Here is a 115,343-nt window from a genome sequence, read left to right as displayed (position 1 = left end):
ATGGGGGCAGAGATCGGCATTTCCACCGGCAAAATGCACGCAAGAGGGCCAGTTGGCGCCAATGAGCTGACAAGTTTCAAATATGTCGTGCGTGGGTCCGGCCAGATACGCCCCTGATCGATGCTTGCAAGGATTCAACACGCCCAACGGGTATTCCGGCATGCCGCCCGCCAGCGGATAGGTCTCCTGGGCGGGTCGTTCAATCCGGCCCATGATGGGCATGCGCATATCACAAACCTTGCCCTCCGGCATCTCCGGCTGGATGCCGTCTGGTGGCTCGTGTCACCGCAAAACCCCTTCAAGGCCAGATCGGGCATGTCGTCATTCCGGGATCGCTTCAATTCCGCCGTGAACGCCGCCTCGGCGTGCGGATATGGCCGAAAGATGGTTGTCTCGGATCTGGAACTCCGCCTCGGCACATCCCGGACAGCGGATACCCTTCGCCTGCTGAAACGGCGTATGCCCATGTGCCGTCTTGTCTGGATCATGGGTGCGGACAATCTTGCCTCCTTTCACCGCTGGCATCAATCGCACCGGATCGCCAGACTGATGCCGATTGCCGTCATCAATCGGCCGGGCACACGCTGCGGGGTGCTGAACGGACCTGGCGCTGCCCGAATCGGCACCCGGTCAAGCCCTCGCCGGATTGCGGCAAGGCTTGGAGAAGCACGCCGCTGGTGCTTCATCCCTGGTCCCCTCAACCGGCAATCCGCTACCGCGATCAGGCACCGTGTGAATGAGTCCCCGGAAACATGAGCCCCCGGCAAGATGAGTTCCGGTAAATGAAATATTGTCTTTTTCCGTGCCTCTGCCTAAAATTGATATGCATACGGAAAGACCAACGTGAAGGAGCGTACCATTTCCGCAGGACAGACCGCTGAAAGCAGCATTCTTCTCGACCTTGTGCTGACATCGCTCGACAAGGACAAAGCGCAGGACATCACCACCATTCCTCTTGCCGGCAAATCCACCATCGCGGATTATATGGTCATAGCTTCGGGCAGTTCATCCCGGCAGCTCATGGCCATGGCTGATCATCTGGAACGAAACCTCAAGGAAAATGGCAAAAGGCCCATGGGATCAGAAGGCGGCAATACCGGCGACTGGATTCTGATTGATGCCGGAGACGTGATCGTCCACCTGTTCCGCCCCGAAGTCCGGGAATTCTATCAGCTGGAAAAAATGTGGTCGGACCATGCCAGCGGGGAGACCGTCACCATCCAGTCCGCGACAATCTAGGGCAGGACAGATTTCATGAAACTGACTGTTGCCGCGATCGGGCAGGGCCGCCGCCTTGCGGAACAGAACCTCGCGGAAACCTGGTTCCGTAAACTTCCCTATCCCGGCCGATTTCTTGAATTTACCGCAAAACAGCAGGGACCTCAGCGCCAGCAGGACGAATCGGCCCGTATCCTGGCCGCCTGCCCGGAAGGAGCATTGCTCCTTGCCATGGATCCGGGTGGAGAGGATATCGCCTCAGAAGATCTCGCCGCATTGATCCGCCGCCACCGGGATAATGGCTGCCGCGAAGCGGTGTTTGCCATTGGCGGGGCTGATGGTCATCATTCAAGTCTTCTTGACAGGGCAGATCTCACCCTTGCTTTTGGTCGCCAGACCTGGCCGCATATGCTGTTCCGCGCCATGCTGGCAGAACAGCTTTACCGGGCGGAAATGATTCTTGCCAATCACCCGTATCATCATGGCTGATGGGAAATCAGACTGGCATTGAGCCTTGGGCTGTCGTATAGATCTGCCATGACTGACCGAAAAATAAAGAAACCTGTCATTCTCTTTATCATGGATGGATGGGGGCATCGGGAGGACAGCCGGAATAACGCTGTCCGGCTGGCCCGAACGCCAACCATAGATCGCCTTGAGAGGGAAGTACCAAAGGCGTTTCTTCTTGCTTCAGGTCCGGCGGTAGGCCTGCCCGAAGGACAGGTCGGCAATTCCGAAGTCGGCCATATGACCATTGGCGCCGGGCGGATCATTCTGCAGGATCTGGCCCGAATAGATGCCGCGGTGGCTGATCGCACGATCGGGACATTGCCTCATCTTGACCGGTTTGCCGATGACCTTAAGAAAAGCGGCGGCGCGGCCCATCTGATGGGGTTGGTATCGCCTGGCGGCGTACATAGCCGGGATTCCCATCTCATGGCACTTGCCGAAGCGCTGGTTGAACGCGGGATCAAGGTCTGGATTCACGCCTTTACCGATGGACGCGACACCCTCCCGAAACTGGCCGGTGAAACCCTGCCAGCCTTTGCCGAAAACCTTCCCGATGGCGCGCATATGGCAACGGTAACCGGGCGATACTATGCCATGGATCGTGATCGCCGCTGGGAGCGGACCGCGGCGGCATGGGAAGCGATAACACATGCCAGGGCTGATCACTACGCTGCCACAACCTGCGACGTGGTTGAGGCAGGCTATAGCGCCGGTCTCGGTGATGAATTTCTTTTGCCTGCGGTCATTGAAGGATATGAAGGCATGGCCGATGGCGACGGTCTTGTCATGGCAAATTTCCGGGCTGACCGGGTGCGCCAGATACTGGCGGGCTGGCTTCTCGATGATCCAGACTTCCGGCCTCACGAACGTCCCCGGCTGATCCGGCCGATCGGCCTTGTGCCATATTCCGATCAACTTGATACCGCCATGGATGCGCTCTTTGGCCCGCCGGATATCCCTAATACTCTTGGGGAAGTCGTGGCCAGGGCTGGCCTCAGCCAATTACGGCTTGCCGAAACGGAAAAATACCCGCATGTGACCTTCTTTTTCAATGGCGGCATGGAGGAGAGCCGGGAAAATGAGCGGCGTGAACTTGTGCCTTCACCGAAAGTTGCCACCTATGATCTGCAACCGGAAATGAGCGCAAACGGCGTGCGCGATATCCTGGTGGACGCAATCCGGAAAGGGCAGCATGACCTGATCATTGTCAATTTTGCCAACCCGGATATGGTGGGGCATACCGGCGATCTCAATGCCGCCATCAAGGCAGTGGAAACGGTGGATCAGGCCGTGGCGGATACAATCGCCGCTCTTGATACAGCAGGCGGGGTGATGCTGCTTACCGCCGATCATGGAAATTGCGAGATCATGTGGGATGACGATGCACAATCACCCCACACGGCCCACAGCTACAATCCTGTTCCCGTATATCTGATCGGTGGCGGCACTGCCGGTCTCCGTGATGGCGGGCTGAGTGATATTGCCCCGACCTTGCTTGATCTTCTTGGGCTTGATATCCCGCAAGAGATGACGGGCTCGACTCTTTTAACCTGACGCCATTAGCCCGAACTTTTCAGGCCTTGAAATGGGCTCTGACGACGGCTTGATCTTGTTATATATTCGGGGCAACATATCTTATGAAGATATATTCCTTTCCAACCCCCGGAGTGGTGAGCTCATGATCAACCCCCAGCCAAAACATCTTGCGCGCCTGCAAAAATATTCTCTGAGGGCGCTGACCATCTTCGGGGCTGTAATGCTGGCAGGGATGGTGTTTACGCTGGCGGCGCCGACCTCTTCGGTCAGCCAGTCATCCACCAATGAGGAAACCTATCGCCAGCTTTCCCTTTTCGGTGATGTTTTTCAGCGGGTGCGCGAAGAATATGTCGAGGAAGTTGATGACAAGGAGCTGATCGACCATGCGATCAATGGCATGTTGAGTGCCCTTGACCCGCATTCGGGTTTTCTTGGTGAAGATGATTTCGCCAAGATGCAGGTCCGCACCCGGGGGGAATTTGGCGGCCTTGGCATCGAAATCACCATGGAAGACGGTTATGTGAAGGTTGTCTCTCCTATTGACGAAACGCCGGCCGCACGCGCTGGTATCAAGGCCGGTGACCTTATCGTGCGCATCGCTGATACCGATGTGCTGGGGCTGACGCTGAACGAAGCGGTTGAACTTATGCGCGGGCCGGTTGGCAGCGACATTGAGATCACCGTCAAACGAGGCAATATCGCTCCCTTTGAGGTGACGCTGACACGTGATGTCATTAAAATGAGATCCGTGCGCTATGAATCCTATGATGAGGTAGGCTATATCCGCATCACCACCTTCAGCGAGCAGACAACACCCGGGCTTAAAAAAGCGATCCTTGCCCTCAAGGCAGAACACGGCGACAGACTGGACGGGTTTATCCTTGATCTTAGGAACAATCCGGGCGGCCTGCTCAACGAAGCCGTGAGCGTTACCGACACCTTCCTTGAAAAGGGTGAGATTGTCTCCACCCGGGGACGAAAGGAAAGCGAAACATCGCGGTATTACGCAAGAGATGGGGACGAAACCGATGGCGCACCGCTGGTCGTGCTGATCAATTCCGGCTCGGCTTCCGCATCTGAAATTGTTGCAGGGGCGCTCAAAGATCATGGCCGTGCCCTGATCATGGGAACACGATCATTTGGCAAGGGATCGGTGCAGAGCGTGATTCCGATGCCCGGTCATGGCGCCATGCGGCTGACAACCGCCCGCTACTACACTCCTTCAGGCGTATCCATCCAGGCAACTGGCATTGAGCCGGATATCATGGTAGAACTCGCCGTTGTTGAAGATATCAAAGATGGCATCCTGCGCGAGGAAGACCTCAGGGGAGCACTTGAAAATGGTGATGCCACCAAGACAAGTGCAACAGATGATGATGAAGATACGTCGCTAAACATTCGGGATTATCAACTGGCCCGAGCCATTGATCTGCTCAAGGGTATTAATGTTTTCAAGTCGATTGAGTAGATAGGCCATGATGACACCTTACGAAATGAGGCCATATCGGCCCTGCGTCGGCATTATGCTCCTGAATACTCAAAATCAGGTTTTTGTCGGCCAGCGTCTTGACCGGTCCGTTGAAGCCTGGCAGATGCCCCAGGGAGGCATCGATGAAGGCGAAGACCCTGCCCATGCCGGATTTCGTGAAATGTTGGAGGAAATCGGCACAAACAACGCCGTGCTGATTGAAGAACATCAGGGGTGGCTCAATTACGATATCCCGCAGGATCTGGCTGACCAGCTCTGGCAGGGACGGTTTCGAGGCCAGGCCCAGAAATGGCTGGCTTTCCGTTTCACCGGTTCGGAAGATGAGATCAATATCAATACCGAAGAGCCGGAGTTTCGCTCATGGAAATGGGCCAATGTGACGGAGTTGCCTGAACTGGCAGTTCCCTTCAAACGTGATGTCTATGAAAGCGTGCTTGCTGAATTCAGGCATCTTTTCTGATCGCCCTTCAGGTTTTTTGAACCGGAGGGGCTAGGCAAATGTTCACTCAGACTACGTTAAGTTCAACCGTTGTATCGCCAATATTGTCCTTGAGCATGCCGGTAAAATCTTCAAGCACGACAAGTATCTCCGTCAGCGCCTGATCGGTATAGATGACCGTATCCTTGACATTGGCATCGTTTGTCGTCTCGCGGGTCACAACAGCGTTCCTCTGATCGAGCCAGATACTTCTTATCTCCGCAAGGAAGGTGAGCCCGTCCTTATCTGAAAGACTGAAGTCCGTGATGACATTCGCGTCAGCAATTGCCGTTGCGACAGAGGTGATTACAAACTGATCGGCTCCGCTGCCGCCGGTAAGGACATTCCGCCCACCATCGCCATAAAGGTGATCATGGCCGGCATCTCCGTAAAGTATATCATCACCGGCATCACCAAAAAGCGCATCGCTTGAGTTGCCGCCATTGAGCGTATCGTCACCTGCCCCGCCGAAGAGATCGTCCTTGCCATTGCCCCCGTAAAGCGTGTCATTGCCGTCATAGCCGCGAATTCTGTTTTCCCTGCCATCACCGGTGAGCGTATCGTCCATATTCGAGCCGTAGAGATGCTCTATGCTCTTAAGCCGGTCACCCGCCGCATGGCCGCCACTATGCCCAACAATGTAATCGTCCTTGTCCTTTGTTCCGGCAAGGTTGACGGTTACGCCTTCGCTGGAGTGATAATAGCTGACATAGTCAACACCACCGCCACCATCAAGGTCATCCGCCCCGTCACCACCGTTGAGCCAATCTACCCCGTCAAGTCCTTTCAGGGTATCATCTCCACTAAGGCCATAGATCCAGTTTTCCCCGTCATCACCGGTGAGTTTATCGTCATAGATGGAACCTTCGAGACTCTCGATATGCTGGAGCTGGTCTCCTTGTGCGGTACCACCGGTATGACCTGTGCTGAACCCGGCTGCATCCTTTTCTTCTAGTGAGACCGTCACGCCCTCATCTGAGTTGATATAGCTTGCGCCGTCGATACCTTCTCCCCCCAGTATCCAGTCCGCGCCAGCACCGCCTATGATCCAGTCATCACCATCCAGACCACTGATGGTATCGTCGCCATTCAGCCCCCAAAGGATGTTGTCTTCATTCGACCCGGTCAGCGTATCCACGAAGTTGGAACCGCTTAGTCTTTCAATGTTTTTGAGCCGATCGCCTGCCGCTTCACCTCCCGGGATGGTGTTGCTGTGGCCAACAAGATATCCATCCGCATCCATCGTGATCTTGAGAGTTTCTGAAACGGAAAGACTGACTACAACCCCGCTGGCCGATCTCTGGTAGCTCACTTCGTCAACACCGTCACCCCCATCGAGAGTATCCGCACCGACCCCGCCCTCAAGATAGTCATCACCACCAAGTCCCCATAAGGTGTTGGCGACGTTACTCCCGATCAGGATATCATCCATATCCGAGCCATAGAGATTCTCTATGCTCTTGAGCCGGTCACGCTCCGCCGCTCCCCCTTCGTTGTTGTAGGCAAACCCATCCACATCCAACTCGTCAAGCCGGATCGTCACCCCACTTTTGGAAAGGATATAGGAGGCCGTATCAACACCGCCTCTGCCATTGATTATATCGGCACCGTCCCCGCCATTGATGACATTGTCCTCCGCATTGCCTGAAAGAAGGTCATCATGGGCGGAGCCCGCAAGATTCTCAATTCCTTTCAACCTGTCGCCTTGCGCTTCACCGCCTTGATGGCCAATTGTATATCCGTCCGCATCCACTGGTCCTGCCAGATCAACCGTTACCGCTTCAGTCGAATGCCAGTAGATCGACATGTCGTTGCCTGCGCCGCCGTCAATGACATCCGCGCCAGCACCGCCATTTATCCGGTTGATACCGGCGTCGCCGGTCAGCCTGTCATCAAAATCAGATCCCCAGATACGTTCAATGCCGCGCAGCCGGTCGCCCGCCGCATCACCACCCTCATGACCGATGATATATCCTTCGCTGTCTTCGGGACCATTGAGCGATACCGTGACTCCGGCAGGCGAGTTCGTATAACGAACATAATCCTGGCCCTCGCCGCCATCGATCACATCCGCCCCGCCACCTCCTTCAAGATGATCAGACCCTTCGCCACCGTTGAGTGTATTTACCCTGTCATCACCTTCAAGCGTATCGTCATACCTTGTACCGATAATGCCCTCAATGCGGATGAGCCGGTCGCCTGCCGCATCACCCCCACTATGCCCCACCGCAAATCCATCACCATCTATCATCTCCCCGAGCGAAACCGTCACCCCTTCAGGAGAAGAATGATAAGATGCAATGTCATAACCTTCCCCGCCATCTAGATCATCACCGCCAGCACCGCCGATCAACGTGTTGTCCCCGTCATCACCGGTGAGCTTGTCATCAAATGTTGATCCTTCAACCCCTTCAATGCGAATGAGCCGGTCACCCGCCGCATCTCCCCCACTATGCCCTACCGCAAACCCATCTCCATCTATCGTCTCGCCGAGCGAAACCGTCACCCCTTCAGGAGATGAATGATAAGATGCAATGTCATGGCCAGCCCCGCCATCAAGATCATCACCGCCTGCCCCGCCAATCAACGTGTTGTCCCCGTCATCACCGGTGAGCTTGTCATCAAATGATGATCCTTCAATCTCCTCAATCCGGATGAGCCGGTCGCCTGCCGCATCACCCCCACTATGCCCTACCGCAAATCCTTCTCCATCTATCGTCTCGCCGAGCGAAACCGTCACCCCTTCAGGAGAAGAGTGATAAGATGCCGTATCATGACCTTCCCCGCCATCAAGGATATTGGCCAAGGCATTGCTGGTGAGCGTATCGTCTCCGAGCCCGCCTTTCGCGTTTTCAATATCCACCCCAAGCGCAATTGCCACCAGACCGGAGCCGCTTGAAAATCCATTTCGAATGCCGAGAAGAGGGCTTTCAGGTCCGGTTACCTCACCAAAACTGCTGAAACTGCCTGCATTGAGATTGATACGCGCTGAAGTTATCCCAGCTTCCCAGGAAATCGTATCCTCCCCGCCCGTGTCCCAGATTGTTTCATGCAGAACATCACGTTCATGAAGATTGTAGACAGTATCGTCTCTGGCCCATGTCTCATTCGTGCCATAGACATATTGCAATGCGGCGATATCGTTGATCATCAAGGTGGTCGGCCCATGGGTCCTGTTGCTGATGTATTTGTCGACCGAATCATTCCAGGCTTCGTTATACGCCATGATGGTATAGCTTCTGGTATTGTGCTCATGCCCGAGCAGACGAAGCTGCCTGCCGCCATAAGTGTCCTGACTATGGGTATACCCCAGCGCGTGGCCTACTTCATGAAGGATAGCGATGGTATGGTAACTGCCATCTAAAAGATTATCATCTTTATTGAATGCCGCGTCATCGCCATTGAGCCAGACATTGCCAGCATTAAAACCGGTACCTGGCAGCCAGGCAAAGGCCACTTTCGTGTTTTCATCTTCACTGACACCAATACGAAGCGTGTTTTTCTTGTCATCTTGAACTTCAGTAAAAGTGAGTAGTGAGACCTGCTCGAACAAGGCCAGACTTTCACGGACTTTTTCTTTCAGCGCGTCCGAAGGGACGTGTAACGTATCAGGCGTTAAAACCCCGCTATCTGGTGTCTGATCCTTATCAAAAAAACTGTAGGTGATCTCCACCCCTTTGCCTTGGGTATCCGTCCAGTAATATCCATCGTCAATAATCCACTTGATTCTGGGATCATCGGTTGTGTCCTTCAGATACGGGTTGGCTTCACTCTTGTCGTCGTTCCGCTCTGCGGGTTCAATCTCGTTTTCAATGCCCACAAAATAGTCAGCAGTCTTGAGTATCGCCACGCCATCGGTTCGACCTTGCATGGTAACGATCAGATCAATGCCGTTATCCTGCTCGTAATCAAACTTTTCCCCTGCTTTCAGCCAAAGCGCGTAGCCATTGGTCATATCCCCGCGTACTTCAAAACGACTGTCGGAAACAAACTCCATCAGCTCTCCCGGTGTCGCATCATTGGTGATGTTGATTTCGGCCATTTTCAGTGCCGTGGTTGAAGAAGTTTCAGATAGTGTTGAAGCCACTTCCTCAAGCTCGATACCAAAGGTAATATCCGTCACATTCAGGGTAAAGGTCTGTGCTGCTGGGGCACTCCCTGATCCGCTCACGCTCGGCGTGATGGTGACCGCATGGCTGGTGGCCGTCTCATAGTCCAGCGACACCCCCGCTTTCAGCCACAACTCCCTGACCCCGACGGTGTCACTGTCACGGATCTCGAATAGCGTTGTATCATCCACCACCGCCGTGTTCGTGCCCAACCCGTCATCCGTGAAACTGATATCTGCAAGTTTCCGCGCGGTGGTCACCCCCTCCGCGAGGGTCAATGTGCTCGCGCCCAGGGTCATCGCGCTCGGCGCTTCATCCACATTTGTCACCGTTACCGTCACCGCCGCCGTCTGGGTACCCTTGCCTGACGTTGCTGGCACCGCCTCCACCGTCAGATCATAGCTCGTGGTTGCCCCTTCGAAATCCTCACCTGAACCTGCATAGCTGATATCACCTGTGCTCGCATCAATCCGGAAATCCCCGGCACTATCCGTCCCGTCAGCAAACCGATAGGTGAGCGGGTTGTCCCCGGTATCCTCTTCACTCGCCGTGACTGTCCCGACCACAACTGCCCTGCCCCCACCTCTACCGTCCTCGTTCTCCGCAAGCGTGAACACATAGGAGGCCGCATCAAACACCGGAAGCTCATCCACATCTGTCACATTCAGGGTGAAGGTCTGTGGGGCTGGTGCGCTTCCCGTTCCGCTCACGCTCGGTGTGATGGTGACCACATGGGTGGTGGCAGTCTCATAGTCTAGCGACACCCCCGCTTTCAGCCACAATTGCGTGCCGCTCCGCATTTCGAACAGCACCTTCCCGCCAACTTCGACCGTATTGACCGTCGCCGTATTCGTGCCAAGTGCATCATCCTCAAAAGTGATATCCGCAAGCTGCTGTGCCGTGGTCACCACATCTTCATCTAGTGTTATTGAACGTGCTGAAAGCACCATATCCGATGGTTTGTCATCCAGATCTTTCTTGAGGTCTGAAACCAGATTTCTTTCGCCCTTTGCCAGTATGCCTGCAACTTGCTCGGCTGCCATACGAACCTTGGCATGACCTGCAACCTCTTGTGCTTGAGATGAATAGGGATTGAATTTGGTGACATCAATAGTCTCAGGAATACCCAACTCGTCAAACAGGAGCCCTGTCTCATCCCTAGCCACTATCAGTAATTCGGTCAGAGGGGAGATAACCGTGCTTCCCGGAGGAGCACGCCAGGTCCCTTCTACCTGGAAATCACCATTTGTATCACCTATATCTGTTGCACCATTTAGTACGGCAATGAGAGGACTTTTTGCGTGTTCTTCAGGAACATGGCCCGAAAACTGCCCGTTTCCATCCGTAGTACCGATGAGGATATCCGATTCACTTTCCCGCCCGTTATTATCCACATCAAGAAAAACACGTGCTCCGACAATCGGTCCATCATAAACAACACCTTCCTTGATTAGGGTCGGCCTTCGGCTTCCGCCGCCGCCACCGCCACCACCGCCGCAAGCCGTGAGCGCAAACCCCGCCATCGTCCATAGCATAGTGGTGGAATACAACTGTTTTTTGAGATCAAGGCTACGCGCGGGATCCGGGAAGAGAGAAGATAACTGATGGAAGCTTGAAAATGCCATCCGCGCGCTCCTTATGGCAATGAATTTCAATCAACCATAAGGGAAAACAGTAAAAATGACGGGCTGATCATCTGCCATCATCATTGAATAACGCCCATGTCTTGTCAAGAAGAGCACAAAAAAGGCCTGACAATGTCAGGCCTTGATCACATGAAAATAAAGTGGTTTCTAGAGCGCGGCGATTACGTCTTTGAGGAAATCTGCTTCCGCCTCATTGCCCGCTTCTTGAGCTGCCTGAAGTTTTGTCTCGAGTTCAGCCTTGCGGCTTGAATCAAGAGCTTCGGCGCGCTCGGCAAGAATAGTGCAACGGTCTTCGGCCACATCTGCAATGCCACCATCAACCATGATACGCTCGGTAACCTGGCCATTATCATGAACCTCGACCACCCCGCGCTGAAGCGTGGAGATCAATGGCGCATGCCGTGGCAGAACACCAAAAAGCCCCTCTACTCCGGGAGCGACAACCATCCCCGCGTCCCGAGACATCATGACCCGGGACGGGGTTACCAGTTCAAATGCTGTTGTATCAGCCATAGGTTCATCCTATCCTGCCTGCCGCATGCCTCAAGCAGCTTCTGCAGACATTTTCTTGCCTTTTTCGATTGCTTCTTCAATGGTTCCAACCATGTAGAAAGCAGCTTCCGGCAGATCATCGTATTCACCTTCAACAATCCCCTTGAAGCCCTTGATGGTGTCTTCAAGCGAAACCAGTTTGCCAGGCGATCCGGTGAAGACTTCGGCAACATGGAATGGCTGCGACAGGAAGCGCTGGATCTTCCGGGCACGGGCCACGGTCTGCTTGTCTTCTTCAGAAAGTTCATCCATGCCAAGGATCGCAATAATGTCCTGAAGGGACTTGTACTGCTGAAGCGTGGCCTGCACTCGGCGGGCAACCTGATAGTGCTCTTCACCGACAACACGCGGGTCAAGCATCCGGGAAGTGGAGTCCAGCGGATCCACCGCAGGATAAATCCCAAGCTCGGCAATTTGACGCGACAGAACGGTGGTGGCGTCAAGATGGGCAAAAGATGTGGCCGGCGCCGGGTCAGTCAGGTCATCAGCCGGGACGTAAATTGCCTGCACCGACGTGATCGATCCCTTGCGGGTGGTGGTGATGCGTTCCTGCAGAGCACCCATATCTGTTGCAAGAGTAGGCTGATACCCCACCGCGGATGGAATCCGGCCCAGCAACGCCGACACTTCTGAACCTGCCTGGGTGAAGCGGAAGATATTATCAACGAAGAACAGCACGTCCTGGCCTTCTTCATCACGGAAATATTCTGCAAGCGTCAGCCCTGTCAGTGCAACGCGCGCGCGCGCACCGGGAGGTTCGTTCATCTGGCCATAGACAAGAGCGGCTTTCGAGCCTTCGCCATCAGGATTGATCACACCGGATTCAACCATTTCATGGAAAAGGTCATTTCCTTCACGTGTACGCTCACCAACGCCGGCAAAGACCGAATACCCACCATGGGCCTTGGCCACGTTGTTGATCAACTCCATGATGAGAACTGTTTTGCCAACACCGGCACCGCCAAAAAGACCGATCTTGCCACCTTTTGCGTAGGGCGCGAGAAGGTCGACAACCTTGATCCCGGTAACCAGAATTTCAGCTTCGGTGGACTGGTCAACATAATCCGGAGCAGGGCGGTGAATAGCATAGGTTTTCTTGGACTTGACGGGCGCCCGCTCATCCACCGGCTCACCAACCACATTAAGGATTCGGCCAAGTGTTTCGGGGCCAACCGGCACGGTGATCGGCGCGCCGGTATCAACCGCTTCCTGGCCTCTTACGAGCCCTTCGGTTGAGTCCATCGCAATACAGCGAACACCTTGTTCACCCAGATGCTGGGCAACTTCAAGCACCAGCCTCTGTCCGTTGTTATCAACCTCAACGGCGTTCAGGATGGGCGGAAGATCGCCATCAAATTCAAGATCGACGACCGCGCCGATGATCTGGGTAATTTTACCGTTTGCATTCTTGGCCATGGTTTTTTTACTCCGTGCTTAGGGGCGGCTTACAGCGCTTCTGCCCCGGAAATAATTTCAATAAGTTCAGTGGTGATGGCAGCCTGACGACTACGGTTATATTCCATGGTCAGGCGATCAATAAGATCCCCGGCATTGCGAGTAGCATTATCCATCGCTGTCATCCGTGCCGCCAGCTCACTTGCGGAAGATTCAAGCAACGCGGCGTAGATCTGGGTGGAAAGTGCCCGCGGCAGAAGATCGGCCAGCACCGATGCTTCATCCGGTTCATATTCATTCGGGGCAACAGCACCTGTTTCAGTATCATCTTCAGCCACATCCTCGACCTCAGCCGGCACGAGAGACGTGAAGGTAACTTCCTGTGAAATCGCCGAAACAAACTTGTTAAAGACGATGGAGCAGGTATCGGCTGAACCGTCTTCAATCATCCCCTGGATGTGTTGGCTTATCCGGTCTGCATCGCTGAAGGAAACGGCTGTTCCCTGGATGCCTTCAAGCGTATCAACGAAGAGATCGGAAAATTCGCGCCGCAGTGCATCAGCGGCCTTCCGCCCAACCATCAGAAGGCGGATAGTCTTGCCTTCATTTCGAACGCGATCAATTTCACGCCGGGTTGCGCGGATAATGCCGCCGTTAAAGCCGCCGCAAAGTCCGCGATCGGCGGAGACTACCACAACAAGGTGTTGAGCATCCCGCCCGGTACCCACCAGAAGAGTCGGGCCCGAATTTGAATCGGTCTTGGCAGCAAGCGAGGCAATCATGCTACGCATACGGCTGGAATAGGGCCGGGCCTGTTCGGCATTATCCTGGGCACGACGCAGTTTTGCCGCCGCAACCATCTTCATGGCAGAGGTGATTTTCTGCGTTGATTTAACGCTCTTGATCCGGTTTTTCAGATCCTTGAGGTTCGACATGACTTACGTCTCCAACAGGACCAAGGCCTAGGCGAAAGCCTTGGCATATCCGTCAAGTTCGGCCGTCAGTTTCTCACGGGTTTCATCAGAAATTGCCTTTTCCTCCCGTATCGTTGCCAGCAGCGCGCTACCAGCAGAGCGCATATGATCCAAGAGGCCGCTCTCGAACCGCTCAACATCAGCAAGGGGAATAGTATCCAGATACCCGTTCACCCCGGCAAAAATCGAAATCACCTGTTCTTCAACCGGCATCGGGCTGTACTGGGGCTGCTTAAGTAGCTCTGTCAGGCGTGAGCCGCGATCAAGCAGTTTCCGTGTTGCCGCATCCATGTCAGAGGCAAACTGCGCGAAGGCTGCCATTTCACGATATTGAGCCAGTTCCAGTTTGATGGTGCCGGCCACTTGCTTCATCGCCTTGATCTGAGCGGCGGAGCCAACTCGGCTCACCGAAAGCCCGACGTTCACCGCAGGACGAATACCTTGATAGAATAATTCGGTTTCAAGGAAGATCTGGCCATCGGTGATTGAAATCACGTTGGTCGGAATAAAAGCCGACACGTCACCACCCTGTGTTTCGATCACGGGCAGGGCTGTCAGGGAACCTGCGCCATTTTCATCATTCAGTTTTGCGGCCCGCTCCAGAAGACGGGAGTGAAGATAGAAAACGTCACCAGGATAGGCTTCACGGCCAGGCGGGCGGCGAAGCAGAAGAGACATCTGACGATACGCAACAGCCTGCTTGGAAAGATCGTCATAGACAATCACGGCATGCATACCGTTGTCGCGGAAATATTCACCCATCGCACAGGCGGTATAGGGCGCGAGAAACTGCAGCGGCGCCGGGTCAGATGCGGTTGCCGCAACGACGATGGAATAATCCATAGCGTCGTTTTCTTCGAGGGTACGAACGATCTGGGCCACGGTTGAACGCTTCTGGCCAACGGCAACATAGATGCAGAAGAGTTTCTTGCTGTCGTCCTTGCCTGCCGCATCATTAACACTTTTCTGGTTAAGGAAAGTATCAACCGCAATGGCGGTCTTGCCGGTCTGGCGGTCACCGATGATGAGCTCCCGCTGACCCCGGCCGATCGGAATCAGGCTGTCGATGGCCTTGAGGCCGGTCTGCATTGGCTCATGCACCGATTTCCGCGGCATGATGCCAGGTGCCTTGACTTCAACCCGGCGGCGTTCTCCACCCTTGATCGGGCCCTTGCCGTCAATCGGGTTGCCGAGACCATCAACCACACGCCCGAGCAATCCCTTGCCGGTAGGTACATCCACAATAGCACCTGTCCGTCGGACAATGTGGCCTTCCTGAATTGAACGGTCATCACCAAAAATCACGATACCGACATTGTCGCTTTCGAGGTTCAGGGCCATGCCCTTGATACCACCATCGAATTCCACCATTTCACCAGCGCGAACTTCATCAAGGCCATGCACACGGGCAATACCGTCACCGACGGAAAGTACCCGGCCAACCTCGGCCACTTCGGCTTCATTACCAAAATTGGCGATCTGTTCTTTAAGGATTGCTGAAATTTCAGCGGCGCGAATATCCATTACCCTACACCCTTCATGGTCATTTCAAGCCTGTTGAGCTTGGTTTTGATCGATGTATCTATCATGCGTGAACCCACACGGACAATGAGGCCGCCAATCAATGACGGATCCACCCGCATGGAAAGAGAAATCTTGTCACTGCCCGCAACTTTTGCCACGGCAGACTTCACCTCTTTCTCCAGCTTGCCGTCAAGCGACACAGCTGAAACGACTTCGGCAGAAACCTCACCGCGGCGGGCGGCAAGATCAGCCATAAAACGGTCGATGATGGCAGGCAGGGCAAAAAGTCGTCCATTTTCCGCAACAACACCGATAAATTTCTGAACGAGATCATCTGCCCCAGCCTTTTCAAGCACGGCCGTCATGGCCCTAGATTGATCATCACGGGCAATCGCCGGGGATGAAACAAGACGATAGAGATCTTCGGAAGATTTCAAAAGTTCGGAGAGAGCCGCAAGGTCATTGGCAACGGCGTCAACGCGGCCAGTCTCATCGGCGAGTTCAAACAACGCAGTAGCATAACGGCCAGTAAATCCAGCCAGATTTGATGACACGGATGACCTCCTGTGCAGTACCAGCAGACATACCCTTAAGGCAGTCTGTCACCGTGAAAACAACCTAGGTTAATGGGGTGCTATCACAGTCGATCCGGATAGGCAAGCCTTGAGAAACGGGAAAGCCTAAAGCGTGGCAAATTGCCCATTAAAAGCACCTCTTTTCTCCCTTCTCCCTCAGAAAAAATGATACGGGTCAACATCGATCTGGCAACGGACAGACCTTGGGAGATGCCGGGGTTCAAGCCATTCCCGCAGAATTGCCTGGATATCGACCTGACGTTCAGCCTTGACAAGAAACCGCATCCGGTAGCGTCCTCTCAGACGGGCAATGGGCGCCGGAGCCGGTCCCAGAATGGATACACCTTCATAAACCGGCCTGGTACGCCCAAGCTCGGCGGCTGATTCCTTGAGGTCCACCTCTGAGGCGCTCGTCAGAAGAAGACCGGCAAGCCGGCCATATGGCGGCATACCGGCCGCAGCTCGGGCTGACTTTTCCGCGTCGAGAAACATTGCTCTATCACGCCTCATCAGCGCCTGAAGCACCGGCGTGTCGGGCATATGTGTCTGAAGCAGAGCTTGTCCTTTATGCTCCGATCGTCCAGCCCGGCCAGCTACTTGCACAAGCAACTGCCATGTATGTTCCGCCGCTCTCAAATCTCCGCCAGCGAGTCCAAGATCTGCGTCAACCACACCAACCAGTGTCAGATCAGGGAAATGATGCCCTTTGGCAACCATTTGGGTGCCAATGATGATATCGACTTCACGATCCTCTACGGTCCGGATGAAATCCGCCAAGGCTGCTGGTGTTTTAACATGATCGCTCGATAGAATAGCCTGACGCGCTTCGGGAAACCGATGGCTGACTTCTTCGGCCAGACGTTCAACCCCAGGCCCGCAGGCTACCAGATGATCTGCCGTGCCGCAGGAAGGACAGCTATCCGGCTGGCGCATGCGATGACCACAATGATGACAACGCAAATCTCTGCTCTGGCGATGATCCACAAGCCAGGTCGCGCAGTTCGGGCAGGTGATTCGCTCCCCGCAGGTACGGCAGAGGGTAACAGGCGCGTAACCTCTCCGATTGAGAAAAAGTAGCGTCTGCTGCCCTTTCTCCAAGGTTTCAGCGATCGCTGAAACAAGCGGCGGGGCCAGCCAGGCCTGCCGTTCTGGCGGTGTTTTACGCATATCCACCAGTTTTAGTGTCGGCAGATCAGCCTGTCCGATGCGCGAGGAGAGGGTAAGTCTTTTGTAGCGGCCACGCTCAATATTGACTTCCGTCTCAAGCGATGGTGTTGCGGATGCCAGAATGATGGGTATCTGCTCAAATGATGCCCGCATCACCGCCATATCCCTTGCGTGATAGACAACCTGCTCATCCTGCTTGTAGCTCGGGTCATGTTCTTCGTCGACGACGATCAGACCCAGGTCCCGGAATGGCAGAAAGAGGGCAGACCGCGCCCCCACCACCACCATTGGGCCGCCTTCAGTTAGTCGGCGGAAGGCATCAACTCGCCTGGTTTCGGTCAAGCCGCTGTGCCACAAAACCGGTCTTGCGCCGAAACGTCGAGTGAAGCGATCTTCGGTTGCAGGTGAAAGTGCAATTTCAGGGAGAAGTATCAAAGCTTGCCGATCCTGCTTCAATACCGAGGCGATGGCGTCAAAATAGACTTCGGTTTTCCCTGAGCCAGTAATTCCATCCAGGACAAAAGGCGCATAGCCTCCTCTTGCTGTCGCCTCGCCAAGGGTCTCGGCGGCGGTTTTCTGCTCAGAATTTAGCGAGAGGCCAGCACGCTCAGGATCAGGTGGCGTGATATTATCGCTAACCATTGGCGCTTCAAGAAGAAGGCCTGCCTTGGCCATGGTGCGAATGGTGGATGGACTGACTCCAGCAAAATACGCCATATCAGTGGCGGTCATCGCCGGAAGGCCAAAAGCGGCTTCAAGCACCCTGTTACGGGCCGAACTGATATCATCACGCGGTGGGCAAGCGGTGACCCAACCCATTTGAGGGGGAAGATCATAAAGCCCCTTTGGAACAGGCAGAGCCATGCGCAATACCGCTCCCGGATGGGCCATGGTCCAGCTTGCCACCCGGCCTAGCCAGTCCAAAAAAGCAGGCGAGAGCGGCGGCAGATCCGCCCAGTGAAGTATAGGACGCAACTTGGGTTTGGTATCTTCTGGGGCCATCTCCTGGCCCTGACCATCGGTGGGGCCAAGCACCACACCCGGGATTTGCCTTGATCCAAGCGGGACAATTACCACCTGACCTCTTGGTGGCACGTCATCTTCGGCAAGGTAATCCAGCACACCATTGCCTATGGGTACAGGCGTTGCAAGCCAGACGCGGATGGAGTAGGGCGGCTTTCTGTCTGTTTCCGAATCACTAAATGAAACTGTCACCGTCAAGATGTGTATCCTTTTGCTTCTTTGCCACCACACTTGGCAATGATCCGGCTGGAGAAAATCAGGATTATCACGTATAGTTATTCCATTGTATTTTTCTACGGGAATATCCTACCCTTGCCCGTGCCCAAGATGCTACCCATAACCTCGAGGCTTTATAGATGAAACTGTTTCTTGATACCGCCAATCTCGATGATATCCGTGCCCTAGCCGATACCGGTCTGATTGATGGCGTTACCACAAACCCGTCGCTTATCGCCAAATCCGGCCGCGACATGGGTGAGACCATTGCTGAAATCTGCGCTATGGTGGATGGTCCTGTCAGCGCTGAAGTCACGGCAACCGACCCTGAGAAGATGCTGGCCGAAGGCCGCAAACTTTCTGCCATCGCTGAAAATGTCGCCGTCAAAGTGCCGCTTACACCCGCAGGCCTTGCCACGTGCAAGGCACTTTCTGATGACGGGATCATGGTTAACGTGACGTTGTGTTTCTCTCCGGCCCAGGCCATGCTGGCAGCCAAAGCAGGAGCTCGTTTTATTTCCCCTTTCATCGGCCGTCTCGATGATCTGGGACAGGATGGCATGGGGCTGATCGAAGAAATTGTTACTATCTATGCCAATTACGATTTTGCCACCGAAGTGCTGGTTGCTTCGGTACGCGGTGTTCAGCATGTTGTTGACGCCGCCCTGATCGGTGCTGACGTAGCAACGGTCCCACCATCGGTTATTCACGCCATGTACAAGCATCCCATGACCGACAAAGGACTAGAAGCCTTTCTTGCAGACTGGGAGAAAACCGGACAGAGCATTCTCTGATCCATATTGCCAGAGCAGCCATGACAGACCCAAGATTCAGTGACCAGGAGATAAGGCGGTTCCTTGATAATAACCCCGAATACCTTCTTGAATCCGGCATCATGGATGCATTGGCAGGCCCGCATGGAAGTTCAGGGCAGGTGGTGGATCTGAGCCAGGTTGTACTTAACCGGGCAAGGGATGTGATGCGCCGGACACGTGCCGCCGGCCGTAGCATGGTTAACATCACGGCTGAAAACCAGATTATCCAGGGGCGAGTTCACCATGCCTGTTGTCTTCTGATAGCAGCGCGCAGTTCGGAGGAAATTGCCCGCCTGATCCTTGACAGTTTTCCTGACATTCTCGATACAGCTGCCGCTACGTTGATTGTGCCTGATACATCCCCCCTCGCTCAATGCCCTTATGTCCTGTCTCTTGACGGCGGCTATATAGCTAGACTGACCGGCGGCGCGCGTTTCAGCCTTGGAAGGCCGGTCGGCCTTCAGGGTGAAATTTTCCGCCAGCAGCTGAAATCACCACCAGCAAGCATAGCCGTTGCCGCCTTACCGACCATCCTGCCCAGGGAGGATGTGAGACATGGCGATGCGAGCGGCGATCTTACCCATGGATCGCTTCTTGCACTTGCGGGTAAGGACGAACACAGTTTCACCGAAGGTCACGGAACAGACCTGCTTGAATTTACCGTTCGGATGATTGCCATCGGTCTGCTTGCCCGGGGAGTGCAGGGATGATCGACGCAAGGCGTCACTGGTTGAACTGGCTGACCCACGAAAAACGCTATCCTTCCAACACGCTGGATGCTTATCGCCGGGACTTGGATAACTGGTTTGATTATCTGCAGAAACACCAGCTCCGCAGCGAGGAAATCAGCAAGGCGGAATTCCGGGGTTATCTTGCCGAACTTGCCCGCCAGAAACTGGCACGAACAACGATTGCCCGCCGGGTTTCCGCCATTCGCAGTTTTTACCGGTATGGCAGCCGTTCCGGGCTGTATCCTGCCGCGGAAATCACATTCATGAAATCCCCCAGGCTTCCAGCCACCATTCCCAAAACTGTCAGTCAAGACGAAGCGGCCGGTTTATTGCACGCCATTCGCAGTCTAGATGCACCGGACTGGGTAAAAACCCGGGATGTTGCTGTTCTAAGCCTTCTTTATGGTTGCGGATTGAGGTTATCGGAGGCACTGGCATTGCGGCGGCGCGATGCGCCACTCGGTGCCTGGCTCAGAATAGAGGGCAAGGGGGGAAAATCACGCGATATTCCAGTGATTGATGCTGTCCGTTTTGCTGTTGATGCCTGGCTTGCGGTGAGCCCCTTTGATCCGGGGCCGGATGGGCCGCTTTTTGTTTCAAGCCGGGGCGGTCCCCTCAACGCCAGATCGATCCAGCGTCTGATGGAAAAACTTCGCCATCACCTCGGTCTTGATAAGACCGCAACACCCCATGCCCTTCGTCATGCGTTTGCAACGCACCTTCTGGCAGGGGGTGGAGATCTGAGGGCAATTCAATCCCTTCTTGGCCATGCCAGCCTCTCTACCACCCAGCGCTATACCGCCATTGATAGCGGGCATATTGAAGACGTTCATGCCAACACTCATCCAAGAGCGGCCCGGAGGTAACGGGGGTCTCTTTCCCATACTTCACTGGACATGGGTGGGGAAACAAACGATATTAAAGATGCGGATCAATCATTTCAGGAAACGCGCATGTCCATCCCACTCATCGCCTGGCTCTGGCTGACACTGGCGATTGTCGGCGAGATTATCGGCACGGTATCGCTAAAGGCCTCGAAAGAGTTTTCCGTGCTTCTTCCATCGCTGTTGATACCCGTCGGCTACGGTATTTCCTTCTATTTCATGATCCTGACCATGCGCCATGTTCCTGTTGCCGTGACTTATGCCTTCTGGTCAGCGTTGGGAATTGTATTTATCACCCTTATCTCGATCATCCGGTTCAACGAGAAACCTGATCTGCCGGCGATCATCGGCATTACCCTCATTATTGCCGGCGTTGTGCTGATCACCCTTTTCTCAAAGATGCGGGCAAGCTAGAAGATCAACGCTGCCGGTTTCAGATATGTATGGCGCGGCCGTCGACGGCAAGAGCGGCTTCCTTCACCGCTTCGTTCAATGTCGGGTGACCATGACATGTCCGGGCGATATCTTCACTAGAAGCTCCAAACGCCATGGCGGTGGCGCATTCATGAATGACCGTCCCAGCCTCATGGCCTATAATATGAACGCCGAGCACTTTATCGGTGGCTTTATCAGCCAGAATCTTTACGAAACCTTCGCCATGGCCGACGGCCCGGGCGCGACTGTTCGCCTGCAAGGGGAATACGCCCTTATTGTAGGCAATGCCAGCCTCTTTAAGCTGATCCTCGCTTTTGCCAAGGGTGGCAATTTCCGGCGCAGTATAAACAATACCGGGGACATGATCGTAATCCACATGTCCGGCGAGACCTGCCATAATCTCAACGGCAGCAACACCATCTTCTTCTGCTTTATGGGCCAACATCGGCCCGGGGATAACGTCACCGATGGCAAAAATACCTGGGATGACCGTTTCAAAATCTTCATCAACAGGAATGCGCCCACGATCATCGAGGAGAAGCCCGATCTCTTCAAGGCCAAGTCCTTCGGTATTCGGTTTCCGGCCCACCGCAACCAGCACGATATCAGCGGTGAGTTTCTCCCGGTCACCACCTTCCGCAGGCTCGATATCCAGCACGACACCCGATTTGTTCGCTTTCGCTGCCTTGACAGCGGTAGAAAGACGGAAGGATATGCCCTGCTTTTCCAGAATTGTCTTGAATTTGCGAGCAAGTTCACTGTCCATTCCCGGCAGAATACGCGGCAGATACTCCACCACCTCGACTTCAGCCCCAAGCCGCCGCCACACCGTTCCCATCTCAAGGCCAATGTAACCAGCACCGATCAGGACCAGCTTTTTCGGCACAGACGTCAGTTCCAGTGCCCCTGTTGAAGAGACGATCTTCTTCTCATCGATCACCACATCGGGCAGGCTCGAAGGCTCGGAGCCGGTAGCAATCAGTATCCGTTCTGTTTTCAGCATCTCGGTCTTGTCACCGCGAGTTACCTTGACCTCACCCGGAGCGGTGATGGTGGCAAGGCCCTCAATCCGGGTGATCTTGTTCTTGCGGAAAAGATGATCTATTCCCGTGGTCAGACTGCTCACCACGTCATCCTTGGACTTCATCATGGCCGCAAGATCAAGCTTGGGCCGACCGAGGGTGATGCCATATTTTTCAAGCCCGCCCGAGGCGATTTCGGCGTATTTTTCCGATGAATTGAGTAGCGCCTTCGAGGGGATGCAGCCAACATTGAGACATGTCCCGCCAAGCGTCGCGCGTTTTTCAACGACAATAACCTTCATCCCGAGTTGGGCTGCCCTGATGGCGGCAACATAGCCGCCTGGACCAGCACCGATGACAATGAGATCAGCAGGGGATGAGATTGCCATGACGGCACTCCTTATCGTTTTAGTTTACAGACCAAGCAGCAACCGTCTTGGATCCTCAATCATCGATTTGATGCGCACGAGGAAGGATACCGCCTCTCGGCCATCGATAATCCGGTGATCATAGGAAAGGGCAAGATACATCATGGGACGGATCACAATTTCATCTCCTGATTTACCGCTGATGACCACGGCACGTTTCTGGATATTATGCATGCCGAGAATCCCGCTTTGTGGCAGGTTCAGAATAGGGGTTGACATCATCGATCCATATACGCCCCCATTGGAAATGGTGAAGGTCCCGCCCGACATGTCATCCATGCTGAGCTGGCCATCCTTGGCCTTTTTGCCAAAGGCGTTGATGGTCGCTTCGGTTTCAGCAAAACTCATGGCATCGGCATCTTTGAGGACCGGCACCACGAGTCCCTGCGATGTGCCGACGGCCACCCCGATATTATAGAAATTCTTATAGATGATATCATCGCCGTGAATCTCGGCATTGACGGCCGGAAACTCCTTAAGCGCTTCAATCGCGGCACGGACAAAAAAGGACATGAAACCGAGGCGAACCCCGTAGGTTTTCTCAAAATCATCCTTATATTCTGCACGCAACGCCATCACCGCACTCATATCCACCTCGTTGAAGGTGGTGAGCATGGCAGCCGAATTCTGGGCATCCTTGAGCCGCTGGGCAATGACCTTGCGCAGACGCGTCATTGGAACACGTTCCTCGCGGGCATCATCTACCCTTGGCCGCGGAGCAGATGGGGCGGCGGTGATCGTGGGGGCCGCAACAGACCCTGCCTTGGCAAGACCCTTTTCTATGGCCACCAGGACATCGCCCTTGGTCAGGCGGCCATCTTTACCTGTTGCCGGAATCAAAGCGGGATCAAGGTTGTTTTCTTCAACAAGACGGCGCACCGCCGGAGACAGCGTTACCGCCGAGGATGAAGCCTGAGCCTGTGCTGGGGCAGGTGACGGAGCAATAGTAGGGGCTGGCTTTTCAACTGCGGCAGGCGTTGGAGTTTTAACCGGAGCATCAGCCTTGGGCGGCGCCGAACTCACCACTGGTGCGGCACCTTCATCCATCAGAGCAAGGACAGCATTGAGCCCGACCGTTTCCCCGCTTGCCACCACCTGGCTGGAGAGCACACCTGCAGCGGGTGCTGGCACTTCAAGGGTAACCTTGTCGGTTTCGAGCTCAACGACGGGTTCATCCTGCGCGACGGCGTCACCGACATTTTTAAGCCAGCGCGCGACCGTAGCCTCGCTGACCGATTCGCCCAGTGATGGAACCTTGATTTCAATAGACATGCCTTGCCTCACTTACTGTGCCGCGAGATCCCTTGCGGCTGATCTGCTCATTCCGCGGCGCTATTTTTAACCGCGCTGGAAATATCAAGAGCCTGATTGACCAATGTTTCCTGTTCCTTCAAATGTCGGGACAGACTTCCGGTAGCCGGAGATGCAGCTTCCGCCCGGCCGATATATCGCGAACGTGTATGTGCTCCGCCGACCTCAATCATGACCTCTTCGATACGGCTTTCAACAAAGGACCATGCCCCCATGTTGCGGGGCTCTTCCTGGCACCAGATCACCTCGGCATCAGGTCGCTTCTCCAGAACGGATTTCAATGTACGATGCGGGAAAGGATAGATCTGTTCCATCCGTACAAGACTGATATCATTAATCCCAGCCTTTTCCCGTTGTTCGAGCAGATCGTAATATACCTTGCCGGAACACAGAACGATCCGTCGTGCCTTTGATGCAATCGATGGTGAATTTTCATCGATGATGCGATGAAAGCTCGTTCCTTCAAGAAGATCATCGACCCGGGATACACAAAGCCGGTGTCGAAGCAGGGATTTCGGCGTCATCACGATCAGTGGTTTACGGAAATCCCGTTTCAACTGTCGCCGCAGCACATGGAAGTAATTTGCCGGAGTCGTGCAGTTGACCACCTGCATATTGTCTTCGGCGCAAAGCTGCAGGTAGCGTTCCAGCCGGGCCGATGAATGCTCCGGCCCCTGACCTTCATGGCCATGCGGAAGGAGCATTACCAGCCCACTCATCCGCAGCCATTTCGCTTCACCGGAAGAAATGAACTGATCGACAATCACCTGCGCTCCATTGGCAAAATCACCAAACTGGGCTTCCCACATGACAAGTGCGTTCGGTTCAGCCTGACTGAAACCATATTCAAAACCCAGCACCGAAGCCTCGGACAAGGGAGAGTCGATCACTTCGAAACTGGCCTGATCCGGGCTGATATGATGCAGGGGCGTGTATCGATCGCCGCTTTCCTGATCTACAAATACAGCATGGCGCTGGGAGAAGGTGCCTCGACACGAATCCTGCCCTGACAGACGCACACCCTGACCTTCGAGGAGGAGGGTGCCGAAAGCCAGTTGTTCCGCGCATGCCCAGTCAATACCTTCACCGCTTTCTATGGCGCTTCGTCTTGCGTCGATAACGCGCTGGAGTTTGGAATGTATCTTGAGCCCTTCAGGGACGGTGGTCATCACCTTGGCTACCGTGTCGATGGCGGCACGGCTGACCGCGGTTGTCCCACGTCTGTCCTCTCCATGCGCGGCGCGGAAGCCTGACCATTGGCCTTCAAGCCAGTCAGCCTTGTTGGGCCGGTAGCTCGTCCCTGCCTCGAATTCCTCATTTAAATAGTTGAGGTTTTCGTCAACGACGGCTCGAGCCTCATCCTCGGTCATGATGCCTTCGCTGATCAGTTGCTCGGCATAGATCTGGCGGACGGTCTTATGTTCCTTGATCGTGCTGTACATGATCGGCTGGGTGAACGATGGCTCATCACCTTCGTTATGACCGAACCGTCGATAACAGATGAGATCAACAACCACATCGGTCTGGAACTGCTGTCGGAATTCGGTGGCGATACGGCAGACATGCACCACCGATTCCACATCATCGCAGTTGACATGGAAAATAGGTGACATGACCATCTTCGCAACATCGGTTGGATAGGGTGATGACCTTGAGAAGGACGGGTCGGTGGTAAAGCCGATCTGGTTATTGATGATCATATGGAGCGTGCCGCCCGTCCGGTAACCACGCAACGCCGAGAAGGCAAAGGTCTCGGCCACAATTCCCTGGCCGGCAAAGGCCGCATCGCCATGAATAATCAGGCTGAGGACTTCTTTTCTGATCTCGTCACCACGCTGATTCTGCTTGGCGCGCGTGCGGCCGATGGCTACCGGATTGACCACCTCCAGATGCGAGGGATTGGCATTGAGCGTCAGATGAACCTCATTGCCATCAAATTCGCGATCGGCGGAATTACCCATATGATATTTCACATCGCCAGAGCCGCCTGCTTCTTCCGGGTTGGCAGGGTTGCCGAGAAATTCAGAAATGATCGCACGGAAAGGCTTGGAAAGCACATTGTGGAGCACGTTAAGCCGGCCACGATGCGCCATGCCCACCACCACTTCCTTAAGTCCAAGCTGAGAGCCTCTTTTCAGGATCTGTTCAAGGGCAGGTATAACTGCCTCCCCGCCATCAAGTCCAAAGCGCTTGGTGCCGACATATTTCCTGTGAAGAAACTGCTCAAAATTTTCAGCCGAGACAAGCCGCTCGTAAATGGCCTTTTTCCCACGCTTTGTAAATTCGGTGTGGTTGCGAATACCCTCAATACGTTCCTGAATCCAGGCTTTCTGATCTGGATCCTGAATGTGCATGAATTCAACCCCGATTGTCCCGCAATATGTGTCATGCACAATCGAAAGGATCTCACGCAAAGTCGCAACTTCAAGCCCCAGGACATAGTTGATAAAGATCGGGCGGTCCATATCCGCATCCGTAAACCCGTAAGTAGTGGGGTCGAGTTCAGGATGATATGTTTTCTTGCCAAGATTGAGCGGGTCAAGATGGGCCTGTAGATGTCCCCTGATCCGATAGGCGCGGATCAACATGATCGCTCGGATCGAATCGAGGGTTGCCGCCCGGATATCCATCCCCAAGGTGCTGGGGATGGCCTTTTCTTTTACTGCCTCTTCAACACCGATGATGCGGTTGCCTTCACGCATCCAGCTTGGGCCATCGGCGCGGCCCTCACCAAGTTGTTCAAGACTGCTGAACCATGCTGCCCACTGGGCATCCACACTGTTTGGGTTTTGACGCCAGCGCTGCTGCAGCTCTGCGATAAAGACCGCATTGGCACCGGAAAGAAAATCCTGATCCGGTTGTTCACTGTCCATTACATACCCCCGCCCGTTAGGCGATCTTAGTATAGAAAGACTTGATGTGTTCCGACAAGTGTCTTCGCACTCTAAACTAGATATTTAAACCCGGACACCATGCACTCCGACCAATTTCACCCGCATAAGAGTGAAGTTAGGAGTTTGAATCGCTAACCTTGGCCACCACTTCTGCCAGTGTTTTGACGGCATTGACCGAATGATCGAACATGGCCTGCTCATCGTCGTTGAGCTTGATTTCGATCACCTTTTCAACACCGCCCGCACCGATAACAACCGGCACACCGACATAAAGCCCGTCAAGCCCATAAGCTCCATCGACATATGCAGCGCAAGGCAGAACACGTTTCTTGTCCTTGAGATATGCTTCGGCCATTTCTATTGCGGATGATGCCGGCGCATAGAAAGCAGAGCCTGTTTTCAGCAGTCCAACGATCTCGGCGCCGCCGTCACGTGTACGCTGAACTATTTCATCTATCTTCTGCTGGCTGCTCCAGCCCATATCAATCAGGTCTGGCACTGGAATGCCCGCAACCGTCGAATATCGCACCAGCGGGACCATGGTATCGCCATGTCCACCGAGAACAAAGGCTGTCACATCTTCAACGGAAACTTTGAATTCTTCGGCAAGGAAATACCGGAAACGGGCACTGTCCAGAACCCCTGCCATGCCCACGACCTTGGATTTCGGGAGCCCAGATGCCTCTTGAAGCACGCCAACCATCGCATCAAGCGGGTTGGTGATGCAGATGACAAAGGCATCGGGGCAGTGATCCCTGATTCCGGCGCCAACCTGCTGCATGACCTTGGTGTTGATTCCGACAAGGTCATCACGACTCATCCCCGGCTTGCGGGCAACCCCGGCGGTCACAATCACCACGTCAGCACCTGCTATCTCGCTGTAGTCATTAGCGCCGCGGGAGGCGGCGTTAAATCTTTCCACCGGCGATGCCTGGGCGATATCAAGGGCCTTGCCCTGGGGAATGCCTTCCTGAATATCAAAAAGGACAATATCGCCCATCTCCTTGAGCCCTGCGAGAAGGGCGAGTGTACCGCCAATATTTCCGGCGCCAATAAGTGCGATCTTGTTGCGTGCCATGATGTCATCCTCATCCAGCTTGTAAAATCTGAAGCGCCGTAACAGCGCAGTCTTGAGGAATAAACATCAGTTGCAGAACTGGTCTGCCAGCCTTCAACACCTTGCCTAATCCATGGATTAAAGACTTTATCCCCAAGTGGATTTTGCATAGCCGATCAGGCTTCCGACTGCAAGAGAAACCGTTGCCTTTTCCCTGTTTTACCTCGGTGGAACCACGGTCATTTCCACAAGGCGGGATTGCGTGCGCGGAAATTCCTTTTTCCAGGCATCGCCTTGATAAAGCTTGTCTATACCAGCCGCCGCCGAGCAGACAAGAAAGCGGCCACGGTCATAAAATGCATCCACCAGCCACATAAAGCGGCGAGCTTCGTTGCGAAGCATATCATCCAGCACCGGTATACCCGTGATCAGCAGACCGGAAAACCGGTCAGCAAGCACCAAATAGTCACGAGCCGCAAGAGGTTGCGAGCAGAGGTGATCAAACCCCATCATGGCAACCGATCCGGCAGCACGCGGCACCTCGATCTTTCTTCCGGCGACTTCGATGGTCTGGGGCATTTCTGGCACACCGCCGCGGAGCTGGTCAAATGCCTTCTCCATGGCAATATCGCTATCTTGACCAAGGGGCGTGTACCAGCCCGCCATGCCTTTCCGGATCTGTTGCCGCCAGTCTACCTGGCTTGCCAGTTCATGAACGGTCATCCTTGCCTTGATGAGTTCAATGAATGGCAGGAATCTTTCGCGATGAAGTCCGCCTTCATAGAGACAGTCGGGATGCCGGTTTGATGTTGTTACCAGCACCCCGCCCCCATCCATGAAGCCTTCGATGACACGGGCGACAATCATGGCATCGGCAATATCGCGGATTTCCATTTCATCAAAACAGATCACCTTTGCCCCATCGGCAATGCTGCGCGCAACCTCCCGGGCCGGATCAGCTGATCTGCTTAGTTCTGGCGCGTGAATACGATCATGCACCGACACCATGAAGTCATGAAAATGAAACCGGCGCGCGCGCACCTTGCCATTGATGGCCGCAGCAAACATATCCATCAGCATGGATTTACCGCGCCCGACACCACCCCAGAGATAAAGTCCTTTTGGTGGTAAGACGCGGCGAAAAGGAAGGAATCTGTTTATCTCCCGGGCAGGTGAAACCAGTGCCGCGGCCAATTCATCCAGATGTGGCAGGACAGCCCGCTGGGCAGGATCATCCTTAAGACGGCCTTCGTTGATTCGGCGGTCGTATTCGGCGGTCAGCAACATATCTGCCCCCACCTTGACGGTGAGATACAAGCCGAAGCCCGACCTCTACTGGCGTTCAAGCTGAAGTTTCTTGATCTCAGCAATTGCCTTGCCCGGATTAAGCCCCTTGGGGCAGGTCTTGGTGCAGTTCATAATGGTATGGCATCGATAGAGCCGGAACGGATCTTCGAGCGCATCAAGACGGTCGCCTGTATGTTCATCCCGGCTGTCGGCAATCCACCTATAGGCCTGAAGCAGTACGGCGGGGCCAAGGTAGCGGTCGCCATTCCACCAGTAGCTCGGGCAGGCCGTCGAACAACTGAAACACAAGACACATTCCCACAATCCATCCAGCTTTTCCCGCTCTTCCGGGCTCTGGCGGCGTTCTGCACCTTCAGGGGCCGGGGTATCTGCCTTCATCCATGGCTCCACTGATGCCAGCTGGGCGTAGGCCCGGCTCAGATCAGGTACAAGATCCTTGACCACCGGCATATGCGGCAGGGGATAGATATTCACGTCATCCTTGACATCATCGATAGCCTTCAGGCAGGCCAGCGTATTGGTGCCATCGATATTCATCGAGCAAGACCCGCAGATGCCTTCGCGGCAGGACCGGCGGAATGTCAGGGTGGAATCCGTCTCCCCCTTGATCTTGATCAGCGCGTCAAGCACCATCGGCCCACAGTCATCGAGATCAATCGTGTAGCTGTCCATGCGGGGATTGGCGTCATCTTCAGGTGACCAGCGATAGATATTGAACGTCTTGGTCCGGGTTGCGCCTTTAGGCTGGGGATGGATTTTCCCTTTTTTGACTTTGGAATTCTTCGGCAGAGTAAATTCAGCCATTTCTCAGTCCTTGCTATAGGTCCATCTTGATCAATTAATATACCCGGGCAACCGGTGGCACCGGTTCCACATCATTGGTCAGTGTGTTCATCTGCACCGGACGATACCCAAGGGATGAGTTGTTTTTATCATCCATCCACATGACCGTATGTTTCATCCATTCCTTGTCATCACGTTCCGGGTAATCTTCATGGGCGTGAGCCCCGCGGGATTCGTGACGCTGTTCGGCTGACCTCATGGTCACCAGCGCCTGAGACATGAGGTTATCAAGTTCCAGTGCTTCAATCAGATCCGTATTCCAGATCATGGTCGTATCATTGATGCTGATATCGGCCATCCGGCTTGCCACCTGATCCATTTTCTCAACACCTTCAGTCAGCGACTGGCTGGAGCGGAAGACCGCGGCATGACGCTGCATGACCTGCTGCATGGCGTCCCTGATCACACTGGTTGAGGCACTGCCCCGAGCGTGGCGCATCCGGTCAAGTCGATCAAGGGCCTTATCGGTTGCCACCTCTGGAATTGGCGCATGAGGTGATCCAGGCTCCACCGTTGCCCCGGCGCGATACGCCGCCGCGCGGCCGAAGACAACAATATCAAGAAGTGAATTGGTGCCAAGACGGTTGGCTCCATGCACCGAGACGCAAGCCGCCTCACCAATTGCCATAAGCCCCGGAGCAACACGGTTCGGATCGTCTTCGGTTGGTGAGAGCACCTCACCATGATAATTGGTGGGAATTCCACCCATATTGTAATGCACCGTAGGCAGAACCGGGATCGGTTCCCGCGTTACATCAACGCCACAGAAAATCCGTGCTGTTTCGGTAATACCCGGCAGGCGTTCGGCCAGGGTACTTGCATCAATATGCTCAAGATGCAGAAGAATATGGTCCTTGTTCGGGCCAACCCCGCGCCCTTCGTTGATTTCCATCGTCATGGCGCGGCTGACAACATCACGCGACGCCAGATCCTTTGCCGTCGGCGCGTAACGTTCCATGAACCGCTCACCTTCGGAATTGGTCAGATATCCCCCTTCACCACGGGCACCTTCGGTGATCAGCACACCGGCGCCATATACCCCGGTCGGATGAAACTGAACAAATTCCATATCCTGAAGCGGCAAGCCTGCCCTGAGCGCCATGGCATTACCGTCACCGGTACAGGTATGGGCTGAGGTACAGGAGAAATAGACACGGCCATAACCGCCGGTGGCCAGCACCGTCCGCTGTCCGTGGAAGCGGTGTATGGTTCCATCCTCAAGACAAAGTGCGATGACCCCGCGACACACACTTTCTTCATCCATCAGCAGATCAAGGGCAAAGTATTCGACAAAGAATTCCGCACGGTGTTTGATGCATTGCTGATAAAGCGTGTGCAGAATGGCATGACCGGTCCGGTCTGCCGCCGCGCAGGCACGCCGGGCCATTGATTTTCCATAATCGAGCGTATGGCCACCAAAAGGACGTTGATAGACCTTGCCTTCATCGGTGCGTGAAAACGGCACACCATAATGTTCAAGTTCAATCACCGAAGGAATGGCATTCCGGCACATGTATTCGATTGCGTCCTGATCGCCGAGCCAGTCCGAGCCCTTGACCGTATCGTACATGTGAAAGCGCCAGTTGTCGCCTTCACCCATATTGTTGAGAGCAGCGCCAATACCGCCCTGGGCTGCCACCGTGTGGCTTCGGGTGGGGAAAACCTTGGTGATACAGGCCGTCTTCAACCCGGCCGTAGCCATGCCGAGGGTTGCGCGCAACCCGGCGCCACCAGCACCAACTACCACCACATCATAATAATGATCGGTAATCTCATACGCAGCCATGAAATACCCTTTCTCAGGCAAAAGCTACTGAAAGAACACTGAAAAGTGACAGCGCTGCAAGCCCGGTCAACATCATCTTGGAAGCGACCAGCGCCAGAAGGCGCCGCCGCTCATTCGAAATATAGTCTTCGATAATAACCTGAACCCCGAGACTGGCATGATAAAAGCCAACACCAAAGAAGAGCAGGGCCGCTGTCGCATTGAACGGTGTTGAGATCCAGGCCCGGGCGGCATCGTATTCAGCGCCGGCATGCAGAACGAGACCGGCAATCAGATAGAGCACCAGCGGTATCATTCCGATGGCCGTGAGCCGCTGCGACCACCAGTGGCTGACACCGGTGCGCGCCGAACCCAGGCTTCGGGCCTTGCCGAGTGCTGATCGCATGGATGAACTTGCCGCCAAAACTCTCTCCCCTATCCAAACAGGACCAGGGCCCAAAGCCCCAGCGTCAGCACCAGGGTTGAGGCCATGACCACATATCCGCTCCGGTAGACGCCTTCGATGGTCAGTCCAATGCCGAAATCCCAGAAAAGATGACGAATTCCGTTGCTGAGATGATAGAATATCGCCGCGGTAAAACCGAAGAGCACCATGCGTGCCGGAATGCTCATCATGATGGCCTGAACCATGCTGTAATATTCAGGCCCGCTGGCCAGCGCCGCCACCCACCAGACAAGCATGAGACTGCCCGCTGCCAGCGTCGCACCGGAAAGACGATGGCTGATTGACATCATCGACGTTAGTTGCCGACGGTAAATCATCAAATGTGGTGAAAGCGGGCGTTCCTGCACCATGTTGTCAACCTTTCCTCTACAAGATATATATCATCTATCATATGCCCTTAGTCAATGTTAGCAGAAGACTAAATTGTCGCGTTTGGGCCTTGGAGAGATTATCCGGAACGACGTTTTCAAAAAACGCAGAAAGACTTTCATGTCGGCGCTTCTTTCAATTCAGTCCGCGGTCACTTACGGGGCGGTGGGAAATACCATGGCAGAACTGGTGATGGCCGGATCACGACATCATCTCTGCCGGATTGATACCGTCCAACTGACAGCCCATCCCGGGCATGGATTTCGCGCCGGGGGCTCGCTGCCTGATACCGAATTTGCCGATCTTCTCGGTGGTCTTTCCAAGCTTGGCATCTGGGCAGATTTCGCCGCGATCATGATCGGCTATATTGGCCGGGCCGGGCAGGTTACCCCCATCAAAGATGCCCTTGCCCGCTACCGGCAGGAAAGTAACGGTCCGGTGCTTCTTGATCCTGCCATCGGTGATCATGGCCGGATCTATGTCGACAAGGCGGTGGCAGACGGCGTGCTTGAGTGCCTGCTGCCCGAGGCCAGCATCCTGACCCCTAACGCCTTTGAGCTTGGCTACCTGACTTCTTCTTCTATCACCGGCCCGGAGGCCGCCGAAAAGGCCGCTTTCGGTATCATCGCAACACATCCCAATATCGAAGGTGTTGCCGTGACCGGTATTGCGCTGCCATCAGGCATCGCTGATGCGTGGATCGACCGATCTGGCATGACGGTATTTGAAAAACCTGCTCTTGTTCGTAACCGTGGCGGGTATTCCGGTGCTGGCGATCTCTTTGCTGCCCTGCTGATGGTCCATTGGCTGAACGGTGCCAGCTGGAAAGACGCTGCCACCTCTGCAAGCCAGCTTGCAGATGACGTGCTACGGCACAGCGATAATGAAAATCTGAACAATATATCGCTCGATGCCGTCCGCCAGACGGCCAGCCGTATCAGAGACCACGCTTGACGAGTTCTTCGGCAATCTGAACCGAATTGAGCGCCGCACCTTTGCGCAGGTTATCGGATACACACCAGAAGACGAGGCCGTTTTCAACGGTTGGATCACGCCGTAGCCTTGAGATATAGACCGCATCCTCCCCCGCGCTTTCCTTTGGCGTTACATAGCCTTCATCAACTCGGTGATCGATCACGATCACGCCTTCGGCCTTGCGAAGAAGATCGCGGGCGGCGTCTTCATCAAGCGGTTTCTCGCATTCAATGAAGACCGCCTCGCTATGTCCGATGAAGACGGGAATCCGCACACAATGGGCCACCACATTGATGGCAGGATCAAGAATCTTCCTGGTTTCAGCCGACATTTTCCACTCTTCCTTGGTGAAACCATCATCAAGGAAAACATCGATATGCGGGATGGCGTTAAAAGCGATCTCCTTGGTGAACTGCTCCGGCGGAACCGGCTCATTCACGAAGACGCCACGTGTCTGGTTGAAGAGCTCATCCATCGCCGCACGGCCAGCACCGGAAACCGCCTGGTAGGTTGATACCACCACCCGGCGAATCCCATAGGCTTCGTGCAGCGGCTTCAAGGCCACCACCATCTGGGCGGTCGAGCAGTTCGGGTTGGCGATGATGTTGCGGCGGTTCTTATCAGCAAGAAAGGCATCCAGCACATCGCCATTGACTTCGGGAACGATGAGCGGGACGTCATCATCCATACGGAAAGCCGACGAATTGTCGATCACCACCGCTCCGGCGGCACCGGCTTTGGGGGCGTATTCCTTGGCCACGCTGCCACCGGCGGAAAACAGCACGATATCAACCTTTGAGAAGTCAAAACTCTCCAATGCTTCAACGGTGATATCCCTATCTTCACCATAGGAAATCATCTTGCCCACCGACCCGCGTGAGGCCAGGGCATGGACAGAATCAGCCGGGAAATTCCGTTCCGCCAATGTCTGGAGCATTTCGCGCCCGACCGCGCCCGTGGCTCCGGCAACCGCAATATTATAGCCCATGGCCATGTCCTTTCGATATATCCCTTGTAAAGGGTCAAATTTACCGCGCCAGCTGGTCCAACCCGTCAAGTACGGCGTTGATCATGCCATCTGTCCCTGTCTGGGTGCATCCTTCGGCCATGATATCCCCGGTCCGGGCCTCGCCGCTCAACGCCTTGTCGACCGCTGCCTCAAGCAGATCTGCTTCAGCACCCTGATCAAAGGAATAGCGCAGCAGCATCGAGAAACTGAGAACCTGCGCCAAGGGATTGGCAAGACCCTTGCCCGCGATATCAGGGGCCGAGCCATGAACCGGCTCATAAAGGGCATAGCGCTTGCCGGTTACCGGATCAGGTGCCCCGAGAGACGCCGAAGGCAGCATCCCGAGCGATCCCGTGAGCATCGCCGCACAATCCGAGAGCAGATCACCGAAAAGATTATCCGTGACAATGACATCAAACTGTTTGGGGTTGCGGACAAGCTGCATCGCGCAGTTATCGGCATACATGTGATCAAGCCGGACGCCTTCGCCTTCCGCCTTGTGCAGGGCGGTCATCACTTCACGCCAGAGAACCCCGGAATGCATCACGTTGGCTTTCTCAACACTGGTCACCCGGGAATCCCGCTTGCGGGCCAGATCAAAAGCGACCCGGCCGATACGCTCAATTTCAGGCGGGGTGTAAAGATTGGTATCATACGCCTCGACCATGCCGTCTTCGCGGGTGCGGCGGCCACGCGGTTCGGCAAAATAGACCCCGCCGGTCAATTCCCGGAGGATCATGATATTCAGCCCGGACACCACTTCAGGTTTCAGGGTCGACGCCGAGACCAGCGGCGGAAACACCATGGCCGGACGCAGATTGGCAAAGAGATCCATTTCCTTGCGAAGCTGCAGAAGTCCGCGCTCAGGCTTCAACTCAAAAGGAAGATCATCATATTGCGGGCCACCCACCGCACCAAAAAGAGTCGCATCCGCGGCCATGGCATCCGCCAGGGTTTCATCGGAAAGAGGGGTGCCATGGGCATCATAGGCCGCACCACCTACCAAGCCTTCGGAAATATCAAAATTCAGGGACCGGTGCTTGGCCATCCAGTCCGCGACCTTGAGTGTTGCTGCCATGACTTCAGGGCCGATGCCGTCACCGGCCATAACCATGAGTTTCTTGTTCAATGCCATTTCAGTAATCCTTGTCCCAGAAATCAAAGCCAGGGATGGCTCTGCTGACGGTCCGTCGCGAAAGCGGTAATCTTGGAATCCTTCTCCATGGTCAGCCCGATATCATCAAGGCCGTCAAGCAGGCACTGCTTGCGGAAAGGATCTATTTCAAAAGATACCGACGCACCATTGGGGCGGTGAATGACCTGCCCGACGAGATCAACTTCAAGTTCCGGATTTTCCGGATCCCGGGCATCCGCCATGAGCGCATCACGTTCTTCGGCGGAAACGACGATCGGCAGAATGCCGTTCTTGAAGCAGTTATTATAGAAGATATCGGCAAAACTGGTGGAGATCACCGCCCGGATACCGTAATCGAGGAGCGCCCAGGGGGCGTGCTCACGGCTTGACCCGCAACCGAAATTATCCCCGGCAACAAGAATGCTGGCATGACGCCACGGCTCCTTGTTGAGGACAAATTCAGGTTTTTCGGACCCATCGGGAGCAAACCTCATCTCATCAAAAAGATTGGCGCCGAGCCCGGTCCGCTTGATCGTTTTCAGAAACTGCTTCGGGATGATCATGTCGGTGTCGATATTGATGATATCGAGCGGGGCGGCAATACCCTTGTGGTTGTCAAATTTCTGCATGATCTGTTCTCCCTAGAGTGACCGGACATCGGCAAGCTTGCCGGTGACGGCTGCGGCAACTGCCATTTCCGGGCTTACCAGATGCGTGCGTCCGCCACGGCCCTGACGGCCTTCGAAATTCCGGTTCGACGTCGATGCGCAGCGCTCGCCTTCGGAAAGCCGGTCGGCATTCATGGCAAGACACATCGAACATCCGGCTTCACGCCAGTCAAAGCCTGCGGCACGGAAGATCGCATCAAGACCTTCATCTTCAGCCTGTTTCTTGACGAGGCCGGAACCTGGCACGATCATCGCCCGAACACCTTCGGCAACCTTGCGGCCTTCGGCAATCTGGGCGGCGGCGCGCAGATCCTCGATCCGGCTGTTGGTGCAGGAGCCGATGAAGACGGTGTCGATGGCAATATCCGTGATCGCCATCCCCGGGGTCAGCCCCATATAGTCAAGAGCACGCTCGATCTTTGCCTTCTGGGCCGGATTCGACACCTTGGCGGGATCAGGTACATGGCCGGTGATCGGCGCCGTATCTTCCGGGCTTGTTCCCCAGGTAACGGTAGGCGCAATATCTGCGGCCTTGATCACCACTTCCTTATCGTAGGTTGCGCCCTCATCCGAAGGCAGTGTCTTCCACCAGGCAACCGCCCTGTCCCACATCTCGCCCTGGGGCGCCATCGGCTTGCCCTTGATATATTCGAACGTCACCTCATCCGGGGCGATCATGCCAGCCCGGGCACCAGCCTCGATCGACATGTTGCAGACCGTCATCCGGCCTTCCATGCTCAGATTGCGGATAGCTTCACCGGCATATTCGATGACGTGGCCGGTGCCGCCGGCAGTGCCGATTTTCCCGATGATGGCAAGGATGATATCCTTGGCGGTAACCCCCGGGCCCGGCAGGCCATCCACGGTAATCCGCATATTTCTGGCCGGTTGCTGGATCAGGGTCTGGGTGGCGAGCACATGCTCGACTTCGGATGTTCCGATGCCGAAAGCCAGCGCACCAAAGGCACCATGGGTTGCGGTATGGGAATCGCCGCAGACAATGGTCATGCCAGGCTGGGTGAAGCCCTGCTCCGGCCCGATAACATGGACTATTCCCTGCCGGATATCATCCATGCCGAAATACGGCACCCCGAAATCGGCGGCATTCTTTTCAAGAGCTTCGACCTGTATCCGGGATTCGACGTCGGCAATGCCCTCGGACCGGCTTGACGTCGGGACATTGTGGTCAGCGACCGCAAGGGTGCGCTCAGGGCAGGCGACCTTGCGGCCAGCCTGGCGAAGCCCTTCAAAAGCCTGGGGGCTGGTGACTTCATGAACAAGGTGCCGATCAATATAGATCAGGCTGGAGCCGTCTTCATCCTTGTGAACGAGATGGGCATCCCAGATTTTATCAAAAAGTGTACGTGGTTCGGACATTGGCCCCCTCCTCAAGATCCGCCCATCACGGGCAGAAGAGATCCCGCCATCGTCACGACACCTGAGTTCCGTGTCCAATGGCGATGACGGGGGTTTTCGTCAAGCGCTGGCTTCGGTGCTGGTCTTGGTGGTGCGCTCACGTGTCTTTTCCGCGATACGGGCAGCTTTACCTGTCCGGCCACGCAGATAGTAGAGTTTGGCACGGCGAACCTTGCCTCGGCGCATCACGGTGATGCCGGCAACACGAGGGGAGTAGAGCGGAAAGATCCTCTCAACACCTTCACCATAGGAAATCTTGCGCACCGTAAAAGAGGAATTGACGCCCGCAGCCTTGCGGCCGATGCATACGCCCTCAAAGGCCTGGATGCGTTCACGCGTGCCTTCAACAACCTTCACGTCAACCCGAAGCGTATCACCCGGAGCGAAATCCGGAATCTCACGTTCGGCAACAACTTTTTCCATTTCCTTCTGGCCAATACGATCCAAAATGTTCATGGCCCTGTCTCCTTATTCCAAGGTTCGATGCGCTACCTTTTAATGCGGTGAACGCCCATATATCACTGTCCATGCCGTCTGTCACCCCCAAAGGGATGGCATGGCACTTATTTCTTGCTTTCCTTGTTCTGCCACGCCTGCCACAGATCCGGGCGGCGCGCCCGGGTCACGGCAATGGCCTCTTCAAGCCGCCAGTCGGCAATCGCCTGATGGTTGCCGCCTGTCAGTACCGATGGCACCTCCATCCCCTGCCATTCCCGGGGCTGGGTGTAGAGCGGATGTTCCAGAAGCCCGGTGGAAAAACTGTCTTCGGCATGGGCGTTGGCGTTACCCATGACACCTGGGAGGAGCCGCACCACCGCATCGATCGCAACAAGAGCCGGCAGTTCACCGCCTGAGAGCACATAATCCCCGATGCTGACCTCGGCAAGCCCGGCATGATCGATCACCCGCTGGTCAAGGCCCTCATAGCGGCCGGCAATCATGATCACCCGGGGCTCGGCGGCAAGCTCCTCGGCCATCGCCTGATCAAGCTTTCGGCCGCGGGGCGAGAAGTAAATCCTCGGCGTGTCTTTGCCGAACCCCTCCATCGCGGTATTGAGCGCGGCATCCATCACATCCGGCCGCATCACCATCCCCGGCCCGCCACCAAAGGGCGTATCATCGACCATCCGATGCCGGCCAATGCCATGATCCCGTATATCGATCAGTTCAAGCGACCAGATCCCGTTCCGAAGCGCCTTGCCCGCAAGCGACTGGCCGAGCGGGCCCGGAAACATCTCCGGGAAAAGCGTGCAGATGCGAACCTGCCAGCACGCCGTATCTGACCCTTTCCTACCCCCTTCAGCCATTTCCGGCTCCATCTTCCAGCCAGACCGGATCAACCTTGAGCGTTACGATTTCGTCTCCGGCATCATCCATTCCGGGTGAAATTGGGTTCGTTTCGGGAAATGGAATTATCACGGGCCTGCCCTTGTCTCTCTGAACCTCAAGCATGGATCCGGCCCCGAAATCATAAACCCCGGTGATACGGCCGATGACCCCGAGCGATGGATCGACAAGCATCCGGCCGATGAGATCGGCGTGATAGATCTCTTCGGCGAGAGGGTCGGGCAAGGCGTCCTGATCAACATAGATCAGCTCGCCCTTCAACCCTTCGGCGTCGTCCCGGCTGGAAATGCCCTCCAGCGAGGCCAGCACCATCCCCTTGGCCACGCTCCGCACCGAGAGGGAAAACCGGCGCCCATCGGCCAGACTGACCGGCCCATACGCCCCGATATTCTCCGCCTCTTCGGTGAAGGGCTTGATCCGGACCATGCCCCTCACCCCATGGGGTGAGGCAATCGCACCAAGACAGACCTTCCGCGCTACCATTTAGCTCTGTGCCGTGTCCTCGTCAGCAGCGGCGTCTTCAGCCGGGGCTTCCTCGGCTGGAGCTTCTGCGGCGGGGGCTTCCTCAGCAGGGGTTTCTTCAGCCGGAGCTTCTGCAGCAGCTTCTTCTGCAGCAGCTTCTTCGGCTGGGGCTTCCGCGGCGGGAGCTTCTTCAGCTTCAGTGGCGGCAGCGGCGGCTTCGGCGGCGGCTTCAGCAGCAGCGGCGGCGGCGGCGGCGGCCTCGGCCTCACGTTCCTGGCGCTTCTTGCCCGGTGCGGATTTCTTCGGCTGATCGCGCAGGGCCGGCGCCTCGATGAGCCCAAGCTGGGCCATCATCTTCTGCACCCGTTCGGTCGGCTTTGCCCCTTTGGAGATCCAGTACATTGCCCGTTCGGAATCAAGGTTTAGCCGTTCCGGATGATCCTTCGGGACCATCGGGTTATAGGATCCTACGCGTTCGACAAAACGGCCATCCCGCGGTGCCGATGCTTCGGCAACAACAATGCGGTAATAGGGACGCTTTTTGGCGCCACCACGGGCCAGTCTGATTTTAAGTGCCATGTTCTATCCTTTCCTTGAACTGAGAACTCTCTTTGCCATGGGCAGAGCGGGATGCTCTACCGTTTTCTTTTCTTTCCACCCTTCGGCATGCCGAGGCCGGGAAACCCGCCTGGCAATCCACCTGGTAATCCGCCGGGGAAACCTTTACCGCCAAGACCGGGCAACCCGCCCATGCCTGAGCCCATGCCAGAGCCCATCCCCGGCATTCCAGCCGAGGGGGTGTCGCCGCCGCCCAGCATCGAGGCAAGCGCAGCCGGATCACCGCCGCCCATCTTGCCAAGGCGTTTCATCATCCTGGCCATATCCTGATACTGCTTGACGAGTTTATTCACATCCTGAACCGAGGTTCCCGATCCTTCGGCAATCCGCTTGCGCCGCGATGCGTTGAGGAGCGCGACCTGCACCCGCTCGCGCCTGGTCATCGACAGGATGATCGCTTCCTGGCGGTTGAAATGTTTATCATCGATGCCGGCGGCTTCGATCTGTTTCTTGAGTTTGCCGATCCCGGGGAGCATTCCCATGAGCCCGCCCATGCCGCCCATTTTCCTCAGCTGGCGAAGCTGGGAGAGAAAATCGTTCATGTCGAACTGGCCGGATGCCATGCGCTTTGCCATGCGTTCGGCATCTTCGGCCTCAATGGTTTCGGCTGCTTTTTCCACCAGCCCGACGACATCGCCCATGCCGAGGATCCGGCCGGCCATGCGTTCGGGGTTGAATTCCTCAAGCGCGTCCTGTTTTTCACCCACACCCAGAAACTTGATCGGGCAATCGGTGACCTGCCGCATCGACAGCGCCGCGCCGCCGCGGGCATCGCCATCGGCACGGGTCAGCACAATGCCGGTGATCCCCACCGCTTCCTTGAACGCCGCCGCCGTGGTGACGGCATCCTGGCCGGTCATGGCATCGGCGACAAGCAGCACTTCGGCCGGTTCAGCCTGGGTCGCCACTTCACGGACTTCAGCCATCAGGGCTTCGTCGATTGTTGTCCGCCCCGCGGTATCAAGGATCAGCACATCGGAAGATTTCAGCCGCGCGGCATTGAGCGCACGTTTGGTGATGCTGAGCGGTGTATCGCCATCCTGTTCCGGCAAGACGTCAACCCCGGCTTCGGTGCCGAGCAGGCGCAATTGTTCCCGCGCTGCCGGACGGGTGACGTCGAGGGAGGCCAGCATGACGGATTTCTTCTGCCGGGTCTTGAGCTGCCGCGCCAGTTTGCCGGTGGTGGTTGTCTTGCCGCTTCCCTGAAGGCCGACCATCAGGATCACCGCCGGCGGGCGTTTGCTGATATTCAGTTCAGCGTCGCCGGGGCCAAGTGTTTCGACCAGCGCATCATGCACGATCTTGATGACCATCTGGCCCGGCTTGATCGATTTGAGCACGTCCTGGCCAACCGCCTGCTCCCGCACCCGGGCGATGAAGGATTTCACCACCGGCAGGGCGACATCGGCATCAAGAAGGGCGAGCCTCACCTCCCGAAGCGCTGTATCAACATCCGCTTCGGTGAGGGCGCCGCGGCCCCTGATCTTGTCCAGGACAGATCCCAGTTTGTCACTCAGCCGATCGAACATGGCCTTTTCCGGTCTTACCTGATCTTGGTCTTCATCAACGTTGCGCACCGGCAAAGCAGAAAATCGCCTGTGCCTGAAACTCAGGGACAGACGGGACCCGTCAAGGTCTGGCTTCTTGCGTGCCGGTATGCGCCTTTCTTGATCGAAAAGGCGGCAAATGTCAAGTGTTGCCCAGCCCGGCCAGCGCCCGGCCGAAATCCGCGGCATCGAACGGCCGCAGATCATCCTTGCCTTCGCCCACGCCGACCGCGTGAATGGGCAGGCCGAATTCCTCGGCCAGCGCCACCACCACGCCACCCCGGGCACTGCCGTCAAGTTTGGTGACGATCATGCCCGACAGATTTGCCACTTCCTGAAATGCGGCAACCTGCGACAACGCATTCTGGCCGACTGTTCCATCAAGCACGATGATGCTGTCATGGGGGGCGGCGGCGTCCTGCTTGCCCAGCACGCGGGTGATCTTGCCAAGCTCTTCCATCAGCTCCGCCCGGGCCTGAAGACGGCCGGCGGTATCGACAATCAGCACATCCACTTTCTCGCGGATGGCCGCCTCATGCGCCTGATAGGCCACCGCGGCGGCATCGGCGTTCGGCTCCCCCGCGATCACGGTGGTGCCGGTGCGCTCCCCCCAGATCTTGAGCTGTTCCACCGCCGCGGCACGGAACGTATCGGCGGCGGCAAGCATCACGCTCCGGCCTTCGGAGCGCCAGTATTCGGCAAGTTTGCCGGCGGTGGTTGTCTTGCCCGAACCGTTGACGCCCACCATCAACACCACATGAGGCTTGTTTTCGGCCCGAATTTCGAGGGGTTTTGCCACCGGGGCAAGAATGGCGCCAACTTCTTCGGCCAGCGCTTCGGCCAGGGTGGCGGCATTGACGCCATCGGGATAGGACCGTCCCTTGAGGCCTTCGGTGAGACGCCCTGCCGCCGCCACCCCGAGATCGGCCATGATCAGCGCATCTTCAATCTCGTCCAGATCGGCGGCATCAAGCTTTGGCTTGCCCATGATGCCGGCAAGGCCTTCGGTGATCTTGGAAGCGGATTTGCCGAGCCCTTCCTTGAGCCGGCCAAACCAGCTTTTACGGGCAGGTTCAGGTGAAGGTTCGTCAGCTTTATCCCCGGCATCGGGCGCCGGAGGTTCGGGGGCGGCGCTTTCGGGAGCAGGGTCTTCTGGAACGGTGTCTTCGGGAGCAGCGTCTTCGGCAGGCAGATCATCCGGGACCGGCGTTTCAGCGGGAGTTTCCACGGATGGTTCATCTTCGGGAAGAACGGCATCTTCCGGGGCAGGGTCTTCGGCGGTGTCCTCGCCCCCGGCAGAAGCAATTTCCGCATCTTCGGGAAGGCTTTTTCCAACCTTATCGGGCCCGGTGTCTTCCGAGATGTCGGCTTCCGGAGCCGGCGTTTCAGGAGCAGCGTCTTCCGGAACGGTATCTTCGGGGGTGGTGTCTTCGGGGGGCAGATCATCCGGGACCGGCATTTCAGCGGGAGATTCTGCGGGGACAGATTCTGGGGCGGGGGGCAGATCTTCTGCCCGTGGTGCGGGCGTTTCAACAACATCCGTATCGGCGGCCTCGGGGGCATCGGCAGTCTCGGGGGCGTCGGCCGCGGCGGCCTCTTCGGCGGCATCACTTTCGGGCAGCGTTTCATCTGCGGCGGCTTTCTCCGCCTTGTCTTTTCCGGTCAATTTTTTCAGAAAGCCGAAAATCGCCATTACCTCAACTCCGCTTCAAGAACCCCGTCAGCCACCGCCGTGATGAGGGCGGGATAGACCTTGCCGACAGCAAGATCCGTGACGGGCCGGTCACAATGGATATGCGTCTGGCCTGTCTTTGCCCGGGGGTTGTGATCACTCAGGATCCTGACCCTGGCAAACTGCTGCGTGTGGCCGATCCCGCCTGTTTCCATCAACACATCATCCACCGCACCGATGCGGCTTGACAGAAACGCCTGTTCCCGATCCGTCGCCGCCGACCGAAGCGCCGCCGCACGAGCCCGAATTACATCTCCGGCAACTTGCGGCATGCGTGCGGCAGGGGTACCATCACGAGGCGAGAACGGAAACACATGAAGCCAGGTGAGCCCGGCGCGTTCAATCAGATCAAGACTGGCGCTGTGGGCCGCCTCATCCTCGGTGGGAAAGCCCGCGATCATGTCAGCCCCGAAGATGACATCCGGCCTTGCCTGCCTTGCTTCGGCGACAAGGGCGAGCACATCCTTGCGGCCATGGCGACGTTTCATCCGTTTCAGGATCAGATCATCGCCGTGCTGGACCGAAAGATGCAAGTGCGGCATCAGCCGCGGATCATTGCCGAGCACATCGAGCAGATCACGGTCAATTTCCGCGGGATCAATCGAGGAAAGCCGCAACCTTTCCAGTTGCGGGACTTCGGCAAGGATATTCCTGACCAGCTGGCCAAGCCCGGGCTTGCCATCGAGATCCTGCCCCCAGGACGTGACATCAACACCTGTAAGCACCACTTCGGCCGTGCCGGAATCGGCAATCTTCGCCACGTGATCAATAATCACGGCCATGGGCACGGAACGGCTGTTGCCGCGGCCATACGGGATGATGCAGAAGGTGCAACGATGATCACATCCCTGCTGGATCTGCAGAAATGCCCTTGTGTGATGCTCAAACCCTTCAAGAAGATGCGGCGCGATTTCCCGGACCGCCATGATATCCCCGACCAGCGACGGCAGATCCGGGCTGTTGTTCCGGGCCAGACGATGCCAGGTTTCAGGTTCGAGTTTTTCGTGATTGCCGAGAACGGCATCGACTTCCGGCATGTCGCGCCAGCTATCCGGATGGATCTGGGCGGCGCAGCCTGTCACGATTATCCGCGCATCCGGATCAGCGCGGCGGGCTTTCCGGATCGCCTGACGTGCCTGCCTTTCGGCTTCGGCGGTCACCGCGCAGGTGTTGATCACCACCGCATTTTCAAGCCCCGCGGATGATGTATGGCGGCGGATGACCTCGCTCTCCCAGATATTGAGCCGGCAGCCGAAGGTTTCTATCCGGGGGGGCGGCTTCATCATGATCCGATCCCCTTTTCGGTCAGTATCATATGGCCCCTGAACACTTCTGCCGTCGGCCCGCGCATGAAGACATGCCCGGCCAGGGGCCCGTCTTCCTGCCAGATAATGCCGAGGCTTCCGCCATCAAGCACAACCTCCACTTCATGGCCAGTCCGTCCGGTGCGTGCCGCCGCCACCGCCACCGCGCAGGCCCCCGTCCCGCAGGCCCGGGTGATCCCGACCCCGCGTTCCCAGACGCGCATGCGTAGCCGGTTTTCGCCGAGGCCTGACACAAATTCGATATTGGCCCGATCCGGAAAAAGCCGGTGACGTTCAGCTTTCGGGCCGATGGCCGGAAGATCGATCTGCTCGGCGTCAGCAACAAAATGAACGGCATGGGGATTGCCCATATTCACGCAGACCGCCGGCGGCAGGCCCGCAAGGCCAAGATCGACACAAGCGGTATCACCCGGCTCGAGCAGCGGAATATCCTGCCAGTCAAGCCGGGCCGGGCCCATATCGATGGTGACGAGATCTTCCTCCCGCAAGGCACTTATGACGCCGCCTTTTGTATCCATGGTCAGATTCTGCCCGCCGGTCTGCCGCATCACCAGATCGGCCACGCAGCGGCTGCCATTGCCGCAGGCCGCGGCCTCGGAACCGTCGCTGTTCAGAATGACGAGACCGATATCGGCGATGTCTGACCCCCGGATGATGAGAATCTGGTCGCAACCGACTCCAAGCCGCCGGTCGGCGATCATCGCCGCCTGATCGGCATTGAGGGTAAGCGGCTCCTCCCGTGCATCGAAGATCACGAAATCATTGCCCAGCCCATGCATCTTGACAAAAGAACGTTCCATCAGGCCGATATACGCCTTCTGGACGCATTTGAAAAGATCAGGTCATGATCTCGGCGATCACCGGCGCGTGATCCGATGGCTGTTCCCATCCCCGCGCCTCTCGCAACACCCTGGCCGCCTTGACGCTATGACCCAGTTTCGACGTCACCCAGATATGATCAAGGCGGCGGCCCTTGTCTGCCGCATCCCAGTCCCGGGCTCGGTAGGACCACCAGGAATAGAGTTTGCCTTCGGGAATGGCCTTGCGCACGGCATCATGCCAGCCGCCCATCGCCATCACCGCTGCCAGTGCTTCGGTTTCAACCGGCGTATGACTGATGATCTTGAGCAACTGCTTATGTGACCAGACATCATCTTCACGGGGGGCGATATTGAGATCACCAACCAGTATGGAGGATGTATCCGACGCTGTTTTCGACCAGGTCATCATTTCATCAAGAAACCTGAGTTTGTGATCGAATTTGAGGTTGGCTTCGCGATCCGGCACGTCTCCCCCTGCCGGAATGTAGAAATTATGCAGATGAATGCCGCCATCGAGCGTCACCGCCTGATGCCGGCAATCGCCACGCCCGACCCAGTCAAGATGCCGGTGACCCTGAAAAGGCCGGCGTGAGAGGATGGCAACACCGTTATATCCCTTCTCCCCGCGGATGGCCTGATGGGGATAGCCTGCCTTGTCAAAAACCGATGCGGGAAAAGCCTCATCGGGGCATTTCGTCTCCTGCAGGCAGAGGACATCGGGGGTTTCTTCTTCGAGAAGCCGAAGCACCAGTCCCTGCCGCAGCCGCACCGAATTTATGTTCCAGGTGATGATTTTCATGTGTATCCAAGATTTGTTGTTATTGCGAATATCCTGCCATTACAGGGAAACAAAGAATAGCATTGCCCCATCATGTAATGATATCCTTAGTTCTTCAGGTACAGATTTTGCAAGTCAACCTCTGATGAGTTGAGAAATTCAATGCAACGAGATGGACCCAAGGGGAGAAACATATCATGGCCAATGATGAAACCCGGGAAAGAGATAATCATCAGGAAGACGAACTCATCGCCAGCCTGAAGACGCTGCTGGCGGATTTTTCCGATTATCAGTCACCTATTCTGCGGGCAGATGGAGATATCGTCATCCCGCTTGATCCAACGCTGAAGAAAAACCGCGAGGCTCAGAAAAACCTTGCCGAAGCCATCAGCAGCATGATGAATGGCGATATGCGGCGGCGAAGCTCTGCCTGGGTTGAGTAGAAAGACTACCCGAAAAGATAGGTTCAACTTTAGTCATACCGCGCTTCATGCAATTGCCAATAGGCATCAGTGCCTTTGACCTTATCGTTGTCTTCGGCCAGATCTGCGGGAATCCCCCGCCTTCAGTGCGGGCTCTGGTATTCGCCCCGGCCTTGATGAGCGTACGGACATTCTCAGGTGTGCCTAATCCAGCCGCCGCATGAAGCGGGGTGGTGCCATTCTCGCTACAGGCCTCAATCTCCGCCCCAGCCTTGATGAGCATACGGATATTCTCAGGCGTTCCGACTGCCGCCGCCTGATAAAGCGGGGTGCCGCCATACTCGGTGCGGGCGTCTACCTCTGCCCCGGCCTTGATGAGCACGCGGATATTCTCAGGCGTGCCATCTGCCGCCGCCAGATGAAGCGAGGTGCCGTCATTCTTGGTCCGGGCGTTTACCTCTGCTCCAGCCTTGATGAGTGCTTGGATATTTTCAGGTGTGCCCTCTGCAGCCGCCAAATGAAGCGGGGTATAGCCTCTTAGGGTGCGGGCTTCTATCTCTGCCCCGGCCTTAATGAGTGCTTGGATATTTTCAGACGTGCCGAATGCCGCCTCATGATGGAGCGGGGTGATGCCATCCTCGGCGTGGACGTTCGCGTCGGCTTCCTCTGCCAATTCGGCTTTCACGCTCTCAGCGCTAGCATTTTTCCTCCACTCCTCATCATCCAATCCAGCGCATGGGTTCTCTTTGACCGTAGCAACGTCTGGTTTCATCTCCACCAGAAGATGTACCTTCTTCAATATAGTTTGAACCATCCTGCGAAGCATCATCTTCCCTCCATTGTTATCTCCCCTTTACGGGGCACGAGCCAGCGCATGGCGGCTCACCTTCCTTGCCGAGACTCTAGCAGAAGGATGGTTAACAAATCCTTAATGCCGAAAAGGTTTTTGCGGGAAAACGGCCTTACCCGAAAAGGCAATCCTGAAGCATCGGCTCAAGCCGGTTGACCCGCCCGCGGATCGATTTGAGCAATTTTGTTTCCGCCGGGCTCAATGCGGTGATTTCAATCCTTGTTCCGGGCGGCAGTCCTGCGGATATATCACTGATCTGCTGGCGGAGAACAAGTTTCAGCGCGAAATGAATATCTTCGGCCAGGAGGGGTACTTCCGGCGGCACGGTATTCGTTCGATACAGCGCTTCGGCACGTTGGGCGCTGCTGCGTTCCGAAATTCCGCGTGAGATGGAAAGAACGCGCAAGGTTTCGATCAAAGGCAGAAGCAGATATTTTTTGATATCGTAGCGGCCGGCCTCCGTCTTCAGGCCGCCGAACAGTGTCGTTCCGGCCTGGGCATTGGCCGCGCTTCCCGCCAGCCTTTTAAGAAAATCCGGCCGCCGTGTGGCCCGCCCTTCCATGGCAAGCCGCAACAGGGAGGCCAGTTCCACCTGGCCATAGACAGGCTCGAAATCAAAGAAGATATCAACACTCAACAGATCTTCCGGCCGTGCCAGTTTCACCCAGTCACTGAGGGCGCTACGCCAGCCGGAAATCGATCGGCACCATTTGGCGTGACGCGACATCACCCCGCCCTGGCAATAGGGAATTCCGGCCTCATCAAGGAAATCGGAAATATGCCCGCCAAGGGTTTCATACCAGGCCTGCACCGCGGCATCATCGGGCATTGCGCCATCCCCTTCGATACCATCGTCATAGATGATCGCGTGGTCCTGATCGGCGGCAAGCAGGCTTTCGCCACGCCCGGCCGAGCCCAGCACCAGAACGGCATAGGGCCTTGGCGGCGGCGTTTCCATCCTGGCTTCGGCCAGTTGGGCGGCCTGGGCCAGCGCCGCCCGATACTGGCTGCTGATCACCGCGGCAATCAGATGGCCCTCAACGCCATCGGAAAGAAGGGAGCTTGCCAGCATGGGCAATGCCTTCAATGCCGCGGCAATTTCCGCTGAATCCCGGGCCGTCGCAATCTGGTCACCGATCACCATGGCGCCGGTCACGCGCTGGCGGATCAGCTCACGCGTGGAAATCCAGCCCACCAGCTCCCCTGACGCGCCCACAACACCAAGATGGCGGATATCAAGCCGGCTTATCCGGCCCAGCGCCACATGCATGAAATCATCCTCACGGACCGTGATCACCGGCGACGACATGACCTGACCGATCGGGATTGCCCGTGCATGCCCGACTTCCTCGATTGGCAGCGCCATGGTGTGAACGAGATCACGTTCGGAGACAATGCCATCAATCTTATTCGTGGAAGGGCCGATGAAGACACAGTCCGTTTTTCGATCCTTCATGGTCACGGCGGCTATCTGGATGGGTGTTTCCGGCGGCAGGACAACCGGATCCGTCAGCATGATCTCCCTGATCCGGTGGCGGTAGGGATAGGGGTCGATGCGTTCCACCGGCCGGGTCTGCGACGGCTGATACAGCCCGCTTGCCACATCCACCCACCCGGCCCGGGTCGATGACAGCCTCAGATCATCAAGACCGGATACCGAACGCAATGCATCGGCCAGCGTGACGATGGATTTACCGTTGAGATCAGGCAGCATCGCCCGAAAGATCCGGCCCGTGATTCTGGCATCCCCAAGGGCGGTGTGCCGATCACTGATGCTGATATCGTAATGTTCCGCCAGGGCGTTGAGATCCCCCATCATCAACATCGCCTCATTGCCGAGGGCAATCACCCCGAGCTGGCGGACGCATAGAGCGGCACTCCATTCCCATTCAAGCCCGTATCTTTCCGCTTCGGCCGACAACACCGCCAGATCGAAGCCGATATTATAGCCGATCAGCACCCGCCCGTTGAGCCGAGCGCGGAAATGGGGCAGGACATGGGCGATGCTTTGGGCCGTCTTGACCTGCTGATCGTCAATGCCGTGGATGGTCGTGCTTTTTTCAGGAATGGCCATACCCGGATTGACAAGCAGATCGAGCTGATGCGTTTCATCCCAGGGATCGGTCATGCCGATCTGGACAATGCGGTCCCGGGCAGGTGAAAGGCCGGTTGTTTCAAGATCAATCGACGCCAGCGGCAGTTTTTCCAGCGGCATGGTTGCAAGCGTAGTCATCTTCATCCCCCTGAAATGAAAACCTGCTACGGTGACTATCCTAGATTGAGCGGACGGGAATGGCCAGCCCCGGCCATGCTGGCCCGGTGAAGATGGTGGCGCGCTAGTTTCTGGTATCCGGATACTCGGTCGGCACGAACAGACGCGGCGAGAGTTTATGGCCTTTGGTGATATTGCTCAGCAATACGGACGTGGTGATGCCATTGGCATCGGTCACAAGCCAGCGGCGAAGGACAAATGGCTGTTCAGTGAATTCAAGCACGATCCGGCCCGCCGCCTCACCTTCGGGCTGATCAAGGGTGATCCGGGTTACTCCATCCCTGCTTTCGGCGCGGGTGGTGAAACCTTCCCCCTCAAGCCGGACCGGATCTGCCAGAATCACCGCAAGAGGTGTCTCGCTTACCGGATAGCTGGTTATCTGGCGCCGGTCTTCTTCGTCGACATGCAGCCAGGTCCGGGTCGTGATCAGGGTAAGCGGAACCGGGTCGTCATATTCGAACCGGCTGCGATAGGGTCGCCACAGATAGAATTGCCCCTCGGCCGAACTGCCATCGGAAGAGACCTGAATAAACCTGGCTTCAAGCGTGGTGATGCTGCTGAACCATGCTTCGGCCTTTTCAAGGGATGTGGCCATGGCAGACGAAGAAATCACCAGCCCCGCAAGCACCGCGCCCGAAACCCGAAGGAGGAGACGCCGAAGACAAGAGTTGAGATCAATCCCGGGCATCGATCAGCACCTCACGTTTGCCGGCATGATTGGCGGCGCTGACAACACCGCGACGTTCCATTTCCTCGATGATGGTTGCCGCCCTGTTATAGCCGATCCGAAGATGACGCTGAATGAAGGAGGTGGACGCCTTGCCTTCCCTTGCCACCAGCTGCACCGCCTGATCGTAGAGGCCGGCATCGCCGTTGTCTTCGGGCAACCCGCCCATGGCCGAAAGAGGCGCATCGGCATCAACCTCTTCGGTGACGCTGTCATCGTAGACAGGTTCACCCTGCTGACGAAGGAAATTGGCCACTTTCTCCACTTCGCCATCGTTTACAAACGGGCCGTGCACCCGGACAATCCGGCCGCCGCCTTCCATGTAGAGCATATCTCCCTTGCCGAGAAGCTGTTCGGCCCCCTGTTCGCCGAGGATCGTCCGGCTGTCGATTTTCGACGTCACCTGGAACGATATCCGGGTCGGGAAATTGGCCTTGATGGTGCCGGTAATCACGTCCACCGACGGCCGCTGGGTCGCCATGACCACATGGATGCCCGCCGCCCGCGCCATCTGCGCGAGCCGCTGGACCGCCGCCTCAATATCCTTGCCGGCAACAAGCATCAGATCCGCCACTTCATCGATGATCACGACAATGAAGGGCAGGGGATTGAGATCAAGTTCCTGTTCCTCGAAGACCGGCTTGCCGGTTTCCGCATCAAAGCCGGTCTGGACCCGGCGGGTGAGGGTTTCCCCCTTGCGACGGGCCTCTTCAAGCCGCTTGTTGTAGCCGTCGATATTGCGTACCCCGAGTTTGGACATGTTGCGGTAGCGGGTTTCCATCTCCCGCACCGTCCATTTCAGTGCGGTGACCGCCTTGCCGGGATCCGTCACCACCGGGGTCAGGAGATGGGGGATGCCGTCATAGACCGAAAGTTCGAGCATTTTCGGGTCTATCATGATCAGGCGGCAGGTTTCCGGCGTATGCGTGTAGAGAAGCGACAGGATCATCCCGTTGATCCCGACCGACTTGCCTGAACCGGTGGTGCCGGCAACCAGGAGATGCGGCATCCGGGCAAGATCGGCAATCACCGGATGCCCGGCAATATCCATCCCCAGCGCCATCGGCAGGGAGGCCGACTGCTCGGACCAGCGATCACCATCGAAAATATCCCGGATCAGCACGGTCTGCCGGTCGGTGTTTGGCAACTCAATACCAATGACATTCTGGCCCGGCACCACCGCAACCCGCACCGATAACGCCGACATGGACCGGGCGATATCATCGGCAAGGCCAATCACCCGCTGGGTTTTGGTGCCCGGGGCCGGAGACAGCTCATAGCGCGTGACGACAGGCCCGAACCTGGCTTTTTCAATCTCGCCCCGGACACCGAATTCCGCCAGCACGCTTTCAAGCATGCGGGAATTGGTATCCAGCACATCCTTGTCGGGCCCGGCCAGCGCCTTGTTCGGCGGCGCCAGAAGATTGAGCGACGGCAGGCGATAGCCGCTGGCATTTTCAAGATCAAGCGATCCCTGCCCGCTATTGCCCCGCGGCTTGCGACGCCTGGCGGCTGTCAGGGAAGGCGTGTCATCTTCAGCACTTTCCTGTGTAACCACCACGGGCTCCCGCCGAGGCTTTGGCTTCTGCCGCCGCTTGGCGCTGCTGTCTTTTGGCGTGCGGCTTTCCTGCCAGAACCGGGCGGCCAGCGCCTTCAGTGACCGCACCGGATAAAGCATGCCCTGCCGCATCAGGCCCAGAAGACGAGAGACAAGACGCATTTCCCCACGATCAATCGCCGCGGCATAAAGATAGACCACGAGGCCGAGACCCGTCAGCGCGGCCATGAGCAGATGGCCGTATTTGATCATCTCCAGCGGTTCCGGCAAAGACAGATTAAGCTCCGGCATGGTCAGAAGCGGCGCCACCAGCATCCGGCCGATCGCTCCGCCGTAACTTTCACCAAGCCAGGCGCTGGCCGAAAATGAAAGCAGGCAGAGCGCAACCGGCAGCACCAGAAACCGGCGGCGCATCCGCTCCGGCCGGGCATGCCGGATCAGCCGGATACCCCAGATGAGAAAAGCAATCCCAAGGGCAATCGCCGCGGGCTGGCCCATCGCCGCCACCAGATGCGCGGCAATTTCAGCCCCGACCACCCCGAGAAGATTTGATATCTCGCCGGTGCTGATGCTTGAGATGGTGTGGCTGGACGGATCGGCCGGATCGTAACTGACGATCATGGCCAGGACAACACCGCCAAGGCCAAGGCAGATCAGGCCGAAGATCTCCTCCATTCGCCGTTGCAGGAAACCTTTGAGGCCCGCAGAGATAAACGGTGTCGCCGTCTTGGGATCATTCATGGTTGGGTGAAAGCCTCGCTTTTCCTTCCTTGATGTCAAGCCATAGCAAATTGTACCTCAAATATATAGAGGTTTGCACCTGCTGCTTCCACAAGATGCTGAGTTTTTCCCGAGAAAACTCACCTCACCGATTGCGCTTATGGGGTTTCCGGCTTATCTCTCTTTAATGGAAAAGAAAACACGGGCCATTTTTCTTGACCGGGACGGCGTGATCAATGTCGATACCGGCTATCCCCACAAGATCGAGGACTGCCGGTTGATCCCCGGCGCCGCGGCGGCTATCCGACGTGCCCGTGATGCCGGATACATGATCGCTGTCGTGACCAATCAGGGGGGGATTGCCCTTGGCTATTACGATGAGGCGGCACTCCTTCATTTCAACGTGCATCTGGCAAGATTGCTGGAAGAAGATGGCGCCGTCCTGGATGCGATTTCATTCTGCCCGCATCATCCGTCTGCCCCTGATCCGGCCCTCAGGCAATGTTCATGCCGCAAGCCTCTGCCGGGGATGCTTCTTGAATTGGCGGAAAAATATGATATCGCCATGAATGAAAGCGCCATGATCGGCGACCGCATAACAGATCTCGAAGCTGGTGAAGCCGCCGGTGTCCGGGCTTTTCTTTTCGATGGCGGCAATCTCGATGAGATGATGCGCCATGTGCTGGCACGGCTGGATGAGGGACAGGATGGATAAGAGCAACACGCATGATATCGTGATAGTCGGTGGCGGCATGGCCGGGCTGGCCACGGCGCTGGCGCTTGCCGATCGAGGTGTTTCCTGCCTTGTGCTGGATCATGCCGCGGGCAGGACCGATACCATCCGCACCAGCACGATCAATCCCGCCAGTCATGCTTTTCTTGATCGGCTCGGTGTCTTCAAGGTCATGGATGATCAAGGTCATGCCATCACCCCGGTGCGTGAGATCCGGGTGAGCGATGCCCAGAAACCGCGTCCAGGTTACGCGGTGAAAGATACGCTCCTGTCATGGGGCGAGGATGACAGCGCAACCGGCCCGCTTGCCCATGTCATGCGGAACAGTGCCGTGATTGCCGCCCTGATGCATCTGGCCGCAGCGCATCCCCTGATCCGTATCCGCAACAGCAGGGCAACCCCGCCAGCGCCGGATGTATTTCAGCATAAAGATACACGTTGTCACCGCCTTGACCTTGATGATGGCGAGGTGGTGGAAACACCCCTGGTGATTGCGGCAGATGGCGGCCGAAGCCCGTTTCGGGAAGCTGCCCTGATCCGGACAATCCGGCGAAGTCCAGGCCAGACCGCGATCGTTGCCGATATCCGCTCAAGCCTGCCGCATCGGCATATCGCCTGGCAACGATTTGTTGACGGCGGTCCGGTGGCGCTGATGCCGCTGGACGATCCCCATCTTTCCTCACTTGTCTGGACCCTCCGGGATGAAGACGCTGCGGTGATGCTCAAGGCAGATCCGCTGATGTTCGGGCAGGTTCTTGAAGAAGAATTCGGCCCTGCTTTCGGCGAGCTCAGCCTGGCAAGCGAACGCCATTCCTGGTCGATGCGGCTCTGCCATGCGATCCGTCCTTTCGCGCATCGGCTGGTGCTGGTGGGTGATGCGGCCCACAGCATTCACCACCTTGCCGGTCAGGGCTATAATCTTGCCCTCGGTGATGCGGCGGCCATTTCAGATGCGCTGGCCTGGGCCATGGAGCACGGGGCTGATTTCGGCGACCCGATGGTGCTGGAACGCTATGCAAGGCAGCGGTTTGTCGAAACCGCGGCCATGACCGTTGCAACCGACGGGCTCAACCGGCTCTTCTCCTTCGGGCCGAAAAGTCTCCGCTCCGCGGCGGGGATGGCCATGGCCGCGATGGATCGGTCTCCCTTCAAGGCGCTGGCGATGAAAATGGCAAGCGGCGGGCTTAACCGTCGCGGCTGAGCCCTTGTTCCTCCAGCCGGGCCAGATACCGGGCCATGAGATCATCCCTGTCGCGGCCGTATCGATGCAGTGTCGTCCAGGTAAAGAGCCCGCTGTCATGGCCATCGCTGAAGACCAGCCGGATGGCGTAATGCCCCACCTGCTTGATATCGGTAATCTTGACCTTGCGCTTGCCGGCGGGGGTGGTTTTCTGGCTTGCACTATGGCCCTGAACTTCGGCTGACGGCGATTCAACCCGCAGAAGCTCTGCTTCGAGATTGAAAATCTCGCCGGTATCAAACACAACGCTGAGGGTGTTTTTCTCCGGATTGAGGGAAATGGCCGTCGGCCATGGCTCCGGGGTTGTGGCCGATGCCGACATTATCAGCTTTCCGCCCCGTCGAGGGTCCTGGCTTCTTCCTTGAGCAGCACCGGCACCCCGTCTCGGACAGGATAGGCAAGTCCAGCCTGACGGCTGATCAGTTCCCGGCTGGTCCGATCATAGGTGAGCGGGCCGCGGCTGACCGGGCAGATGAGCAGATCGAGCAAGATCGGATCAAGTGGTCTTGCATCTTCGTTTTCAGTGGCGGACATGGCCTTGATTCTCGGAGATGAGGCCATGGCTCGAGACCTGCATCTCAAGCATTGTTGTCAGAATTTCAGCTCGCTCAAACGTCGTTGGTGCCTCGAGCAGCGCCTGTTTGTCGGAAACTTCGAGCGGGCAGATCATCGACAGGGTTGTCACGAGTTTTTCGCTTTCACAGACCTTGATGGCCTCCCAGTCCGCGGTGAAGCCCTTGAGGTCAAAGAACCGGCGCAATGCCTTCAGCAGTTTTTCCCGATTGATGCTGTTATCCTGAACCAGAAGATCATCGGTGAAGGTGCTGTAATCCACCTTCAACCGGCGATACCCATCCTTCATGTCAATTTCGCTTTCAACACGAAAGCGGATCACCCCGTCAAGAGAGATGAGATAGCGGCCATCGGTGGTTTCCTCAAAACTGGAAAGTCGGCCGACGCAACCGATTGAAAAGAGGCTTGGGGCAACTTCATTCTGTCCGGTTGAGGTGGTGCTCTGGATCATCCCCATGAGGCGGGTCGGGCTGGTGAGCACATCGGAGATCATATTGAGGTAGCGCGGCTCGAAAATATTGAGCGGCAACCGCCCTCCGGGCAGCAGGAGAGCACCGTTCAACGGAAACACGGGTATCGTTTCCGGAAGATCCTGAAGATCAGGAATGATGGCGCTACGTTTCATTATGCCGGTTTCCTTTCAACGGCCTTCATCATGAAAACAGAAGTGACGAAAGTTTACGCCGTCCCTCAAGCACTTCGGGGGCGGCAGGCCCGAGGGTGGCAAAAATCTCAAGCAGCTGAAGCCGCGCCGCATCATCATTCCACGACCGGTTGAGCCGCATACAGGCAAGCAGGCTTTCAATCGCATCTTCGGACATGCCGGCGCCATATTGGGCCATGGCCAGATCAAACCTGGCCTGAATATCTTTCTCATCGGCGGCAACCCGGGCTTCGAGTTCCGCCAGCTGACCTGCCGCTTCAGCGCCACGTTCCGCCATATCAAGTCCCTTGATGGCCTTCTGGACGGCGTCGCTTGCCTGCATCTCATCGGTCATGGCGGCCAGCATGTCGCGGGCAGGCGCGTATTCCCCCGCCCCGGTGAGGCACCGGATGAGCCCGGCCATGGCTTCGGCGCTGTCGGGGCGCTGGGCAAGCATCTCCTGAAAAATGGCGGAAGCTGATGCAAAGTCTCTTCTGCCGATCGCCTCTTCGGCGGCCGCGAGCAGATCATCCATCGATGCCGCCGCGCCGCCAGCCTGCTGAACCAGCCGGTCGACAAACTGGCGAACCGCCGATTCCGGCTGGGCACCGGCAAAACCATCCACTGGCTGACCATCGATGAAGGCATAGACCGTGGGCACGGATTGCACGCGCAACTGCGCGGCAATTGCCTGATTTTCATCGATATTGACCTTGGCCAGTTTCACGGCCCCACCGGCTTCGGCGACGCATTTTTCCAGCACCGGCATCAATTGCTTGCAGGGCCCGCACCAGGGCGCCCAGAAATCAACGATGACCGGTTTTTCCTTCGATGCTTCGATGACCTCCGCCATGAAATCTGCGGTGGATACATCGATAATGCTCACATCACTGCCGGTGGCATTCTGTTCAATCAGCACCATTAGTCTATGATCTCCTGCGTCTTCAATGCGGAAACTGTCCTCGGGTAACACAAAAATTCGGGTATTACCCTATGAGATGGGGCGTTGGCAACCGCTGGCAAGTTATTCATTAATATCAATTTCATCCCCCTCATCCCTTCATCAGATCACGATCCGGCCAGCCCAATGCCCGGTATGTTCAAGAAATTGCCGCAGCCCAGGGGTGGAAAGAGACAATGTCTTGTCATTCACCAGTGGATGAACATTGATCATTTCCGCCTGATCGAGGCTTTCATCGAAGATCAGGGTAACGTCACGGGCCGTATCGTTGATCAGGGTCAAGGGCGAAACAGCCCCCGGGCGAACCCCGAGAAATTCCATCAACCTGTCGGGGCTGCCAAAGGAGAGGCGACTGCCGCCAATCGCAATACCCAGCTCCTTGAGGTCAATCGGACGGCTTTCTTCTGCAACAACAAGAAAATTCTTCTTCTTGCCGTCGCGGAGATAGAGATTCTTGATATGTGCGCCATCGATATCTCCACGGAGCGCGCGGGAATCTTCAACTGTTCTCAACGGTGGATGGGTATGGAGCGTATAGGAGATGCCGAGATCATCCAGTATCCCCATCATCTGAACGGATGATGTGGGAAGGCTGTCTTCAAATTCAGAGGATGCATCGGCCTCTGGTGATGCGGCGATCGCTGACATGGCTCAAATATCTTTATTGCTTGCTGTTGGTTTTGTTGATTAATTCGAGTATTCGGCCTTGTGGTCACATAGTATCAAGCTTTACCCACCCGAACCTGTGGCGGAGTGTCGCATGCCGGACGTCACCCGTTGCTGTCCTGCCGGGTTATCTGCCGGTATTTTTCCTTCACATCAGGTTACAAAATGCAACGATTGACGGGAATCCCGGCATTCGCTAGCAACCAGAGAAGATTTGTATGGGTGAAGATCAATATGGGAAAAGATGTTCGCGTTGCGCTCTTTGGCTGCGGGATGTGGGGCCGGAACATTGCCCGCAATCTGGATGAGCTCAACTGTCTTGAGGCCGTGGTTGATGCTGATCCCGTGGCCGCGCAAACCTTTGCTGACACTTTTGGCTGCCGCGCCATGAGTGTTGAGGACGCAGTTTCAAGCCAGGAGATTGATGCGGTGGCGATCGTCACCTCGGCTCCGTCGCATCATGATCTCGTGACACGGGCCCTAGAGGCGGGCAAACCGGTTTTCGTCGAAAAGCCGCTTGCGCTTTGCCTTGATGAAGCCGAGGCCATTGCCCGGGTTTCATCAGAGACAGGTCATCCCGTGGTCGTGGGCCATCTGATCAGGTATCACGCCGCTTTCGAGACGATGCTGGACTGCATCAGGGCAGGGGAGATCGGTGATCTTCGACACATCCGCGCAAGCCGCCTTGCGCCGGGGCGTATCCGGGATACGGAATCCGCTCTTTATGATCTCTGCCCCCATGATCTTGCGCTGATTGCCGCCCTGACGGGTGAGGAAATCCCGTCCCGGGTTGAGGCCCATGCCATCAGCCACATCACCCCGGGTATCGATGATATGGTCACGGCCCAGCTCGAGTTTTCTTCCGGGATAACGGCCTCGGTTCAGGCCAACTGGTATAATCCGGTCAAGATCCACAACCTGACGGTGATCGGAAGCACCGCGGCGCTGGTTTTCGACGATACAAAGCCCTGGAAAGCAAAACTGAAGCGCCATCCTTTCGCCGTCACCAAAGATAACGGCGCCATCACCCTTGACCGCGGGGATGCCCAGCCCATCCCGCTTGAGGAGAGTGAGCCGCTCAAGGCAGAAATGGCACATTTTCTGGATGTGGCGAAGGGAAGCCCGCCAAGGACCGGACTGGCCGAAGCCCTCTATGTTCAGGCCATCATGACACGAATGGAAACCGCGATCAGGACAGGAGCCGCTGCATGACCAACCCCGATATTCCGTTGATCGATCTTGCCAGCCAGCAGGTCCGTATCCGCGACCGCGTCGATGCGGCCGTCGCCCGCGTGCTGGATCATGGCCAGTATATCATGGGACCGGAAGTCGGCGCGCTGGAAGAGGCGCTTGCGGCGTTCTGTTCCTGCCGCCACGTCATCAGCTGTTCCAGCGGGACCGATGCGCTGATGCTAGGGTTGATGGCGCTTGGCGTCCGCCCGGGTGATGGTGTCATTGTTCAGAGCTTCACCTTCGCGGCATCGGCCGAAGTTCTCCCCTGCCTTGGCGCCGTGCCTGTTTTTGCCGATGTTGATCCGGTCACGTTCAACCTGAGCCCGGGCAGTGTTGCAAGTGCAAAGGCCGCCGCCGACAAGGCCGGTATCCGGGTAGTGGGAATCATCACCGTCGGGCTTTTCGGCCAGCCTGCCGACATGGACGCCATCACGGATCTTGCCGAAAAGGAAGGCTGGTGGGTTTTGGATGATGCCGCGCAATCTTTCGGGGCCAGCTACAAGGGACGGCCGGTGGGCACGCTGGCGCCACTTACCGCCACCAGTTTCTTTCCTGCCAAACCTCTTGGCTGCTATGGCGATGGCGGGGCGGTTTTCACCGATGATGATGACTTTGCCGCCATCATGCGCTCGGCGCGGATTCATGGTATGGGGCAGGAACGCTACAGCCATGAACGGATCGGCATGACCGCCCGTCTTGATACGATTCAGGCCGCCATCCTGCTTGAGAAGCTTGAGATATTTGAAGACGAGCTTGCCAGCCGGCAGCAAATCGCAGATCGTTATGAGGCCGGGCTTTCCGATATCATCACCGCCCCGCGGCTGGCGGCGGGCAATAGCTCAAGCTGGGCGCAATACACCATCACCCTTGCACCCGGTGCTGACCGTGGTGAAGTGCAGGCCGCGCTCAAGGACAAAGGCATTCCAACGGCGATCTACTACCCGAAAGGCATGCACCAGCAGCCGCCCTATGAAATGTATCCGGTTGCCGGCAACGGGCTGCCGGTGACCGAGGATCTCTGTGGCCGGGTGCTGGCGCTGCCCATGCATCCCTACCTCGATGCAGCAACCCAGGATTACATCATCACCACCCTTCGGGAGGTGCTTGCCTGATCGATGATTTTTTTCTTGCGTATCGCTTTCGGATGGCTATATTCCACCCATCGGATGCGGGTGTAGCTCAGGGGTAGAGCATAACCTTGCCAAGGTTAGGGTCGTGAGTTCGAATCTCATCACCCGCTCCATACGCTCCTTAAACGGAGCCTCTTCACCAGGCTATTTCAATCAGTTGCAAGCATTTGCCCCGCTTGCACCTGAAAGAAGCAGAAAAAATAGCAATCGCAATCACATCCTGACTTGATGAACACCGGATGACTTTCAGGATCCGGAAACGAAGATACCCGGATTGATGGCAATGTATCAGAAGCCGAAAACCTCCCTGATCAACGGCGCTCGTGTTTCCATGACCTCGCCCAGATCGTGACGGAAGGCTTGCATCTGTTCCGGCGTCGTTTCAATGGAAAGATTGATCATCCCGCGCCGCGCGTAGAAATGCCCGCGCTCGATCATATCAAGATGAAGAAGTTCTAGCAGTTCCTGAGGCGGTTTATCCTTGCCGAGAAGAGGTTTTTCCGGCGGTGTTTCACGGAAATGAAACACCATCATTGAACCAAGTCCGGCAACGGAAATGGGAATATCTATGCGGGCAAGGTCAGAAGCGAGCGCGTTGCGGAAAGCGTTCCCTTTACGGAAAAATTCATCGGCTACCTCTTTTGTATAGACCTGGCTTAATCCTGCATACCCTGCGCTCATGGAAAGGATATTGTTGTTGAACGTGCCTGCATGTCCCCAAGCGGCGGGGTGGCCGGGATTAAAACGATCCATGATATCCGCGCGCCCGCCAAAAGCTCCGAGGGTTAACCCGCCACCAATATATTTTCCGAATGTTGCCAGATCAGGCGTGATCTGGTGAAACCCCTGCAACCCCCCGCCGGTATGACGTGACGTCATCACCTCGTCAAAGATCAGCAGCGCGCCGGTCTTTCGGGTTGCATCCCGCAAGGCACCCAGAAATTCGGCTGATGCCGGCATGCCGCCGCCCGCACCGACCATCGGCTCAACAATCACGGCGGCCAGCGCATCACCGCGTGACATGATCAGGTGAACAGCCTGATCGGTATCATTGTAGTCAGAAAAATTGTACTTGAACGGCGCGTTCATCTTGCCTGCCCCTTCAAAGGAGAGCAACCCGCCATGATAGGCGCCATTCATCACCAGGATTTCCTCCCGGCCGGTGAACGCCCTTGCCGCGGAAATAGCCATCATGTTGGATTCGGTCCCGGAATTGGTAAACCGAAGTCGTTCCACGGCATGAAAGCGATCACAGATCAGCTGGGCAAACCTGCTTTCAACAAGATTGGGACCGCCGAGAACAATTCCCTTTTCAAGCGCCTCGGCGATGGCGGCGGCAATCACCGGATTACTGTGCCCGAAAAGGCCGGCCGTGTATTCGCCAAGGAAATCCGTCAGGCAATTTCCTTCAGCATCCCAGATGACCGATCCCTCACCCCGGGCCACGGTGAAGGGGAAAGGGGAGTAATGAAGAACCGTGCGGGTATTCCCACCCGGCATGGAATTCCGGGCTTTCTGAAACAGATCAAAACTGACGGAATGGGCATCCTTATAGGCCACCCTGGCCTCATCCAGAGCTGTCTTGAGAGTCAGATTTCGACGTTGATCCGGCATGCTCCCCCCAGATTCTATCAATCAAATCATTTTTTCTTCAGCTCATTTGCCCCTGATGGAATGTGAGATCAGGCAGGTCAGCTCAAACATCAGGTTTGCAGCGGTCACGCTGGTAATGCCCGTCGGGTCGTAGCACGGGGCAACCTCGCAGATGTCAGCGCCAATGATATCAAGGCCCATCAGCCCCTGAAGGATCTTCTGTGTATCCCGCGGCGTTATCCCGCCTATCTCCGGCACCGCCGTCCCCGGGCAGTATGAAGGATCAAGCCCATCAATATCGATGGTGATATAAACAGGCCCACCCATCAGCGTCGTGCGAATTGTTTCTATGGCGTTGGATCTGCCCATATCCTCGTAATCATCCATGGGGATCATGGTAAAGCCATGGTCATATCCATACTGGATATCTTCGGGCACGAAACGACTTCCGCGGAGGCCCAGCTGAACAGTTCTGGCAGGATCAATCAGGCCTTCTTCGGTGGCGCGACGCATGAAAGTGGCGTGATTGATCTTTGTGCCGCACATTTCATCCAGAACATCGGCGTGGCTGTCAATCTGGAGGAGCCCAACCGGACCATCAACCGCCAGCGCCCGCAGAATAGGTGTCGGAATCGTATGATCACCACCTATGGCGACAGGGCGTATGTCCAGCGATTTCAATCTGGCGAAAAAATCCTGAATATTCTGGATGGATTCGTCAAAATTGAGTGGATTGACAGGGGCGTCACCAAGGTCGGCAATGTTGCAGTTCTTATAGGGCTCAACACCTGTTGTCGGATGCGCCATCCGGATCAGTCGGGAAGCATGACGCACGGCCCCGGGAGCTTCGCGCGGGCCAGAACGATAATTCAGCCCGATATCAAAAGGCACTCCGACAAGTCCGATGCCGATCTCGGGGTTTGGTTCAACACGTTTGGTGCGCATGAATGTTGCCACATCGGAAAATCGTGGAACCTGTGCGGCGTCAACAGGCTGGTATTTTGGATCAGGCATAACCGGGCTTCCTTTCAAAACAATATTCGTGCGGCGAAAAAGCTTGCGGCATCAATCTTCCAGGTATGATGACGCAAGGGTTTCAAATTCCTGCAAGGTAGCATCCAACCTTTCCAGCAATTCATCCGCTTCATCTTCCGTTATGGTGAGCGGCGGCGCAACAATAAACCAGTCCCCGTTCTTGCCGTTAGCTGTCCGCCGCGAATAGATGATCAGACCATGTTCAAGCCCGCAACGCCGGATATGTTCCGTCGGGGGGAAATCGGGCGGAAACTTCCCTTTTGACTTCTGACTTGTGACCAGTTCTACCCCGAGAAGCAATCCCCTCCCCCGTATATCGCCAATAACAGGATGGCTATGTGCAAGCTTTTCCAGGCCTGCCCTGATCTGGGCGCCACGTTTCCGGGCATTCCCCATAAGGTCGTGATCCTGATATTCCTTGAGCACGGCAATACCTACCGCGCAGGTAATGGGGTTCGCGTTATAGGTATGCGAATAATTGAACCCGGTGAGTTCTGCCAGTTTATCGACCATGGCCCCGGGCATCAGCACAGCCCCCAGCGGGGCATAGCCTGAGCCAAGCCCTTTGGCCAGAACAACCAGATCCGCCCGGGCATCGGGGAAAGATTGACTTGCAAGAAATTCTCCGGAACGTCCGGTGCCACAAAGAATTTCGTCATAGACAAGATAAACACCATGCCGGGTGCAGATCTGCCGGATACGATTCAGATAATCCTTCTCCATCGGCATGGCGCCCGTGGCAAGACCGCCGATGGGTTCAACGACAAAACAGAGCACATTTTCAGCGCCAAGCTCGAGGATTTTATCTTCGAGCGCATCGGCGCATTTCATCCGGAAACCTGCCGGCGTTTCTCCCTCGGGAAGACGATACTGCCAAGGCGCTGGTATCCTCTCTGATTTGATGGCAAAGCCATCGAGAAACGCATCGAGATCCGGGTCTCCGGTAATCCCCAAGGTCGCAATCGTCCCGCCATGATAGGACGGCGACAACGTGATGATTTTCCTGCGCGATGCCTTACCTGTCGCAACAACATACTGACGCAGAAATTTAAGGGCGATTTCCATCGCCTCTGAGCCTCCTGAGGCCAGTGCGACCGATTCATATCCAGTCCCCGCCATGTTGGAGATCATCGCCGTCAGATCCATGTTCGGCTGATGCCTGGCAACGCGGCTATAGGCAAAATCCATTACTCTTGCCTGATGTGCCATCGCTTCGGCCACCCGCTCATTTCCATGACCGATGTTGCTTACAACAGGCCCTGAAGACAGATCAATATACTCATGGCCCTCCTCATCCCACATGCGAACGCCCTCGGCCCGGACAATCAGGGGCAGGGGCACGATATTGGATCGAGCGTAGAAATGATCCTGAGGTAAACCTGCTTTTTTAACCATTACATGAACCTTAGCACGAGCTGATCTTTTACCGATATGAAATATGCGTGTTTCACCCACATCATGCGATTTTCAATTTCCAGAGCAATCTCGGGTTTCGATCCATGGAAACAGACACCTTGAGCAGAAAAAAATTAAGGGGAGCAGAAAAAATCATCAAAGGGGGGACTTCACCCCGGAAGATCCATACTGCTGCGGGTTCTGACTTTGGTCATTGCATCACTTGCAGTTTTGTAGTTTTCACCCATATTTACCCTTGGTGACCGTCGATAATGCAAATCCAGTTACGGTCCGGCAAGACATTTAAACCAAGCGGGCGGGCAACGTTGATCATATGCACTGATGCAGATTTACGTTTTCTGCCTATGGCTTTTCAAAGTGGTGGTAGTTGTTCATGAAAATACCCAGAAACATATCGCGGCGCAGGTGGTTGCTTTCAACTCTCTCTTTTCTTGGAGCAAGCATCGTCACCCCGGTTTTTGCGCAAATAAAATACCGTCCCGTGCGCAGCCAATACATTGCCGCCCTTGCCCCAGCGGATGCCACCTCAGGAACTGGTGCGGAAACCTGGGGGATCTGGCGGGTTGATCCCGGACCCATCGGGGTCTGGCTTCGGTTATACAAAATATTGCGCAAGGCAGGTAACATTGCTCCCGCCGGGTGGAGATTCGATATTGACGACTGGTGGCTTGATGAGAACGGGCTTATCATGAAAGCCCCTGATTTTCCAATTTCACCAGGGAAATATTTGGTGACAAACGGGGAAGACCACGCATCACTTCTGACCATCGAGCAACCTGACAAGGATGGAAAACAAAAATGGTCTCTATCCGATGGCAAGACGATCGGTAATGTCACCCACGGACCATGCCGATCCGCGCGCTACACGCCAATAGGCGAAAGCGGCACATGCACCCCGGAAAACGCAGATTTATCTGCTTTTCCCCTGAAGCCCGGTGAACAGTTGCCACCGGTCAGCCTGTGCAATCGAAAGATTTATTCCGTGTTGATTGTTTTCGGCTTCCCTGTGGAAGGGTAGGCCTGTACTTCACCTGTCAAAAATTATTCTTGTCTTGAAAAACAGCCAAGACAAACAACAAGGCAGAATGGATGAGAGGCATAACAATCCGGGTGCAAGAACCAGGATGCGTTAAGGCTGAAACAGAAATCCGTAAGGTGGTGTTTGGCTATTGATGTTTTCCAGCTATTCCTGAATGATATTGGCGTGATCAACAGGAATAAACATGAAATTTTCCATCCAGCTTTCATCCGACTATCCTGACAAGTCCTATGGGGGAGACCGCGTTTATGCGGATATGCTGGATCAGGCTGTTCTGGCGGACAGGCTCGGGTTTGATGCTGTTTCGATAACCGAACATCATCTCATGAACTGCCTGATGATGCCGGCACCGCTCCAGTTTGCCGTCAAGATTGCCGCCATGACCAAACGTATCAACATCATGACGTCGATCGTGGTGCTGCCCCTGCATGATATGCGTGTCTATGCAGGTGAGGTGGTGGTTGCAGATATCTTTACCGAAGGCCGCCTGATGCTTGGTGTCGGCCGGGGTGCATTCAAATATGAGATGGAGCGCCTCGGTGTTCCGATGGATGAAACACAACACAAGTTCAACGAATCCCTTGATGTGCTGCAGGCGTTGCTGAATGAAGAAGAGGTTTCCTGGGATGGTACCTATTACAAGTTTGATTCATTGACCATCATGCCGCGGCCGGTCCGGCCTGGCGGTCCGCCGATCATGATGGCGGTCATGAACCCGGAAGGGATCTACCAGTGCACAAAACGAGGCTTTCATATCCAGACAACACCGCTTTCCGGCAATCATGAATTGCTCAAAGATCAGGTCTCGGCCTTCAACCGCGCCAAGGCCGAGATGGACGCCAAACCGGGGGAAGTGACGCTGACATTGTCGCGCGTTGGTCATATGGCCAGAAGCGCAACCGAGAAGAAGCGCAAGATTGAGGCAGCGCATCAGTATTACGGCAGATTTGACAATGTTTTCACCGGCCCGGGCATTGTCCGCAACGGCATGATAAAACCCCTGCCCTGCAAGACCCCAATCGAGGAGCTTGGGGAAAGCCTGTTGATCGGCAATACCCAGGAGATGATCGACAAACTCGCACCTTACGCCGAACTTGGGATAGACCGCGTGATACTCAACCCGAATTTCGGCCTTGATCAACGTGAGACAATGGAGACGATCACCGCCTTTGCCGAAGAGGTGATGCCGGTTTTTGCCCCGAGCTCTCCGCTGGCGGCCGAATAATGCTGAGGATAATGGAAACGGGTCATGCCGATCATTCGTATCGAAATGTTTGAGGGGCGCAACAGCGAGGACAAGCGCCGGATTATCAGGGAAGTCACGGAAGGGTTCTGCCGCGCAACGGGTGCAAGCCCTGAAGCGGTTCATGTGGTGCTTCAGGATATAAGCCAGGAAGACTGGGGGCGTGGCGGCGTTGCCTTTGCCGAAAGGTCGCCGAAATGATCCTGCCAGCTCCCGTCGATTGCGCCTATTCTGTCGAAGGCAGTGGCCCCCCGCTTTTCCTGATCCATGGTATTGGCGCTGCCCGGAACACCTGGGCCAAGCTTATGCCCCTGCTGGTGCCACATTTTACCGTTGTGACCTATGACTTGAGGGGTCATGGAAACTCACCCCTGCCGGAAGGTGAATTTGGCCTTGATGATCTTGTTGCCGATCTGGAGCATATCCGGGTTCAAACCGGTTTCGAGCAGGCGCATGTTGCCGGCCATTCCCTTGGCGGGATGATCGGGCCTGCCTATGCCCGCGCTTTCCCTCATCGGGTGCTTTCCTTGGGTCTTCTATCCACCGCGGCCTTTCGATCCGAAGAAGATAGCCGCAAGGTCTGGGCCGTGGTCAAGGCCATGGAAGATCGCGGCATTCCCGATGTTCTCGAAACCCTGACAGATCGCTGGTTCACCGACGGGTTCATCGCAAATCACGGGGATGTTGTTCGCCGCAGGCTTGATCAGGTGATCGGGACCGATGGGGATGTTTTTCTCAATGTCTTCCGCATCTATGCCGGAACGGAAATGGGCCCGTGGCTTCATGAAATTCAATGCCCGAGCCTTGTCCTGACGGGAGAGAATGATGGCGGCTGTAACCCGCGGCTGAATCAGCAGATCACCGCAGCGTTGCCGAAAGCCGAACTTGTTATTCTGCCCGGATACAAGCATTCTCTTCTGCTCGAGGCAGGCGAGATTGTTGCCTCCGAGATCATCCGCTTTATCGGCAATCTCTGAACATTCAAGTCTCGAAACAAAATGACCCGGCGCCGGCTTCAGATGGTGTTCTAGTTCGTGGATGTCTGCTCCATATTTTGCACCGAGCAGGCGTGACCAAAGCATGGTATAAATATAAACTCTGGCCTGATGATGTATGTTGAAAATGCTGGTTCATCCTGTTCAAGAAAGAGGTGTCAATTGACTGAACTCACCAATAAAAAAGCGCTGGTTACCGGCGCGGCAGGTGGCATTGGTCAAGCTATTGTCACGGCACTTAAATCCGCTGGTGCAAAGGTTGCCGTGGCCGATCGCAATACGTCAACCCTCTCGGCTGATGCCTGTTTTCCGGGTGATCTCCTGGATGCGGTTTATGCAGATACCCTTCCCAAAAATGTCAGCGAAACATTAGGTGGTCTTGATATCGTCATAAACAATGCGGGGGTTATAACGCGCGGTGATGTTACCGAAACCAGTGACGCCGACTGGGCCTTGTCTGTTGGCGTAAATGTTGAAGCACCGTTTCGAATTTGCCGTGCCGCCATTCCCATTATGGCGGCGAGGGGCGGAGGGGTGATTGTAAACATAGCTTCATGCTGGGGCGGAAAAGCCCCGGGGCCAAAGCATGCCCTTTATTGCATGACCAAAGCTGCACTTGCGTCACTGACCCAATGCATGGGGATGGATCACGCCCATCAGGGCATCCGGGTCAACGCGGTTTGTCCGAATGAAGTCAACACTCCCATGCTGCGTTCAGGTTTTGAGAAGCGTGGTTTCGATCCTGACAGGGCCGTCCATGATTTGGGGAAGACGGTACCGCTTGGCCGTATCGCTGAACCTGAAGACATTGCGGATGTAGTGATGTTTTTAGCCTCGGATTCTTCGCGCTATATGACAGGCGCTCTGGTTGAGGTTAACGGTGGAAAGCCTGTATCATGATGCGATTCAAGGGCAAAACGGCGATCATCACCGGCGGTGGATCAGGTATTGGCCGCGCGACGGCAGAGCGTTTGCGAGATGAAGGCGCGCGCGTATTTACTGTCCAGCGTGGGGTAGATGATAATTTTGAAAGTATTTCAATTGATCTTGGCCAGCCCGAAGCCCCACAACAGATCATCGATCAGGTGGTCTCAAAAACAGGCCAGATTGATGTATTGATCAACAATGCCGGCATGATGATGGAAGCCAGGGTGGAAGATATGTCACTTGACGATTGGTCAAAGACGATCGCGCTGAACCTGACGGCACCTTTTTTGATGATCAAATCTGCCTTGCCGTTCTTGCGCGAAACCAGGGGCTGTATCGTCAATACAGGATCAATAGAAGGGTTGGGATCCAATCCCATGCACGCAGCTTACGGTGCATCAAAGTCAGGACTTCATGGGTTGACCCGTGCTGTTGCGGTCGATCATGGACATGAAGGTATCCGCTGTAATGCCGTGGCTCCCGGCTGGATAAATACGGACCTGAACAATGACTTTATCGAAAGCATGAACGACCCGGAAGCCTTCCGTCGTGATCTTGGAAAAATTCATCCTGCTGGACGCGCAGGTGACCCGCAGGAAGTGGCTGCTGTAATCGCTTTCCTGGCCTCCGATGATGCCAGTTTTATAACAGGTCAGGTCTATATCGTTGATGGTGGCCGCATGACAAAATTGAGCCTGCCATGAAAAACGCCATTCAACACCTTGTCTTACACGGGCTGAGATTTCGGGAGGTTTAACTTGGATACGTCAATCCGCGGTATTGTCCCGGTGATGCTGACACCGTTTAAGGATACAGGTGATATTGATTGGGAAGGTCTGGAAGCGCTGATCCACTGGTATCTTGACCATGGTGCCGAGGCCCTTTTTTCGGTTTGCCAGTCATCAGAAATGGCGGCTTTATCGCTCGCTGAACGCGGTGATCTGGCTCGATTTACGGTAAAGACGGTCGCCGGGCGTGTGCCGGTGCTCGCTTCAGGGCATGTGGCAGATTCCATGGATGATCAAATCATCGAGCTGCAAACTCTGGCTGATACAGGGATTGATTGCCTCGTTCTGGTGACCAACCGCCTTGATACGGCAAATACCGGCAGGCAAGCCTTTGTTCAATCTTTGAAGGCGATCACCGCGACGCTTCCGGATGACCTGCCGCTGGGGCTATATGAATGCCCGGCGCCCTTCAGGCGGCTTCTTGATGATGATGAAGTCAAGATTATCGCAGATGATCCGCGGTTTGTTTTTCTAAAGGATGTGAGCTGTGATCTCAGCACCGTCAAGAGGCGTCTATCCTTGGCTGAAGGATCAGCACTGGCGATCAATAATGCCAATGCCGCGATCGCATCAGATGCACTGAAAGCGGGGGCGGACGGGTTTTGTGGTGTTTTCACCAATTTCCATCCTGATCTGTACCGCTGGCTGCAGGATGAAGGCCCGTCGAACCCTGAACTGGCCTATGAGATGGCCATTTTTCTGGCACTTGCAGCGGCGACAGAGCCCATGGGCTATCCGAAACTGGCCAAACTTTATCACCAGAGACTAGGTACTTTTGCTTCGCCCCACAGCCGTGTGGTCAAAGATGATATCCAGGTGAAATACTGGGCCCTTGATGAGGTGATTACGAAAGTCATTGAAGGCACGGAGCATTACCGAAACAAAATATCAGCCAGCAAGACGTGATCATGCTGTCCTGACCGGGGGCATTTGGACTGCGGAAAACCCTACATGTATTCGAGCGTATGGGTCAGCCCGTTCCTGATATGAAGCGTCAATATTTCCTTTGCCGTTTTGCTGTCGCGTGCGAGGGCGGAATCAAAGAGTGCTTTATGTTCCTGTCTTGCGATTTCGCCGCGATAGGTCAGGACAAGCATTTGATAGCGCAGGTATTTTCCAAACAAGGTGGCGTGCAGCGCCAACAGGTTTCTTGAATTGCAGGCGCGAATTAAAGAAAGATGAAACTGCCAGTCATAGCGTTTCCATGTTTCCAGATCAGATGAGCTGCCATTCTTCATTCGGCGTTCAACCTTGCTCAGTTTATGGTATGAGCCGACCACTTCTGCTTCCCAGTCCTCATCGCCATTGAGGAAAGATTCTTCAAGGGCATGGCATTCCAGCAGAATACGCAGATTAGCAATTTCACCAAGATCATCAGGTGAAACCGGCGTGACAAAAAAACCTCGCTGCTCGGCCGCTGAGACAAATCCATCACTGGCAAGGCGATTGAGTGTCTCGCGCAGGGTAGAAACACTGGCAGCATAATCTTTTCGCAGCACTTCAAGCTTCAGTTTGGCCCCTGGTTTCAGTTTGCCAAAGATGATGTCATGCTTGATTCTCTCGTACGTGGAATAGGCAACGGTCTTTTGTCTGCTGCTGCTAAGAAATCCCAATTTGCCGAGGTCTTTAAGCATGAATTGTTTTTTTGATTTCATGGAACGGAGATGAATTCGGCTGAACTTACTATATTTTGCATTACTGTCATAGGTCTTATAAAATCATTGATTATTGAAAATATATGATATTTAACTTGAATACCAAATGAATTCAGGGCAGCTATCTGGTTTATTCCTCTTTGACAGCCGCGTTGAAAAAAAATGGGTGGGGAAACATGTCGGCAATGACCAGCTCTCTTAAACTGGTATGACTATTGAGCAGCCAATCCGTCTGGCTATTGCAGGGCTTGGCCTTGTTGGTATTCGCCATGCGCAAGCCATGCGACATGTCGAAGGTGTTCAACTTTGTGCTGTTGTTGACCCTGATCATCAGGCAAAAGAGAAAGCCGCTGATCTGGGCGTTACCTGCTTTCAGGACCTCACAGAAATGATCAAGGCCGAAAAGCCGGATGGGATCATCCTTTCTACGCCAACAGACCTTCATGTCAAACAGGGGCTGGAATGCATCGAGATGGGTATCCCCACACTTGTTGAAAAACCGCTGTCACATGATCTCCATGATGCGGAAATTCTGGTGCGGGCATCTGAATCTGCCGGCATCCCCCTGATGGTAGGTCATCATCGCCGTTTCAACCCCATCATCCAGAAGGCCAAGGAAATCCTGAGCGCAGGAAAAATAGGTGCTCTGCGCGCTGTTCATGCCAAATGCTGGTTCTATAAGCCTGATAAGTATTTTGATACGGCACCCTGGCGCAAGCTGAGAGGTGCGGGCCCTGTTTCGGTCAATCTTGTCCATGAGATTGACCTGCTCAGATATCTTTGTGGTGAGATTACCCATGTCCAGGCGCAAATGATGCCTTCAATCAGGGGGTATGAGAACGAGGATGTGGCGGCGGCGATATTCTGTTTTGCCAATGGCGCAATCGGGACGGTTAGTGTTTCAGATAGTATCGCTGCGCCGTGGAGCTGGGAATTCACTTCAAAAGAAAACCCGGTCTATCCCCATACAGAAGAAAGCGCATATCAAATCGGCGGCAGCCTCGGTTCCCTCTCGATCCCGGATCTGAGGATCTGGAAACATCATGGTGAACCTGATTGGTGGTCCCCGATTTCTGCGGTTTCAGAAACCAGTGATTTTTCTGATCCACTGGTCAACCAGATCAGGCATTTCACTGAAGTTATTGCTGGTGATACAGCACCATTGATTTCCGGGCGCGAAGGCTTGCGCACCCTGGCAGTTATTGATGCAATTCAGGTTGCAGCCAAAACTGGCCAAACAATCCAACTTGCCAATCAATCCGGCGTAACAGAGTTGGCAGAATTCAAAAAAAATTCTGAGAGAGTACTTGCATCCAAGCCAATTTTCACCAAGACGGCGTTCTAGCGGACGCTTATTTATCACCCAGGAGGAGAAACAATGATAAACAAGATTAACCGTCGTTCTGCAATGGCTGCCATGGTGGCCGTCGGCATGCTTGGAGGGGTGTCACTTCCCAGCCATGCAGCAGATATGACCTTCACCCTCGCAACTTCTGCTTCGGAAACAGATATGCGTTCCGTCGCCATGAGGGAAGTTTTCGCACCCATGGTTGCCGGCTTTGCTGATTACAAGGCTGGATACAATGGCTCACTGTTTGCCCAGGGTACGGAACTGGAAGCCATCAGCCGTGGTAATGTGACCATGTCGATTGCTTCAGCGCAGGAGCTGGCCCAGTTCTTCCCTGAATTCTCTATCTTTGCCACAGGCTATGTTCACCAGGATGCCGCACATCAGGTGCGTGTCTTCAACAACCCCCTGATGGATCCTTTCAAGAAAAAAGCTGAAGAAGAGTTGGGTGTTAAACTCCTTTCCGTCATGTATCTTGGCCGTCGTCATGTGAATCTTCGTTTCCCGAGAAGCGAGAAGAACATCATGACTCCTGCTGATCTGGCTGGTGTTAATCTCCGTATGCCAGGCACGGATTCATGGCAGTTCCTCGGCAAGGCCCTTGGCGCATCACCGACACCGCTTGCATTCAATGAAGTGTATACCGCATTGTCCACGGGTGCTGTCGATGGTCAGGACAACCCGCTGCCAACCGTTGTCGACAAGAAATTCTATGAAGTTACCAAGCAGATTTCGCTGACTTCGCATCTTGTTGACCTCAACTACATTGCCTTCTCCAAAAAGACATGGGACAGTCTTAACGCTGAACAGCAGATGACCGTTCAGAGAGCTGCTGACGCTGCTGCTGCCTATGGCCGGCTGAAACAGCTCGACAAGGAAAACAACCTTGCCGAGTTCATTCGCAGCCAGGGTGTGGAAATTTACACCCCTGACCTGAAAGCCTTCCGGGAACATGTCCAGGCACAGTATGTCGGGAGTGAAGTGGCGAAAAGCTGGCCTGCAGGCGTGCTGGACAAGATCAACGCGCTGGGCAACTAATATCACGACCCAGATGGTGCGGGAGATTCAGATGCTTGCAAAAGTTGTTTCAAAGGTCACCCGCACTGCCGAACTCATCGCCGCCATGGTTTTGGCGGCGATTTTTATCACTTTCCTTTTACAGATTTTTACGCGCTATGCCCCGAAGATTGCCTGGCTTATGCCTCTATCAAGCATCGAAGCCTGGATGCAATCGCTGGTTCCCATCGGCTGGACAGTCAACCTGATTTCCCTCTTTTGGGTCTGGCTGATATTCATCGGCTGTTCTTTTTTTGTCCGTGACAGGGATCACGTGATCTTTGATGTCTTCTACATGGCCCTGCCGCCGCAATGGCACAGATATTTTGCCATGGTCACCTGCGCGTTGTTGGTGGCAACGATGATCTACGCCCTTGGGCCGACCTATGATGCAATCTTCGGCAGCATGCTGATGAACCTGAAAAAAATTCAGACACTGAGAATACCCCTTACCGGCGACAAGATAGCCATCAAGTGGCTTTTTGCACCGATCATCATGTTCATGGTAGCAACGATCCTTCGTTATGGTTTCAGGTTTTATCTTCTGATGATACGAGCTGATCCTGACGTCAGTCACGGTTCTGCTTCCCCTGAAAAACCCCGGGGAAAAGGGGAAAACTCTTGAGCGTTGAACTGCTACTGGGCATTGTCACTCTGTTTGGCGCCGCGGCGATTGGCATGCCTGTCGCTTATGCGATTCTGGCAGGGGTTATCATCTATCTAGGCTATTCCGGGCAGGATCTGGCAATTGCCGGTGAAACCATGGTTCAGCGCCTCTTTGACGGCTTCCTCCTGCTTGCTGTCCCGTTATTCATTGTTTCAGCAAATATCATGAATGCCGGTTCAATTTCCGACCGGCTGCTGAATTTCTGTGTTGCGCTTGTGGGGCGATTCCGAGGCGGGCTCGGGCATGTCAATGTCGTCGCCAGCCTGATCTTTTCAGGCATGTCAGGTTCTGCCGTCGCCGATGCGGCAGGTATCGGCAAGCTGATCATTGACATGATGATCAAGAGTGGCCGCTACACCCGCGGCTATGCTGCCGCCATCACTGCTGCGACGGCCACCATAGGCCCGATCATTCCACCGTCGATCCCGATGGTTCTCTATGCCCTGGTTTCAAACACATCCATCGGCAGCCTGTTCCTTGCTGGCATCATCCCCGGATTGCTCATGGGGGCTGTGCTCATGGGGATGAATGCGCTCATATCACGCCGCCGGAATTTCGGTCAGGAAGAAGCGATCCCGCTGCGGCAACTCCCTGTCGTGACGTTCAGGGCAGCGCCGGCCCTGCTCATGCCGGTCATTCTTCTGACAGGTATTTATTCCGGCGTCACAACACCGACCGAAGCGGCAGCGATTGCCGCGCTTTATGCGTTGCTGGTTGCCAAGGGATTGTATCGGACGCTCAAGATCACATCGCTGATCGAAGTCTTTGTCGAATCTGCTCGATCTGCTGCTTCTGTCGGCCTGGTGATCGGTGCGTCGATGATCCTGACTTATGTGGTGGTTCAGGAAAATATCCCCCAGATGATTTCAGCGTTGTTTGCCGGGGCGGAAATCAGCCCCCTTGCATTCCTTCTGCTGGTCAATGTTCTGGTTCTGTTATTGGGCTGTGTGCTGGATGCAACGGTGATCATTCTGGTGATTGTTCCTCTTTTTATCCCCACATGCATCGCCCTTGAAATTGACCTTGTTCATTTTGGTGTGGTGATTGTGGTCAATTCGATGATTGGCCTGATCACGCCACCCTACGGGATCTTGCTGTTTGTGATCAGCGCGGTTTCCAAAATCCCGCTTACGGAGATTATTGGCGAAATTTGGGCTTTTCTGGCTGTTCTGCTGATTGCTCTTTCGGCCATGATTCTTTTTCCGGATATCGTTTTATGGCTGCCCCGAGCCTTGGGGCATTAAGCAGGTTTTGATCATCATTCTTCAGAAAGTGGTAGCTGATGAAATGCGTGAAGCTTGGATTAATCGGCGATAATATCATGTCATCAAGTGCGCCCAGGCTTCACCAGTTTGCCGCAGCACAACTTGGATTGGATCTGACCTATGATTTGATCATCCCGGCGCAGTTCGGTTTTGATTTCGATCAGGCGTTTGGCCATGTCAGACTTGAGGGGTATAGCGGCGTCAACATCACCTTGCCCTATAAGGAAAAGGCCTTCAGGCAGGTGACTATTGATGACCCTGCCATTCAGAAACTGGGTTCGGTCAACACGGTTTGTTTTCAGGGGCAGAATATGTCCGGCTTCAATACGGACTACACGGGTTTTCTGAAAAGCTATCAATCCATCCGCGGTGATAAACCCGTGGGCAGTGTATTGCTGATCGGCGCAGGTGGTGTCGGCCGTTCCATTGCATTCGGCCTGATGCAACTTGGCGCAACCCATCTGGCGATCATCGACAAGGATCCATCAAGGGCCGTGCAGCTTGCCGATGAGCTCAATACCCATATGCCCGGCATTGCCGAGCACATAGAGCGTGGGGCTATCTCTGCCTATGATGCGGTTATCAACTGCAGCCCTTCGGGGATGCACGGATATGGCGGTCTGCCCTTGCCTGAAGACAATTTTCCACGTCGATTTGAATGGGCTTTTGATGCTGTCTACCAACCTGTCAACACGCCGTTCAAGCAACTGGCAGAAAGCAGAAAGGCCGAGTTCATTTCAGGGTTTGAGCTGTTTTTTCATCAGGGGGTTGATGCTTTCCTGATTTTCACGGGCCATGAAGTCAGGGATCAATCCGCATTGAGAAAAGCACTGATGGCTTCCTTGCCCCAGATGGAGACGGGGTGATCGTCACCATAATCACCGATAGCATCGTATCACCCGCTACATGGAAAGTCGGCCCCCGGGGGCTGGACAACTTTCCATCCATATCCTAGGAAAGTGATTGATCCAGCCTTAAGACAATCAGACAGGTTCCTTATCATGCCGTGGCTTTTTCTATATGCCTTTATGCTGGGGCTTGTCTTCAACGCCGCCCCCGGGGCCATTCTGGCTGAAAGCCTGCGCCGCGGATTGAAAGGCGGATTCATGCCGGCGATGGCGGTCCAGATCGGCTCGCTTGTCGGTGACGGGCTCTGGGTCATGCTGGGGCTGGCCGGGGCCGCGGCCCTCATATCGATTTCGTATATAAAAATTCCCCTGATGCTGAGCGGCGCCATCCTTCTTGGCTATCTTGCCTGGCAGAGTTTCCGGGACAGCCGGATGCCCATGCCGGACCTTAACGCAACCGCATCGGTCAAGCAAAGCCGCGGGGCGATGGCAACCGGCGTCGCTCTTTCGGTAAGCAACCCTTTGAACATCACCTACTGGGCGGCGCTGGGAGGAACGATCGCCGCCGTCATCGGCGAAACCCCGAGATTCAGTCATTACCTGGTGTTTATTGCCGGATTCATGTTCTCTTCGGTGCTGTGGTGCTTTATAGCATCGGGAATGATTGCCTGGACACGCGCCCGGTTGACCCCGAGGCTGTGGCGATTGCTCCATCTTGGATGTGGCCTGGGCCTGATATTGCTGCTTGGGTTTGTGCTGCGCCACCTGGCAGCAGATCTTACCGGCGGCAATATGCTCACCGGGTGATTCACAAAACTCAAAACTTGCGGACAACCGCGGTCACATGGGCTATAAGTTCGGCATGACCAGTCCGATCCTCATTACAGGTATCGCCGGTTTCATCGGCTTTCACACAGCCCTTGCGCTGAAAGCTGCTGGCCGTCATGTCCTCGGCATCGATAACATGAATACGTATTACGACCCGCGGCTCAAATCGGCGCGGCGTGAATATCTTGAGGCCAGCGGTATCGGGGTGGAAACCCTTGATCTTGCCGATCATGACGCCACGATGGAGGTCTTTCAAAAGACGGCACCGAATGTGGTGATCCATCTCGCGGCCCAGGCCGGGGTCCGGTATTCCATTGAAAATCCTCTTGCCTACAGGGACAGCAACCTTTCGGGCTTCATGCATGTGCTTGAAGGATGCCGAAAGGCAGAAGTCAACCACCTGATCTACGCCTCCTCCTCATCGGTATATGGCGCCAATCATACCTATCCGTTCAGCGAGGATGACACGGTGGATCATCCGCTCAGCCTCTATGCCGCAACCAAGAAAGCCAATGAGGCGATGGCGCATTCCTATGCCCATCTATACGGGATGCCGGTGACCGGGCTCAGGTTTTTTACCATCTATGGCCCCTGGGGACGCCCCGATATGGCCTATTATAGTTTCACCCGGAAAATCCTTGCCGGTGAACCTATCCCGGTTTTCGGTCAGGGGCAGATGCAGCGGGATTTCACCTATATCGACGATATTGTCGCCGGTATCATGGCGCTGGTGGAAAAGCCTGCGGTCGGCAATCCGGCATGGAACCCGGCCGAGCCTGATCCGGCATCAAGCCTGGCACCCTGGCGGATTTACAATATCGGCAACAATTCCCCGACCGAACTTGAATATTTCATCGATGTTCTTGAACAACACCTCGGGGTGCGCGCGATCCGGGACTATCAGCCCATGCAGCCCGGGGATGTTGTCCGCACCGCGGCAGATATCACCGCCCTCAAGGACGCTGTTGGCTTCACGCCGTCAACATCGATAGAAGACGGTATCCCGCGTTTTGTTGAATGGTATCGGCAGTTTCACAACTGAGCTGCTGGCCGAAACCAGACAAGAACGATTAATGGCCGAGAAGATTTTCCACCGCCGCGGTGATCGCATGGCCCAGCGCAATATGGCATTCCTGAATAAATGGTGTCTCAACTGCTGGCACGGCAATGAGGATATCGGCAATCCCCGCCATTTTGCCGCCACCGCTGCCGGTCATGGCCACGGTGGTGATGCCGAGGTCTTTCGCCGCCTCAAGCGCCTTGACCACATTGGCTGAATTTCCACTGGTGGAAATCCCGACCAGCACATCTCCTGACTTGCCGAGGGTTTCAACCTGGCGTGAAAAAATACCTTCATAGCCGAAATCATTGCTATAGGCCGTGATAAAGGAAGTGTCGGTGGTCAGGGCCAGCGCCGCAAGCCCCTGACGCGGCCGGCGATGATCAAGCGTGGCAACGAATTCGGCGGCGATATGCTGGGCGTCGCCAGCCGAGCCGCCATTGCCGCAGAACATCACCTTGCCACCCGAGGCCAGACTTCCGGCAATCGACTCGGCACAAGCGAGAGCTGCATCGCGGCACGCCGCCACCGTATCAATCTTGATTTCGGCCGAACGCCGGAGATGCGTTTCAATGGAAGCGGCAAGTCTGGACATGTGATCAATCTCTATTCTATATGGTGCTTACATTATGCCCGTTGGATTGTAGGTGGCAATATATTAGTATCCACCTAAAGATATTAAAGTGTTCAAAAAACAAGCGAAGATATCATGGCCCAATTAACCAAGATCCGAAAAGCCATCTTTCCTGTCGGCGGGCTTGGCACGCGCTTTCTGCCAGCCACGAAATCCATGCCCAAGGAAATGCTGCCCGTGGTGGACAAGCCGCTGATCCAGTACGCGGTCGAAGAAGCGGCCGAGGCAGGGATCGAGGAGTTCATCTTTGTCACCGGGCGCGGAAAATCCGCGATCGAGGATCACTTCGATCATTCCGCTGAACTTGAAGAATCCCTGGCGCGGCACAACAAGAAAAAGGCGCTCAAACTTGTCCGTGAAATGGTCCATGAACCTGGCACGGTGGCGTATATTCGCCAACAGGAACCGGCGGGGCTGGGTCACGCGATCTGGTGCGCGCGTCATCTTATCGGAGATGAGCCGGTAGCCATCCTGCTGGCTGATGACCTCATCCTTCCTCGCCGCAACAGCCCCGGCTGCCTTAAGGAAATGGTTGATGCCTGGTCTGGTATCGGCGGCAATATGGTCGCCGCCATGGAAGTGGCGCCCGAAGAGACCAGATCCTACGGCATCATCACCCCCGGGGCAAAGGATGGCGCCCTTACCGAAGTGACGGGGCTGGTGGAAAAACCTGCACCAGAGGATGCCCCCTCACAGCTTGCGGTGGTCGGCCGCTACATCGTCGAGCCGGGTGTATTCGGCGAACTTGCCCAGATGAAACGTGGCGCCGGCAATGAAATCCAGCTCACCGACTCGCTGGCGCAACGCATTGGCCACGCGCCTTTCCACGGCTTTACCTTCAGCGGCACGCGCTATGACTGCGGCTCCAAAACCGGCTTTCTCAAGGCCAATATCGCCTTTGCGATGGAACGTGACGATATCGCCCCGGAGCTCGGGGACTGGCTCAAGACCCGGAAATTCTGAGGATATGGTATCCATGATGCGGCATGACTTTCATCCGACGGTATTGCGGTCCTATGACATTCGCGGTATTGTCGGTACTACCCTCGGCACCGATGATGCCCATGCCATCGGCCTCGGATTTGCAAGTATCGTGGCGGAGGCTGGCGGCACGAGGGTGGCGGTCGGCCGGGATGGACGCCTCAGCTCCCCTGATCTGGCAAAAGCGCTCATTGAAGGCCTTGTTGCCGGCGGGATGACCGTTCTAGATATTGGCCCGGGCCCGACCCCGATGCTGTATTTTGCCGATCAGCACCATGGCACGGATGGTGCCATCCAGGTGACCGGCTCGCACAACCCCCCAAGCCATAACGGTTTCAAGATGGTGCTGGGCCATAAACCCTTTTTCGGGGATGACATCACCGGGCTTGGCCAGCGCCTTGCCGGAGGCGTTGCCGCAAAGGCAGGCGGCTCGGCCCGGCACGTTGAGATAGCGGATATCTATCTATGCGCCATGCTTGATAAGGCCGGGATTGAAACCTCAAGCGGGGCGCTGGACCTGCTGGCATCGGAAACACTGATCTGGGATTGCGGCAATGGCGCAACCGGACCGATTGTCACCGCGCTTGTCCCGCATCTGCCCGGAACCCATGAGGTGCTGTTCCCGGAAGTGGACGGCACTTTCCCGAACCATCATCCTGACCCGGTTGACCCGGAGACTTTAGGCATGCTCCGGCAGGCGGCGGCAGAGAGCGGGGCCATGATGGGAATTGGTTTTGATGGTGATGGCGACCGCATCGGGCTGATCGATGGCAAAGGCCGCCAAGTGCCGGGTGATCTGCTCACCGCCTATCTGGCCCGGGGGGTGATAGCCAGAACCCCCGGAAGTGATGTCATCTTTGATGTCAAGTCATCGCTGGCGGCCCTTGATGCCGTGGCGGCTATGGGCGGCAAGCCAAGTTTGTGGAAGACCGGCCACAGCCACATGAAGATGCGGCTTAAAGAAACCGGCGCGCCGCTGGCCGGGGAGATGAGCGGGCATCTTTTCATCGCCGATAATTATTTCGGTTTCGATGATGCGCTGTTTGCTGCGCTATCAATCCTCAAGGAATACGCCCGCAGCGGTGAGAGCATCACCCGTTTTCTTGACAACCTGCCGCCGGTCTATGCGACGCCTGAATTGCGTATTCCTTGCGCAGATGAAGAAAAATTTGATGTGATAAGGCGCGTCATCGCCGATGTTGCAGCCGCCCCTGATCCGGATATGACTGAGCGCGCGGATATGGACGGGATCAGGGTTTCAGGGTCCCTCGGCTGGTGGCTTATCAGGGCCTCGAATACCGGCGCCGAGCTGGTAGCACGCGCCGAGGGCAGGGATGAGGAAAGCCGCGATCTCCTGAAAGAGCGGATACGCTCCCGTCTCAGCAAGGCCGGCCTCGACTGGAAGGGATAAAACAGGATTTTGATCCCCGCATGGTCTTTACAGCCATGATCCGGATCAATATATTCCGCTAAACATTTTCATCTCAAACTGAAGAGTATGCCAATGACTGCTCGCACGAACTGTCACGGTCTCAAGGTCGCTGACAATCTTCTTGAATTCATCAATGTCGAGGTTTTGCCTGGTATTGGTATGGATGCGGATAAATTCTGGGCCGGTTTGGCCCAGGCTGTCGCTGACCTGACCCCGAAAAACAGGGCGCTGCTGGAAAAACGCGCCACGCTTCAGCGCGAAATCGATACCTGGCTGAAAGACCGTCGCGGCAGCAGCTTTGACATGGACGCGTATAAAGCCTTTCTCAAGGAAATCGGCTATCTCGTGGAAGAGGGTGAAGACTTCCACGTCACCACCGCAAATGTGGATGATGAAATCGCGCATATCGCCGGCCCGCAGCTGGTGGTGCCGGTGCTGAATGCCAGATATTCGCTCAACGCGGCAAATGCGCGCTGGGGCAGCCTTTATGATGCGCTCTATGGCACCGATGCGATCAGCGAAGATGACGGCGCTACCCGTGCAGGCGGCTACAATGCAAAGCGCGGCGAGAAAGTCATCTTTCGGGCGCGGCAGCATCTCGATCGCACCATTCCTCTTGCCGCAGGCAGCCATGGCGACGCCGTAAGCTACCGGATTGAAGATGGCGAGCTCAAGATTACGCTTTCAGACGGGGCCGGGGCAGTGCTGAAAACCCCGTCCCAGTTCAAGGGATGGACCGGCGATGCGACGTCACCGGATTCCATTCTGCTGGCGGTCAACAACCTTCATGTCGATATCCTTTTTGACCCGAGCGGGGCGATTGGCAAGGCTGATCCGGCCGGGATCAACGATATCGTCATTGAATCGGCTGTCTCCACCATCATTGACCTTGAAGATTCGATCGCCGCGGTTGATGCCGAGGACAAGGTTGACGCCTATCGCAACTGGCTCGGCCTGATGAAAGCTGATCTCGAAGCAACCTTCGAGAAGGGCGGCAAGACCGCAACCCGGGCGCTGAATGATGATCGCAACTATACCGCCCCTGATGGATCAACCCTCACCCTCCATGGCCGGTCGCTTCTCCTGGTCCGAAATGTCGGCCATCTGATGACCAACCCCGCGATCCTCGATGCCGAAGGCGAAGAGGTCTTTGAAGGCATCATGGACGCTTTCATTTCCACCGCCATTGCTGTCTATGACCTGAAGGGGCTTGGCCGGCTGCGCAATTCCCGCACCGGTTCCGTCTATATGGTCAAGCCGAAGATGCACGGGCCGGAAGAAGTCGCCTTTGCCGATGAGATCTGCGCCCGTGTCGAGGCATTGCTCGGGCTTGACCCGTCCACCATCAAGATCGGCATCATGGATGAAGAACGTCGGACTTCCGTCAATCTCAAGGAATGTATCCGCGCGGCCAAAAGCCGGGTGGCCTTCATCAATACCGGTTTCCTTGACCGTACCGGTGATGAAATCCACACATCGATGGAAGCAGGCCCAATGATCCGCAAGACCGAAATGAAAGGCACGGGCTGGATTGCCGCTTATGAAGACTGGAACGTGGATATCGGCCTTGCCTGCGGCCTTTCGGGCAAAGCCCAGATCGGCAAGGGAATGTGGGCAATGCCTGATCTGATGAGCGCGATGCTTGAGCAAAAGATCGCCCATCCGAAGGCTGGCGCAAATACGGCCTGGGTACCATCACCCACCGCCGCCACGCTGCATGCATTGCATTACCATGATGTCGATGTCTTTGGCATTCAGCAAAACCTCATGGGCAAAAGCCGGGCGAAGCTCGAAGATCTTCTGAATATTCCAGTAGATCGCGAAACCAACTGGTCAGAGAGTGATATCCAGGCTGAACTCGACAACAACGCCCAGGGTATTCTCGGCTATGTGGTGCGCTGGGTTGATCAGGGCGTCGGCTGCTCCAAAGTGCCGGATATCAATGATATTGGCCTCATGGAAGACCGCGCAACCTTGCGGATCTCATCGCAGCATATTGCCAACTGGCTCTATCACGGGATCACCACGGAAGATCAGGTCATGTCCACAATGAAGCGCATGGCCGCCGTGGTTGACGGGCAGAACAAAGGCGATCCGGCTTATACGCCGATGGATGGCAATTTCGACAGTTCCGTCGCGTTCAAGGCTGCCTGTGACCTCGTCTTCAAGGGACGTGAACAACCTTCCGGCTATACCGAACCTGTGCTTCATCGGCGCCGCATCGAAGCCAAAAGCGCCTGATCTATCGAGCACCGAAACCGGTGAAGATGGTCTTCAGGGTCTTGAACAGGATCACGAAGTCCATCATCACGGACAGGTTCTTGATATAGAAAAGATCATAGGACAGTTTGATATCGGTTGACGATACATCATCGGCATACCCCTGCATGACCTGGGCCCAGCCCGTGATGCCGGGCCGAACGGCGTGGCGAAAAGGATAAAGCGGGATCTCGCTTGTCAGCGTGTCGACAAAAGCCTTCTGTTCCGGTCTGGGGCCGATGATGCTCATGGAGCCGGTCAGGACATTGAACAGTTGCGGCAATTCATCAATCCGCCATTTGCGAATGATCTTCCCGATCCGTGTCACGCGGGCATCCCGCTTAGCCGCGAACTGCGCGCCTGAGGCTTCGGCATCCACCACCATGGAGCGGAATTTGAGCATGGTGAATTCCTCCCCGCGCAGGCCGATGCGTGTCTGGCTGAACAAGGGGCTGCCCCGTGTTTCAAGCCGGATCAAAAGAGCCACCAGCAGCATCAGGGGCAGAAACAGCGTAAGGCCGGAAATTGCCATGATGAGGTCACTGAGCCGCTTGAAAGCGGCATAGCGCCGCAACGGACGAAGCTGGTTAAGGGCGCTCGCATCGGTATGGGCCAGATCAACCCGGCCTCTCAACTTTTCCTGATATTCATTGAGCGGAAGTATCGGCACGCTGTTGATCGCAAGTCTGGCGAGAACACCGGCATAGCGGCGATCCTGCAACTGCTCTGACCAGACAATCATCGCATCAAGACGCGCCGGGATCGGCATGGTCTCGTCGACAAGAAAGACGTTGTTCGGCTCCAGGAGGGATGGATCAATCGTGCCGGTGAAAACACCGACATTGAGCCGCGATGCCCTGGACAGAAAATGCCCATGGGCAATCAGAAGCCCGAGACCGATGCACCAGTTCACGGCGTAATAGACCGATGAGTATTCAAGGCGAAGCACCAGCATCGCCATCAAGGTGAGAATGGTCATGCTGAACCAGACAGGCAGAACCTGGGATGTCACCCCCCATACTGATATCCGCGACAACCGCACGAGCATGCTCAAGGACAGCACATGACTGGCGAGCAGAAACCCGGCCGTAATCACAATCGTCAAGGGCACGGTGGCAAGATCAGGTCCATGGATCACCATGGCCGTCCCAACCATCAGGGCAATCGCGGTGATGGCCATCAGGGCCGAGATCAGAAAAACCCTGGAATGAGGCAAAAGATCAGGAAAACCCGTCCCGGATACCTTTGCGTTGATCTGATCCATGCATGAATTCCCAAATATTTCCGGGGGAATGGAATGTCTTTCCTGCCCCGCCTTTCCATAGTATTACTGGACTCGATTTCGATTTGCAAACCGTCACGATCAATCCCCGGGCCTGAGAGAGGGAAAATCATGCGGGATTCCGACATACGTCCGGCGGCGGCCATGTCACGAAAGACTATGCTGGCCTATGCCTTTTATGACTGGGCTTCATCGCCGGTGCCCACCCTGCATGCGACCTTTGTCTTTGCTGTCTATTTTTCCACCGCCGTCATGCCCGATGGCGGCACCACCGCCTGGGCGTGGATGACGGCGTTTTCTGCTCTTGTGGTGGCGGTGATCTCACCCGTTCTGGGGGCGGCGGCGGACCGGATGGGCCAGCGTAAGGCCCTTCTTCTGCTGGCCAGCATCATCGGCGGGGGCGCAACTGCTTGTCTCTGGTTTGTTCTGCCTGAGCCGGGTTATGCCTCGCTGGCCCTCATGCTTTCCGGGGTGAGCATCATCTCAATGGAAACAGCTTTTGTCTTCTACAACGCGCTTCTGCCGGGGGTTGCGGGGCGCGAGATGATAGGCCGGGTTTCAGGTTTTTCCTGGGGGGCCGGATATATCGGGGCGATTGTTTGTCTTCTGCTGGTGCTTGGTGTTTTCATTCTGCCTGAAACTCCCGGCTTCGGGCTTGAGACCGAGATGGCAGAACATGTCCGCATCACCATGCCTCTTTCGGCCATCTGGTTTGGTGTTTTCGCCATTCCCTTCTTTCTTCTGGTGCCGGAAGGGCCAAGGTCCGGGCAGCGGTTTATCCCGGTACTGCGTGATGGCTGGAGCATTGTCCGAAACACGCCCGGGTTGCTGCGATTTCTGATCGCCAGAATGTTCTATGCCGATGCGCTGGTCACGCTGTTTGCCTTTGGCGGAATCTTCGCGGCGAAGGTATTCGGCTTCAGCCAGACCGAGGTCATCGGTTTTGCCATCGTGCTCAACATCACCGCCGGGCTTGGTGCTGTTCTTGGCGGGATGGTGGATGACCGGCTTGGCAGCCTTGCCACGATACGGATCTGCCTTGTGGCGTTGATCGGGCTTGGACTGACCGGACTTATGGCGCCAAATGCCACGCTATTCTGGATCGCCGGCAGCCTCTTTGGTATCTTTATCGGCCCACTTCAGGCGGCAAGTCGCAGCCATGCGCTGAGGCTTTCGCCCATTGGTGCCGAGGCACGGGTCTTCGGCTTCATGATGCTGACCGGCAAGGCCACCGCCTTTGTCGGCCCACTGGTCTATGGCTGGCTTGTGCTTCAGACCGGAAATGAGCGGGCCGGGATGGCCACGGTCATCGCGTTGCTTGTTTTGGGGATCTGGCTATTGCCTTTCAGGTCTCACCAAGCTTGAGCCGCATTTCAGCCCGCAGATCGTCAATCGGAATAACCTGTTTTCCACGTTTGAGGTGCCAGAACGCCCAGCCATTACAGGTCTCACGTCCCTGAAGCTTGGCACCAAGAGAATGGATCGAGCCCTGTCTTGGCAGGGTGGATGGCGTGTCTTCAATCAGGCTGCCATCCGCCCGGACCCGGGCCCTGAGCTTGCCTTTGGCGCAGATCAGTGTTTCGCCGGGCTTGATCATTCCCTGTTCGAGAAGAGTGCCAAAGGGGATCTTGGCCTGGGTACGTTTCGAGGGTGCGGCCAGCATCTCCAGCTCTTCAATGGGCCGGACCTTGCCTATTCTGCTGCGGGCGATGGCGGCGTAGCTTTCCTCACGTTCGATGCCGATAAACCTACGGTGCAGTTTTTTCGCAACCGCCCCCGTCGTTCCAGTACCAAAGAACGGATCGAGCACCAGATCACCCGGATTGGTTGACGCCATCAGCACCCGCGCGAGCAATGCTTCGGGTTTCTGGGTGGGATGCGCCTTGTTACCCTGATCCTTGATCCGCTCACCGCCGTTGCAGATCGGCAGCAGCCAGTCCGACCGCATCTGAATATCGTCGTTGAGGGTTTTCATGCTTTCGTAATTGAACGTGTAGCGAGATCTGGCATCCCGCGCAGCCCAGAGCAGAATTTCATGGGCATTGGTAAAACGTCGGCCACGAAAATTCGGCATCGGATTGGTTTTCCGCCAGATGATATCGTTGAGCATCCAGAAACCGGTATTCTGCAGGATGGTGCCGACCCGGTAGATATTATGATACGAGCCGATCACCCAGATCGTACCATCCGGCTTGAGAAGACGCCGGGCTTCTTCAAGCCAGGCCTGGGTGAACATATCATAGGCGCGGAATGTATCAAACTTGTCCCAGTCTTCGAGCACCGCGGAAACAGCGGTTTCATCCGGACGGGTGAGCACCGCGCCGCTGAGCTGAAGATTGTAGGGCGGATCGGCAAAAACAAGATCAACCGACGCATCGGGAAGACGTCGCATGACCTCAAGACAGTCGCCGACAAAAACGCTCATCTCTGCCTTTTCGAGAGGAATATTTGAGCCGGATGATTTTGTATTGATCGCATTCATGAAGCAATGATTTGCCGAAGAATCATTATTCGTCAATGCTTTAAAACATGAAGTGAAAGTGATTTCTATATATGGTGTTGGCGGCAGGCCCGATACCTTTATCTGGTATAGCCATGGCGAGCGGCGGCGCGTGCCACCGGCCGGAACGTGAGGCGATGATGCAGGCAGGGCCCCTGGCTTGCCAGTGTTTCGGCATGGGGCAGGGTGCCGTATCCCATGTTTTTCCGCCATCCATATTGAGGCCAGGACTGATCGAGCTCTCTCATGATGGCGTCACGGGTTTCCTTGGCGGCGATGGATGCCGCCGCGATGCTGAGCGACCGGCTGTCGCCTTTCACCACCGGTTGAACGGTAAGGGATTGCGCAGAACGGACCACCGGAAACGGCGGTGCCAGCGAGCCATCAACAAGAACATGGAGATTTTTCTCCATAAACCCAAGACCGGAAAGGGCCGTTTCCATAGCCCGAAAGGTGGCGGGAAGAATCCCCATCTGATCGATTGTCGCCGCATCAACCGATGACACATGAACCCGAAACATTGCCGGATTTTCAGCAAGCTCTTGCAGCCCGCGCCATAGCGCTGCCCTCTTCTTTGCCGAAAGTGTCTTTGAATCGTTCAGTCCAGCCGGAAGATCGCCAGCAGATTCAGGATTGATCCATGCCGCGGCGGCGGTGACGGGGCCAGCCCAGGGGCCTCGGCCAGCTTCATCAATGCCGATCACCATCTTCGGCAACGCCGCAGCAAAAAGATCTTCGCCCGGGTCACCAAGTGCCTGCTCTTCAAGATGAAAATCAGGTCCGGACAGCCGGTCAGCTTTTCCGGCCACCGATCCCGCTTTCCATCAGCCGCGGCATGATCTCAACAAAGTTGCAGGGCTGGTGCCGGATATCCAGCTGCCATTTGAGAATCTGGTCCCAGCCGTCGCGGCAGGCGGAAGGAGATCCGGGCAAGGCGAAGATATAGGTGCCGCCAGCAACCCCGCCGATGGCCCGGCTCTGCAACGCCGAGGTGCCGATCTTGCCAAAACTCAACCAGCGGAACATCTCACCAAAACCTTCGATTTCCTTCTCAAAAACCCCTTTGAGGGCTTCGGGGGTCACGTCACGTCCTGTCACACCGGTGCCGCCGGTGGAAATGACGCAGTCGATCTCCGGATCCTTGATCCAGACGTCCAGCATGGCCCGGATTTCATCTATGTCATCATGGACGATCGTCCGGCTGATCAGGGCATGCCCGGCATCGAGTATTCGTTCGACCAGCAGATCACCGGATTTGTCATCATTCCTGGTGCGCGTATCCGAAACCGTCATCACCGCGATCCCGATGGGCTGAAACGGGATGGTTTCATCGATTTTTCCTGTCATCTCTTCCCCCTCAACGGCAGCGTTCCGACAGTCGTGTCAGCATGCAATGGGCCCCGCCGTTGAATGCAAATGGTGAATATTCGGCCACCTTGCCAGAAGCCAGCGATGCCACCGATCTTGCATCCTGGCCAAGCCGCTTGCGGTAGATCCACAGATTGGTCATCACGTTCTTGACGTAGAACCGGGTTTCCCTGGACGGCAGGGATTCAAGCAGCATCAGGGTATCACCACCATGATTGATATTCTTTGTCCATTTCCTCAGATTGCCGGGCCCGCCATTATAGGCGGCCAAGAGGCGCACAAGATCATCCTGAATAAGCGGCTCTTCAAGAAGGTGAAGGATATATTCCTCCCCCAGCCTGATATTGATTTCAGGCACCATCAGATCATGCCGCTTGGTATCACGGAAGCGGCGGTCCCGGGCAATGAACGCCGCGGTTGCGGGCATCAGCTGCATCAGGCCACTTGCCTTTGCCCATGATTTTGCCCGCGGGTTAAAGCCGGATTCCTGCCGCATCACCGCCAGAAGCAATGCCTGATCCACCCGGATCGGTGCGCTGGTTTCAAAATCAGGGACCGGGTAGAGCGCGCCATACCATGTCTCGCCGATTTCGCGCCGGAAGATATCCGCGGCCCGAAAAGACAGACCGGCCATATGGGTATGGGCCGCCAGTGCCATCACCTGATGGCGCTGTTCCCAGTTCATTTCCTTCCACAGATACCTGAGCTCGCGGCTGGCGTGGTAGGTTTCGCCAACCTGAAGAAGAGCGAATGTCCGCCGACCGCCGGGCTGATCGGAAAGCCAGGCGATGAACGCCGGATCCATTTCCGGCAGGGTAAAATCAAGGCGGATATCCTGCCCCAGAGCTTCGGCGGCAAGAGTTCCGTAAAATGTATCCTGATGCCGGGCGGCGATATCGAGAAAGCGGAAACTTTCCTGAACCTCACCTTTACGGAGGGCACCGCGGCTGGCCCAAAAGGCCGCGCTGCTCACCAGCGCTGCGGGAGCATCTTCATGATCGGCCAATGTCCGGAGAAAGGTCATGGCAAGGTCGATATTTCCATGCCGCCAGGCGGCGATACCGGCTGTCCAATACGCCTGATGAACAGATGCCCCGCCAAGGGCAATTGCCTGCTTGGCCAGCGATATTGCTTTCAGATCCTTGCCATAGATGAAATAGCCATGGGCGATATCTGCCCGTAACACACCTTCCTCGAATTTGGTCAGGTAGCGCAGATTTTCCTGGGTCAGGAGACTTACAGCACCGCTCGGCCAGCCGGAACGGATACGGCGCCGGATATCTCTTGCGATCGATCTTGTCTTGGCTGGAGATGCCCGCCCCTGTGAAGATTCAGGGATTGTGACATAGTGCCGGCCCAATGATGTTCTGCCATAACCATTGAGATATCCGCTTTTGGGATCAGGCAGAGGTTTGGCGTTGGCGGGGCGGCGTTTTTGCGCTAGCCAGGAAATCCGGCTCGCGGCGGGATGATCACTGTATTCAAGAAGCCAGTCGCGCAGCTGCTTGTAGGTGGACCGCCAGCCGGTTGGGTGCAGGTAGCGTTGCGAGAGAACGCGCCCCAGCAGCAAATCATCCTCGAGCGCGTCGATGATCTTGTCCGCTTCCTTCCATTTTTTATCCTGCTGGAGATCAAAGATTTTCCGGTAGCGATCTGCGTCGGCCGGGCTGAGCGGTGTCGGCAGGGATATTGACTGGGGCAAAAAGGGCACGGTTTCCTTGGCCACCGCTTCCCCGCCCGGGACAATTCCACCCCAGGCAATGCCAAGCACAAGCCAGATTGAAGCACACAGCAACGTAAGGCGACGATGGCTCATTCGGTAATAATCTCTGTATTCATGGTACTGATGTCCAAACAGTCTACGCATCATCCGGTTGGTCAATCAACCGAAAGCGTAGATTTTTTATCCTGCCGGTTTCATCCCGCCCATATAGATCAAGATCCATCTTCAGCCAACTGGCGACGAAGAAGGCGGAGATCGTGCCAGGAAAGGGCTTTCTGTCCAGGGGTGCGAAGCAGATAGGCTGGATGCAGGGTTGGCAGAAGAGGAATTTCTCTTCCAGCCCCATCGTCGAACCCATGCCACCGGCCTCTTAATTTGAGGATTCCCGTGGACGTGCCCAGGAGGGCTTTTGAAGCTGACCCGCCAAGCGTTACCAGAACCTGCGGGGCAACAAGCTGAATATGACGCCGGATAATGGGCAGAAAAAGCGCGATTTCCTCGGTGGTCGGGGTCCGGTTTCCCGGCGGACGCCAGAGAAGGATATTGGTGATATAGACCTGGCTGCGGTCAAGGCCGATAGAGGCAAGCATCCGGTCAAGCAACTGGCCGCTGACCCCGACAAAGGGCTTGCCCTGACGGTCCTCATCCGCGCCCGGAGCTTCGCCGATCAGCATGACCTTTGCCTCAGGATTGCCATCCGCAAACACCATGTTGGTTGCGGTTTTCTTGAGATCACATCCTTCAAATGCGGCGCAGGCATCTCTCAGCGCATCAAGGGTTTCGGCCGTCTCAAACCCCTCTGGGGCAAGCGGCAGACCTGGACTGGATGGGCTTGCGACAGATGGGGTGCAGGGTGCAGGCGCCGCCCCGGAAGGGGCCGAAGCCATGGGGCTTGCGGCTTCTCTTGCCTCATCTCCGGCGGCAGCAGGGATGGAAGGTTGATCAAGAATACACTCATCCGCCCCGGCCTCGACCTGAAGCCGGAGCATTTCCAGCATTTCCGCCTGGCTCAGTTTCCGGTCTTTTTGAGGCGTCATCATGATATTTTCTGTCCGGTAATGGCGATTTGCACAAGCCATGCAAGCTAGTATATAGAATGTAATGGGTGATACCGGTTGTGCAAGCTTGTCTTCACTGCCTGTCTTTTAAACTATCCGGCCTGATACGCAAGCAGCTCAACCAGGCCAGGCAACGGGAGAGAGAACATGGAACGCGAATCCATGGAATTTGATGTGGTGATCGTCGGCGGCGGGCCATCTGGCCTGTCTGCTGCCATCCGCCTTAAGCAACTTGCCAATGATGCCGGGCGCGAGCTCAATGTCTGCCTGATCGAGAAAGGCGCAGAAGTGGGGGCGCATATCCTGTCCGGTGCTGTTCTTGAACCGCGGACCCTCAATGAACTTCTGCCTGACTGGAAAGACCTTGGCGCGCCGCTCGACACGCCGGTGACCGAAGATCGGTTCATGTTCCTCACGGAAAAAAGCTCGTTCCGGCTGCCAACCCCGCCGCAGATGAACAACCACGGCAATTACATCATCAGCCTTGGCAATTTCTGCCGCTGGCTGGCCGAACAGGCCGAAGCCCTTGGCGTTGAGATCTATCCCGGCTTCCCGGCTGCTGAAGTCCTTTATGACGAAGCCGGACATGTCCGCGGGATTGCCACCGGCGATATGGGTATCGGCAAGGACGGCGAGAAAACCGACGGCTATGAGCCGGGAATGGAACTCCTCGGCAAGCAGACGATTTTCGCCGAAGGCTGCCGCGGTCATCTGACCAAAACTCTTTTTGATAAATTCAACCTGCGCGAAGGCAAGGACCCCCAGACCTTTGCGATCGGGATCAAGGAGTTGTGGGATATTGATCCGGCCAAATCCGAGCCCGGAAAAGTCTGGCATTCGGTGGGCTGGCCTGTTTCAAGCGATGTCTATGGCGGATCGTTCCTCTATCATCTGAACGGCAATCAGGTTGCGGTCGGCTACGTCATCGGGCTTGATTACAAGAACCCGCATCTTTCGCCATTCGAGGAATTCCAGCGTTTCAAGACGCACCCAAAGGTGCGGGAAGTCTTTGAAGGAGGCCGCCGGGTTTCCTATGGTGCACGCGCCCTCAACGAAGGCGGCTTCCAGTCGATCCCGAAACTGACTTTCCCCGGTGGATGTCTGGTGGGATGCACGGCCGGTTTTCTCAATGTTCCCAAGATCAAGGGTACGCATACGGCCATGAAATCCGGTATGCTGGCGGCAGAAGCGGTCTTCGAGGCCATTGATGGCGAGGGCCTTGAACCCGCATCCTATGGCGAGAAGATCGAAAGCTCCTGGCTCTGGGATGAACTCTACCGGGTGCGCAATATCAGGCCAGCCTTCTCGCAAGGGCTCTGGTTCGGCATGGCCTATGCCGGTATCGACACCTATCTCCTGCGTGGACGCGCCCCATGGACCTTCCATCACCATGAAGACCACAAAGCGCTCATGCCCGCAAACCAGATGCCGAAGATCGAATACCCGAAGCCGGATAATGTGGTCAGTTTCGACCGCAATTCCTCGGTCTATCTGTCGGGAACAAATCATGAGGAAAACCAGCCGGCACATCTGCAGCTGAAAGACGCCTCGATACCTGTTGATCACAACCTTGCCATCTACGATGCCCCGGAGCAACGCTATTGCCCGGCAGGCGTGTATGAAATTGTGCGCAACGACGATGGCAGCAATCCAAGGCTTCAGATCAACGCGCAGAACTGCGTTCACTGTAAAACCTGCGATATCAAGGACCCCACCCAGAATATCACCTGGGTCACGCCGGAAGGCGGGGGCGGGCCAGCCTACCCGAATATGTAATCACCTCTTTACCCGAGACCGGACCAGCCCCTATGCTGGTCTGGTATGAGGGATGCGAGGATGATGAAACCCGGTCAACGCCCAAATGATGACACACGACCCCCCTGGTGCAGAATGACGCGCGCCCGGCCTGGCCTTTGCGTTCTGCTGGCGGCGCTTGTTCTGGCCACCGGTTCATGCCAGCGTCCTGAGAACATTGAAGGGTCAACTTCATCTTCGATATCTATTGCCGTTGCGCCGGAGGCAAGCGTCGTTGAGACATCCCCGCAGGACAATCTTGATGCCGGGGCGTATCTGGTCGCGCATATCGCAAGTTATGATCTTGACCTGCCTCAGGCGGCGGAGCGCTATACCGCCGCGCTGGCGAAAGATCCGTCAAATCTCACACTTCTCGAACGGTCCTTCCGGATGCTCTATATCAACGGCCAGATCGAGAATGCCGCCGCCATAGCAAGCCGGATCGAGCAGATCAGCCGGCCGCTGGAACTGGGGGGAGAACCCGCCGCCGCGATCGCTGCCAGAAATGAGGACTGGGAAGGTCTTGACGTCCTTGCCGATCATCTCTGGGCTGACCGGGCAAGCCAGCCGCTGGGCATCGTACTGGGGGCCTGGGCGCTGGCGTTTCGTGACCAGGGTGATGCCGGTCTGTCGCAACTTCTCGATCTTGCCACGCTTGAGCATCACGGTGCCGACATCATCCTGAAATCACAATCTGCCCTTATGGCGGAATACCTCAAACGACCTGATGACGCGCTTGCTTTTGCCCGCGACGTGCTGAAGACGGAGGGGGCACCTGTTGCGAGCCGCATCCTCATGGCCGGGATCCTTGCCCGTGGCGGGGCCGGGCAAGAGGCCTTGAGACGGCTTGACCCGTCTCTTGGTCCGCTTTTTGACAAACCGCGACTGCGCCGTGACATTGAAAGCGGTGCACTTTCCCTGTTCCCGCCGCCAACCCGCAACCAGCTTCTTGCCAATGCGGTCATCGAAGCAAGCCAGCTCGACGACAGCAAGCAGATTCATCCGCTGGCACGTCTTCATCTTGCTTCGTATCTCGACGCAGATTACGGCCGGCTGATCTACATGCTGGGGCAGGAGCTTTTCCAGCTCGGCTATCCGGAGGAAGCGCAGCAGCAGCTTTCCAGAATGCCGCAGACAAGCATCTGGCTTCAGCCTGGCCTGATATTGACGGCCCGGCATCTGAGCCGCCAGCCGGGTGGCACGGAAGGCGCAGCACAGATCTATACCCAATTGCTCAGCAATGATGCTGAAAACGTCTCACTCTGGCAGCAATCCGCGGATAACGACCGATGGGGCGGCAGGTATGAGATGGCCTTGCCCAAATACGATACTGCTCTTGACCTTGATCCGACCAATGGGCGGCTTCATTATTATCGCGGAATATGTCTTGATCGGCTTGGGCGCGAAACCGAAGCCGAGGTTGCCTTCCGCAAGGCTGTTTCTCTTGATCCGAACGATGCCTACGCGCTCAATTATTTTGGCTACTGGCTGCTTGAACAGGACAAGGCCCCGGTTGAAGCCCTCGGGATGATCCGCAAGGCCGTGGAGAAGCAGCCACAGAACGGGTATTTCGTCGACTCCCTCGGATGGGGATATTTCAAACTTGGCCAATACGACAAAGCTGTCCTTTATCTTGAAAGGGCGGTGACGATACAACCTGTTGATCCGGTGATCACCGATCATCTGGGCGATGCCTATGCCAAACTTGGGCGACTCCGCGAGGCCAGGTTTCACTGGGAAAGGGCGCTCATTTATGCCAATGAAGATACCGATATCGAAACCATCCGGCACAAGATCCGTGCCGAGACGCCGCCAGAACAGCCCTGATGCCGAACACGCCTGCCCACCACGAAACCGCCCCCGCCAAGATCAACCTCACGCTGGCGGTTACCGGCCGCCGGAAGGACGGGTATCACATGCTTGATTCGGCCGTGATTTTTGCCGCCATCGGCGATCGGATCAGCCTCAAGCCCGGCGATATCGATCAGCTGGAGATTACCGGTGATTTTGCTGAGGACCTCGCTGATGCGCCGCGAGCTGAAAACAGTGTCTGGCAAAGCCTGACCGCTTTCCGGGGTGCTACGGGATGGAACCAGGCTTTTGAGATTACGCTTCGCAAAGACCTGCCCGTGGCGGCGGGAATAGGTGGCGGATCAAGCGATGCAGCGGCCATGCTGCGATTGCTCAACCGTCTTGCGCCAACACCTCTTGCTCCGGCCGCGCTTGCGGATATGGCCCTTGGTCTTGGCGCCGATGTGCCCGTCTGCCTCAAGGCTGTTGAGGGCGGGATGTGGCGCATGCGCGGCATAGGGGAGCTGATTGAACCGCTGCCCGCCATCACAAACCTTGGGATTGTCCTTGTAAATAATGGGACCAAGGTTGCCACAAGAGATGTGTTTGCCGCGTTCGGCGCCATTGATGATGGGTCTTGCGATGCGCCCCAGAAACTCTATTCAACGCCTCATCCCTTTCCCGGATCAGCAAATCTTTCTGCCTTGGGCGCTTGGATCACCGGTGGCAATGATCTGCTTTTACCGGCAATCACGGTTGCCCCGGGCATTGCCAAAAGCCTTGATGACCTCACCGCCATGAAATCCTGCCCCGGGTTTATTGCATCGGGGATGAGCGGCAGCGGCGCTACCTGCTTTGCTCTGTTTACCGATGCCGATGCTGCCATATCGGCGCTGAAATCATCTGAAAAGATACCGGGATGGTGCTGGGCCGGCGGTGTTTGCGGTATTTCAACCTGAAGGAAAATGGCGATCAGGCCATCCCGGCACTGATTATATCCTCGAGCGTAATGGTGCATGAAAAAAATCCGATAAAGTGACTTGAACGCTTAATCGCAAGCCGCTATGTTGCGTTGCTTGCTGGGGCGTAGCCAAGTGGTAAGGCAGCGGTTTTTGGTACCGTGTACCGTAGGTTCGAATCCTACCGCCCCAGCCAGCTAATCTTTCCCCATTTCCAATTGATATCGTCAAAGGCTGAGGCAATAGCCTTTGTTCCGGGTCAAAAGAAACGGGCTTTCATCGATCAGATGAATTTTCTGCCGCAGCCGGTATATATGTGTTTCCAGCGTGTGGGTGGTGATGCGCTCGTTATATCCCCAGACATTTTCAAGCAGCTCGACTTTGCCAACCTCGGCCCCCTCTCGTTTCAGAAGGTATTTGATAATGGCGGTTTCCTTTTCCGTCAGGGACAGATCCTTGGCGGTTTCACGATGGGTGAGTGTCTTGCTGCCCGCGCTGAAAACAAATGCTCCGATGGTGATGCGGGCATCGGCGCGCGCCTGATATTGATCAAGGTGAAGCCTGATGCGGGCAATCAGTTCTCCCAGCCTGAGTGGCTTGGCGATATAGTCATTGGCCCCGGCCTCAAGCCCTTCGATCGTATCAAGCTCTCCATCCTGTGCGGTGAGCATCAGGATCGGGATCGTATATCCTTTCCCCCGTATCCACCGGCAGGCATCCCGGCCGTCGCCATCCGGCAGAGAGACATCAAGCAGGATCAGATCAGGTTCGATTTCTTGAAGCCTGTCTTTCGCCTGAGCGATGGTTTCGGCGCCGGTTACATCAAAATCCGTTCCAGATGAAAGTTGGCGCACCAGTGTTTCCAGAAGATGGCTATCGTCATCGACAGCAAGGATTTTAACCATAGATCCTGTGCTTTCCAGTTGTTGAAAACCCCAAGCTGGGCTAACAATGGGTGCGGGTTCAGCGACAATTTCATATTAGAACATTGCGCAAATCCAATCAATAAATTGATTACCAAATTCTTGCCGATGCTTGGAATTTGGCAAGAATCAGGGTAAATCAAACATTAAACCAGTTAGGAATTGGCATGTCAAACGCCGCCGATCTGCAATCTGTTCACCGTGCCATCGCTGATCTCCGGCGGGGCTCGCCGGTTCTGGTATGTGCCAATTCCGGCTATATCGGACTCATACGTGCCGCCGAGCAGGTTTCAGGCAGCGGGCTGGCGGCGCTGGCGGAACAGTCGTCTTCGGCTCCGTATCTGCTGATTTCAGCCCAGCGGGCGGAAGCGATCGGGTTCCGGCCCAAAGCATCGGCCGTTGCCTGTTCGATCATCCTGCCGGAACGCCTTCAACCCGAAGACATACTCGGCCTGATCGGTGATCTGCCAATGCAAACGGATCTCCGCGGGCTCAATGTTCTGCCTGAGGGCGAAACCAGCATGGCCAGTCTGGCACTGATGGTGATGCGGGCCGCCCGCCTGATGCCGGCAGCGCTGGCGGCGCATATGTCCTTTAAAGATGAGCGGGCAATGCATCGCTGGGCGCAGGATCGCGGTGTTCTTATTCTTGATGAAGATAAAATCCGGTCTTTTGATGCCCTTTCGGCCAACCTGCTCCGGGAGGCTGCCCGTGCCCGGCTACCGCTCGAAGATGCGGAAGGTGCGGAGATTGCCATCTTTCGCCCCCTTGATGGAGGCACGGAGCATTTTGCATTGCTGATCCATCCCGAAGATGGCAGCCAGATGGCTACACCTCCGCTTGTCCGGATTCATTCGCAATGCATCACCGGCGATATTCTGGGTAGCCTTAAATGCGACTGCGGCACCCAGCTTCGCACCGCCATCCGGCAGATGGCCGATAACGGCGGCGGAATCCTTATCTATCTTGCGCAGGAAGGCCGGGATATAGGCCTTGTCAACAAACTCCGTGCGTATGCCCTGCAGGATGCGGGGCTTGATACGGTCGAGGCCAATCATGCGCTGGGGTTTGAGACCGATCACCGGTATTTTCTGCCCGCGACCGAAATGCTCCGCCAGCTTGGTCATGGCGCCATTCGCCTGATGACCAATAACCCCGATAAAATCGAGCAGGTCCGGTCTTCCGGGGTGGATGTGGTGGAACGTATTCCCCTTCTGGCCGGACGGAATCCACATAACGAGAACTATCTCGAAACCAAGAAGACCCGGACCGGGCATCTCATCGACTAGGATAATCTGCCAGGATACACCTTCAGGCTGGAGGTCTTTCCCCGAAGAGTGCCGAGCCAACCCGGACATGGGTTGAGCCAAACCGGATTGCCTCGGCAAAATCCGCGCTCATGCCCATGGAAAGATGGGGCAACCCGGCTTCACGTCCGAGTTTTGCCAGGAGCGCGAAATGCATCGCCGCTTCTTCGGATACCGGCGGAATACACATCAGCCCCGTTATTCGGAGCCCGAGATCATCCCGGCAGAAATGGCTGAAAGCAACAGCCTCGCGTGGGGAAATGCCGGATTTCTGTTCTTCTTCGCCGGTATTGACCTGAATGAGGCAGTCAAGAGCTCGGCCCTGCTTTTCCATTTCAGCTGCAAGCACGCGGGCCAGCTTTTCCCGATCCAGCGTCTCGATCACATCAAACAGCGCAACCGCTTCTGCCGCCTTGTTTGTCTGGAGCGGGCCAATGAGACGCAAAGACAGATCAGGGATGGTTTGCCGGCGGTGGGCCCAGCGCCCCTGGGCTTCCTGAACACGGTTTTCCCCAAATACCCTGAGGCCGGCATCGAGCGCGGCATCAATCCGGTCATCGGGCTGTTTCTTGGATACCGCCACAAGCGTGGTATCGTCGATGTGACGACCGGCAGAAAGGGCTGCCTTGCCCATTTCCTGCCGGATTTCCTTGATTGACTCTTCTATGCTGCGGTCCATGAACTTCATCTATCCTTTACGCTATAGCTGGAACGGTTTTCCGGTGTGACCAGCCTAGACTGCCTCATGAAAACTTGGAAGAGGCAAGCTCCTGTTCTTCAGATCAATTTGCTTTTTGTCGCGTCCGCTGGCATGCTCTGGCAAGAGCCTTTTTCGGGTTTACCCTGGGGGTAGTGGATTTGAAGTGCGAGAGGCCGAAATGTCAGCCAAACAAGACCCAGAGCATGTAATCGGTCTGGTTTATGTGCGGTTGCGTCAACCCTGGATGAAATCCGATACCGGCTGGATCTATAATCTTATGGCGGTGGCGCTCATCCTGCTGGCAGGGCTCATCAATTATGATGCCCGCGACAGCCAGTGGCAGGAATGGCAGGCGAATAAAACCGTCTTTTTCGCCGATGGCTCACCCCTGGTCAGCACCACCGATGCCGGGTACTTCCTTTCTTATGCCCGTGATTATCAGGAAGGAAAGTTTGATTTTAATCAATCCCGAAGCTGGCCTGACCATGCCGAAGAGCCATCCGAGGTTGATGGTGCTCTTGATATCCCTCTTCTCTCGGTGATTATCCGGCATCTCGCGGATGTGAAATATAACGGTGATCTTCTGATGGCGGGCAACGCCATGATCCCCCTTACGGCATTCCTGACCGCCATTGCCATTGGCCTCTGTTTCTGGGTCGCCGGGTTCCCGGCCGAAGGGGCAATTGCCGGGCTTGGTGCCGGGCTTTCCCATGCCTATTTCGTGCGCACATCAATCGGCCGGATCGATACCGACCAGCTCATTCTCTTTTTCATCTCCTTGATTTTAGGCGCGATCCTTCTTGCCTGCCGCCAGACAGACTGGCGACGGGGGATTTTCTTCATCCTCCTTGCAGCAGGACTGTTTCATCTCTTCCACTGGTGGTATGACCAGGGCCTTTTTGTGCTGATTTTCCCTCTTATAGTTTTTCTGGCTACTCTTTTCAGCCGTCTCAGCTTCAAATCGGCACTGATCTATACCGGTATCTTTATTCTTTTCATCAATCCTTTATCTTTTGCCAGCGCCGTTGAGCCCCAGATCTTTGGTTTTCTCGATCGCATTGGGCTTTATTCAGTAAATCTGGTTGAAACATCTGTGCTGGCTTTTCCTGATCCGTATGAAACGATCATCGAATTATCCGATATAAATTTTTTCAAGATGCTCGTTAATATTTTCGGATCTCCATGGATCGGGTTGGCCGGACTGGTGAGTTTCGGTATCTGGGCGGTAATATTTCCGGTTCAGGCCACAGTTTTTCTGCCTTTTCTGACAATCGGACTTTTTAGCAATATTATTGGCCAGCGTTTCGCTTTTTATGCCGCGCCGATACTATGGTTTGGCTTCGGTTGGATGATTTTATCTCTTTTGCGAATATTGAGGCAGATATTGAGGCAGAACACCCAAAATGATGAGAATTACACAACAAAAAGTCTTGCATCGTATCTGCCGGTTATCGGTATCGGGTTAGCCACCATATTGCTGGCTGCCATGTTGCAACTGGATATCGCGTATCATCGCGGCCTGAAATCACCAAATCCTTCGTTTCCTGCTCAAGTGGTAGAAGGTTTTACCAAGCTTGGCGCATATGATAACGGCCGCGGCGGAGTGATAGCATCCTGGTGGGATTATGGGTATCTAGGTCATTTCAAGAGCGGCCTGCCAACCCTTCATGATCCGGGAAATCAGCGCAGCCCCAGAGCATATATCATCGGCCGTGGGTTTGTGGATAAGAATCCAAATATGTTGATCAACGGCCTTAGATTTATTGCCCAAGAAGGAAATAAAGGCATCAAATCCAACAGCTCGTCACTCACGTTATTTGAAGCCGCTATTTCCTCAAGGCCGGATAACCCTCCTGATAAACCCATCTATATCGTTGTTACCGAAAAAATGGGGGGGTGGTTATATTCCATGGCCAGAAACGGGTTGCATGATCTGGAGCGGAATCAGGCACCTTCAACTGACCTGATGAATGAGCATGGATATTACAGGCTCAGATGTATCCAGTCATCTGAACATATTCTTGAATGTGGAGATAAAACCTTCAACCTCTTGAATGGAACCGTTGATAATGAACCTGTTCTGGCGCGGCTTGTTCAGACAGAGAACGGTTTTGGTCGGCAAAACCGTGATTATGGGAGACCGGGCTGGCATACAGTTCTCCTGGAAAAAGTCGATAACAGGGAAACACGCCTATTTCTCATTCCTAACCGGCACTGGATTTCCACCTTCAATCAGCTCTACCGGCTAGGATTATATGATCGAAACCGTCTTGAACTAATCATTGACCAGTACCCCGATTTTCGAGTTTATGAGGTTCTGCGATAAATACCTTTCCCAAAAGGTGGTCTGATAAATGCCTTTATCAATGAGAGTGCCCGGATCGCATAAATCGACAATGATTGATATCCAAGGAATTCAGCATCTTTCCGCCCAAGGCCAACACCAAAAAGCCATGGATGCTGCCAAGAAATTGTTAAAAAGCAATCCCAAAACTGAAGCTGTTCTTGCCCTCCATGCACGTATTCATCGTAATGCGGGAGAATTTGAACTGGCGTTGAAATCATATCTTCAGCTGCAAAAAACCAATCCTCAAAATGTCGATTACCTCTTTGGTGCTGCTCTTTGCCATAGCCAGATGGGTCAATTCTATTCTGCTGAACAACTCTATCTCAAACTAATCAAGATAAATCCGAAGGATTTCCGCTTCAGGATGAATCTTGGCGTTATTTATCGGCAGAAGCATGAATATGAAAAATCTGCAAACCAGCTAATCCTGGCATCCAGACTTAAACCAAATCATATCGATATAATGGATAATCTGGCCGTTACACTGTTCTGCCAGCAGCTTTTTGGCGAAGCACTAGAAATATATGATGAGATTTTTATCATTGATCCACATAATTTCAGATCCCTCAACAACAGGGGGATGGTGTATCTGCATCTTAATGAATTTGATAAAGCGAAATCAGATTTTGAAGCTTGCCTGAAATTATGTCCAACATATCAACTGGCGCTGAACAATTTGGGCCTTGTCTTTCTATATACGGGCTACGCTGACCAAGCGGAGGATCTGTTCCATCAAGCAATAGAAAACAACCCTTACGACTGTAAGAGCTATTTTAATCTTATCAGCCTGGGCGCCAGATCATCACCAAAAGCTGCGAAAGTATTTCATCAGCTCGAACAATTTTATGATAAACAAATACCTCTGTCCAGTATTGATCGGGGCCTTTTTGCCCTGGCTGACTTTCATCATGGTCAGGAAAACATCCAAAAAGCCTATCACTATTACCGCCAAGGCAACGATCAGGTTTCTCGACAACGACCCTATGATAATTATAAAACACGGCTAGAATTCAAACGGATCAAAGAGATCAGTCTGTCCTTGCCGGATATATCGCCAGCAACCAACACCGACGATAAGCGTATTTTCATTATCGGTATGCCCAGATCTGGCACTACGCTTCTTGAATCCATCCTTGCAAGCCACCCTGATATTGTGGCGGGGGATGAACTTCCCTATTTCAATGTCATTTGCAAACAAACATTATTGAATGCTCCGGATGCAGCTGAACATGTCAGCCCGTCAACGCTGGATGATATAGCCACGTTATATTGTGAAAAGACAGCATTTCTGTTCAAGGAAAATAACTGGGCGATTGATAAACTGCCTCACAATTTCAAATGGACGGCCGTCATCCTCAAGATTTTTCCAGATGCGAAAATACTTCATGTCCACCGAGATCCAATGGATAACTGCTGGTCTCTTTATCGGGCCAATTTTGAACAGAGCCACAATTACTGTTATTCCATGAAATCCCTTGGACAGTACTATGCTCATTATCAGAAATTGATGGCTTTTTTCACCGAAAAATTTGGCCGCCGTATCCTCTCGGTCAGCTATGATGAACTGGTCATGCAGCCGGAAGAGCTTAGCGCAGAAATCTTCAGTTATCTCGGTCTTGATGGCTACCAGTTTAAGGAAAGCGATCGGGGGAAAGACTATTTTTCCCGCACCGCAAGTGCAACACAGGTTCAACAGCCCATCAGCACCAGTTCACTCCAGGGTTGGCGGAAACACGAAGACTTTCTCAGCCCCCTGCTCGCGTCATTGCAAAAACACCAACACCGCCTCGGCCTGCCGGTTTATCAGGCCTGAGCGTTATTCCCAGCCCTGCCTTTTGAGAATTGGATCAAGCATTTTCCTAAGCGGGGCAAGATGGGTTTCATAGTGCCGCCATTCTTCTGAACTTTTGGTGTAGATCTTGCTACGTATCTGTGTGTTTGAAACAGTCCTGACGGCACGCTGGTTTTTTTCAATTTCAAGACAACTTTCCTGCCACTCAAGACCGAGATGCGACAACAGGTTTTCAATTTCTTCTCGCGGGTTCTCGGTGAGCCTGGCGTAGTCGACCGTGATGATATCGCCTGGATATTTCTCATACCAAAACTCCATGAGTTTATCATATTGCAAATAATATCTGCCGATATCATCCAGACTGTTGCTGTAGCTCATGCCTTCTGTCTGGAAAAAATACCTGAAATTGGAAAAGCATACCGCCATGGGATGCCTTTTGAGATGGATGATGCTGGCACCAGGAAAAATTGTCCGGATCAGCCCTATCCAGCGAAAATTCTGCGGCGTTTTGTCGGTGATGAACTGTTTTCCTTGACCCATACCTGAAATATTCTGCCGATAATAGGATCGAACATTTTTAAGCATTTGCCGGGTCAACTGATCTTTATCTGCGCAGAATTTCTCAACTCCTCGAGCCAAATGAACCAGCTCCCCTGCTGCATGGACCCTGCTATGACCTGAAAGAATCTGCTCAACAAGGGATGTGCCGGAACGGGGCATGCCGAGAATGAATACAAGTCCCGTGTCATTTTCGACACCAAATTCAGGCATGTTCTCAGCCCAGGTGCGAATGCGCTCAAAAATCACATCATCCTTTTCAGCGTGATACCCGATTTTCGCCTTGAACGCCAAATTGCCTTCTGCCCAATGTTCGAATGCCTCGTCGTAATTCCTGATATCCGAGCAAGCCTTTCCAAGCGCAAAATTCAGGAACACTTTCTCTTTTATGTCGGGATGGTGTTCACGAAGTCGCGCCCGCATCTGCTCAAGGTGGTGATCTTCGGCAGCATAGCGATGCACCCGGCTTAAGTGGTAATGTGCTTCGGCATGGCCAGGTTCACTTTTTATCGCCCGGCGGAACATTTCTTCGGCTTTTTCAAAATCACCCAGATTCTGATATGCCTGGCCTAGGTTGTCCATGGCCATTACATGATCTGGCTGCAACTCCAGCACTTTTTCGAATGATTTTATACATTCTTCCATATTATCCAGATCACTGAAAATACTTCCCCGGCCGTTATAGGCATGGGCATAATCCGGCTTTAGTTGAATTGCCTGATCGAACGCACGCAACGCGTCTTTGTGTTGGCCCTGGTTCCGCAAGGCATTGCCAAGATTGTTGAACCCTTCCGCCGAATCTGGACAGAGTCTCACCACGCGCTTGAAACATTCAACAGATGATTTGGTCAGCCCTGATTTTGCAAAGGCAACGCCCAGAATAGTGAAAACAACATGGTTTTTTGGATTGGCCTTGCTGAACGCTTTGGCATTTCTGACAATTTCATCAAATCTTCCTTGAAGATAAAGTTGCTTTAGTTGCTCTGGATCGGGTTTGTGTTGCATCAAAAAATTTCCTAATTTTTCGTAAATTTATATATTCATTCAAAGAATGTATATGAACTGATACAGGTGAAATACATCAAAGTGCGGCGTATATTCAGGCGTGTTGCAAAAATACAACAACCGGGATGAAAATATTCTGCACAGATTAATTATTAATTAATTTATTAAGATAATCTAATGTAAATAGAGATAGCCAATAACGGCGTATAACAACCCTAAGAGGATATAACCATGCGTAAGGTTCTTCTTGCTACTACGGCTCTCGCCACCATCGGTGGTGTTGCAGCTATTGCCAATGCTGACGTCTCCCTGAGTGGCGATCAGCAATGGCGCTATATCAGCCTGAGTGACGACAACAACGCTGATAACTCAGATAGTGACTTCACTGCAGAAACAAATGTTTACATCGCCTTTTCCACCACAACCGATAACGGTCTGACTTTCTCCATGTCACAGAGTTTTGATGAAGACGGGGTAACAGAAAACACCTCTAGCATCAGCGGTGACTTCGGCACCATCTCCTTCGTTGATGGAAGCACTACTGCCCACGCAGCATCTGACTTCGACGTAACATCTGTTGGTATCGCTGGTGGCCATGGTGATGCGGGTATGGTTGGGTATGCTGGTACATCTGGTACTACCACCATCTCAGGTGTTCAGTATAACGAAGCCCTCATCCGTGATCCCGATGGTGGCGGCGTGCTGCGCTACCACAGCCCATCCTTTGGTGGCTTGACCTTCGGTGTTAGCTTCGGGCACCTTGAGGACGGCGATGACAACACCTCAACTTCCTATGGTGCGATGTATTCAGGTTCCATGGGTGATATTGGCTACAAAATCGGTGTTGCATCCTACGATGGCCAAGGATCTTCCGAAGATGGCCAGCATATTGGTGCCAACATCACCTATGGTGACATGACGTTCGGTATTGGTAGCTCTTCCAACAAGACTTCTGCGACAAGCAAACAGGAAGACCTGTCCTACAGTGTTAACTATAAGATGAACTCTGATCTTACCCTGAACATTGGTCGTGCGACTTCTGAAAACGACAATGGTGGTACAAAGCTTGAGGCTAACAACACCTCCATCGGTGTTGCTTACACTATCGCACCTGGTCTGACTGCTACGCTGAACTCTCACAACTTTGAGTACAAGTCTGGTGGTAGTGTTGCCAACGACGGTCAGGCAATCCAGTCTGAAATCAAGATGTCCTGGTAATTCCTGCAATTATCGATCAGGCAAAGGGGAGCTTCGGCTCCCCTTTGTTTTTCACAAATTTTTGATGGCCAGTGGCGTATTGCCATTATGATCCCCTCATTGGACCAATTTTATCATTGGCCTTTGCCTAAATCAGGGGTAGAAAAGACATAAGATACAGCCAATGTGCATATGGAAACATTGAGGCAGAGCCAATGAAGACGCGTTCCTTATTCAGCAAAATCTTGATCACGGTCATGCTGATAGTGCTGACAGCCTGTTCATACCTGCCCCAACCAACGTCATCAGAGACACAAATTGAAAAAAATAAAAAAGCCAATGATCCAGGCTCTTTCTTTACCGGCAGAAGCACAAGCGGCATAAACCTAACCGATGTCTTGAATCCCAAAGCCGGTGACGGGGCGATGCCGGTGAATGCGCTTCTGTGGCGGGCCTCGCTTGAGACGGTTTCCGTCATGCCCCTTTCAAGCGTCGACACTTTCGGCGGGACGATCATCACCGAATGGTACATGCAGCCCGATGACACAACAACGCGGATCAAGGTTGCGATCTTCATCCTCGACCAAGAGTTGAGATCCGATGCCATCCGGGTTGAAGTCTATGTCCAGCACCGTTCGGATGGCGCAACGGACTGGCAGGATGATGGCCGTGATCGTGAACTTGCCATCAAGCTTGAGGATCTCATCCTCACCAGAGCAAGAGAAATCCGTTCAGCCGGCGTTCTTGAAACAAACTGACCTTATTCTGATACCGAGCATCCACCATGAGACGACTCGACGCCCCCAGCATTGAGCATAAATGGCAAAAACGCTGGCAGGAGGAAGGCTGTTTTGCCGCCAGCATCGACAGCAGCAAGCCGAAATACTACGTGCTGGAAATGTTTCCCTATCCTTCGGGCAGAATCCATATGGGCCATGTCCGCAACTACACGCTTGGGGATGTGGTGGCGCGGACGAAACGTGCCCGCGGTTTCAACGTGCTTCATCCGATGGGATGGGATGCGTTTGGACTGCCGGCGGAAAACGCCGCCATCGAACGCGGGGTGCATCCGGCGAAATGGACCAGGGAAAACATCGCCGGAATGCGGGATCAGCTCAAAAGCATGGGCCTCTCATATGACTGGAGCCGCGAGTTTGCCACCTGCGATCCGGAATATTACCGATTTGAGCAGAAAATGTTCCTTGATTTCCTCAAAGCCGGCCTAGCCTACAAGAAAGAGAGCTGGGTCAACTGGGATCCGGTGGAAAATACGGTGCTTGCCAATGAACAGGTGGTGGATGGCTGCGGCTGGCGATCCGGTGCGCCGGTAGAACGCCGCCTCCTTTCCCAATGGTTTCTGAAAATCACGGCCTTTGCCGAAGATCTTCTCGACGCGATCGAAACGCTTGATCGCTGGCCGGAACGCGTCCGCATCATGCAGCATAACTGGATCGGCCGGTCCGAGGGAGCGCGGGTGCGCTTTGCTGTAACCGGTGCCCCTGTTGCTGGTCATGATCATATCGAGGTATTCACCACCCGGCCCGATACGCTCTTTGGTGCATCTTTTCTGGCGATCGCTGCCAATCACCCGATGGCGCTTGCAATGGCTGAGACCAATACGGATCTTGCCGCTTTCATCGAAGACTGCAACCGCATGGGGACATCCCAGGCGACGATTGAAGCCGCTGAAAAGAAAGGCTTTGATACCGGCCTTACCGTGGAGCATCCCTTTGATCCCGAAATCGAGCTTCCTGTTCATGTTGCCAATTTTGTCCTGATGGAATACGGAACCGGCGCCATTTTCGGCTGCCCGGCCCATGACCAGCGTGACCTTGATTTCGCCAATGCCTACGGCTTGCCGGTGCGTCCGGTTGTTCTCCCCAAAGGTGAGGATGCCGATACATTCAGGATCAGCGATACCGCCTTTACCGATGAGGGCAAGATTTACAATTCGGGCTTTCTTGACGGGCTTTCCGTTGAAGAGGGCATCGGTGCGGCAATCGCCCGCCTTGAAGAGCTAAATCAGGGCAAGGGCGAGACAACCTGGCGTATCAGGGACTGGGGTGTTTCACGCCAGCGGTACTGGGGTTGCCCCATTCCGGTTATTCACTGCCCGGATTGTGGCCTTGTGCCGGTGCCTGACGATCAGCTTCCCGTGACCCTGCCTGAAGATGTCCGTTTTGACAAACCTGGCAATCCCATCGCCCATCACCCCACCTGGAAGCATACGACCTGTCCGGATTGCGGCGGTGACGCGGAACGCGAGACCGACACGTTTGACACGTTCTTTGAAAGTTCCTGGTATTTCCTGCGTTTCGCCGATCCGGACCCGGAGATTGCCTTCTCCCGCAAGGCCATGGAATACTGGCTTCCTGTTGATCAGTATATCGGCGGTGTTGAGCATGCGGTTCTCCATCTTCTCTATTCACGGTTCTTCACCCGGGCGCTTTCAGCTTGCGGGTATCTTGATCTGGATGAGCCGTTCGATGGCATGATGACACAAGGTATGGTCTGCCACCAGACTTTCCGCAGCAAAGACGGGCAGTGGCTTTTCCCGACCGAAGTTGAACGCAAAGGGGAAGATACATGGATCACCCGTGATGGCGATGAACCCGTCACGCCCGGGCGAATCGAGAAGATGAGCAAATCCAAACGCAACGTTATTGATCCGGAAAACATTATTTCGGTCTATGGGGCAGATACAGCCCGGCTCTTCATGATGTCGGATTCGCCACCTGAACGTGACATGGAGTGGACAAGCGCCGGGGTGGAAGGAGCCTCTCGCTTCATCCAGAAAGTCTGGCGGATGAGTCTCCTTGATGAGGCCGATGCATTGCCGATGGCGCCTCTTGGTGCGTCCATGCCTGCAGAACTCGACGAAGCGGCCAGAACCTGTATTACCGAAACCCACCGGACCATTGCCCAATTTTCCGAAGACATCGACCGCTTTCGCTTCAATCGTTGTGTTGCCGGGCTTTACACCCTTGCCAATACCATCAGCGCAACCAGGGGCGTCAGCGAAAGCCAGAACTGGGCACGGCGCTTTGCCGTGGAAACGCTGGCCAAACTGCTGGCCCCAATCGCCCCGCATATTGCCGAAGAAATCTGGGCGAACCTTGGCCATGGGGACATGCTCGCAACCCTGCCGTGGCCGGAGGCTGATCCGGTATGGCTCAAGCAAGATACGATCAATATCGCGGTCCAGGTGAACGGCAAGTTGCGCGGCACAATCGAACTTGCGCCGGACAGCGAGGATCAGCTTGCCGAAGAAATGGCGCTTGCATTACCCGCCGTTCAGAAGATACTGGAAGGACAACCCCCAAGGAAAGTGATCGTGGTCAAGAACAGGATTGTCAATGTTGTGGCTTAGGCAGATCAGTGCCTGCCTGATGCTGGTTGCTGTTGCGGCCTGTTCAGCAAACTCTGTTGATGGCAACACCACACCTGCAAGCCAGCTTGATCCAAGACTTGGCCAGATCCGTATTGAGATAGCAAGCGAACGAATAGAGCAGATCTACCGGCAACGCCTTGAACGTCTCTTTGCGCGAAGTGAACGGGGTGAGGGCAGGTATACGCTTTCGGTCAAGATGTCGACCTCCTATCCCACCGACGCGGTGGAGATGACGGCAAGTATCACGTTTTATGACCAGAAAGAAGGTCGTGATCTGATGAATACGTCGTTTAAAACCTCTGCTTCTGTTGGGGCGGTTGCTTCGCTCTTTGGGTCTGAAGAAGCCAAGGCAAACGCCCGTGAGCGTCTTGCCGCCAGCCTTGCCGAGAAAACCTACCACCGGCTCTTTCTCTATTTCAGCCAGAATGATGGCAGCGATGGATCATGAAGATCAGCGGCCGCGGCATTGATGCGTTTCTAGCCAATCCCCCCCGTGATGTTGCCGCTGTTCTGCTCTATGGACATGATCAGGGTCTTATCAGGGAGCGTGCGGAAAAACTCTGTCATCTTGCGGTTGAAGATATTCAGGACCCTTTTTCAACAACGCAGCTGGACGCCACGGAAATTGCCAAAGACCCCTCTCTACTGATCGATAGCGCCGCGGCGATGCCGGCTTTCGGCGGCATGCGGCTGGTCAGGGCGCATCTGGTGACCGGCACCTGCCTTGAGGCCTGCCGAAACCTTCTTGAAACCCCGCCTGCCGAAAGCCTCACGGTCCTGACCGGCTCGGATGAGCTCAACACACGTTCGGCTCTGGTAAAACTCTTTGAGAGTTCGGATCGGGCGGCGGCCATCGGGTGTTATCCGGATACGGCCCAATCTTTAGGTCAGGTCGCGCAGGAAGCTTTTGATGCGCATTCCATCCAGGTGGATCGGGATGTGATGGGGTTTATCACAGATCATCTCGGCGCTGATCGCATGGCAAGCCGCAGTGAGATCGACAAGCTTGTCCTGCTGGCTGGAGAAGGTGGACGTCTTGGTCTTGATGATGTGCGCCTCGCTCTCGGGGATGGAGCTTCCGTGACAACCAGCGATATCATCCACGCCGCCGCGGACGGGAATATCAAAAAATTGAGCCAGGGGCTTGATCGCGCCCAGGCCGAGGCCATTGCAGGAGAGCGGATCCTGCGTACGGGCATCGGCTATTTTCATCGTCTCTTCCGGATTGCGGCCGCGATGGAGGAAGGCCGAAGCCGGGAAGATGCGATCAAATCCGTGCGGCCACCTGTCTTCTTCTCCGAACGGCCCAAGATCGAAGGACATCTGCGGCGGTGGAACGCCCAGCGCTGCCGCCGCGCCATAGACCGGCTCAACACCGCCGAGCTTCAATCCAGGCAAGGTATCGATGCCCATATCGCCTGTGGCCAGGCTCTGTTTTCGCTTGCGCTGGCGGCGCGGCGTTGAACAGATTCAGTTCAGTTTGCTGATTATCGTCTCAAACTGATCAAGGTTTTCGCAGGAAATGCGGATCATGCCTTTCTGGCTTGTCTCGTTAAAGCTGATATCGATTGCAAGCCCTGTCTTGTCGCTCAGCTCTTTTTCCAGTGCCTTGATATCAGCTGATTTTGGAGATTTGCGTTTTGGTGGATGTACCGCCCGCCGGGCCAATGCTTCCACCTGACGCGCGCTGAGCCCTTTCCTTTCAATTTCACGGGCCAGCGCTTCGGCCCCGGGATGCCCGATGAGCGGCCGGACCTGACCTGCCGAAAGCCGGCCATTTTTCAGCATCGACTGAACAGATGAAGGTAACCCAAGAAGCCGCATGGTATTGGCCAGATGACTTCGGGATTTGCCAAGGACTTTGGCCAGTTTCTCCTGGGTGTAGCCAAACTGATCCAGCAGTTGCCGGTAACCTTCCGCCTCTTCGATTGCGCTGAGATCACGGCGCTGGATATTTTCGATCAGCGCCAGTTCAGCGGCATCCTGATCACTTGCTTCGCGGAGGATTATCGGCACATCATGCACGCGAGCTTTCTGGGCCGCAAGCCAGCGACGCTCACCGGCAATAAGCTGAAAATGTCCAGCCTTTGCCGGATCTGGACGGACCAGAAGCGGCTGAAGAATTCCATGCTGGGCTATGCTGGCGGCAAGATCATCAAGCCCGGCCTCATCAAACACCTGGCGAGGCTGCCAAGGGCCCGGCGTGATCTTGGCAATATCGACCCGGACCGTCTCCGCCGGGCTGGAGAGGCTGGCTACTCCGCCCTCAAGGCCCTGCTCCTTGACGCTGGCAAGAACCGCACTGTCACCAAGAAGGGAGGACAACCCGCGGCCAAGACCTTTCGGGGATGTTTTTGGAGAAGATGTCTTTTTTTCCGTCATGCCGCTTTCCTTTCCTGGCGGATCAGCTCACCAGCAAGAGCAATATAGGCTTGTGAACCCGTGCAGTTGAGATCATAGAGCAAGACGGGCTTGCCAAAGGATGGTGCCTCCGACACCCGGACGTTGCGGGGAATCATTGTCTTGAAGACGAGCGGGCCGAGATGCTTGCGCACATCTTCTGCGACCATGCTCGAAAGCCGGTTGCGGCTATCATACATGGTTAGCACAACGCCGCAGATTTCAAGATCAGGGTTGAGCCCGCCGCGAACAGCATCAATGGTGCCGATGAGCTGCGACAGACCTTCCAGCGCGTAATATTCACATTGAAGAGGGACAAGGGCCGAGGTGACTGCCGAGAGGGCATTCACCGTCAGCAGACCAAGAGAGGGCGGGCAGTCCACGAGTACATAATCGAAATCCTTGTCGATCCGGTCCATGATCTCTTTTAATCGATATTCACGCCGGTCAAGACCTGAAAGCTCGATTTCAAGGGCGGACAGGTCCGGCGTTGCCGGTATCACGGAGAGATTCTGCACCGCGCTCGGCCGAATGGCCTGATCCAGCGACGCCGCCCCCGAAAAAAGCTGATAGAGATCATGATCCCGGGCCGACATGTCGATTCCCAGCCCCGTGCTGGCATTACCCTGGGGGTCGGCATCGATGACCAGCACCCGCCTGCGGGAGGCCGCAAGGGCTGTTGCCAGATTTACGGTGGTGGTGGTCTTGCCAACTCCGCCCTTCTGGTTGGTGATTGCGATTGTTCGCCCGAGTGACATGTCAACGCCTTGTATTTATTAAATAATAAAAATCAATCAGAAAATCCGGAAACCTTAAGTATAACACTTTCCGGGCTGCTGAGACTGTTTCTGACATCAATTTTTATTGTGGTCGAATTCCCGAGCGAGGTCAATTCCTCCTGGTAGCGCTCCCCTTTGAGAAAAAGACATTCAAGCCCGGCGTGATGCTGGTTTCGGGTAAGATCGAGCAATTTTTCAAAAGGCGCAAGAGCCCTTGCAGTGATGTATTTCGGCTGCATCGGGGCCAGTGTTTCCAGCCGCGCGGTGATGACCTTGAGCGGCACGTCACATTCCCGGGCAGCCACGGCAAGAAAAGCGCATTTGCGTTCATCCGATTCAACACAGATTACCGGTTTTTCCGCGTTTCCTGCCCCCATTATCGCCAGTACCAACCCGGGAAGGCCAGCACCACTGCCGATATCCATGATCTGTTGATCAGGTTCGTCAAGATGGGCAAATAGCTGCCCTGAATCGAGGATATGCCGCCGCCAGACATCGGCAAGCGACGCTTTGCTCACCAGATTGATCGATTTCTGCCAATGCGAGAGAAGATCAACGTAACATCTGAGCCTGTTCAGTGTTTCACGTGAAACATTGAGCTGTTCGCCCACATCTTCCGGGGTCAGGGGGCCTGTCGCCGTGTCGGGACCGATTTCCGGCATCGACTTACGCTACCCGCCTCAAATGCCGGATAACAGCCACCACTGCGGCCGGGGTCAGCCCGGGCAAACGATTAGCCTGGCCGATCGTTTCCGGCTGGTGCCGATTGAGTATATCGATACTTTCCGCCGATAACCCGCCAATGGTGGCGTAATCCGTATCAACGGGGATAACCAGCCCCTCATCCCGCCTGAGGGCCTCTATATCTGCTTCCTGGCGGTGAACATATCCCCGGTAGTGGCAGTTGATTTCAAGCTGGCCGTGAAGAGATGGATCAATATCTCCAAGTTCAGGCCAGACCGGCAACAGATCCGTCAGGCTGACACCCTCACGCGAAAGCAGATCAGCCGCGGAAAGCCTGCGGCCATCACGGGTTGATGGCAGACCATGCGAGGCCAGCCGCGAGGGCAGGGCCATTGACTGATCCAAAAGTGCCGTAGCGGCGTTGAGCGCGGATTTCCTCAAGTTCCAGTGCCGGGCACGATGGGCACCGACAACCCCGATTTTTACCCCTTTATCGGTCAGCCGCTGATCGGCGTTATCAGCTCGGAGGAGCAGCCGGTATTCGGCACGGGACGTGAACATCCGGTAGGGTTCGGGCGCCCCCCGGGTGATGAGATCATCGATCATCACGCCGGTATAGGCATCCGCCCGGTCTAGAATAAAGGATTTGTCACCACCTGCCGCCTTCAGGCTGGCGTTAACCCCCGCCATCAGGCCCTGTGCCGCGGCTTCTTCATAGCCTGTTGTGCCGTTGATCTGACCTGCGAGGAACAATCCCGGCAACGCCTTGAGCTCAAGACGACGGGTGAGGGCGCGGGGATCAATGCAGTCATATTCAATCGCGTAGCCATATCGCAGGATTTTCGCCTGCTCGAGCCCGGGTATAGAGGCAATCATCCTGTCCTGCACCTCGCGGGGCAGGCTGGTGGATATGCCGTTCGGATAGACGGTGGGGTCATCAAGACCTTCAGGCTCAAGAAAAACCTGATGCGAGGTCCGGTCAGCAAACCGCACCACCTTGTCTTCAATCGACGGGCAGTAGCGCGGGCCTGTTCCCTCGATCTGGCCCGAATAGACCGCGGAAAGATGGATCGATTCCGCTATAATCCGATGTGTTTCCTCGGTTGTCCGGGTAATTCCGCAGGATATCTGCTGAACAGTGATCTCTTTCGTGAGGCTTGAAAAGGGGACGGGCGGGTCATCGGCGGGTTGCATTTCCAGCTGATTCCAGGCAATGGTTCTGCCATCAAGCCGCGCCGGTGTCCCTGTCTTCAACCGCGACATGGGCAGTCCAAGGGCCGGATCCCTCAAGCGTAGGGCCAGCATATTTGAAGGATTTTCACCAAACCGGCCGGCTTCCTGGCGTTCCGGGCCAAGATGAATGACCCCGCCAAGAAAAGTCCCCGTGGTCAGTACCGCAGCACCGCAGCGATACATGTCACCCGTCTCGGTCAAGAGACCGGAAAGACGGCCATTTTCCACGCAAATATCACCAATGGCCGCTTCGATGATTGTCAGCCCCGGGCAGTCTTCCAAAAGAGCGCAGATCGCCTTGCGGTAAAGCGTGCGATCGGCCTGGGCGCGCGGCCCATGCACCGCCGGTCCCCGGGATCTGTTGAGCATACGAAACTGAATGCCGGACTGATCGATGGCGCGGGCCATCAACCCGTCCAGCGCATCGATTTCACGGACAAGATGGCCTTTGCCAAGCCCCCCGATAGCCGGATTGCAAGACATCTCACCAATGGTGTCGCGGCGCATGGTGATCAGGGCAACGCTTGCCCCCATCCGGGCAGCCGCAGCGGCAGCTTCAACACCAGCATGGCCGCCGCCTACCACCAGCACATCATAGCTGTTTGCCGTCATTATCTGCCTCTATGCGGGAATCTCAGGGCCGGAGAATACCGAAGCCGGGCGGGCGGGTCAATTGCCGAGAAAAAGCGGAGGTTATTTGCCGATGCAGAACGCGGAAAAAATATGGTCAAGCAGATCTTCAACATCGACCCGACCGGTAAGGCGTCCAAGCGCATGGGCAGCGTGGCGGAATTCTTCGGCCATGAGTTCGGGTGCCTGTTCAATATCAAGCTTTTCTGCGGATTTCAGGGCCTCAAGCGCCGATTTTACCGCTTCAAGATGGCGCTGGCGGGTAAGAACCGGCGGTTCGATGGGGGCGTTGAGGCTGTCGATATGCCGGACCAGTTCATCCTGAAGCCGGTTCATCCCCTGTCCTGTTGCCGCCGAAATCATCAGCCATTCCGGAAGCGGGGCTTTGGGTGCGGGTAGATCTGATTTCGTCAGAACAGGGATCAGCTGCGGCATCTCCTGCTCCGCATCGGTTGTTTTTTGCCTGATATGCCGGGTAATTTCATGAAAAGTGGTGGTCGGATCACCGGTAATCGGATCAATGAGGATCAGAACGATAGCGGCTTCCGCGGC

General features: G+C 55.3%; 106 protein-coding genes and 2 tRNA genes (2 of these 108 cut by a window edge). 48 read left to right on the top strand and 60 right to left on the bottom strand.

The annotated features are described in order from the left end of the window. From AB8880_12495 to AB8880_12465, 7 genes are all read left to right on the top strand, one after another. On the top strand, positions 1-117 hold the final stretch of the coding sequence (locus tag AB8880_12495) for a glutamate-5-semialdehyde dehydrogenase (GenBank protein XDZ65721.1). Its footprint begins 1,155 nt before the window's first position; only the last 117 of its 1,272 coding nucleotides appear in the window; the start codon falls outside the window, past its left edge; its stop codon occupies positions 115-117. 3 nt (positions 118-120) lie between these two features. Further along, complete coding sequence (gene nadD, locus AB8880_12490; GenBank protein ID XDZ65720.1) at positions 121-756, top strand: nicotinate (nicotinamide) nucleotide adenylyltransferase; 636 nt, start codon at positions 121-123, stop codon at positions 754-756. 87 nt (positions 757-843) lie between these two features. Next, complete coding sequence (gene rsfS / locus AB8880_12485; GenBank protein XDZ65719.1) at positions 844-1,239, top strand: ribosome silencing factor; 396 nt, start codon at positions 844-846, stop codon at positions 1,237-1,239. A 15-nt stretch (positions 1,240-1,254) separates the two neighbouring features. Next, positions 1,255-1,707 carry a 23S rRNA (pseudouridine(1915)-N(3))-methyltransferase RlmH gene (locus AB8880_12480; protein ID XDZ65718.1) on the top strand — a complete coding sequence of 151 codons (453 nt, stop codon included), beginning with the start codon at positions 1,255-1,257 and terminating at the stop codon, positions 1,705-1,707. A 48-nt stretch (positions 1,708-1,755) separates the two neighbouring features. Next, positions 1,756-3,282 carry a 2,3-bisphosphoglycerate-independent phosphoglycerate mutase gene (gene gpmI, locus AB8880_12475; protein ID XDZ65717.1) on the top strand — a complete coding sequence of 509 codons (1,527 nt, stop codon included), beginning with the start codon at positions 1,756-1,758 and terminating at the stop codon, positions 3,280-3,282. 214 nt (positions 3,283-3,496) lie between these two features. After that, positions 3,497-4,732: a S41 family peptidase gene (locus AB8880_12470; GenBank protein ID XDZ67071.1), complete on the top strand. Its 1,236-nt coding sequence runs from the start codon at positions 3,497-3,499 to the stop codon at positions 4,730-4,732. 7 nt (positions 4,733-4,739) lie between these two features. Next, positions 4,740-5,213: an RNA pyrophosphohydrolase gene (locus AB8880_12465; protein ID XDZ65716.1), complete on the top strand. Its 474-nt coding sequence runs from the start codon at positions 4,740-4,742 to the stop codon at positions 5,211-5,213. A gap of 46 nt (positions 5,214-5,259) precedes the next feature. On the opposite strand, the gene AB8880_12460 is transcribed toward AB8880_12465, so the two are convergent. The 7 genes from AB8880_12460 to AB8880_12430 form a co-directional block, all read right to left on the bottom strand. Continuing rightward, a complete protein-coding gene (locus AB8880_12460; protein ID XDZ65715.1) occupies positions 5,260-10,965 on the bottom strand; it encodes a M10 family metallopeptidase C-terminal domain-containing protein in 5,706 nt (1,901 codons plus the stop codon). A gap of 168 nt (positions 10,966-11,133) precedes the next feature. After that, positions 11,134-11,499, bottom strand: a complete 366-nt coding sequence (gene atpC / locus AB8880_12455; protein XDZ65714.1) for an ATP synthase F1 subunit epsilon — start codon at positions 11,497-11,499, stop codon at positions 11,134-11,136. A gap of 30 nt (positions 11,500-11,529) precedes the next feature. Beyond that, complete coding sequence (atpD, locus tag AB8880_12450; protein ID XDZ65713.1) at positions 11,530-12,954, bottom strand: F0F1 ATP synthase subunit beta; 1,425 nt, start codon at positions 12,952-12,954, stop codon at positions 11,530-11,532. Between the two features lie 29 nt (positions 12,955-12,983). Continuing rightward, the gene (locus tag AB8880_12445; protein ID XDZ65712.1) at positions 12,984-13,868 is read right to left on the bottom strand and encodes a F0F1 ATP synthase subunit gamma; all 885 of its coding nucleotides are present in this window, start codon (positions 13,866-13,868) and stop codon (positions 12,984-12,986) included. A gap of 27 nt (positions 13,869-13,895) precedes the next feature. Further along, on the bottom strand, positions 13,896-15,431 hold the full coding sequence (atpA, locus tag AB8880_12440) for a F0F1 ATP synthase subunit alpha (GenBank protein ID XDZ65711.1): 1,536 nt from the start codon (positions 15,429-15,431) through the stop codon (positions 13,896-13,898). Beyond that, the gene (locus AB8880_12435) at positions 15,431-15,985 is read right to left on the bottom strand and encodes a F0F1 ATP synthase subunit delta (GenBank protein XDZ65710.1); all 555 of its coding nucleotides are present in this window, start codon (positions 15,983-15,985) and stop codon (positions 15,431-15,433) included. The genes atpA and AB8880_12435 overlap by 1 nt, the downstream gene beginning before the upstream one ends. A gap of 177 nt (positions 15,986-16,162) precedes the next feature. Then, a complete protein-coding gene (locus AB8880_12430) occupies positions 16,163-18,388 on the bottom strand; it encodes a primosomal protein N' (GenBank protein ID XDZ67070.1) in 2,226 nt (741 codons plus the stop codon). Between the two features lie 164 nt (positions 18,389-18,552). Between AB8880_12430 and fsa the strand changes: the two genes are divergently transcribed. From fsa to AB8880_12410, 4 genes are all read left to right on the top strand, one after another. Next, entirely contained in the window at positions 18,553-19,206 is a 654-nt protein-coding gene (gene fsa, locus AB8880_12425; protein XDZ65709.1) for a fructose-6-phosphate aldolase, read from the top strand. A 20-nt stretch (positions 19,207-19,226) separates the two neighbouring features. Next, entirely contained in the window at positions 19,227-19,937 is a 711-nt protein-coding gene (locus tag AB8880_12420; protein XDZ65708.1) for a DUF484 family protein, read from the top strand. Further along, entirely contained in the window at positions 19,934-20,824 is an 891-nt protein-coding gene (locus AB8880_12415) for a tyrosine recombinase XerC (GenBank protein XDZ65707.1), read from the top strand. The genes AB8880_12420 and AB8880_12415 overlap by 4 nt, the downstream gene beginning before the upstream one ends. Before the next feature lie 87 nt (positions 20,825-20,911). Beyond that, entirely contained in the window at positions 20,912-21,256 is a 345-nt protein-coding gene (locus tag AB8880_12410) for a multidrug efflux SMR transporter (GenBank protein XDZ65706.1), read from the top strand. 19 nt (positions 21,257-21,275) lie between these two features. On the opposite strand, the gene lpdA is transcribed toward AB8880_12410, so the two are convergent. The 9 genes from lpdA to sdhC form a co-directional block, all read right to left on the bottom strand. Beyond that, positions 21,276-22,688, bottom strand: coding sequence for a dihydrolipoyl dehydrogenase (gene lpdA / locus AB8880_12405; GenBank protein ID XDZ65705.1), 1,413 nt, complete (start codon positions 22,686-22,688; stop codon positions 21,276-21,278). A gap of 24 nt (positions 22,689-22,712) precedes the next feature. Next, on the bottom strand, positions 22,713-23,999 hold the full coding sequence (gene odhB / locus AB8880_12400) for a 2-oxoglutarate dehydrogenase complex dihydrolipoyllysine-residue succinyltransferase (protein ID XDZ65704.1): 1,287 nt from the start codon (positions 23,997-23,999) through the stop codon (positions 22,713-22,715). 47 nt (positions 24,000-24,046) lie between these two features. Then, a complete protein-coding gene (locus AB8880_12395) occupies positions 24,047-26,911 on the bottom strand; it encodes a 2-oxoglutarate dehydrogenase E1 component (protein ID XDZ65703.1) in 2,865 nt (954 codons plus the stop codon). A gap of 136 nt (positions 26,912-27,047) precedes the next feature. Then, entirely contained in the window at positions 27,048-28,010 is a 963-nt protein-coding gene (gene mdh, locus AB8880_12390) for a malate dehydrogenase (GenBank protein ID XDZ65702.1), read from the bottom strand. 198 nt (positions 28,011-28,208) lie between these two features. Continuing rightward, positions 28,209-29,276: a cell division protein ZapE gene (gene zapE / locus AB8880_12385; protein XDZ65701.1), complete on the bottom strand. Its 1,068-nt coding sequence runs from the start codon at positions 29,274-29,276 to the stop codon at positions 28,209-28,211. Positions 29,277-29,321: 45 nt separating this feature from the next. Continuing rightward, positions 29,322-30,101: a succinate dehydrogenase iron-sulfur subunit gene (locus AB8880_12380; GenBank protein ID XDZ65700.1), complete on the bottom strand. Its 780-nt coding sequence runs from the start codon at positions 30,099-30,101 to the stop codon at positions 29,322-29,324. Between the two features lie 34 nt (positions 30,102-30,135). Next, positions 30,136-31,926, bottom strand: a complete 1,791-nt coding sequence (gene sdhA / locus AB8880_12375) for a succinate dehydrogenase flavoprotein subunit (GenBank protein ID XDZ65699.1) — start codon at positions 31,924-31,926, stop codon at positions 30,136-30,138. Between the two features lie 13 nt (positions 31,927-31,939). Next, positions 31,940-32,311, bottom strand: coding sequence for a succinate dehydrogenase, hydrophobic membrane anchor protein (gene sdhD / locus AB8880_12370; GenBank protein XDZ65698.1), 372 nt, complete (start codon positions 32,309-32,311; stop codon positions 31,940-31,942). A 29-nt stretch (positions 32,312-32,340) separates the two neighbouring features. Beyond that, complete coding sequence (gene sdhC / locus AB8880_12365; GenBank protein XDZ65697.1) at positions 32,341-32,721, bottom strand: succinate dehydrogenase, cytochrome b556 subunit; 381 nt, start codon at positions 32,719-32,721, stop codon at positions 32,341-32,343. Between the two features lie 139 nt (positions 32,722-32,860). On the opposite strand from sdhC, the gene AB8880_12360 reads away from it, so the two are divergent. Further along, positions 32,861-33,694: a PfkB family carbohydrate kinase gene (locus AB8880_12360; protein ID XDZ65696.1), complete on the top strand. Its 834-nt coding sequence runs from the start codon at positions 32,861-32,863 to the stop codon at positions 33,692-33,694. On the opposite strand, the gene AB8880_12355 is transcribed toward AB8880_12360, so the two are convergent. The 13 genes from AB8880_12355 to xth all read right to left on the bottom strand — a co-directional run bounded on the left by AB8880_12355 (position 33,678) and on the right by xth (position 46,600). Further along, positions 33,678-34,703, bottom strand: coding sequence for an aspartate-semialdehyde dehydrogenase (locus tag AB8880_12355; protein ID XDZ65695.1), 1,026 nt, complete (start codon positions 34,701-34,703; stop codon positions 33,678-33,680). The genes AB8880_12360 and AB8880_12355 overlap by 17 nt on opposite strands. Positions 34,704-34,743: 40 nt before the next feature. Beyond that, complete coding sequence (gene leuB, locus AB8880_12350) at positions 34,744-35,859, bottom strand: 3-isopropylmalate dehydrogenase (protein XDZ65694.1); 1,116 nt, start codon at positions 35,857-35,859, stop codon at positions 34,744-34,746. Between the two features lie 23 nt (positions 35,860-35,882). Beyond that, the gene (gene leuD / locus AB8880_12345) at positions 35,883-36,488 is read right to left on the bottom strand and encodes a 3-isopropylmalate dehydratase small subunit (GenBank protein ID XDZ65693.1); all 606 of its coding nucleotides are present in this window, start codon (positions 36,486-36,488) and stop codon (positions 35,883-35,885) included. 12 nt (positions 36,489-36,500) lie between these two features. Next, complete coding sequence (leuC, locus tag AB8880_12340; GenBank protein XDZ65692.1) at positions 36,501-37,904, bottom strand: 3-isopropylmalate dehydratase large subunit; 1,404 nt, start codon at positions 37,902-37,904, stop codon at positions 36,501-36,503. 99 nt (positions 37,905-38,003) lie between these two features. Beyond that, complete coding sequence (gene rplS, locus AB8880_12335) at positions 38,004-38,399, bottom strand: 50S ribosomal protein L19 (GenBank protein ID XDZ65691.1); 396 nt, start codon at positions 38,397-38,399, stop codon at positions 38,004-38,006. 107 nt (positions 38,400-38,506) lie between these two features. Further along, on the bottom strand, positions 38,507-39,250 hold the full coding sequence (trmD, locus tag AB8880_12330) for a tRNA (guanosine(37)-N1)-methyltransferase TrmD (GenBank protein XDZ65690.1): 744 nt from the start codon (positions 39,248-39,250) through the stop codon (positions 38,507-38,509). Further along, a complete protein-coding gene (gene rimM, locus AB8880_12325) occupies positions 39,243-39,773 on the bottom strand; it encodes a ribosome maturation factor RimM (GenBank protein XDZ65689.1) in 531 nt (176 codons plus the stop codon). The genes trmD and rimM overlap by 8 nt, the downstream gene beginning before the upstream one ends. Then, positions 39,774-40,331 carry a 30S ribosomal protein S16 gene (gene rpsP / locus AB8880_12320; protein ID XDZ65688.1) on the bottom strand — a complete coding sequence of 186 codons (558 nt, stop codon included), beginning with the start codon at positions 40,329-40,331 and terminating at the stop codon, positions 39,774-39,776. 56 nt (positions 40,332-40,387) lie between these two features. Next, positions 40,388-41,899, bottom strand: coding sequence for a signal recognition particle protein (gene ffh, locus AB8880_12315; protein XDZ65687.1), 1,512 nt, complete (start codon positions 41,897-41,899; stop codon positions 40,388-40,390). A gap of 160 nt (positions 41,900-42,059) precedes the next feature. Further along, positions 42,060-43,610 carry a signal recognition particle-docking protein FtsY gene (ftsY, locus tag AB8880_12310; GenBank protein ID XDZ65686.1) on the bottom strand — a complete coding sequence of 517 codons (1,551 nt, stop codon included), beginning with the start codon at positions 43,608-43,610 and terminating at the stop codon, positions 42,060-42,062. Next, complete coding sequence (gene mtaB / locus AB8880_12305; protein XDZ65685.1) at positions 43,610-44,935, bottom strand: tRNA (N(6)-L-threonylcarbamoyladenosine(37)-C(2))-methylthiotransferase MtaB; 1,326 nt, start codon at positions 44,933-44,935, stop codon at positions 43,610-43,612. Before mtaB ends, ftsY begins: the two co-directional genes overlap by 1 nt. After that, complete coding sequence (gene dapF / locus AB8880_12300; GenBank protein XDZ65684.1) at positions 44,932-45,774, bottom strand: diaminopimelate epimerase; 843 nt, start codon at positions 45,772-45,774, stop codon at positions 44,932-44,934. Before dapF ends, mtaB begins: the two co-directional genes overlap by 4 nt. A gap of 37 nt (positions 45,775-45,811) precedes the next feature. Next, complete coding sequence (gene xth, locus AB8880_12295) at positions 45,812-46,600, bottom strand: exodeoxyribonuclease III (GenBank protein XDZ67069.1); 789 nt, start codon at positions 46,598-46,600, stop codon at positions 45,812-45,814. Between the two features lie 170 nt (positions 46,601-46,770). Here xth and AB8880_12290 point away from each other — a divergent pair, with 170 nt between their 5' ends. Continuing rightward, on the top strand, positions 46,771-47,016 hold the full coding sequence (locus AB8880_12290; GenBank protein ID XDZ65683.1) for a hypothetical protein: 246 nt from the start codon (positions 46,771-46,773) through the stop codon (positions 47,014-47,016). Here the strand turns inward: AB8880_12290 and AB8880_12285 are convergent. From AB8880_12285 to AB8880_12270, 4 genes are all read right to left on the bottom strand, one after another. Further along, entirely contained in the window at positions 46,961-47,680 is a 720-nt protein-coding gene (locus tag AB8880_12285; GenBank protein XDZ65682.1) for an ankyrin repeat domain-containing protein, read from the bottom strand. The genes AB8880_12290 and AB8880_12285 overlap by 56 nt on opposite strands. Positions 47,681-47,957: 277 nt before the next feature. Beyond that, the gene (locus AB8880_12280; GenBank protein XDZ65681.1) at positions 47,958-50,078 is read right to left on the bottom strand and encodes a DUF294 nucleotidyltransferase-like domain-containing protein; all 2,121 of its coding nucleotides are present in this window, start codon (positions 50,076-50,078) and stop codon (positions 47,958-47,960) included. 103 nt (positions 50,079-50,181) lie between these two features. Then, a complete protein-coding gene (locus AB8880_12275) occupies positions 50,182-50,805 on the bottom strand; it encodes an outer membrane lipoprotein carrier protein LolA (GenBank protein ID XDZ65680.1) in 624 nt (207 codons plus the stop codon). Next, positions 50,792-53,143, bottom strand: a complete 2,352-nt coding sequence (locus AB8880_12270) for a DNA translocase FtsK 4TM domain-containing protein (GenBank protein ID XDZ65679.1) — start codon at positions 53,141-53,143, stop codon at positions 50,792-50,794. The genes AB8880_12275 and AB8880_12270 overlap by 14 nt, the downstream gene beginning before the upstream one ends. Positions 53,144-53,309: 166 nt before the next feature. On the opposite strand from AB8880_12270, the gene AB8880_12265 reads away from it, so the two are divergent. Both AB8880_12265 and AB8880_12260 read left to right on the top strand, forming a co-directional pair. Then, on the top strand, positions 53,310-53,837 hold the full coding sequence (locus AB8880_12265; protein XDZ65678.1) for a D-glycero-alpha-D-manno-heptose-1,7-bisphosphate 7-phosphatase: 528 nt from the start codon (positions 53,310-53,312) through the stop codon (positions 53,835-53,837). After that, positions 53,830-55,056, top strand: coding sequence for an FAD-dependent oxidoreductase (locus AB8880_12260; protein ID XDZ65677.1), 1,227 nt, complete (start codon positions 53,830-53,832; stop codon positions 55,054-55,056). Before AB8880_12265 ends, AB8880_12260 begins: the two co-directional genes overlap by 8 nt. Here AB8880_12260 and AB8880_12255 read toward each other — a convergent pair. From AB8880_12255 to AB8880_12235, 5 genes are all read right to left on the bottom strand, one after another. Further along, positions 55,040-55,417, bottom strand: a complete 378-nt coding sequence (locus AB8880_12255) for a gamma-butyrobetaine hydroxylase-like domain-containing protein (protein XDZ65676.1) — start codon at positions 55,415-55,417, stop codon at positions 55,040-55,042. The two genes, AB8880_12260 and AB8880_12255, sit on opposite strands and share 17 nt — an antisense overlap. A gap of 2 nt (positions 55,418-55,419) precedes the next feature. After that, positions 55,420-55,629, bottom strand: coding sequence for a Trm112 family protein (locus AB8880_12250; protein XDZ65675.1), 210 nt, complete (start codon positions 55,627-55,629; stop codon positions 55,420-55,422). Then, entirely contained in the window at positions 55,616-56,293 is a 678-nt protein-coding gene (locus AB8880_12245) for an LON peptidase substrate-binding domain-containing protein (protein ID XDZ65674.1), read from the bottom strand. Before AB8880_12245 ends, AB8880_12250 begins: the two co-directional genes overlap by 14 nt. A 28-nt stretch (positions 56,294-56,321) precedes the next feature. Further along, positions 56,322-57,233, bottom strand: coding sequence for a thioredoxin (trxA, locus tag AB8880_12240; protein ID XDZ65673.1), 912 nt, complete (start codon positions 57,231-57,233; stop codon positions 56,322-56,324). Positions 57,234-57,374: 141 nt separating this feature from the next. Next, complete coding sequence (locus AB8880_12235) at positions 57,375-57,920, bottom strand: prolyl-tRNA synthetase associated domain-containing protein (GenBank protein XDZ65672.1); 546 nt, start codon at positions 57,918-57,920, stop codon at positions 57,375-57,377. Positions 57,921-58,172: 252 nt separating this feature from the next. Between AB8880_12235 and AB8880_12230 the strand changes: the two genes are divergently transcribed. The 3 genes from AB8880_12230 to AB8880_12220 all read left to right on the top strand — a co-directional run bounded on the left by AB8880_12230 (position 58,173) and on the right by AB8880_12220 (position 60,414). Next, positions 58,173-59,150 (top strand): Gfo/Idh/MocA family protein, encoded by a 978-nt coding sequence (locus AB8880_12230; protein ID XDZ65671.1) that lies wholly within the window; start codon positions 58,173-58,175, stop codon positions 59,148-59,150. Next, positions 59,147-60,283: a DegT/DnrJ/EryC1/StrS family aminotransferase gene (locus AB8880_12225; protein XDZ65670.1), complete on the top strand. Its 1,137-nt coding sequence runs from the start codon at positions 59,147-59,149 to the stop codon at positions 60,281-60,283. The genes AB8880_12230 and AB8880_12225 overlap by 4 nt, the downstream gene beginning before the upstream one ends. 56 nt (positions 60,284-60,339) lie before the next feature. Next, positions 60,340-60,414: transfer RNA gene (locus AB8880_12220), tRNA-Gly, on the top strand. A gap of 175 nt (positions 60,415-60,589) precedes the next feature. Here the strand turns inward: AB8880_12220 and AB8880_12215 are convergent. The 4 genes from AB8880_12215 to AB8880_12200 all read right to left on the bottom strand — a co-directional run bounded on the left by AB8880_12215 (position 60,590) and on the right by AB8880_12200 (position 64,972). Then, positions 60,590-61,915: an aspartate aminotransferase family protein gene (locus tag AB8880_12215; protein ID XDZ65669.1), complete on the bottom strand. Its 1,326-nt coding sequence runs from the start codon at positions 61,913-61,915 to the stop codon at positions 60,590-60,592. Positions 61,916-61,957: 42 nt separating this feature from the next. After that, positions 61,958-62,908 carry an agmatinase gene (locus tag AB8880_12210; protein ID XDZ65668.1) on the bottom strand — a complete coding sequence of 317 codons (951 nt, stop codon included), beginning with the start codon at positions 62,906-62,908 and terminating at the stop codon, positions 61,958-61,960. A gap of 51 nt (positions 62,909-62,959) precedes the next feature. After that, positions 62,960-64,324 carry an aspartate aminotransferase family protein gene (locus AB8880_12205; protein ID XDZ65667.1) on the bottom strand — a complete coding sequence of 455 codons (1,365 nt, stop codon included), beginning with the start codon at positions 64,322-64,324 and terminating at the stop codon, positions 62,960-62,962. 363 nt (positions 64,325-64,687) lie between these two features. Then, entirely contained in the window at positions 64,688-64,972 is a 285-nt protein-coding gene (locus AB8880_12200; protein ID XDZ65666.1) for a hypothetical protein, read from the bottom strand. Positions 64,973-65,033: 61 nt separating this feature from the next. Between AB8880_12200 and AB8880_12195 the strand changes: the two genes are divergently transcribed. From AB8880_12195 to AB8880_12165, 7 genes are all read left to right on the top strand, one after another. Continuing rightward, the gene (locus AB8880_12195; GenBank protein XDZ65665.1) at positions 65,034-65,363 is read left to right on the top strand and encodes a hypothetical protein; all 330 of its coding nucleotides are present in this window, start codon (positions 65,034-65,036) and stop codon (positions 65,361-65,363) included. A 205-nt stretch (positions 65,364-65,568) separates the two neighbouring features. Beyond that, positions 65,569-66,609: an LLM class flavin-dependent oxidoreductase gene (locus AB8880_12190; GenBank protein XDZ65664.1), complete on the top strand. Its 1,041-nt coding sequence runs from the start codon at positions 65,569-65,571 to the stop codon at positions 66,607-66,609. A gap of 24 nt (positions 66,610-66,633) precedes the next feature. Then, entirely contained in the window at positions 66,634-66,828 is a 195-nt protein-coding gene (locus tag AB8880_12185) for a 2-hydroxymuconate tautomerase (GenBank protein XDZ65663.1), read from the top strand. Further along, positions 66,825-67,604 carry an alpha/beta fold hydrolase gene (locus AB8880_12180; protein ID XDZ65662.1) on the top strand — a complete coding sequence of 260 codons (780 nt, stop codon included), beginning with the start codon at positions 66,825-66,827 and terminating at the stop codon, positions 67,602-67,604. Before AB8880_12185 ends, AB8880_12180 begins: the two co-directional genes overlap by 4 nt. A gap of 180 nt (positions 67,605-67,784) precedes the next feature. Further along, a complete protein-coding gene (locus AB8880_12175; protein ID XDZ65661.1) occupies positions 67,785-68,522 on the top strand; it encodes an SDR family NAD(P)-dependent oxidoreductase in 738 nt (245 codons plus the stop codon). Continuing rightward, on the top strand, positions 68,519-69,253 hold the full coding sequence (locus tag AB8880_12170; protein XDZ65660.1) for an SDR family NAD(P)-dependent oxidoreductase: 735 nt from the start codon (positions 68,519-68,521) through the stop codon (positions 69,251-69,253). The genes AB8880_12175 and AB8880_12170 overlap by 4 nt, the downstream gene beginning before the upstream one ends. Before the next feature lie 54 nt (positions 69,254-69,307). Then, positions 69,308-70,243, top strand: coding sequence for a dihydrodipicolinate synthase family protein (locus AB8880_12165; protein XDZ65659.1), 936 nt, complete (start codon positions 69,308-69,310; stop codon positions 70,241-70,243). Positions 70,244-70,284: 41 nt separating this feature from the next. Here AB8880_12165 and AB8880_12160 read toward each other — a convergent pair whose 3' ends face one another. Then, positions 70,285-70,971, bottom strand: coding sequence for a GntR family transcriptional regulator (locus AB8880_12160; GenBank protein ID XDZ65658.1), 687 nt, complete (start codon positions 70,969-70,971; stop codon positions 70,285-70,287). Between the two features lie 151 nt (positions 70,972-71,122). Further along, positions 71,123-71,296 (bottom strand): hypothetical protein, encoded by a 174-nt coding sequence (locus AB8880_12155; GenBank protein ID XDZ67096.1) that lies wholly within the window; start codon positions 71,294-71,296, stop codon positions 71,123-71,125. On the opposite strand from AB8880_12155, the gene AB8880_12150 reads away from it, so the two are divergent. The 7 genes from AB8880_12150 to AB8880_12120 all read left to right on the top strand — a co-directional run bounded on the left by AB8880_12150 (position 71,273) and on the right by AB8880_12120 (position 78,046). Beyond that, positions 71,273-72,337, top strand: coding sequence for a Gfo/Idh/MocA family protein (locus tag AB8880_12150; protein ID XDZ67068.1), 1,065 nt, complete (start codon positions 71,273-71,275; stop codon positions 72,335-72,337). The two genes, AB8880_12155 and AB8880_12150, sit on opposite strands and share 24 nt — an antisense overlap. 33 nt (positions 72,338-72,370) lie before the next feature. Next, positions 72,371-73,378 carry a TRAP transporter substrate-binding protein DctP gene (gene dctP, locus AB8880_12145; GenBank protein ID XDZ65657.1) on the top strand — a complete coding sequence of 336 codons (1,008 nt, stop codon included), beginning with the start codon at positions 72,371-72,373 and terminating at the stop codon, positions 73,376-73,378. A gap of 31 nt (positions 73,379-73,409) precedes the next feature. Then, positions 73,410-74,021 carry a TRAP transporter small permease gene (locus AB8880_12140; GenBank protein ID XDZ65656.1) on the top strand — a complete coding sequence of 204 codons (612 nt, stop codon included), beginning with the start codon at positions 73,410-73,412 and terminating at the stop codon, positions 74,019-74,021. Beyond that, entirely contained in the window at positions 74,018-75,307 is a 1,290-nt protein-coding gene (locus AB8880_12135) for a TRAP transporter large permease (GenBank protein XDZ65655.1), read from the top strand. The genes AB8880_12140 and AB8880_12135 overlap by 4 nt, the downstream gene beginning before the upstream one ends. A gap of 77 nt (positions 75,308-75,384) precedes the next feature. Beyond that, complete coding sequence (locus AB8880_12130; protein ID XDZ65654.1) at positions 75,385-76,194, top strand: shikimate dehydrogenase; 810 nt, start codon at positions 75,385-75,387, stop codon at positions 76,192-76,194. Between the two features lie 135 nt (positions 76,195-76,329). After that, positions 76,330-76,983: a LysE family transporter gene (locus AB8880_12125; protein XDZ65653.1), complete on the top strand. Its 654-nt coding sequence runs from the start codon at positions 76,330-76,332 to the stop codon at positions 76,981-76,983. 55 nt (positions 76,984-77,038) lie between these two features. After that, positions 77,039-78,046 carry an NAD-dependent epimerase/dehydratase family protein gene (locus tag AB8880_12120; GenBank protein ID XDZ65652.1) on the top strand — a complete coding sequence of 336 codons (1,008 nt, stop codon included), beginning with the start codon at positions 77,039-77,041 and terminating at the stop codon, positions 78,044-78,046. A 28-nt stretch (positions 78,047-78,074) separates the two neighbouring features. Here the strand turns inward: AB8880_12120 and AB8880_12115 are convergent, their stop codons facing one another. Then, the gene (locus tag AB8880_12115) at positions 78,075-78,659 is read right to left on the bottom strand and encodes an SIS domain-containing protein (GenBank protein XDZ65651.1); all 585 of its coding nucleotides are present in this window, start codon (positions 78,657-78,659) and stop codon (positions 78,075-78,077) included. A 114-nt stretch (positions 78,660-78,773) separates the two neighbouring features. On the opposite strand from AB8880_12115, the gene galU reads away from it, so the two are divergent. The 3 genes from galU to AB8880_12100 all read left to right on the top strand — a co-directional run bounded on the left by galU (position 78,774) and on the right by AB8880_12100 (position 83,352). Next, complete coding sequence (gene galU / locus AB8880_12110; GenBank protein XDZ65650.1) at positions 78,774-79,661, top strand: UTP--glucose-1-phosphate uridylyltransferase GalU; 888 nt, start codon at positions 78,774-78,776, stop codon at positions 79,659-79,661. A gap of 13 nt (positions 79,662-79,674) precedes the next feature. Next, entirely contained in the window at positions 79,675-81,090 is a 1,416-nt protein-coding gene (locus AB8880_12105; GenBank protein ID XDZ65649.1) for a phosphomannomutase/phosphoglucomutase, read from the top strand. Positions 81,091-81,183: 93 nt separating this feature from the next. Further along, the gene (locus AB8880_12100) at positions 81,184-83,352 is read left to right on the top strand and encodes a malate synthase G (protein ID XDZ65648.1); all 2,169 of its coding nucleotides are present in this window, start codon (positions 81,184-81,186) and stop codon (positions 83,350-83,352) included. 1 nt (position 83,353) lies between these two features. Here AB8880_12100 and AB8880_12095 read toward each other — a convergent pair whose 3' ends face one another. After that, positions 83,354-84,634, bottom strand: coding sequence for an exopolysaccharide biosynthesis polyprenyl glycosylphosphotransferase (locus AB8880_12095; protein XDZ65647.1), 1,281 nt, complete (start codon positions 84,632-84,634; stop codon positions 83,354-83,356). Between the two features lie 129 nt (positions 84,635-84,763). On the opposite strand from AB8880_12095, the gene AB8880_12090 reads away from it, so the two are divergent. Continuing rightward, entirely contained in the window at positions 84,764-86,017 is a 1,254-nt protein-coding gene (locus AB8880_12090) for an MFS transporter (protein XDZ65646.1), read from the top strand. Here AB8880_12090 and AB8880_12085 read toward each other — a convergent pair. The 5 genes from AB8880_12085 to AB8880_12065 form a co-directional block, all read right to left on the bottom strand. Then, positions 85,998-87,134 (bottom strand): site-specific DNA-methyltransferase, encoded by a 1,137-nt coding sequence (locus tag AB8880_12085; GenBank protein ID XDZ65645.1) that lies wholly within the window; start codon positions 87,132-87,134, stop codon positions 85,998-86,000. The genes AB8880_12090 and AB8880_12085 overlap by 20 nt on opposite strands. A gap of 98 nt (positions 87,135-87,232) precedes the next feature. Continuing rightward, positions 87,233-87,961: a ribonuclease HII gene (locus AB8880_12080; protein XDZ65644.1), complete on the bottom strand. Its 729-nt coding sequence runs from the start codon at positions 87,959-87,961 to the stop codon at positions 87,233-87,235. After that, a complete protein-coding gene (gene moaB, locus AB8880_12075) occupies positions 87,945-88,499 on the bottom strand; it encodes a molybdenum cofactor biosynthesis protein B (GenBank protein XDZ65643.1) in 555 nt (184 codons plus the stop codon). Before moaB ends, AB8880_12080 begins: the two co-directional genes overlap by 17 nt. Before the next feature lie 10 nt (positions 88,500-88,509). Beyond that, positions 88,510-90,336, bottom strand: a complete 1,827-nt coding sequence (locus tag AB8880_12070) for a lytic transglycosylase domain-containing protein (GenBank protein ID XDZ65642.1) — start codon at positions 90,334-90,336, stop codon at positions 88,510-88,512. A 119-nt stretch (positions 90,337-90,455) separates the two neighbouring features. After that, the gene (locus AB8880_12065; GenBank protein XDZ65641.1) at positions 90,456-91,283 is read right to left on the bottom strand and encodes a uracil-DNA glycosylase; all 828 of its coding nucleotides are present in this window, start codon (positions 91,281-91,283) and stop codon (positions 90,456-90,458) included. A 165-nt stretch (positions 91,284-91,448) separates the two neighbouring features. Here AB8880_12065 and AB8880_12060 point away from each other — a divergent pair, with 165 nt between their 5' ends. From AB8880_12060 to AB8880_12045, 4 genes are all read left to right on the top strand, one after another. Then, positions 91,449-93,077 carry an electron transfer flavoprotein-ubiquinone oxidoreductase gene (locus AB8880_12060; protein XDZ65640.1) on the top strand — a complete coding sequence of 543 codons (1,629 nt, stop codon included), beginning with the start codon at positions 91,449-91,451 and terminating at the stop codon, positions 93,075-93,077. Between the two features lie 60 nt (positions 93,078-93,137). Beyond that, positions 93,138-94,922 carry a tetratricopeptide repeat protein gene (locus tag AB8880_12055; protein ID XDZ65639.1) on the top strand — a complete coding sequence of 595 codons (1,785 nt, stop codon included), beginning with the start codon at positions 93,138-93,140 and terminating at the stop codon, positions 94,920-94,922. Further along, on the top strand, positions 94,922-95,845 hold the full coding sequence (locus tag AB8880_12050; GenBank protein ID XDZ65638.1) for a 4-(cytidine 5'-diphospho)-2-C-methyl-D-erythritol kinase: 924 nt from the start codon (positions 94,922-94,924) through the stop codon (positions 95,843-95,845). Before AB8880_12055 ends, AB8880_12050 begins: the two co-directional genes overlap by 1 nt. Before the next feature lie 121 nt (positions 95,846-95,966). Next, positions 95,967-96,041 (top strand) — tRNA-Gln (locus AB8880_12045). 31 nt (positions 96,042-96,072) lie between these two features. Here the strand turns inward: AB8880_12045 and AB8880_12040 are convergent. Beyond that, positions 96,073-96,750, bottom strand: a complete 678-nt coding sequence (locus AB8880_12040) for a response regulator transcription factor (protein XDZ65637.1) — start codon at positions 96,748-96,750, stop codon at positions 96,073-96,075. 185 nt (positions 96,751-96,935) lie between these two features. On the opposite strand from AB8880_12040, the gene ribA reads away from it, so the two are divergent. After that, complete coding sequence (ribA, locus tag AB8880_12035) at positions 96,936-98,057, top strand: GTP cyclohydrolase II (GenBank protein ID XDZ65636.1); 1,122 nt, start codon at positions 96,936-96,938, stop codon at positions 98,055-98,057. 22 nt (positions 98,058-98,079) lie between these two features. Here the strand turns inward: ribA and AB8880_12030 are convergent, their stop codons facing one another. Continuing rightward, positions 98,080-98,754: a YggS family pyridoxal phosphate-dependent enzyme gene (locus tag AB8880_12030; GenBank protein ID XDZ65635.1), complete on the bottom strand. Its 675-nt coding sequence runs from the start codon at positions 98,752-98,754 to the stop codon at positions 98,080-98,082. A gap of 199 nt (positions 98,755-98,953) precedes the next feature. Here AB8880_12030 and AB8880_12025 point away from each other — a divergent pair, with 199 nt between their 5' ends. Next, on the top strand, positions 98,954-101,101 hold the full coding sequence (locus AB8880_12025) for a hypothetical protein (protein XDZ65634.1): 2,148 nt from the start codon (positions 98,954-98,956) through the stop codon (positions 101,099-101,101). 70 nt (positions 101,102-101,171) lie between these two features. Further along, positions 101,172-102,935 (top strand): sulfotransferase, encoded by a 1,764-nt coding sequence (locus AB8880_12020; protein XDZ65633.1) that lies wholly within the window; start codon positions 101,172-101,174, stop codon positions 102,933-102,935. Positions 102,936-102,938: 3 nt separating this feature from the next. Here the strand turns inward: AB8880_12020 and AB8880_12015 are convergent, their stop codons facing one another. Further along, positions 102,939-104,477, bottom strand: a complete 1,539-nt coding sequence (locus tag AB8880_12015; GenBank protein XDZ65632.1) for a sulfotransferase — start codon at positions 104,475-104,477, stop codon at positions 102,939-102,941. A 231-nt stretch (positions 104,478-104,708) separates the two neighbouring features. Here AB8880_12015 and AB8880_12010 point away from each other — a divergent pair, with 231 nt between their 5' ends. Then, positions 104,709-105,695: a porin gene (locus AB8880_12010; protein ID XDZ65631.1), complete on the top strand. Its 987-nt coding sequence runs from the start codon at positions 104,709-104,711 to the stop codon at positions 105,693-105,695. A gap of 127 nt (positions 105,696-105,822) precedes the next feature. Here AB8880_12010 and AB8880_12005 read toward each other — a convergent pair whose 3' ends face one another. Beyond that, positions 105,823-106,152 (bottom strand): hypothetical protein, encoded by a 330-nt coding sequence (locus AB8880_12005; GenBank protein ID XDZ65630.1) that lies wholly within the window; start codon positions 106,150-106,152, stop codon positions 105,823-105,825. Between AB8880_12005 and AB8880_12000 the strand changes: the two genes are divergently transcribed. From AB8880_12000 to holA, 4 genes are read left to right on the top strand one after another with little or no spacing between them, the layout of a single operon-like run. Further along, a complete protein-coding gene (locus AB8880_12000; GenBank protein XDZ65629.1) occupies positions 106,151-106,432 on the top strand; it encodes a DUF3576 domain-containing protein in 282 nt (93 codons plus the stop codon). The two genes, AB8880_12005 and AB8880_12000, sit on opposite strands and share 2 nt — an antisense overlap. Before the next feature lie 26 nt (positions 106,433-106,458). Beyond that, positions 106,459-109,044, top strand: a complete 2,586-nt coding sequence (gene leuS, locus AB8880_11995) for a leucine--tRNA ligase (GenBank protein XDZ65628.1) — start codon at positions 106,459-106,461, stop codon at positions 109,042-109,044. Then, positions 109,031-109,513 carry a hypothetical protein gene (locus AB8880_11990; GenBank protein ID XDZ65627.1) on the top strand — a complete coding sequence of 161 codons (483 nt, stop codon included), beginning with the start codon at positions 109,031-109,033 and terminating at the stop codon, positions 109,511-109,513. Before leuS ends, AB8880_11990 begins: the two co-directional genes overlap by 14 nt. Next, positions 109,510-110,529, top strand: a complete 1,020-nt coding sequence (holA, locus tag AB8880_11985) for a DNA polymerase III subunit delta (protein ID XDZ65626.1) — start codon at positions 109,510-109,512, stop codon at positions 110,527-110,529. Before AB8880_11990 ends, holA begins: the two co-directional genes overlap by 4 nt. A 6-nt stretch (positions 110,530-110,535) precedes the next feature. On the opposite strand, the gene AB8880_11980 is transcribed toward holA, so the two are convergent. The 5 genes from AB8880_11980 to mnmE all read right to left on the bottom strand — a co-directional run. Further along, on the bottom strand, positions 110,536-111,447 hold the full coding sequence (locus tag AB8880_11980) for a ParB/RepB/Spo0J family partition protein (protein ID XDZ65625.1): 912 nt from the start codon (positions 111,445-111,447) through the stop codon (positions 110,536-110,538). Next, a complete protein-coding gene (locus AB8880_11975) occupies positions 111,444-112,223 on the bottom strand; it encodes a ParA family protein (GenBank protein ID XDZ65624.1) in 780 nt (259 codons plus the stop codon). Before AB8880_11975 ends, AB8880_11980 begins: the two co-directional genes overlap by 4 nt. Before the next feature lie 32 nt (positions 112,224-112,255). After that, positions 112,256-112,906: a 16S rRNA (guanine(527)-N(7))-methyltransferase RsmG gene (gene rsmG, locus AB8880_11970; GenBank protein XDZ65623.1), complete on the bottom strand. Its 651-nt coding sequence runs from the start codon at positions 112,904-112,906 to the stop codon at positions 112,256-112,258. A gap of 4 nt (positions 112,907-112,910) precedes the next feature. After that, entirely contained in the window at positions 112,911-114,773 is a 1,863-nt protein-coding gene (mnmG, locus tag AB8880_11965) for a tRNA uridine-5-carboxymethylaminomethyl(34) synthesis enzyme MnmG (protein ID XDZ65622.1), read from the bottom strand. 81 nt (positions 114,774-114,854) lie between these two features. Next, positions 114,855-115,343, bottom strand: the 3' end of a protein-coding gene (gene mnmE, locus AB8880_11960; GenBank protein XDZ65621.1) for a tRNA uridine-5-carboxymethylaminomethyl(34) synthesis GTPase MnmE. Its footprint extends 870 nt past the window's final position; the window shows 489 of its 1,359 coding nt (coding positions 871-1,359); its start codon lies beyond the right edge, outside the window; it ends in the stop codon at positions 114,855-114,857.

It is taken from the genome of Alphaproteobacteria bacterium LSUCC0684 (assembly GCA_041228335.1).
GTDB lineage: Bacteria > Pseudomonadota > Alphaproteobacteria > Puniceispirillales > UBA1172.
The sequence above is the reverse complement of the archived record's forward strand: the minus strand, read 5'-3'. Positions and strand labels throughout refer to the sequence as shown.

Coding starts and splice junctions, on each gene's coding strand:
- AB8880_12190 (XDZ65664.1), top strand. CDS start 65,569: ATGAAATTTTCCATCCAGCTTTCATCCGACTATCCTGACAAGTCCTAT.
- mdh (XDZ65702.1), bottom strand. CDS start 28,010: ATGGCACGCAACAAGATCGCACTTATTGGCGCCGGAAATATTGGCGGT.
- sdhC (XDZ65697.1), bottom strand. CDS start 32,721: ATGGTGCAGGAACGCCCGCTTTCACCACATTTGATGATTTACCGTCGG.
- AB8880_12210 (XDZ65668.1), bottom strand. CDS start 62,908: ATGCCTGATCCAAAATACCAGCCTGTTGACGCCGCACAGGTTCCACGA.
- AB8880_12140 (XDZ65656.1), top strand. CDS start 73,410: ATGCTTGCAAAAGTTGTTTCAAAGGTCACCCGCACTGCCGAACTCATC.
- AB8880_12205 (XDZ65667.1), bottom strand. CDS start 64,324: ATGGTTAAAAAAGCAGGTTTACCTCAGGATCATTTCTACGCTCGATCC.
- AB8880_12015 (XDZ65632.1), bottom strand. CDS start 104,477: ATGCAACACAAACCCGATCCAGAGCAACTAAAGCAACTTTATCTTCAA.
- leuS (XDZ65628.1), top strand. CDS start 106,459: ATGAGACGACTCGACGCCCCCAGCATTGAGCATAAATGGCAAAAACGC.
- fsa (XDZ65709.1), top strand. CDS start 18,553: ATGAAACTGTTTCTTGATACCGCCAATCTCGATGATATCCGTGCCCTA.
- sdhA (XDZ65699.1), bottom strand. CDS start 31,926: ATGGCTGCGTATGAGATTACCGATCATTATTATGATGTGGTGGTAGTT.
- AB8880_12235 (XDZ65672.1), bottom strand. CDS start 57,920: ATGTCAGCGATCGCCGCATCACCAGAGGCCGATGCATCCTCTGAATTT.
- AB8880_12160 (XDZ65658.1), bottom strand. CDS start 70,971: ATGCTTAAAGACCTCGGCAAATTGGGATTTCTTAGCAGCAGCAGACAA.
- AB8880_12010 (XDZ65631.1), top strand. CDS start 104,709: ATGCGTAAGGTTCTTCTTGCTACTACGGCTCTCGCCACCATCGGTGGT.
- trxA (XDZ65673.1), bottom strand. CDS start 57,233: ATGGTGCTGATTGAACAGAATGCCACCGGCAGTGATGTGAGCATTATC.
- ftsY (XDZ65686.1), bottom strand. CDS start 43,610: ATGGCGATTTTCGGCTTTCTGAAAAAATTGACCGGAAAAGACAAGGCG.
- trmD (XDZ65690.1), bottom strand. CDS start 39,250: ATGGCTGAAGGGGGTAGGAAAGGGTCAGATACGGCGTGCTGGCAGGTT.
- AB8880_12360 (XDZ65696.1), top strand. CDS start 32,861: ATGTCGGCGCTTCTTTCAATTCAGTCCGCGGTCACTTACGGGGCGGTG.
- AB8880_12480 (XDZ65718.1), top strand. CDS start 1,255: ATGAAACTGACTGTTGCCGCGATCGGGCAGGGCCGCCGCCTTGCGGAA.
- dapF (XDZ65684.1), bottom strand. CDS start 45,774: ATGGAACGTTCTTTTGTCAAGATGCATGGGCTGGGCAATGATTTCGTG.
- AB8880_12065 (XDZ65641.1), bottom strand. CDS start 91,283: ATGATGACGCCTCAAAAAGACCGGAAACTGAGCCAGGCGGAAATGCTG.
- AB8880_12050 (XDZ65638.1), top strand. CDS start 94,922: ATGCCGAACACGCCTGCCCACCACGAAACCGCCCCCGCCAAGATCAAC.
- AB8880_12280 (XDZ65681.1), bottom strand. CDS start 50,078: ATGACTACGCTTGCAACCATGCCGCTGGAAAAACTGCCGCTGGCGTCG.
- AB8880_12195 (XDZ65665.1), top strand. CDS start 65,034: ATGAAAGCCCCTGATTTTCCAATTTCACCAGGGAAATATTTGGTGACA.
- AB8880_12245 (XDZ65674.1), bottom strand. CDS start 56,293: ATGAAACGTAGCGCCATCATTCCTGATCTTCAGGATCTTCCGGAAACG.
- dctP (XDZ65657.1), top strand. CDS start 72,371: ATGATAAACAAGATTAACCGTCGTTCTGCAATGGCTGCCATGGTGGCC.
- sdhD (XDZ65698.1), bottom strand. CDS start 32,311: ATGCGATCAGCACTCGGCAAGGCCCGAAGCCTGGGTTCGGCGCGCACC.
- AB8880_12030 (XDZ65635.1), bottom strand. CDS start 98,754: ATGGACCGCAGCATAGAAGAGTCAATCAAGGAAATCCGGCAGGAAATG.
- AB8880_12465 (XDZ65716.1), top strand. CDS start 4,740: ATGATGACACCTTACGAAATGAGGCCATATCGGCCCTGCGTCGGCATT.
- AB8880_12260 (XDZ65677.1), top strand. CDS start 53,830: ATGGATAAGAGCAACACGCATGATATCGTGATAGTCGGTGGCGGCATG.
- leuC (XDZ65692.1), bottom strand. CDS start 37,904: ATGTCCGAACCACGTACACTTTTTGATAAAATCTGGGATGCCCATCTC.
- galU (XDZ65650.1), top strand. CDS start 78,774: ATGGCCCAATTAACCAAGATCCGAAAAGCCATCTTTCCTGTCGGCGGG.
- AB8880_12250 (XDZ65675.1), bottom strand. CDS start 55,629: ATGTCCGCCACTGAAAACGAAGATGCAAGACCACTTGATCCGATCTTG.
- AB8880_11980 (XDZ65625.1), bottom strand. CDS start 111,447: ATGACGGAAAAAAAGACATCTTCTCCAAAAACATCCCCGAAAGGTCTT.
- AB8880_12020 (XDZ65633.1), top strand. CDS start 101,172: ATGATTGATATCCAAGGAATTCAGCATCTTTCCGCCCAAGGCCAACAC.
- AB8880_12265 (XDZ65678.1), top strand. CDS start 53,310: ATGGAAAAGAAAACACGGGCCATTTTTCTTGACCGGGACGGCGTGATC.
- atpC (XDZ65714.1), bottom strand. CDS start 11,499: ATGGCTGATACAACAGCATTTGAACTGGTAACCCCGTCCCGGGTCATG.
- AB8880_12005 (XDZ65630.1), bottom strand. CDS start 106,152: ATGACGGAAACCGTCTCAAGCGAGGCCCGCCACAGAAGCGCATTCACC.
- AB8880_12025 (XDZ65634.1), top strand. CDS start 98,954: ATGTCAGCCAAACAAGACCCAGAGCATGTAATCGGTCTGGTTTATGTG.
- AB8880_12060 (XDZ65640.1), top strand. CDS start 91,449: ATGGAACGCGAATCCATGGAATTTGATGTGGTGATCGTCGGCGGCGGG.
- lpdA (XDZ65705.1), bottom strand. CDS start 22,688: ATGGCAATCTCATCCCCTGCTGATCTCATTGTCATCGGTGCTGGTCCA.
- moaB (XDZ65643.1), bottom strand. CDS start 88,499: ATGACAGGAAAAATCGATGAAACCATCCCGTTTCAGCCCATCGGGATC.
- AB8880_12380 (XDZ65700.1), bottom strand. CDS start 30,101: ATGGCTGAATTTACTCTGCCGAAGAATTCCAAAGTCAAAAAAGGGAAA.
- AB8880_12040 (XDZ65637.1), bottom strand. CDS start 96,750: ATGGTTAAAATCCTTGCTGTCGATGACGATAGCCATCTTCTGGAAACA.
- rpsP (XDZ65688.1), bottom strand. CDS start 40,331: ATGGCACTTAAAATCAGACTGGCCCGTGGTGGCGCCAAAAAGCGTCCC.
- leuD (XDZ65693.1), bottom strand. CDS start 36,488: ATGCAGAAATTTGACAACCACAAGGGTATTGCCGCCCCGCTCGATATC.
- AB8880_11990 (XDZ65627.1), top strand. CDS start 109,031: ATGTTGTGGCTTAGGCAGATCAGTGCCTGCCTGATGCTGGTTGCTGTT.
- AB8880_12355 (XDZ65695.1), bottom strand. CDS start 34,703: ATGGGCTATAATATTGCGGTTGCCGGAGCCACGGGCGCGGTCGGGCGC.
- AB8880_12100 (XDZ65648.1), top strand. CDS start 81,184: ATGACTGCTCGCACGAACTGTCACGGTCTCAAGGTCGCTGACAATCTT.
- AB8880_12130 (XDZ65654.1), top strand. CDS start 75,385: ATGTCATCAAGTGCGCCCAGGCTTCACCAGTTTGCCGCAGCACAACTT.
- mtaB (XDZ65685.1), bottom strand. CDS start 44,935: ATGATGAAGCCGCCCCCCCGGATAGAAACCTTCGGCTGCCGGCTCAAT.
- zapE (XDZ65701.1), bottom strand. CDS start 29,276: ATGTTGCTGACCGCCGAATACGACCGCCGAATCAACGAAGGCCGTCTT.
- AB8880_12470 (XDZ67071.1), top strand. CDS start 3,497: ATGGTGTTTACGCTGGCGGCGCCGACCTCTTCGGTCAGCCAGTCATCC.
- ribA (XDZ65636.1), top strand. CDS start 96,936: ATGTCAAACGCCGCCGATCTGCAATCTGTTCACCGTGCCATCGCTGAT.
- AB8880_12275 (XDZ65680.1), bottom strand. CDS start 50,805: ATGCCCGGGATTGATCTCAACTCTTGTCTTCGGCGTCTCCTCCTTCGG.
- AB8880_12120 (XDZ65652.1), top strand. CDS start 77,039: ATGACCAGTCCGATCCTCATTACAGGTATCGCCGGTTTCATCGGCTTT.
- AB8880_12270 (XDZ65679.1), bottom strand. CDS start 53,143: ATGAATGATCCCAAGACGGCGACACCGTTTATCTCTGCGGGCCTCAAA.
- AB8880_12200 (XDZ65666.1), bottom strand. CDS start 64,972: ATGTTACCTGCCTTGCGCAATATTTTGTATAACCGAAGCCAGACCCCG.
- nadD (XDZ65720.1), top strand. CDS start 121: ATGCTTGCAAGGATTCAACACGCCCAACGGGTATTCCGGCATGCCGCC.
- AB8880_12085 (XDZ65645.1), bottom strand. CDS start 87,134: ATGAATGCGATCAATACAAAATCATCCGGCTCAAATATTCCTCTCGAA.
- AB8880_12185 (XDZ65663.1), top strand. CDS start 66,634: ATGCCGATCATTCGTATCGAAATGTTTGAGGGGCGCAACAGCGAGGAC.
- holA (XDZ65626.1), top strand. CDS start 109,510: ATGAAGATCAGCGGCCGCGGCATTGATGCGTTTCTAGCCAATCCCCCC.
- leuB (XDZ65694.1), bottom strand. CDS start 35,859: ATGGCATTGAACAAGAAACTCATGGTTATGGCCGGTGACGGCATCGGC.
- rsmG (XDZ65623.1), bottom strand. CDS start 112,906: ATGCCGGAAATCGGTCCCGACACGGCGACAGGCCCCCTGACCCCGGAA.
- AB8880_12055 (XDZ65639.1), top strand. CDS start 93,138: ATGATGAAACCCGGTCAACGCCCAAATGATGACACACGACCCCCCTGG.
- ffh (XDZ65687.1), bottom strand. CDS start 41,899: ATGTTCGATCGGCTGAGTGACAAACTGGGATCTGTCCTGGACAAGATC.
- rimM (XDZ65689.1), bottom strand. CDS start 39,773: ATGGTAGCGCGGAAGGTCTGTCTTGGTGCGATTGCCTCACCCCATGGG.
- AB8880_12290 (XDZ65683.1), top strand. CDS start 46,771: ATGGCCAATGATGAAACCCGGGAAAGAGATAATCATCAGGAAGACGAA.
- AB8880_11975 (XDZ65624.1), bottom strand. CDS start 112,223: ATGTCACTCGGGCGAACAATCGCAATCACCAACCAGAAGGGCGGAGTT.
- odhB (XDZ65704.1), bottom strand. CDS start 23,999: ATGTCTATTGAAATCAAGGTTCCATCACTGGGCGAATCGGTCAGCGAG.
- atpD (XDZ65713.1), bottom strand. CDS start 12,954: ATGGCCAAGAATGCAAACGGTAAAATTACCCAGATCATCGGCGCGGTC.
- AB8880_12095 (XDZ65647.1), bottom strand. CDS start 84,634: ATGGATCAGATCAACGCAAAGGTATCCGGGACGGGTTTTCCTGATCTT.
- AB8880_12445 (XDZ65712.1), bottom strand. CDS start 13,868: ATGTCGAACCTCAAGGATCTGAAAAACCGGATCAAGAGCGTTAAATCA.
- rplS (XDZ65691.1), bottom strand. CDS start 38,399: ATGAACATTTTGGATCGTATTGGCCAGAAGGAAATGGAAAAAGTTGTT.
- AB8880_12415 (XDZ65707.1), top strand. CDS start 19,934: ATGATCGACGCAAGGCGTCACTGGTTGAACTGGCTGACCCACGAAAAA.
- AB8880_12420 (XDZ65708.1), top strand. CDS start 19,227: ATGACAGACCCAAGATTCAGTGACCAGGAGATAAGGCGGTTCCTTGAT.
- AB8880_12255 (XDZ65676.1), bottom strand. CDS start 55,417: ATGTCGGCATCGGCCACAACCCCGGAGCCATGGCCGACGGCCATTTCC.
- AB8880_12180 (XDZ65662.1), top strand. CDS start 66,825: ATGATCCTGCCAGCTCCCGTCGATTGCGCCTATTCTGTCGAAGGCAGT.
- AB8880_12230 (XDZ65671.1), top strand. CDS start 58,173: ATGGGAAAAGATGTTCGCGTTGCGCTCTTTGGCTGCGGGATGTGGGGC.
- AB8880_12410 (XDZ65706.1), top strand. CDS start 20,912: ATGTCCATCCCACTCATCGCCTGGCTCTGGCTGACACTGGCGATTGTC.
- AB8880_12170 (XDZ65660.1), top strand. CDS start 68,519: ATGATGCGATTCAAGGGCAAAACGGCGATCATCACCGGCGGTGGATCA.
- mnmG (XDZ65622.1), bottom strand. CDS start 114,773: ATGACGGCAAACAGCTATGATGTGCTGGTGGTAGGCGGCGGCCATGCT.
- AB8880_12070 (XDZ65642.1), bottom strand. CDS start 90,336: ATGAGCCATCGTCGCCTTACGTTGCTGTGTGCTTCAATCTGGCTTGTG.
- AB8880_12225 (XDZ65670.1), top strand. CDS start 59,147: ATGACCAACCCCGATATTCCGTTGATCGATCTTGCCAGCCAGCAGGTC.
- atpA (XDZ65711.1), bottom strand. CDS start 15,431: ATGGATATTCGCGCCGCTGAAATTTCAGCAATCCTTAAAGAACAGATC.
- AB8880_12090 (XDZ65646.1), top strand. CDS start 84,764: ATGCGGGATTCCGACATACGTCCGGCGGCGGCCATGTCACGAAAGACT.
- AB8880_12000 (XDZ65629.1), top strand. CDS start 106,151: ATGCCCCTTTCAAGCGTCGACACTTTCGGCGGGACGATCATCACCGAA.
- gpmI (XDZ65717.1), top strand. CDS start 1,756: ATGACTGACCGAAAAATAAAGAAACCTGTCATTCTCTTTATCATGGAT.
- AB8880_12150 (XDZ67068.1), top strand. CDS start 71,273: ATGCGACATGTCGAAGGTGTTCAACTTTGTGCTGTTGTTGACCCTGAT.
- AB8880_12125 (XDZ65653.1), top strand. CDS start 76,330: ATGCCGTGGCTTTTTCTATATGCCTTTATGCTGGGGCTTGTCTTCAAC.
- AB8880_12395 (XDZ65703.1), bottom strand. CDS start 26,911: ATGGACAGTGAACAACCGGATCAGGATTTTCTTTCCGGTGCCAATGCG.
- AB8880_12115 (XDZ65651.1), bottom strand. CDS start 78,659: ATGTCCAGACTTGCCGCTTCCATTGAAACGCATCTCCGGCGTTCGGCC.
- AB8880_12105 (XDZ65649.1), top strand. CDS start 79,675: ATGATGCGGCATGACTTTCATCCGACGGTATTGCGGTCCTATGACATT.
- AB8880_12215 (XDZ65669.1), bottom strand. CDS start 61,915: ATGCCGGATCAACGTCGAAATCTGACTCTCAAGACAGCTCTGGATGAG.
- AB8880_12460 (XDZ65715.1), bottom strand. CDS start 10,965: ATGGCATTTTCAAGCTTCCATCAGTTATCTTCTCTCTTCCCGGATCCC.